This window comes from Citrobacter sp. Marseille-Q5395 (genome assembly GCF_947057495.1).
GTDB lineage: Bacteria > Pseudomonadota > Gammaproteobacteria > Enterobacterales > Enterobacteriaceae > Citrobacter > Citrobacter murliniae.
This window is the reverse complement of the sequence record NZ_CAMSEL010000010.1, coordinates 1-115,343: the sequence shown is the minus strand read 5'-3', so window position 1 is coordinate 115,343 and position 115,343 is coordinate 1. Positions and strand designations below refer to the sequence as shown.

102 protein-coding genes, 3 tRNA genes, 1 rRNA gene and 4 pseudogenes (1 of these 110 running past the window's edge) are annotated in these 115,343 nt (G+C 48.8%); 52 read left to right on the top strand and 58 right to left on the bottom strand.

All coding sequences use genetic code 11. The features are described from left to right. Positions 1 to 43 carry the final stretch of a DUF2755 family protein gene (locus OH663_RS12985; protein ID WP_045440411.1) on the top strand. The gene continues 281 nt to the left of window position 1, outside the view, so 43 of the gene's 324 nt are visible here — the last part of the coding sequence; its start codon lies beyond the left edge, outside the window; the stop codon is at positions 41 to 43. On the opposite strand, the gene OH663_RS12980 is transcribed toward OH663_RS12985, so the two are convergent. Next, positions 28 to 1,131: a DUF1615 domain-containing protein gene (locus OH663_RS12980; protein ID WP_045440409.1), complete on the bottom strand. Its 1,104-nt coding sequence runs from the start codon at positions 1,129 to 1,131 to the stop codon at positions 28 to 30. The genes OH663_RS12985 and OH663_RS12980 overlap by 16 nt on opposite strands. A 13-nt stretch (positions 1,132 to 1,144) precedes the next feature. Further along, positions 1,145 to 2,365, bottom strand: coding sequence for a peptide antibiotic transporter SbmA (gene sbmA / locus OH663_RS12975; RefSeq protein WP_045440405.1), 1,221 nt, complete (start codon positions 2,363 to 2,365; stop codon positions 1,145 to 1,147). Between the two features lie 375 nt (positions 2,366 to 2,740). On the opposite strand from sbmA, the gene ampH reads away from it, so the two are divergent. After that, the gene (ampH, locus tag OH663_RS12970; RefSeq protein WP_200012152.1) at positions 2,741 to 3,898 is read left to right on the top strand and encodes a D-alanyl-D-alanine-carboxypeptidase/endopeptidase AmpH; all 1,158 of its coding nucleotides are present in this window, start codon (positions 2,741 to 2,743) and stop codon (positions 3,896 to 3,898) included. A gap of 156 nt (positions 3,899 to 4,054) precedes the next feature. After that, positions 4,055 to 5,029 (top strand): porphobilinogen synthase, encoded by a 975-nt coding sequence (hemB, locus tag OH663_RS12965; protein ID WP_045440399.1) that lies wholly within the window; start codon positions 4,055 to 4,057, stop codon positions 5,027 to 5,029. Between the two features lie 77 nt (positions 5,030 to 5,106). On the opposite strand, the gene tauD is transcribed toward hemB, so the two are convergent. The 4 genes from tauD to tauA are packed head-to-tail and all read right to left on the bottom strand — an operon-like array spanning position 5,107 to position 8,520. Beyond that, positions 5,107 to 5,958, bottom strand: coding sequence for a taurine dioxygenase (gene tauD, locus OH663_RS12960; protein ID WP_045440398.1), 852 nt, complete (start codon positions 5,956 to 5,958; stop codon positions 5,107 to 5,109). Continuing rightward, a complete protein-coding gene (gene tauC, locus OH663_RS12955; protein WP_045440395.1) occupies positions 5,955 to 6,782 on the bottom strand; it encodes a taurine ABC transporter permease TauC in 828 nt (275 codons plus the stop codon). The genes tauD and tauC overlap by 4 nt, the downstream gene beginning before the upstream one ends. Further along, positions 6,779 to 7,546, bottom strand: coding sequence for a taurine ABC transporter ATP-binding subunit (tauB, locus tag OH663_RS12950; RefSeq protein WP_045440392.1), 768 nt, complete (start codon positions 7,544 to 7,546; stop codon positions 6,779 to 6,781). Before tauB ends, tauC begins: the two co-directional genes overlap by 4 nt. Positions 7,547 to 7,557: 11 nt before the next feature. Next, the gene (tauA, locus tag OH663_RS12945; protein ID WP_045440390.1) at positions 7,558 to 8,520 is read right to left on the bottom strand and encodes a taurine ABC transporter substrate-binding protein; all 963 of its coding nucleotides are present in this window, start codon (positions 8,518 to 8,520) and stop codon (positions 7,558 to 7,560) included. A 255-nt stretch (positions 8,521 to 8,775) separates the two neighbouring features. On the opposite strand from tauA, the gene OH663_RS12940 reads away from it, so the two are divergent. From OH663_RS12940 to fbpC, 6 genes are all read left to right on the top strand, one after another. Then, positions 8,776 to 9,405, top strand: a complete 630-nt coding sequence (locus tag OH663_RS12940) for a response regulator transcription factor (RefSeq protein ID WP_048221969.1) — start codon at positions 8,776 to 8,778, stop codon at positions 9,403 to 9,405. Further along, positions 9,405 to 10,946: an MASE1 domain-containing sensor histidine kinase gene (locus tag OH663_RS12935; RefSeq protein WP_048221970.1), complete on the top strand. Its 1,542-nt coding sequence runs from the start codon at positions 9,405 to 9,407 to the stop codon at positions 10,944 to 10,946. Before OH663_RS12940 ends, OH663_RS12935 begins: the two co-directional genes overlap by 1 nt. An 88-nt stretch (positions 10,947 to 11,034) precedes the next feature. Beyond that, entirely contained in the window at positions 11,035 to 12,339 is a 1,305-nt protein-coding gene (uhpC, locus tag OH663_RS12930) for an MFS transporter family glucose-6-phosphate receptor UhpC (protein ID WP_200012149.1), read from the top strand. Then, positions 12,336 to 13,367: an ABC transporter substrate-binding protein gene (locus OH663_RS12925; protein ID WP_045440378.1), complete on the top strand. Its 1,032-nt coding sequence runs from the start codon at positions 12,336 to 12,338 to the stop codon at positions 13,365 to 13,367. Before uhpC ends, OH663_RS12925 begins: the two co-directional genes overlap by 4 nt. A 70-nt stretch (positions 13,368 to 13,437) precedes the next feature. Further along, on the top strand, positions 13,438 to 15,516 hold the full coding sequence (locus tag OH663_RS12920) for an ABC transporter permease (RefSeq protein WP_045440374.1): 2,079 nt from the start codon (positions 13,438 to 13,440) through the stop codon (positions 15,514 to 15,516). An 11-nt stretch (positions 15,517 to 15,527) separates the two neighbouring features. Further along, entirely contained in the window at positions 15,528 to 16,574 is a 1,047-nt protein-coding gene (gene fbpC / locus OH663_RS12915; RefSeq protein WP_045440372.1) for a ferric ABC transporter ATP-binding protein, read from the top strand. A gap of 31 nt (positions 16,575 to 16,605) precedes the next feature. On the opposite strand, the gene mmuM is transcribed toward fbpC, so the two are convergent. Together mmuM and mmuP are read right to left on the bottom strand one after the other, a co-directional pair. Continuing rightward, the gene (gene mmuM / locus OH663_RS12910) at positions 16,606 to 17,538 is read right to left on the bottom strand and encodes a homocysteine S-methyltransferase (protein ID WP_200012147.1); all 933 of its coding nucleotides are present in this window, start codon (positions 17,536 to 17,538) and stop codon (positions 16,606 to 16,608) included. Further along, the gene (mmuP, locus tag OH663_RS12905; protein ID WP_045449469.1) at positions 17,525 to 18,928 is read right to left on the bottom strand and encodes an S-methylmethionine permease; all 1,404 of its coding nucleotides are present in this window, start codon (positions 18,926 to 18,928) and stop codon (positions 17,525 to 17,527) included. Before mmuP ends, mmuM begins: the two co-directional genes overlap by 14 nt. Positions 18,929 to 19,335: 407 nt before the next feature. On the opposite strand from mmuP, the gene OH663_RS12900 reads away from it, so the two are divergent. Together OH663_RS12900 and OH663_RS12895 are read left to right on the top strand one after the other, a co-directional pair. After that, positions 19,336 to 19,839 carry a GNAT family N-acetyltransferase gene (locus OH663_RS12900; RefSeq protein WP_200012145.1) on the top strand — a complete coding sequence of 168 codons (504 nt, stop codon included), beginning with the start codon at positions 19,336 to 19,338 and terminating at the stop codon, positions 19,837 to 19,839. 164 nt (positions 19,840 to 20,003) lie between these two features. After that, on the top strand, positions 20,004 to 20,792 hold the full coding sequence (locus OH663_RS12895) for a hypothetical protein (RefSeq protein ID WP_200012143.1): 789 nt from the start codon (positions 20,004 to 20,006) through the stop codon (positions 20,790 to 20,792). 162 nt (positions 20,793 to 20,954) lie between these two features. Here OH663_RS12895 and OH663_RS12890 read toward each other — a convergent pair whose 3' ends face one another. Continuing rightward, complete coding sequence (locus tag OH663_RS12890) at positions 20,955 to 21,431, bottom strand: cold-shock protein (protein WP_045440360.1); 477 nt, start codon at positions 21,429 to 21,431, stop codon at positions 20,955 to 20,957. An 87-nt stretch (positions 21,432 to 21,518) separates the two neighbouring features. Continuing rightward, the gene (locus OH663_RS12885; RefSeq protein WP_045449467.1) at positions 21,519 to 21,764 is read right to left on the bottom strand and encodes a DUF2543 family protein; all 246 of its coding nucleotides are present in this window, start codon (positions 21,762 to 21,764) and stop codon (positions 21,519 to 21,521) included. Between the two features lie 396 nt (positions 21,765 to 22,160). On the opposite strand from OH663_RS12885, the gene OH663_RS12880 reads away from it, so the two are divergent. Further along, on the top strand, positions 22,161 to 22,937 hold the full coding sequence (locus tag OH663_RS12880; RefSeq protein ID WP_263525769.1) for an MBL fold metallo-hydrolase: 777 nt from the start codon (positions 22,161 to 22,163) through the stop codon (positions 22,935 to 22,937). A gap of 18 nt (positions 22,938 to 22,955) precedes the next feature. Further along, positions 22,956 to 23,906 carry a GlxA family transcriptional regulator gene (locus OH663_RS12875; protein ID WP_200012139.1) on the top strand — a complete coding sequence of 317 codons (951 nt, stop codon included), beginning with the start codon at positions 22,956 to 22,958 and terminating at the stop codon, positions 23,904 to 23,906. On the opposite strand, the gene OH663_RS12870 is transcribed toward OH663_RS12875, so the two are convergent. Next, complete coding sequence (locus tag OH663_RS12870; RefSeq protein WP_200012137.1) at positions 23,903 to 24,511, bottom strand: class I SAM-dependent DNA methyltransferase; 609 nt, start codon at positions 24,509 to 24,511, stop codon at positions 23,903 to 23,905. The genes OH663_RS12875 and OH663_RS12870 overlap by 4 nt on opposite strands. Positions 24,512 to 24,686: 175 nt before the next feature. On the opposite strand from OH663_RS12870, the gene OH663_RS12865 reads away from it, so the two are divergent. The 5 genes from OH663_RS12865 to OH663_RS12845 all read left to right on the top strand — a co-directional run bounded on the left by OH663_RS12865 (position 24,687) and on the right by OH663_RS12845 (position 31,449). Then, positions 24,687 to 25,766, top strand: a complete 1,080-nt coding sequence (locus tag OH663_RS12865; protein WP_200012134.1) for a LacI family DNA-binding transcriptional regulator — start codon at positions 24,687 to 24,689, stop codon at positions 25,764 to 25,766. Positions 25,767 to 25,919: 153 nt separating this feature from the next. Then, entirely contained in the window at positions 25,920 to 28,997 is a 3,078-nt protein-coding gene (locus tag OH663_RS12860; protein ID WP_200012131.1) for a beta-galactosidase, read from the top strand. 59 nt (positions 28,998 to 29,056) lie between these two features. Beyond that, the gene (locus tag OH663_RS12855) at positions 29,057 to 30,310 is read left to right on the top strand and encodes an MFS transporter (RefSeq protein WP_136345276.1); all 1,254 of its coding nucleotides are present in this window, start codon (positions 29,057 to 29,059) and stop codon (positions 30,308 to 30,310) included. Positions 30,311 to 30,339: 29 nt separating this feature from the next. Then, positions 30,340 to 30,951: a galactoside O-acetyltransferase gene (gene lacA / locus OH663_RS12850; protein ID WP_048221977.1), complete on the top strand. Its 612-nt coding sequence runs from the start codon at positions 30,340 to 30,342 to the stop codon at positions 30,949 to 30,951. Positions 30,952 to 31,176: 225 nt separating this feature from the next. Then, complete coding sequence (locus OH663_RS12845) at positions 31,177 to 31,449, top strand: YceK/YidQ family lipoprotein (protein ID WP_045440341.1); 273 nt, start codon at positions 31,177 to 31,179, stop codon at positions 31,447 to 31,449. Between the two features lie 59 nt (positions 31,450 to 31,508). On the opposite strand, the gene prpE is transcribed toward OH663_RS12845, so the two are convergent. From prpE to prpB, 4 genes are all read right to left on the bottom strand, one after another. Further along, positions 31,509 to 33,395: a propionate--CoA ligase gene (gene prpE / locus OH663_RS12840; protein ID WP_045440339.1), complete on the bottom strand. Its 1,887-nt coding sequence runs from the start codon at positions 33,393 to 33,395 to the stop codon at positions 31,509 to 31,511. A 40-nt stretch (positions 33,396 to 33,435) separates the two neighbouring features. Continuing rightward, positions 33,436 to 34,887 carry a bifunctional 2-methylcitrate dehydratase/aconitate hydratase gene (locus tag OH663_RS12835; protein WP_048221978.1) on the bottom strand — a complete coding sequence of 484 codons (1,452 nt, stop codon included), beginning with the start codon at positions 34,885 to 34,887 and terminating at the stop codon, positions 33,436 to 33,438. Between the two features lie 38 nt (positions 34,888 to 34,925). Then, positions 34,926 to 36,095: a bifunctional 2-methylcitrate synthase/citrate synthase gene (gene prpC / locus OH663_RS12830; protein WP_045440334.1), complete on the bottom strand. Its 1,170-nt coding sequence runs from the start codon at positions 36,093 to 36,095 to the stop codon at positions 34,926 to 34,928. A 109-nt stretch (positions 36,096 to 36,204) separates the two neighbouring features. Next, positions 36,205 to 37,083 carry a methylisocitrate lyase gene (prpB, locus tag OH663_RS12825; protein ID WP_045440332.1) on the bottom strand — a complete coding sequence of 293 codons (879 nt, stop codon included), beginning with the start codon at positions 37,081 to 37,083 and terminating at the stop codon, positions 36,205 to 36,207. A gap of 250 nt (positions 37,084 to 37,333) precedes the next feature. Between prpB and prpR the strand changes: the two genes are divergently transcribed. Beyond that, on the top strand, positions 37,334 to 38,929 hold the full coding sequence (prpR, locus tag OH663_RS12820; RefSeq protein WP_200012128.1) for a propionate catabolism operon regulatory protein PrpR: 1,596 nt from the start codon (positions 37,334 to 37,336) through the stop codon (positions 38,927 to 38,929). A gap of 48 nt (positions 38,930 to 38,977) precedes the next feature. Here the strand turns inward: prpR and yahO are convergent, their stop codons facing one another. Beyond that, the gene (yahO, locus tag OH663_RS12815) at positions 38,978 to 39,253 is read right to left on the bottom strand and encodes a DUF1471 family periplasmic protein YahO (protein ID WP_045440330.1); all 276 of its coding nucleotides are present in this window, start codon (positions 39,251 to 39,253) and stop codon (positions 38,978 to 38,980) included. 358 nt (positions 39,254 to 39,611) lie between these two features. Here yahO and OH663_RS12810 point away from each other — a divergent pair, with 358 nt between their 5' ends. From OH663_RS12810 to OH663_RS12795, 4 genes are all read left to right on the top strand, one after another. Further along, complete coding sequence (locus OH663_RS12810) at positions 39,612 to 40,244, top strand: LysE family transporter (protein WP_045449464.1); 633 nt, start codon at positions 39,612 to 39,614, stop codon at positions 40,242 to 40,244. Between the two features lie 81 nt (positions 40,245 to 40,325). Beyond that, on the top strand, positions 40,326 to 41,711 hold the full coding sequence (locus OH663_RS12805; protein ID WP_200012125.1) for a diguanylate cyclase: 1,386 nt from the start codon (positions 40,326 to 40,328) through the stop codon (positions 41,709 to 41,711). Positions 41,712 to 41,940: 229 nt separating this feature from the next. Continuing rightward, the gene (locus OH663_RS12800) at positions 41,941 to 43,035 is read left to right on the top strand and encodes a 4Fe-4S binding protein (RefSeq protein ID WP_200012122.1); all 1,095 of its coding nucleotides are present in this window, start codon (positions 41,941 to 41,943) and stop codon (positions 43,033 to 43,035) included. A 205-nt stretch (positions 43,036 to 43,240) separates the two neighbouring features. Continuing rightward, positions 43,241 to 43,750, top strand: coding sequence for a hypothetical protein (locus tag OH663_RS12795; protein WP_200012119.1), 510 nt, complete (start codon positions 43,241 to 43,243; stop codon positions 43,748 to 43,750). 53 nt (positions 43,751 to 43,803) lie between these two features. Here OH663_RS12795 and foxA read toward each other — a convergent pair whose 3' ends face one another. The 6 genes from foxA to pepT form a co-directional block, all read right to left on the bottom strand. Further along, the gene (foxA, locus tag OH663_RS12790; protein WP_200012117.1) at positions 43,804 to 45,912 is read right to left on the bottom strand and encodes a ferrioxamine B receptor FoxA; all 2,109 of its coding nucleotides are present in this window, start codon (positions 45,910 to 45,912) and stop codon (positions 43,804 to 43,806) included. A gap of 121 nt (positions 45,913 to 46,033) precedes the next feature. Beyond that, on the bottom strand, positions 46,034 to 47,017 hold the full coding sequence (locus OH663_RS12785) for a helix-turn-helix transcriptional regulator (RefSeq protein ID WP_200012108.1): 984 nt from the start codon (positions 47,015 to 47,017) through the stop codon (positions 46,034 to 46,036). A gap of 189 nt (positions 47,018 to 47,206) precedes the next feature. Next, positions 47,207 to 48,799 (bottom strand): methyl-accepting chemotaxis protein, encoded by a 1,593-nt coding sequence (locus OH663_RS12780; RefSeq protein WP_200012105.1) that lies wholly within the window; start codon positions 48,797 to 48,799, stop codon positions 47,207 to 47,209. Between the two features lie 647 nt (positions 48,800 to 49,446). After that, entirely contained in the window at positions 49,447 to 50,076 is a 630-nt protein-coding gene (locus OH663_RS12775; protein WP_048221986.1) for a DUF2913 family protein, read from the bottom strand. A 574-nt stretch (positions 50,077 to 50,650) separates the two neighbouring features. Continuing rightward, the gene (gene dcuC / locus OH663_RS12770; protein ID WP_200012102.1) at positions 50,651 to 52,012 is read right to left on the bottom strand and encodes a C4-dicarboxylate transporter DcuC; all 1,362 of its coding nucleotides are present in this window, start codon (positions 52,010 to 52,012) and stop codon (positions 50,651 to 50,653) included. Beyond that, entirely contained in the window at positions 52,009 to 53,265 is a 1,257-nt protein-coding gene (gene pepT, locus OH663_RS12765) for a peptidase T (RefSeq protein WP_045440314.1), read from the bottom strand. Before pepT ends, dcuC begins: the two co-directional genes overlap by 4 nt. A gap of 1,097 nt (positions 53,266 to 54,362) precedes the next feature. Here pepT and rclC point away from each other — a divergent pair. Next, complete coding sequence (gene rclC / locus OH663_RS12760; protein ID WP_263525768.1) at positions 54,363 to 54,935, top strand: reactive chlorine resistance membrane protein RclC; 573 nt, start codon at positions 54,363 to 54,365, stop codon at positions 54,933 to 54,935. 43 nt (positions 54,936 to 54,978) lie between these two features. Continuing rightward, the gene (locus tag OH663_RS12755; RefSeq protein ID WP_233633580.1) at positions 54,979 to 55,440 is read left to right on the top strand and encodes a DUF302 domain-containing protein; all 462 of its coding nucleotides are present in this window, start codon (positions 54,979 to 54,981) and stop codon (positions 55,438 to 55,440) included. A 143-nt stretch (positions 55,441 to 55,583) separates the two neighbouring features. On the opposite strand, the gene OH663_RS12750 is transcribed toward OH663_RS12755, so the two are convergent. After that, a complete protein-coding gene (locus OH663_RS12750) occupies positions 55,584 to 56,147 on the bottom strand; it encodes a DJ-1/PfpI family protein (RefSeq protein ID WP_200013312.1) in 564 nt (187 codons plus the stop codon). Positions 56,148 to 56,547: 400 nt separating this feature from the next. Here OH663_RS12750 and OH663_RS12745 point away from each other — a divergent pair, with 400 nt between their 5' ends. The 6 genes from OH663_RS12745 (at position 56,548) to OH663_RS12720 (ending at position 62,222) form a co-directional block, all read left to right on the top strand. Continuing rightward, positions 56,548 to 57,660 carry an agmatine deiminase family protein gene (locus OH663_RS12745; RefSeq protein ID WP_200013311.1) on the top strand — a complete coding sequence of 371 codons (1,113 nt, stop codon included), beginning with the start codon at positions 56,548 to 56,550 and terminating at the stop codon, positions 57,658 to 57,660. A gap of 376 nt (positions 57,661 to 58,036) precedes the next feature. Continuing rightward, a complete protein-coding gene (locus OH663_RS12740; protein WP_045440301.1) occupies positions 58,037 to 58,717 on the top strand; it encodes a heavy metal response regulator transcription factor in 681 nt (226 codons plus the stop codon). A gap of 15 nt (positions 58,718 to 58,732) precedes the next feature. After that, entirely contained in the window at positions 58,733 to 60,190 is a 1,458-nt protein-coding gene (locus tag OH663_RS12735) for a heavy metal sensor histidine kinase (RefSeq protein WP_045440298.1), read from the top strand. Positions 60,191 to 60,255: 65 nt separating this feature from the next. Continuing rightward, entirely contained in the window at positions 60,256 to 60,387 is a 132-nt protein-coding gene (locus OH663_RS12730; RefSeq protein WP_255351235.1) for a hypothetical protein, read from the top strand. Between the two features lie 78 nt (positions 60,388 to 60,465). Further along, on the top strand, positions 60,466 to 61,050 hold the full coding sequence (locus tag OH663_RS12725) for a flavodoxin (protein WP_045440295.1): 585 nt from the start codon (positions 60,466 to 60,468) through the stop codon (positions 61,048 to 61,050). Between the two features lie 107 nt (positions 61,051 to 61,157). After that, the gene (locus OH663_RS12720) at positions 61,158 to 62,222 is read left to right on the top strand and encodes an alpha/beta hydrolase (RefSeq protein ID WP_048221992.1); all 1,065 of its coding nucleotides are present in this window, start codon (positions 61,158 to 61,160) and stop codon (positions 62,220 to 62,222) included. 245 nt (positions 62,223 to 62,467) lie between these two features. Here OH663_RS12720 and OH663_RS12715 read toward each other — a convergent pair whose 3' ends face one another. The 3 genes and pseudogenes from OH663_RS12715 to OH663_RS12710 all read right to left on the bottom strand — a co-directional run bounded on the left by OH663_RS12715 (position 62,468) and on the right by OH663_RS12710 (position 64,101). Then, the gene (locus OH663_RS12715; protein WP_200013310.1) at positions 62,468 to 63,394 is read right to left on the bottom strand and encodes an alpha/beta hydrolase; all 927 of its coding nucleotides are present in this window, start codon (positions 63,392 to 63,394) and stop codon (positions 62,468 to 62,470) included. Positions 63,395 to 63,427: 33 nt separating this feature from the next. Continuing rightward, positions 63,428 to 63,520, bottom strand: a pseudogene (locus OH663_RS26090) (hypothetical protein); the annotation flags it as partial. A 62-nt stretch (positions 63,521 to 63,582) separates the two neighbouring features. After that, complete coding sequence (locus OH663_RS12710) at positions 63,583 to 64,101, bottom strand: 2-thiouracil desulfurase family protein (protein ID WP_045440287.1); 519 nt, start codon at positions 64,099 to 64,101, stop codon at positions 63,583 to 63,585. A gap of 238 nt (positions 64,102 to 64,339) precedes the next feature. Here OH663_RS12710 and OH663_RS12705 point away from each other — a divergent pair, with 238 nt between their 5' ends. Then, the gene (locus OH663_RS12705; protein WP_200013309.1) at positions 64,340 to 65,191 is read left to right on the top strand and encodes an aldo/keto reductase; all 852 of its coding nucleotides are present in this window, start codon (positions 64,340 to 64,342) and stop codon (positions 65,189 to 65,191) included. A 26-nt stretch (positions 65,192 to 65,217) separates the two neighbouring features. Next, complete coding sequence (locus OH663_RS12700; RefSeq protein WP_200013308.1) at positions 65,218 to 66,207, top strand: aldo/keto reductase; 990 nt, start codon at positions 65,218 to 65,220, stop codon at positions 66,205 to 66,207. 34 nt (positions 66,208 to 66,241) lie between these two features. On the opposite strand, the gene OH663_RS12695 is transcribed toward OH663_RS12700, so the two are convergent. After that, entirely contained in the window at positions 66,242 to 67,135 is an 894-nt protein-coding gene (locus OH663_RS12695) for a LysR family transcriptional regulator (protein WP_045440282.1), read from the bottom strand. Between the two features lie 449 nt (positions 67,136 to 67,584). Between OH663_RS12695 and OH663_RS12690 the strand changes: the two genes are divergently transcribed. Next, positions 67,585 to 67,836, top strand: coding sequence for a YdgH/BhsA/McbA family protein (locus OH663_RS12690; protein ID WP_045440279.1), 252 nt, complete (start codon positions 67,585 to 67,587; stop codon positions 67,834 to 67,836). Between the two features lie 57 nt (positions 67,837 to 67,893). Next, positions 67,894 to 68,244, top strand: coding sequence for a helix-turn-helix domain-containing protein (locus OH663_RS12685; protein WP_200013307.1), 351 nt, complete (start codon positions 67,894 to 67,896; stop codon positions 68,242 to 68,244). 170 nt (positions 68,245 to 68,414) lie between these two features. Here the strand turns inward: OH663_RS12685 and OH663_RS12680 are convergent. The 13 genes from OH663_RS12680 to proB all read right to left on the bottom strand — a co-directional run bounded on the left by OH663_RS12680 (position 68,415) and on the right by proB (position 82,741). Further along, a tRNA-Thr gene (locus tag OH663_RS12680) sits at positions 68,415 to 68,490 on the bottom strand. A 253-nt stretch (positions 68,491 to 68,743) separates the two neighbouring features. Beyond that, a complete protein-coding gene (locus OH663_RS12675; protein ID WP_200013306.1) occupies positions 68,744 to 69,208 on the bottom strand; it encodes a methyltransferase family protein in 465 nt (154 codons plus the stop codon). Between the two features lie 267 nt (positions 69,209 to 69,475). Further along, positions 69,476 to 70,924, bottom strand: a complete 1,449-nt coding sequence (locus tag OH663_RS12670) for an EAL domain-containing protein (RefSeq protein ID WP_263525766.1) — start codon at positions 70,922 to 70,924, stop codon at positions 69,476 to 69,478. Positions 70,925 to 71,266: 342 nt separating this feature from the next. Continuing rightward, entirely contained in the window at positions 71,267 to 71,740 is a 474-nt protein-coding gene (locus tag OH663_RS12665) for a hypothetical protein (protein WP_200013304.1), read from the bottom strand. Beyond that, on the bottom strand, positions 71,715 to 72,452 hold the full coding sequence (locus tag OH663_RS12660; protein ID WP_200013303.1) for a winged helix-turn-helix domain-containing protein: 738 nt from the start codon (positions 72,450 to 72,452) through the stop codon (positions 71,715 to 71,717). The genes OH663_RS12665 and OH663_RS12660 overlap by 26 nt, the downstream gene beginning before the upstream one ends. 143 nt (positions 72,453 to 72,595) lie before the next feature. Further along, positions 72,596 to 73,291, bottom strand: coding sequence for a fimbrial biogenesis chaperone (locus OH663_RS12655; protein ID WP_200013302.1), 696 nt, complete (start codon positions 73,289 to 73,291; stop codon positions 72,596 to 72,598). Further along, the gene (locus OH663_RS12650) at positions 73,288 to 74,904 is read right to left on the bottom strand and encodes a hypothetical protein (protein WP_048222008.1); all 1,617 of its coding nucleotides are present in this window, start codon (positions 74,902 to 74,904) and stop codon (positions 73,288 to 73,290) included. The genes OH663_RS12655 and OH663_RS12650 overlap by 4 nt, the downstream gene beginning before the upstream one ends. A 4-nt stretch (positions 74,905 to 74,908) precedes the next feature. Beyond that, positions 74,909 to 77,401, bottom strand: a complete 2,493-nt coding sequence (locus OH663_RS12645; RefSeq protein WP_200013301.1) for a CS1-pili formation C-terminal domain-containing protein — start codon at positions 77,399 to 77,401, stop codon at positions 74,909 to 74,911. A gap of 58 nt (positions 77,402 to 77,459) precedes the next feature. Then, positions 77,460 to 78,137 carry an EcpB family pilus assembly chaperone gene (locus tag OH663_RS12640; RefSeq protein ID WP_045440260.1) on the bottom strand — a complete coding sequence of 226 codons (678 nt, stop codon included), beginning with the start codon at positions 78,135 to 78,137 and terminating at the stop codon, positions 77,460 to 77,462. Positions 78,138 to 78,189: 52 nt separating this feature from the next. Next, a complete protein-coding gene (gene ecpA, locus OH663_RS12635; RefSeq protein ID WP_045440258.1) occupies positions 78,190 to 78,777 on the bottom strand; it encodes a common pilus major fimbrillin subunit EcpA in 588 nt (195 codons plus the stop codon). 595 nt (positions 78,778 to 79,372) lie between these two features. After that, complete coding sequence (locus tag OH663_RS12630; protein WP_048222009.1) at positions 79,373 to 80,092, bottom strand: Crp/Fnr family transcriptional regulator; 720 nt, start codon at positions 80,090 to 80,092, stop codon at positions 79,373 to 79,375. Between the two features lie 280 nt (positions 80,093 to 80,372). Then, a complete protein-coding gene (gene proA, locus OH663_RS12625; protein WP_045440254.1) occupies positions 80,373 to 81,626 on the bottom strand; it encodes a glutamate-5-semialdehyde dehydrogenase in 1,254 nt (417 codons plus the stop codon). Positions 81,627 to 81,637: 11 nt separating this feature from the next. Further along, positions 81,638 to 82,741 carry a glutamate 5-kinase gene (gene proB / locus OH663_RS12620; RefSeq protein WP_045440251.1) on the bottom strand — a complete coding sequence of 368 codons (1,104 nt, stop codon included), beginning with the start codon at positions 82,739 to 82,741 and terminating at the stop codon, positions 81,638 to 81,640. A gap of 290 nt (positions 82,742 to 83,031) precedes the next feature. Between proB and phoE the strand changes: the two genes are divergently transcribed. Next, positions 83,032 to 84,087 (top strand): phosphoporin PhoE, encoded by a 1,056-nt coding sequence (gene phoE / locus OH663_RS12615; protein WP_045440249.1) that lies wholly within the window; start codon positions 83,032 to 83,034, stop codon positions 84,085 to 84,087. Between the two features lie 56 nt (positions 84,088 to 84,143). On the opposite strand, the gene crl is transcribed toward phoE, so the two are convergent. The 3 genes from crl to gpt form a co-directional block, all read right to left on the bottom strand. After that, positions 84,144 to 84,545, bottom strand: coding sequence for a sigma factor-binding protein Crl (gene crl, locus OH663_RS12610; RefSeq protein WP_045440244.1), 402 nt, complete (start codon positions 84,543 to 84,545; stop codon positions 84,144 to 84,146). 57 nt (positions 84,546 to 84,602) lie between these two features. Continuing rightward, the gene (gene frsA, locus OH663_RS12605; protein ID WP_045440242.1) at positions 84,603 to 85,847 is read right to left on the bottom strand and encodes an esterase FrsA; all 1,245 of its coding nucleotides are present in this window, start codon (positions 85,845 to 85,847) and stop codon (positions 84,603 to 84,605) included. A 100-nt stretch (positions 85,848 to 85,947) separates the two neighbouring features. Next, a complete protein-coding gene (gene gpt / locus OH663_RS12600) occupies positions 85,948 to 86,406 on the bottom strand; it encodes a xanthine phosphoribosyltransferase (RefSeq protein ID WP_003031380.1) in 459 nt (152 codons plus the stop codon). 261 nt (positions 86,407 to 86,667) lie between these two features. Between gpt and pepD the strand changes: the two genes are divergently transcribed. Beyond that, entirely contained in the window at positions 86,668 to 88,125 is a 1,458-nt protein-coding gene (pepD, locus tag OH663_RS12595; protein ID WP_045440238.1) for a cytosol nonspecific dipeptidase, read from the top strand. Positions 88,126 to 88,185: 60 nt separating this feature from the next. Here pepD and dinB read toward each other — a convergent pair whose 3' ends face one another. The 3 genes from dinB to lafU all read right to left on the bottom strand — a co-directional run bounded on the left by dinB (position 88,186) and on the right by lafU (position 90,881). Further along, positions 88,186 to 89,241, bottom strand: a complete 1,056-nt coding sequence (dinB, locus tag OH663_RS12590) for a DNA polymerase IV (RefSeq protein WP_045440234.1) — start codon at positions 89,239 to 89,241, stop codon at positions 88,186 to 88,188. A gap of 78 nt (positions 89,242 to 89,319) precedes the next feature. Further along, positions 89,320 to 89,967 carry a hypothetical protein gene (locus tag OH663_RS12585; protein WP_045440231.1) on the bottom strand — a complete coding sequence of 216 codons (648 nt, stop codon included), beginning with the start codon at positions 89,965 to 89,967 and terminating at the stop codon, positions 89,320 to 89,322. A gap of 53 nt (positions 89,968 to 90,020) precedes the next feature. Further along, positions 90,021 to 90,881, bottom strand: a complete 861-nt coding sequence (gene lafU / locus OH663_RS12580; protein ID WP_200013300.1) for a putative lateral flagellar export/assembly protein LafU — start codon at positions 90,879 to 90,881, stop codon at positions 90,021 to 90,023. Here lafU and OH663_RS12575 point away from each other — a divergent pair. Then, positions 90,847 to 92,565, top strand: a pseudogene (locus OH663_RS12575) (flagellar biosynthesis protein FlhA); the annotation flags it as partial. The gene lafU and the pseudogene OH663_RS12575 overlap by 35 nt on opposite strands. Before the next feature lie 38 nt (positions 92,566 to 92,603). Here the strand turns inward: OH663_RS12575 and OH663_RS12570 are convergent. Beyond that, a complete protein-coding gene (locus OH663_RS12570) occupies positions 92,604 to 93,365 on the bottom strand; it encodes a C40 family peptidase (RefSeq protein WP_045440100.1) in 762 nt (253 codons plus the stop codon). 338 nt (positions 93,366 to 93,703) lie between these two features. Between OH663_RS12570 and dpaA the strand changes: the two genes are divergently transcribed. Continuing rightward, positions 93,704 to 94,444 carry a peptidoglycan meso-diaminopimelic acid protein amidase gene (gene dpaA, locus OH663_RS12565; RefSeq protein WP_045440098.1) on the top strand — a complete coding sequence of 247 codons (741 nt, stop codon included), beginning with the start codon at positions 93,704 to 93,706 and terminating at the stop codon, positions 94,442 to 94,444. On the opposite strand, the gene OH663_RS12560 is transcribed toward dpaA, so the two are convergent. Then, on the bottom strand, positions 94,415 to 95,182 hold the full coding sequence (locus tag OH663_RS12560) for a class II glutamine amidotransferase (RefSeq protein WP_045440090.1): 768 nt from the start codon (positions 95,180 to 95,182) through the stop codon (positions 94,415 to 94,417). The genes dpaA and OH663_RS12560 overlap by 30 nt on opposite strands. A gap of 213 nt (positions 95,183 to 95,395) precedes the next feature. Next, a complete protein-coding gene (lpcA, locus tag OH663_RS12555) occupies positions 95,396 to 95,974 on the bottom strand; it encodes a D-sedoheptulose 7-phosphate isomerase (RefSeq protein WP_045440088.1) in 579 nt (192 codons plus the stop codon). A 239-nt stretch (positions 95,975 to 96,213) separates the two neighbouring features. On the opposite strand from lpcA, the gene fadE reads away from it, so the two are divergent. From fadE to OH663_RS12515, 9 genes and pseudogenes are all read left to right on the top strand, one after another. After that, positions 96,214 to 98,658, top strand: a complete 2,445-nt coding sequence (gene fadE, locus OH663_RS12550) for an acyl-CoA dehydrogenase FadE (protein WP_048222013.1) — start codon at positions 96,214 to 96,216, stop codon at positions 98,656 to 98,658. Positions 98,659 to 98,767: 109 nt separating this feature from the next. Next, the gene (locus OH663_RS12545; protein ID WP_045440083.1) at positions 98,768 to 99,535 is read left to right on the top strand and encodes an amidohydrolase; all 768 of its coding nucleotides are present in this window, start codon (positions 98,768 to 98,770) and stop codon (positions 99,533 to 99,535) included. 151 nt (positions 99,536 to 99,686) lie between these two features. Then, positions 99,687 to 100,097 carry a Spy/CpxP family protein refolding chaperone gene (locus OH663_RS12540; RefSeq protein WP_045440080.1) on the top strand — a complete coding sequence of 137 codons (411 nt, stop codon included), beginning with the start codon at positions 99,687 to 99,689 and terminating at the stop codon, positions 100,095 to 100,097. Positions 100,098 to 100,383: 286 nt separating this feature from the next. Continuing rightward, positions 100,384 to 101,208: a PRD domain-containing protein gene (locus tag OH663_RS12535; protein ID WP_045449449.1), complete on the top strand. Its 825-nt coding sequence runs from the start codon at positions 100,384 to 100,386 to the stop codon at positions 101,206 to 101,208. 31 nt (positions 101,209 to 101,239) lie between these two features. After that, positions 101,240 to 102,508, top strand: a pseudogene (locus OH663_RS12530) (PTS transporter subunit EIIC); the annotation flags it as partial. Continuing rightward, a complete protein-coding gene (locus OH663_RS26085) occupies positions 102,485 to 102,826 on the top strand; it encodes a PTS sugar transporter subunit IIB (protein ID WP_413814478.1) in 342 nt (113 codons plus the stop codon). The pseudogene OH663_RS12530 and the gene OH663_RS26085, both read left to right, overlap by 24 nt. Further along, entirely contained in the window at positions 102,826 to 104,010 is a 1,185-nt protein-coding gene (locus OH663_RS12525; RefSeq protein ID WP_200013298.1) for a MalY/PatB family protein, read from the top strand. The genes OH663_RS26085 and OH663_RS12525 overlap by 1 nt, the downstream gene beginning before the upstream one ends. Next, positions 104,003 to 104,599, top strand: a complete 597-nt coding sequence (locus OH663_RS12520) for a KpsF/GutQ family sugar-phosphate isomerase (protein ID WP_045440072.1) — start codon at positions 104,003 to 104,005, stop codon at positions 104,597 to 104,599. Before OH663_RS12525 ends, OH663_RS12520 begins: the two co-directional genes overlap by 8 nt. Positions 104,600 to 104,672: 73 nt before the next feature. Continuing rightward, positions 104,673 to 105,626 carry a phosphoglycerate dehydrogenase gene (locus OH663_RS12515; RefSeq protein WP_200013297.1) on the top strand — a complete coding sequence of 318 codons (954 nt, stop codon included), beginning with the start codon at positions 104,673 to 104,675 and terminating at the stop codon, positions 105,624 to 105,626. A 45-nt stretch (positions 105,627 to 105,671) separates the two neighbouring features. On the opposite strand, the gene OH663_RS12510 is transcribed toward OH663_RS12515, so the two are convergent. Both OH663_RS12510 and dnaQ read right to left on the bottom strand, forming a co-directional pair. Beyond that, a tRNA-Asp gene (locus OH663_RS12510) sits at positions 105,672 to 105,748 on the bottom strand. A gap of 134 nt (positions 105,749 to 105,882) precedes the next feature. Further along, complete coding sequence (gene dnaQ / locus OH663_RS12505) at positions 105,883 to 106,611, bottom strand: DNA polymerase III subunit epsilon (RefSeq protein WP_200013296.1); 729 nt, start codon at positions 106,609 to 106,611, stop codon at positions 105,883 to 105,885. On the opposite strand from dnaQ, the pseudogene rnhA reads away from it, so the two are divergent. Further along, positions 106,565 to 107,143, top strand: a pseudogene (rnhA, locus tag OH663_RS12500) (ribonuclease HI). The gene dnaQ and the pseudogene rnhA overlap by 47 nt on opposite strands. On the opposite strand, the gene OH663_RS12495 reads toward rnhA, so the two are convergent. Next, entirely contained in the window at positions 107,140 to 107,862 is a 723-nt protein-coding gene (locus OH663_RS12495) for a class I SAM-dependent methyltransferase (protein ID WP_045440064.1), read from the bottom strand. The pseudogene rnhA and the gene OH663_RS12495 sit on opposite strands and share 4 nt — an antisense overlap. A gap of 33 nt (positions 107,863 to 107,895) precedes the next feature. On the opposite strand from OH663_RS12495, the gene gloB reads away from it, so the two are divergent. Together gloB and mltD are read left to right on the top strand one after the other, a co-directional pair. Beyond that, positions 107,896 to 108,651, top strand: a complete 756-nt coding sequence (gloB, locus tag OH663_RS12490) for a hydroxyacylglutathione hydrolase (RefSeq protein WP_200013295.1) — start codon at positions 107,896 to 107,898, stop codon at positions 108,649 to 108,651. Positions 108,652 to 108,722: 71 nt separating this feature from the next. Continuing rightward, the gene (gene mltD / locus OH663_RS12485) at positions 108,723 to 110,081 is read left to right on the top strand and encodes a murein transglycosylase D (RefSeq protein ID WP_136345274.1); all 1,359 of its coding nucleotides are present in this window, start codon (positions 108,723 to 108,725) and stop codon (positions 110,079 to 110,081) included. 49 nt (positions 110,082 to 110,130) lie between these two features. Here mltD and OH663_RS12480 read toward each other — a convergent pair whose 3' ends face one another. The 3 genes from OH663_RS12480 to OH663_RS12470 form a co-directional block, all read right to left on the bottom strand. After that, on the bottom strand, positions 110,131 to 110,901 hold the full coding sequence (locus OH663_RS12480) for a class I SAM-dependent methyltransferase (RefSeq protein ID WP_045440056.1): 771 nt from the start codon (positions 110,899 to 110,901) through the stop codon (positions 110,131 to 110,133). Positions 110,902 to 110,979: 78 nt separating this feature from the next. Beyond that, positions 110,980 to 111,780, bottom strand: a complete 801-nt coding sequence (locus OH663_RS12475) for an endonuclease/exonuclease/phosphatase family protein (RefSeq protein ID WP_045440054.1) — start codon at positions 111,778 to 111,780, stop codon at positions 110,980 to 110,982. A 131-nt stretch (positions 111,781 to 111,911) separates the two neighbouring features. Then, positions 111,912 to 113,087: an MFS transporter gene (locus tag OH663_RS12470; RefSeq protein ID WP_200013294.1), complete on the bottom strand. Its 1,176-nt coding sequence runs from the start codon at positions 113,085 to 113,087 to the stop codon at positions 111,912 to 111,914. 104 nt (positions 113,088 to 113,191) lie between these two features. Here OH663_RS12470 and yafC point away from each other — a divergent pair, with 104 nt between their 5' ends. Further along, positions 113,192 to 114,106 carry a DNA-binding transcriptional regulator YafC gene (gene yafC / locus OH663_RS12465; RefSeq protein ID WP_200013293.1) on the top strand — a complete coding sequence of 305 codons (915 nt, stop codon included), beginning with the start codon at positions 113,192 to 113,194 and terminating at the stop codon, positions 114,104 to 114,106. Positions 114,107 to 114,128: 22 nt separating this feature from the next. Here the strand turns inward: yafC and dkgB are convergent, their stop codons facing one another. The 3 genes from dkgB to rrf all read right to left on the bottom strand — a co-directional run bounded on the left by dkgB (position 114,129) and on the right by rrf (position 115,340). Next, a complete protein-coding gene (dkgB, locus tag OH663_RS12460) occupies positions 114,129 to 114,932 on the bottom strand; it encodes a 2,5-didehydrogluconate reductase DkgB (protein WP_200013292.1) in 804 nt (267 codons plus the stop codon). 160 nt (positions 114,933 to 115,092) lie between these two features. Beyond that, positions 115,093 to 115,169: transfer RNA gene (locus OH663_RS12455), tRNA-Asp, on the bottom strand. Between the two features lie 55 nt (positions 115,170 to 115,224). Beyond that, positions 115,225 to 115,340, bottom strand: a 5S ribosomal RNA gene (gene rrf / locus OH663_RS12450). Positions 115,341 to 115,343 lie beyond the last annotated feature (3 nt).

The window sequence follows — 115,343 nt, the reverse complement described above, 5'->3', positions numbered from 1 at the left end:
TGGCTTTATGCGCTGGCGCCAACGCCATCATAAAGCAGACTGAGCCATACATTTCGCCCGGCGCTCGTCCACCCGTTTAGCAAACCACGCAGTGGTCAGGTTGCGGGTGATCTTCGGACTTTCCAGTTGAATACCCGGCAGCATTTCACGGGGTAATGCTTTGCCCACCTTCGCTTCAGCCAGCTTATAGACCTTCTCATAAAGCGCGGTCTCTTCAAAAGCAAGGCTGTCGCCCTTTTGCAGTTGACGCCGAATATCGCTCTCACTCATATTCAGCTTCCCAACCAGTTTACGTACTGCCAGCTCCGTTTTACCTGGATCTTTGCTGTCGTAGCGAATCAAGTCACCATCCAGTTCCAGCTTCACACCGCTGGCTTTACTGACAGCGTTCTGGAAAGCGGCATTCCGGCTGGCGTACCAGCCCGCATTAAAGTCAGCGAAACGGAAGACAGGTGCACTATAGTTCGCCGGATAGTTCAGCAAATGATAAGTTCCGAACCATAGCCCACCACGGCGACTGAACACTTCCTGACGCACTGTTCCTGCCATTTTCCATGGGTATCCCGTCGTGTGCTGTTCCGCAAACGCAATGCTGACCTGCATCGGACCGCCGGTATGAACCGGATTTAGTGAACCAAACAGCGTCTGTCCCATCGGCACCATATTGATAAAATCATCAAAGATGGCGCTAAGCTGCTTTTCCGTCTTCACTGAATCCAGGCGCTCACTGTAGCTTTTTCCTGTCGGGGAATTAATCTTCAGTGCGGTATGAACCAGAAACACCGGAATATGCATACGCTCAGCACGACGGTCGATCTCTTTCCAGGCAATTTTACTTAAGCCAGGAACGACCGGATCGGCCTGATAGTTGGACTCCTGCTGCGCCACTGCCAGCACCGAACAGACGTTCTCGACCGTCGGTGCCAGCTTCTGGCTTTCAAACGTCTTCGCCAGATCCTGCGCCCAGGCGTCTCTGTCCTTCACACTGGACGGCATTTTCTGGCGCACGACGCTCGCCACATCGACGGCTTTCTCCCCTTTTTTTAACGGCTGCGAGGGTTGGCTACTACACCCCATCAACACCAGTACAGCCAGACAAGACCAGGGGTAAAGACGGGAAACCGTCGACATAACATCTCCTTTGTTAACTAAGTGTATTGGTAACTACCTGAATTTCCTGGCCATCCAGCTCACGTTCAAAGCTGCGCAGACGCTTATAGATAGACATCAGTTCGACTAACGTCGTCCAGGAGTTAATCAGATACTGGAACGATCCTCGCACCTGTCCAAACACGTTGGTAATTTGCGTCATCAGACCGAGCGTAATCGTACCGGCAACAATCGATGGAAACAGCAGGAACAACCCGAAAACGTTATCAACCTGCAGGTAAAGAATGCGGGCGATATTGAAGTACATATAGTGAAAATAGAGGCGGAAATAGTTCTGACGCACCGCGTGAAACAGTTCGCGAACGGTAGGTGGCGTCGCGCGGTTGGCATCGTCTTCACCGTACACCAGTTCTTTACGATAAGCCGCTTCCACACGTTGGTTTTTGAACTCCAGACCCGGAAGTTTTATCCCCACTACCGCCAGCATCCCGGTTCCCATCAGCGACCAGACAATCGCAGCAATCACCAGACCATAAGGCACATGTCCGACTATTGGCAAATCAGGGACATGCGCAGAAAGCGTAACCAGTACCGGCAAGAAGGCAATCAGCGTCATGATGGCGTTGATAAAACTGACGCCCATATCTTCCAGCGTCGAGGCAAAACGCATAGTGTCTTCCTGCACACGCTGCGCGGCACCTTCGATATGACGCAGATGCTGCCAGTGCGCCATATAATGTTCGTTCATTGCGGTACGCCAGCGGAAAACATAATGGCTGACGAAGAAATTGTTCATCACGCCAATGACGACGGCAATCAGCGCAATACCAAGAAAGATCCCCACTTCATGATAGAACTGCTCAATTTTCACCTTATGGGGAGCGCTGAGTGCAGTTTGAATCAGGTCATAAAATGGCGCATACCAGGCGTTAACGGCGACCCCGACTTCAACCAGAAACCAGGTCACAAAGATAATCAACGACGTGCCGAGTATGGACCAGTACTGCCAGCGATGTGGACTGTAGATAAACCAGAACAGCGCGAACAGGCCGACGCACAAAATGTAGTAAGCATAAAAAATCAGATAATCCAGCGACCAGAATCGCGCTGCGCTAATCGGTACGTCCCCCGATGCGCCAGTAATGCGCGCCACCCAGGCTCCCCCACCTGCCTGCCAAAATACAACGGCAACCAGTGCCCAAATAAATGCCGAAATAAAGAACGGCCCCGGCTTTGGGAAAAAAGACTTAAACATAGTGCTCTCCTGCTAACTTCTTATCGTTATGACGACTGCTGTGCATTTGCCACAGACGGTGGCAAGACGGCTAACGCCCAAAAACACAAGCTGAAACCGACCATTGTGACCAGAATCAGCGAACTTAGTTCGCTACCCGGTTCTGAAGAATTGTTTCTGTGGTTTTCACCTAACACTGCGTTCCAGCATATTCAGATTATCACAGCGTAAGATCACAAAAGCGAACATCCACTATCAGGGAAAAGCTCACGTTTACTCATCGTTACGTTTTTCACACTATCATTGGCGTATTAGCGCTTTGCAATATGCCGTTCAGTAGTATAAATACGCATACGCACGTCACCTTTTACTTCCTCTAACTCATGGACACCACCGTTGAAACGTAGTCTGCTTTTTTCTGCCGCGCTGTGTGCGGCGTCATTGACATCTGTCCAGGCGGCACAGCCTATAACCGATCCGGTCTTCGCCTCCGACATCGTTGATCGCTACGCCGATCATATTTTCTACGGCAGTGGGGCTACGGGGATGGCACTCGTGGTGATTGATGGTAATCAGCGCGTATTTCGCAGCTTTGGTGAAACGCGCCCCGGCAATAATGTTCACCCGCAACTGGATTCCGTGATTCGAATCGCCTCGATTACCAAATTGATGACCAGTGAAATGCTGGTTAAATTACTCGATCAAGGCACGGTAAAACTCAACGATCCGTTGAGTAAATATGCACCTCCCGGCGCACGCGTCCCCACATATCAGGGAACGCCAATCACCCTGGTGAATCTGGCAACGCATACCAGCGCCCTGCCGCGCGAACAGCCTGGCGGTGCAGCAAAGCGTCCGGTATTTGTCTGGCCTACGCGCGAACAGCGCTGGAGCTACCTTTCTACCGCGACGCTGAAAGCCGCACCAGGATCGCAGGCTTCGTATTCAAACCTGGCATTCGACCTGCTGGCCGATGCGCTGGCAGCGGCGTCCGGTAAGCCTTATCCGCAACTCTTTGAAGAGAAAATCACCCGACCGCTCGGGATGAAAGACACCACTTTCACCCCCTCACCCGATCAGTGCAAACGTCTGATGGTCGCGGAAAAAGGGGCCAGCCCGTGTAACAATACGCTGGCGGCGATGGGCAGCGGCGGCGTCTATTCTACACCTGGTGATATGATGCGCTGGATGCAACAGTATCTCTCATCTGACTTCTATCATCGTAGCCAGCAGGCTGACCGGATGCAGACACTGATTTATCAGCGTACACAGCTGACCAAAGTGATCGGAATGGATGTACCAGGCAAAGCCGATGCTCTTGGTTTGGGTTGGGTGTATATGGCACCGAAAAATGGTCGCCCGGGGATTATTCAGAAAACCGGTGGCGGCGGTGGATTCATCACTTACATGGCGATGATCCCGCAGAAAAATATCGGCGCTTTTGTCGTGGTCACCCGTTCTCCGCTGACCCGATTTACCAATATGAGTGACGGTATCAATAATCTGGTCACAGAATTAAGCGGTAATAAGCCGCTGGTCATTCCCGCGTCCTGATTGACTGCTCAAAAGGCAAACGGTTGATGCGGACCCGTTTGCCTGATTCACCCAGCCGCATTCTCCGGTATGCCACAAGAAAGCAACTTTCATAAACTCCCTTCACTCTGGTTCGGGTATACTACGGCCTTCGATTCCACAAACATCAGGCATACCATGACAGACCTAATCCAACGCCCTCGCCGCCTGCGCAAATCCCCTGCGCTGCGCGCTATGTTTGAAGAGACAACACTCAGCTTAAATGACCTGGTGTTGCCGATCTTTGTTGAAGAAGAACTCGACGATTACAAAGCCATCGAGGCGATGCCCGGCGTGATGCGCATTCCGGAAAAACATCTGGCTCGCGAGATTGAACGCATTGCCAATGCCGGTATCCGCTCGGTGATGACCTTTGGTATTTCCCACCACACAGATGACACCGGCAGCGACGCCTGGAAAGAAGACGGGCTGGTAGCGCGCATGTCTCGTATCTGCAAGCAAACTGTCCCGGAAATGATCGTCATGTCCGATACCTGCTTCTGTGAATACACCTCGCACGGTCACTGCGGCGTGTTATGCGAACATGGTGTTGATAACGATTTGACCCTTGCCAACCTCGGCAAGCAGGCAGTCGTCGCCGCTGCTGCGGGTGCTGATTTCATTGCCCCTTCCGCTGCGATGGACGGCCAGGTACAGGCTATTCGCCAGGCGCTGGACGCCGCGGGTTTCACCGATACCGCCATCATGTCCTACTCCACCAAGTTTGCCTCATCGTTCTACGGCCCGTTCCGTGAAGCCGCAGGCACTGCGCTGAAAGGCGATCGTAAAACCTATCAGATGAACCCAATGAACCGTCGCGAGGCGATCCGCGAATCGCTGCTTGATGAAGCGCAGGGCGCAGACTGTCTGATGGTAAAACCGGCTGGTGCATACCTTGATATTCTGCGTGATATCCGCGAACGCACGGAACTGCCGATTGGCGCCTATCAGGTCAGCGGTGAGTACGCGATGATCAAATTCGCGGCGATGGCGGGAGCAATAGATGAAGAGAAAGTGGTGCTGGAAAGCTTAGGGTCGATCAAACGCGCGGGCGCGGATCTGATCTTCAGCTACTTCGCACTGGATCTGGCAGAGAAAAAAATACTGCGTTAAGTTATTTTGCCAGATGGCGCTTCGCGTTATACGGCCAGCCACATTGTTGGCCAGGTCAGCGAAGCGCCAGCAGGCAATCAGCCCGCACGGAAGTATGGTTTGTCCCCCAGAATCGTCGCCCGATGCATAATGCGTCGCTGCGGCAGATAGTCAGCATTAGCATAATGCTGCGTCACACGGTTATCCCAAATCGCCACATCGTTGGGCTGCCAGCGCCAGCGCACCTGAAACTCCGGTTTAGTGATGTGGGCAAACAGGAATCCGAGCAGCGCTTCACTCTCTTTCTCCGTCACATCGACAATCCGTGTCGTAAATCCCTCATTCACAAACAGTGCCTGTTTACCGCTCACCGGATGCGTGCGCACGACCGGATGCAACAACGGCGGATGCTTTGCTACCGCCTCCAGCCAGCGCTGGTGCTCCTCTTCAGTCTTACGATATTTAAACTCCTGAAATGACTTACGGAAATCATGTTCAGCCCGCAGGCCGCTTAGCAGTTGGCGAAACGGCGCAGATAGCGCCTCATAGGCGGCAATTCCGCTGGTCCACAGCGTGTCACCACCGGTTGAGGGCAGCTCTTTAGCTGCAAGAATCGCCCCGGCAGGCGGCGTCTCAATAAACGTCACATCGGTGTGCCAGTTGTCATTATCCGGCGGATTATCATTATGCGTATCCAGCACGATAATCTCCTCCACTCCCTCAGCATGGGGATAGACCGGATGAATATGCAGATCGCCAAAACGCAGCGCCAGCGCCCGTTGTTGCTGCGGCGTAATAACCTGATCGCGCAGGAATACCACCTGGTGGCGCAGTACCGCATGGTACAACTGTTCAAACTGGTTATCGCTCAGTGGACGGGTCAGATCCGCACCTGTTATCTGTGCCCCAATATACGGCCCCAGCGGGCTAATACTCAGACGTTCACTCATTGTACTTCTCCATGCCAGGGCGTCAGACGGCGCTGGAGCGCACGCAGACCCAGTTCTAAAATAAAGGCGATAACGGCAATCACCGCGATCCCCGCCAGCACCACATCCGTTGCCAGAAATTCACCGGCTGACTGCACCATAAAACCTAAACCTCGCGTCGCGGCAATCAGCTCTGCTGCCACCAGCGTCGACCAGCCCACGCCCAGTCCGATGCGCAATCCGGTAAGAATTTCCGGCAATGCCCCCGGTAAAATAACAAACCACAATACCTGTATACGGCTGGCCCCCAGCGATTGCGCGGCCCGGATCCTCACCTGCTGCGCGCTTTTTACGCCCGCCAGTGCCGACATTGCAACAGGTGCAAAAATGGCCAGATAGATCAGCAAGATCTTGGAGGTTTCACCGATCCCAAACCAGATGACCATCAGCGGCAAATAGGCCAGCGGTGGAACCGGACGATACAGTTCGATAATCGGATCGAGGATACCGCGCACAGTCGGACTCAGCCCCATCGCGATCCCCACAGGAACACCAAGCAACACCGCTGCCAGCAGAGCTATAACAATACGCGTCAGACTTGCCGCCAGGTGCTGCCACAACGTGGCATCCATAAAGCCTTGCGGCCCGGCAATGGTAATAAGTTTTTGTAACACCAGCCCCGGCGAGGGTAAAAACAGTGGACTGATCAATTGCAGAGCTGCCACCGTCCACCATATCGCCAGGATAACGGTCAACGTACCGAGACTTAACGTAATCTGGCGAGAGAACGGCCAGCGCCAGCTCAGCGCGCGCTGCCGGGGTTTATCGTTAATCACCACACTCATGAAAAAGCCTCCCGTTGTTCAAAGACGCGGCTTAACACATACTCACGCATCGCGATAAACTGCGGATCGGACTTAATACTGCGGCTGTCTTCTCCGGCCACAAAGCGGCGGGAGAAATTGAGCGGCAAACGTTCAAGCACCCGGCCAGGACCTGGGGACAGCAGCACCAGTTCCGTTGCCATAAACACGGCCTCTTCGATATCGTGGGTGATCAGCAGCACCTGTTTACCCGTCTCATACCAGAGCTTAAGAAGCAGGGTTTGCATCTGTTCGCGGGTAAACGCATCCAGCGCACCAAACGGCTCGTCCAACAGCAACAATTGCGGATTCGCCGCCAGCGCCCGGGCAATACCCACGCGCTGACGCTGACCGCCAGAAAGCTGCCAGATAAAGCGTTTTTCTGCGCCCTCTAATCCAACTTTCTTCAACATTTCCAGAGCGACACGTTGACGCTGCATTTTCTCTACGCCAGCCAGTTGCAGACCGAACCCGACGTTATCCTGCACGTTACGCCAGGGCAGCAGACCTTCGTTCTGGAACACAACGCCACGTTCAGCCCCAGGACCTTCGACCTTTTTCCCTTCCAGCAAAATACTGCCGTGCTGATAAGGTACAAATCCGGCAATCAGATTCAGCAACGTGGTTTTCCCGCAGCCTGAAGGCCCAAGCACCACCAGCAGTTCACCGCCATCCAGGGTCAGATTGATATCGTCCAGCACAGGTTTTCCACCGTAACTGGCGGCAAGATGAGAGATTTGCAGCATCAGCGCCCCCTTTATTGCACAAAGCGATCGGTGACGTACTGGCTGTAGTCCGTCGCTACGGCAGGCACTTTCCCCTGCTCTTTGAGGAACTGCGCGGTGTCGATAATCGCTTTGTTTACCGGCCCGGTCAGTTCGGCGGTTTGCTGTTGCGGTGTCAGATAGGTATTACCCTTCACCAGCGCAGGAATGTCTGCCTCCGGCACTCCGCTTAAGCGCGACAGCTTGCTGATATTTTCCGGCTGCTTCAGCCACTCATCGGGGTTAGCTATATAGGGCTGCTGTGCAGCAATCGCGCTTTTGGCAAAGGCTTTCACTACCTCAGGATGCTTCTCGGCAAAATCTTTACGCACCACCCACACATCCAGCGTCGGTGCCCCCCATTCCCCCACTTTTTCGGAGTCGGTTAATACTTTGCCGTCTTTTTCCAGTGCATTTACCGCAGGCGCCCAAACGTAAGCACCATCAATGTCTCCGCGCTGCCAGGCGGCAATAATCGCCGGAGGTTGCAGATTCACAATCTCCACCTGGCCAGGCTTAATACCCCAGTGTTTGAGTGCAGCCAGCAGGCTGTAGTGGGTCGTGGAGATAAACGGCACGGCGATACGTTTACCAATCAGATCCTGCGGTGTGCTGATATTTTTCTTTACCACCAGCGCTTCGGAGTTACCCAGTTTTGAGGCCAGCAAGAAAACCTCAATCGGCACCTGTTGACTGGCGGCGACCGCCAGCGGGCTGGAACCGAGATTGCCAATCTGCACATCGCCGGAAGCCAGTGCCCGCACGATGCTCGCGCCACTATCGAACTTACGCCAGTCAACGGTGGCCCCGCTCTCTTTGGCAAAGGTGTTGTCCGCCTGCGCCACTTTGGCGGGTTCGGCGGAAGTCTGATACGCGACGGTGACATTGACCGCCTGCGCCTGAAATGCAACCAATGCCAGTACGGCAAGGAGTGTGTTACGCGATGAAATACCCATGATTGTCTGCTCCCCTGTCTTGTTATGGAGGCAGTATTTCGTTGCGGCTGAATTTGATAAAGGAATTAAAAATTCTGGCTAAGAACAAAGCGTTTTTAGAAAAAAACCGGCAAAGGTTAGTGATTTTCCACAAAAACCGCGCCACGCCTTTTTATTGCGATTTTGTTACATCCGTTACATAACTATACCTGATTGATTGCCAGCACAGCCCTGGCAGGCATCATAGACGTCATTGTCAGACAAGAGAGCAATATCATGATTCATGTTGTGCTGGTGGATGACCATGTGGTGGTGCGTTCCGGCTTTGCGCAATTACTCAGCCTCGAAGATGACATTGACGTCATCGGTCAGTACAGCAGCGCGGCACAAGCCTGGCCTGCATTACTGCGCGATGACGTCAACGTGGCGGTAATGGACATCGCCATGCCGGATGAAAATGGTCTGAGCCTGTTAAAACGACTGCGGTCGCAGAAACCCGGCTTTCGCGCCATCATTCTCAGCATTTACGACGCGCCTACATTTGTTCAAAGCGCACTGGATGCCGGAGCCAGCGGCTACCTGACCAAACGCTGCGGCCCCGAGGAATTAGTACAGGCTGTACGCTCAGTGGGTATGGGCGGGCATTACCTGTGTGCCGATGCCTTACGGGCGCTACGCGGTGGTGAACAGCCCGCGCAGGTTCTGGAAGTACTGACCCCACGCGAGCGGGAAGTCTTTGATCTGCTGGTCAAAGGCGATAGCGTGAAAGAAATCGCCTTTAAGCTCGATCTCAGCCATAAAACTGTCCATGTCCACCGCGCTAACGTACTGGGCAAGCTGCAATGTCACAGCACCATCGATCTGGTGCATTTCGCCCTCGACCACCAGTTGCTGACGGGGCATTAATGTCACGATCGGCTCGCCATGGGGTGATCTCCCTTTTTATCCTGTTGGCCTGGGGATCGGGCTGGCTAATGCTGTGGACGCTAGGTTTTTACCTGACCCATAACGGCCAACAGGCGGCGTTATTTCTGCCTCACGGCGTCTACCTTGCTCTGCTGATCCTGCTTTCGCGCCGGTACTGGCCCGCGCTGGTGCTGCCGCCGGTGCTGATGCTGTTGTGGTTGCACAGCGAGCAGTTGTTGAATGGCTACATCCTGCTGGCAGCGCCGTTTATCAGCCTGATCCCAGCGAGCATTGGGCAATCCTACTGGCACCGCTTCCCCCTTTACTGGCAGCGATTAACGCTGTTACTGGCCGCGGTGACCGTGACGTCATTACTCAACACCGCCCTGCTTTCGCCCTTTATTCAAAGTCCGGCTATGTTGACGGGTCTGGCATCGTTTACCGGTGGCGTGTTGCTGACGCCATTTGTCTATCTGATCTACGAGTTTCTCCGCCAGCAGCACCGGTATCATTTGCTCGGTCTGGATACCACCAATCCACCGCTGCGCACGTCGCTTATTATCTGGTGCAGCCTGTTTTTTATTATCGGCATCGGTACGCAGATGGTTCTGTCACCGGATATCGAGCGCCTGCTACTGATCGTGGTATTCCTGCCAAACGTGGTGATGGCGTGGAAATTTGGCTGGCAGGGGGGCGTATTGTCCGGGCTACTCGGCAGCATGATGATCACCATCGCCCGGCAGATAGGCGTAGGATTCAGCAATCTACTCGAACTGGAGATTTTTCTCGCCACCCAGGCACTGCTGGGCATCGGGCTGGGGATCGCCATCAGTCGCCAGCAGCATCTGGCGCAGAACCTGCATCATTATCGCCAGCGTCTGGAATCTGAACTGACAGCGCGTCGAGCGTTGACCGAACAACTGATCCGCACCGAAGAAAATACCCGCAAGAACCTGGCGCGGGAACTGCATGACGAAATTGGCCAGAACATTACCGCGATTCAAATCCAGTCGCAGTTAGTCAAACGGGCGCACAATCCACAACAAACACTCGAGGCCGCCAATCAGATCAACGATCTTGCCCGACGTATTCACCACTCTACCCGTCAGTTGTTGCGCCAGTTACGCCCTCCCGCTCTCGATGAACTGTCCTTTAAAGATGCGCTACATCATCTGGTGAACGAATTTGCGTTTGCCGAACGGGGTATTCGTTGTCGGTTTGAGTATCAGATGGAAAATACGCCAGAAAATGAAACGGTCAGATTCACCCTTTATCGTCTTTTGCAGGAATTACTCAATAACGTCTGCAAACATGCTGACGCCAGCGAGGTGTCGATTGCGTTACGCCAGCGAGAAAACAGCCTGCATCTGGAAGTTGATGATAACGGCGTCGGTATTCTACCCGAAAAAATCCCTGGCTTCGGTATCCAGGGAATGCGTGAGCGCGTTAATGCACTCGGCGGCGAGTTGACGATCGAATCGCAGAATGGTACGCGGGTAATTGTTAACCTGCCCACAAATTTGCAACAAACCCGCCATTAACCAGGAAAAAGTCTTAGTCAGTCCGGACTTTCTCTCATCCCCTTTCGGTTTCACTTTCATATAGTCAGCAAAACGGAGACGGCTATCTATGCACGCACGCTCAGCCAGCAAAACAGACCAACAATATCGGGCACTACGCCCCCGGCTGCTAATGTGCATGGTGATTGGCTACGCCGCGTTTTACCTGACGCGCAAAAGCGTCAACTACGTACTTCCGGCGCTGCAAACCGATCTTGGGCTGGATAAAGGCGATATCGGCCTGCTGGGATCGCTGTTCTATCTGACGTACGGCCTGTCGAAATTCACCGCCGGATTATGGCATGACAGCCACGGGCAGCGCGCGTTTATGGGCATCGGCCTGTTCGCCACTGGCGTATTAAACGTGGTGTTTGCGTTTGGCGAATCACTGCCCCTGTTGCTTGCTGTCTGGACGTTAAACGGTTTTTTCCAGGGTTGGGGCTGGCCGCCCTGCGCCCGACTGTTGACCCACTGGTATTCACGCAACGAGCGCGGCTTCTGGTGGGGCTGCTGGAATATGTCGATCAACATCGGTGGAGCGGTGATCCCACTGATTAGCGCCTTTGCCGCCCACTGGTGGGGCTGGCAGGCCGCCATGCTGGCACCTGGGATCATCAGCATGGCATTAGGCATCTGGCTTACTCTGCAACTCAAAGGCACGCCACAGGAAGAGGGATTACCCACGGTTGGAGAATGGCGACATGACCCGCTGGAGTTGCGCCAGGAGCAGCAAAGCCCGCCGATGGGGCTGTGGCAAATGTTACGCACGACGATGCTGAAGAACCCGATGATCTGGCTGCTCGGCGTGTCGTATGTGCTGGTCTATTTGATCCGCATTGCCCTCAATGACTGGGGCAACATCTGGCTGACGGAAAGCCACGGCGTCAACCTGCTCAGCGCCAATGCCACAGTGATGCTGTTTGAAGTCGGTGGTTTACTCGGGGCGCTGTTTGCCGGATGGGGATCAGATTTGCTGTTCAGTGGACAACGCGCGCCAATGATTTTGTTGTTCACGCTGGGGCTGATGGTCTCTGTCGCTGCCCTGTGGCTGGCACCGGTTCACCACTACGCACTGCTGGCGGTCTGTTTCTTTACCGTGGGCTTTTTTGTTTTTGGCCCACAAATGTTGATTGGCCTGGCAGCTGTCGAATGCGGACACAAGGCGGCGGCAGGTTCAATCACGGGTTTTCTCGGATTGTTCGCCTATCTGGGGGCCGCGCTGGCGGGTTGGCCGCTGTCGCTGGTCATAGAACGTTACGGCTGGTCGGGAATGTTCAGTTTGCTCTCGGTAGCCGCTGTCTTTATGGGTTTATTGCTGATGCCGCTACTTATTGCAGGCATTACCCCTTCTCTCAGTCAAAGGATAAAACAATGAAACTGACGCTTACCTCTACCCTGATTGCATCCGGCATTGCGCTGGCTGCCTTAAGCAGCGTTGCACAAGCAGAAGGTCGCCTGGTGGTCTATTGCAGTGCCACCAACGAGATGTGTGAATCCGAAACCAAAGCTTTCGGCGACAAATATGACGTGAAGACCTCGTTCATCCGTAACGGATCGGGCAGTACGCTGGCGAAAGTCGATGCCGAGAAGAAAAACCCGCAGGCGGATGTCTGGTACGGCGGTACGCTGGATCCGCAATCTCAGGCCGGTGAAATGGGTCTGCTGCAGCCCTATAAATCACCGAACCTCAGCCAGATCATGGAGAAATTCCGCGATCCCGCCAAGGTTAAAGGTAACCTCTCCTCGGCGGTTTACGTCGGTATTCTGGGCTTTGGCGTCAATACCCAGCGTCTGAAAGAGAAAAACCTGCCAGTACCAAAATGCTGGAAAGATCTGACCAAACCAGAATACAAAGGTGAAATTCAGATTGCCGACCCGCAAAGTTCAGGCACGGCTTACACCGCACTGGCGACCTTTGCCCAGCTATGGGGTGAAGATCAGGCCTTTGATTATCTGAAGCAACTCAACGCCAACGTCTCCCAGTACACCAAATCCGGCATAGCCCCGGCACGTAACGCCGCCCGTGGCGAAACGGCTATCGGCATTGGTTTCCTGCACGACTATTCGCTGGAAAAAGAACAAGGCGCGCCGCTGGAACTGATCTCTCCTTGCGAAGGTACCGGCTATGAAATTGGTGGCGTCAGCATTCTGAAAGGCGCTCGTAATATTGACAACGCCAAACTGTTCGTCGACTGGGTACTGTCGAAAGACGCCCAGGAGCTGGCATGGAAGAAAGGCAAATCCTATCAGATCCTGACCAACACCACTGCCGAAACCTCGCCAAACTCACTGAAACTCGATGATCTGAAACTTATCAATTACGACATGGATAAGTATGGTTCTACCGATGTGCGTAAAGCCTTGATCAACAAGTGGGTCAGCGAAGTGAAGATGGGTAAATAAGCCCACATTTTGCGGTTAATGCCCGGTGGCGCTCGCGCTTACCGGGCCTACATACAACACCGGAACGCTTATGTCACACACACTTGCACTCCATCCCGTGAAAAAACGGGATGCGATATTCCTTTGGGTTTTGCTGGGCTGGCTGGCATTTGCCCTGCTGCCAAGCTGGAGTCTGGACTACGGCCTGCTGGAATCGACAAGCGATGAAATTATCGCTGCTTACAGTTGGTCGCATTTCAATATCAGCTGGTTATGGTATCTGCTGCCGAGCCTGCTGCTGGTGCGCCCGTTCCAGGAAGCCAGACGCGAACAGCGCAGCCGCCACTATCTCGATGCGGGCTGGGCGTTTTTCTGCATGGCCTTTATTGTCGCCAGCGCCACACTTGAAGGACGCGGTTTAGGTTATGCCACTATCGTACTGTTTGTGGCCCTGGGCGCGATCATGACCCTGGCGCTCACCCGCCTCGAATGGCTGGGCGGCGACCGTTTCGTCATCGGTTCACTTACGGCTATTGTCGCGCTGATCGGTATTTTTATCGTCTGGCCAAGCATCGCCATTTTCATTCCGATGTTCACCAACGACACCGGAGAGTTTGCGCCACTGGCGTTTATGAATGTGCTGTCACAGGCGCATATCATTCAGGTGATCCTCAACTCCATTATGCTGTCGATTGCCGTCGGCGTCGGCTGTACCTTCTTCGGTCTGGTGCTGGCGATTTACACCACCCGTATCGCCAGACGCAGCGCCATCATTGGTCGTATTTTCTCGATTCTGCCGATCGTCACTCCGCCGTTTGTCGTCGGCTTAGGCGTCACTCTGATGATGGGACGCTCCGGCTACATCACCGAATTTATGGTGGAGTGGTTCGGGCTGACGAATACCAACTGGCTGTATGGTTTTACCGGCATCTGGCTGGCGCAAGTGCTGGCTTTCACCCCAATGGCATTTATGATCCTCGACGGGGCGATCAAGACTATTCATCCCTCGCTGGAAGAGGCCTCATACACCCTACGCGCCAGTCGCTGGCAGACCTTTAACGGTGTATTTGTCCCGCTGCTGAAACCGGCGCTGGCTAACGCCTTTTTGATTGTCGTGGTGCAATCGCTGGCCGACTTCAGTAACCCCCTGGTCCTCGGCGGTAACTTTGACGTACTGGCAACACAAATCTACTTCTACATCACCGGCTCACAGCTCGATTACCAGGCCGCCAGTACGCTTGGTGCATTCCTGCTGCTGTTCTCGTTGCTGGTGTTCTGCGTGCAGTACATGTGGATCGGTAAACGCTCGTACGTCACCGTTTCGGGTAAATCCTATCGTGGCGACGTGCAGCCGCTGCCGGTGACCCTGGTGTGGAGCGTCGTCGCCCTACTGGCCGTGTGGATTGCCTTTAACGCCCTGCTCTACGGCAGCATTTTCTACGGTAGTTTTACCGTTAACTGGGGCGTGGACTACACCCTGACGCTGGCGAACTTTACCAAGCTGTTCGGCCAGGGCATGAGCGACGGAGCATGGCCTTCACTGCTCGATACCCTGCTTTACGCAGGTATTGCCGCCCCCATCACCGCCATCTTCGGCCTGTTGATTGCCTGGGTAGTGGTGCGCCAGCAGTTCAAAGGCAAGAAGACCATCGAGTTCACTACCATGCTGTGTTTTGCAGTACCCGGCACCGTGGCTGGCGTATCGTACATTCTGGCCTTTAACAGCGCACCGGTGTATCTCACCGGAACGGCGGCGATAGTCATTATCTCGATGGTCATGCGTAACGTACCGGTCGGGATCCGCGCGGGAATCGCCGGACTCGGACAGATCGACAAATCACTGGATGAAGCCTCACTCAGCCTGCGCGCCGGTTCGCTGCGAACCATCACGCACATCCTGTTGCCGCTGCTGCGCCCGGCGATCCTCTCGGCGCTCATCTACAGCTTTGTCCGTGCCATTACCACCGTCAGCGCCATTGTGTTCCTCGTGACGCCGGATACCCGCGTGGCGACCGCCTACATCCTGAACCGCGTGGAAGACGGCGAATACGGCGTGGCGATTGCCTACGGTTCGATTCTGATCGTGGTGATGCTGGCGATTATTTTCATCTTTGACTGGCTGATCGGTGAATCACGTACCTCCCGTTCAAAAGCCAAAAACCAGGCGTAATGGAGCGCACTATGAGTCAGAAAAATTTTGTTGAGCTGCGCAACGTCACCAAGCGATTCGGCAGCAATACGGTTATCGACAATATCAACCTCACCATCCCACAAGGGCAAATGGTGACGCTGCTGGGGCCGTCAGGCTGCGGAAAAACTACCATTCTGCGTCTGGTCGCCGGGTTGGAAAAACCGAGCGAGGGGCAGATTTACATTGATGGCGAAGACGTCACCCATCGCTCTATTCAGCAGCGCGATATCTGTATGGTGTTTCAGTCCTACGCTCTGTTCCCGCATATGTCGCTGGGAGAGAACGTCGGCTATGGTCTGAAAATGCTCGGTATCTCACGCGCGGAAGTGAAGGCCCGCGTAAAAGAAGCGCTGGCGATGGTCGATCTGGAAGGATTCGAAGACCGTTATGTCGATCAGATCTCCGGTGGACAGCAGCAGCGTGTGGCGTTGGCGCGCGCGCTGATCCTCAAACCGAAAGTCCTGCTGTTCGATGAGCCACTCAGCAACCTTGATGCCAACCTGCGTCGCAGCATGCGCGATAAGATCCGTGAGTTGCAAAAGCAATTTGATATCACCTCGCTGTACGTGACCCACGATCAGAGTGAAGCCTTTGCCGTTTCCGACACCGTACTGGTAATGAACAAGGGACATATCATGCAGATCGGCTCGCCGCAGGATCTCTACCGTCAACCTGCGTCACGCTTTATGGCAAGCTTTATGGGTGACGCCAACCTGTTTCCGGCAGCATTCAGTCAGGAATATGTTGATATCTACGGTTACCGACTGCCGCGACCACTGCATTTTGCTACTCAGGGCGAAGGCACGGTCGGCGTACGACCAGAAGCAATTACGTTGAGCGATCGCGGCGAAGAGAGTCAGCGCTGTGTGATCCAGCACGTCGCCTATATGGGGCCGCAGTATGAGGTGACCGTCGTGTGGCACGGGCAGGAAATCTTACTGCAGGTTAACGCAACCCGCCTGCAGCCGGACGTCGGTGAGCACTACTATCTCGAAATCCACCCGTACGGGATGTTTGTATTAGCGGATGCGGCGTGATGATTTACCGGGCCTTCCGGCCCGGTAACGCTCAAAAACAGGCTTTTAACCCGGCAATATCCTCTGGCGTGGTGCGACAACACCCGCCAATCAACCGCGCACCGGCAGCCCGCCACTGAGGCAGATAATCCGCCAGCCGCGCACAACCTTCACCATGATGATGCCAGGTTTTGCTCTGCGCATCGTAATGCTCCCCCGAATTGGGATAGACCACCAGCGGCAGCGTCGTTAATCCATGCAGATGCTGTAGCGCAGCGGTCGTGTTTTCCAGCGCAATACAGTTGATACCAATCGCCACTACCTGCGAATAGTGAGCCAAAAACGCGACAACTTCGCTCAGCGGCGTACCATCGCTCAGATGTTCGCTGTCACGCAGAGTAAAAGAGAACCATGCCCGCGCTCGCGGGTACGCGCTCAGCAACTCCGCTAGCGCTTTAATCTCAGCAAAATTCGGCATCGTTTCACAGGCCAGCAGATCGGCCCCGGCATCAAGCAAGGCTTCTACGCGCGGACGATGGAACGCCTGAAACTGTTCCTGACTTCGCTCGTAATCGCCGCGGTACTCTGAACCATCCGCCAGATACGCACCATATGGCCCCACGGAGCCAGCCACCAGCAGTCCCCCTGCCAGTGGATTCTCCGCCAGATACGCCTCGCGCGCCTTACGTGCCAGCTCCACGCTTTTGCCAATCAGCGCTTTTGACTGCGCTTCATCCAGTCCGAGCGTGGCAAAGCCTGCAGGCGTTGCCTGATAGCTGGCGGTGATCGCGCACTGCGCCCCCGCCCGATAGTAATCAAGGTGAACTTCGCGGATAAGCTGCGGATCTTCTACCAGCACTTTGGCTGACCACAGGCTATTGGCTAAATTACAGCCACGCGCTTCCAGTTCCGTCGCCATTGCGCCATCCAGCAACAGGAAGTCCTGTTTATCAAGGAGAGCGCTTAACGGATTATTCTGCGACATGTTCTGGCTCCTGTTTTGCTTTACGGGGTTGAGTAAGGAAATAAGCACCATAACACAGCGCAACAAACGGTAACCCGCACCACAACGCAATTCTCTGCGCCGGATCGAATGCCAGTCCCACACAAGCCACCAGACACAGCACAAACCCCAGTACAGGCACCAGCGGATACCACGGTGCGCGATAATGTAATTCACTCAATGCCTTACCTTGCTGCAGATGCCGGCGGCGAAAAACAAAGTGCGAGGCGCAGATGCTAAGCCACACCGCGACAACCGCAAACCCGGAGATCGCCGAGAGTGCGACAAATACTGTATCCGGGGCAACCACACTGGAAAACAGCGCCAGCACGCCGCCAAGCATACTGACCGACAATGCCGTGAGCGGCACACCGTTTTTCGTCACCCGCGCAAAACAGGCAGGTAACGTGCGCTCATTCGACAGCGACCACAACATACGCCCGGAGGCGTACAGTCCGGAGTTCGCCGCAGAAAGAATGGCCGTCAGGATCACGAAATTAAAAATATCGGCGGCATACGGAATCCCTACCTTCTCAAACACCAGTACAAACGGGCTTTTCTCCACGCCAGCCTGCTGCATCGGGATCAACGCTGCCAGCACAAATACGGTGCCGATAAAGAAAATGATCAGTCGCGCGATAGTGGTACGAATTGCCACCGGAATGACCTTGCGTGGGTTTTCCGTTTCACCTGCAGCAATACCGATAAGCTCAGTACCAGAGAAAGCAAAATTCACTGCCACCATGGTCATCAGGATAGGTAAACCACCGTGCGGGAACCAGCCTTCTGCCGTGATATTACTCAGCCCCGGCGCGGGCGAACCGTCATGCATCGGGATAAAGCCAAAAATAGCCGCTCCACCGAGAATAATAAACGCGATGATGGTGACCACTTTCACCAGCGAGAACCAGAACTCCCCTTCGGCAAAAAAGCGCGTAGAGATAACGTTCAGGCCAAAAATAATGACGCAGAAAACCACGCACCAGATCCATACCGGTACCTGCGGAAACCAGTACTGCATGCAGAATCCGGCGGCGGTAAAGCTCGAACCAAGTGCCACGGTCCAGGTCAGCCAGTAGAGCCAGGCGACGGTGTAACCTGTCGCCGGACCAAGATAGCGCGCAGCATAGACGTGAAACGCTCCGGTTTCCGGCATCGCCACCGACAATTCTCCCAGACACTGCATGACCAGCCAGACCACCAGCGCGCCAATCAGGTAGGCCAGCAACGTCCCCGCCGCGCCAGTGGTGGAAATGATGTACCCGGTATTGAAGAATAACCCTGTGCCAATAACGCCACCTAAGGAGAGCATAATCAGGTGACGCGTTTTCATCGTGCGCTTCAGCGGCGCATTTTGTTGTGTTGTTTGCATATAACCTTCCAAACGTATGGACATCTAAACATCCAAAGAAGGTTTGTTATATCGTGTTTGTTAACAGAATGCAAAGTCATCCCTGTACCAGACGCAGATGCCCGCGCCGGGTGCTCAATACCGGATGAGGATTAATAATAAGATATAAAAAAGGCCGCCAGCTCATAACGCCTCCATTGCCAGGCTTTATGTAAACTCTGGCAATGGAAACACTCAGTGGCGTTCACACTGAAGTGGGAACCTTCTGGCCACACTCATACGTCTGGATGAGGTTCCGGGTGGTAAAATCGGCCACATTTATTCTCTGCATGCGCAGAGCTGAGTCCAATTAACTCAATTTGACAGATTCTACAGGTGTATCATGGCTGTGGAGTATTGCATCCGGCAGCGCGGTTTAAGAGGAATTAATGGAGATTCGACGTTTCAAAAATGGGGATGAGGCCGCATTATTTCGCGTCTTTTTATCGTCCGTACATAACATCGCGTCACGCGACTACACGCCAGAACAAATCGATGCGTGGGCTCCAGCGGATATTGATCAGGAACTTTGGGCCAGTCATATGAGGACGTTACGACCCTTTGTCGTTGAGATTGATGGTGAAATAGCCGGGTATGCTGATGTTCAGCCCAATGGATATATTGACCATTTTTTCGTATCGGGAACCTGTCCAGGGCAAGGCGTTGGTACTTTGCTTATGAATCGCATTCATCAAGAGGCCAGATTACTCGGTTTGAACGAGCTCACATCGCACGTGAGCAAAACCGCGGAGTCTTTCTTTTTACGTCATGGTTTTTATTTGGTGAAGCGAAAACATCCTGTTCGACGTGGCGTGACGCTGCAGAATGCAGTGATGCGAAAAGAACTTAATCAGGAAGCGGTGTCAGGGGTGAAAAAAACCACTGAGGGTTGATTGCTGTATTTCAATCGAAATGTAACCCGATAATTATGGATTTTCTTATATATCCGGTAAGACTTAGTGATCCTCATACAATGCGTGCTACATAGCGAGTCAATGTAAGTAGTCACAAGATCATTAATAATTCGTGATAAACATCTCAGAAACAGATGGATCTAATGGATCTAAATGCGGTAATGGCGCTAATCTGGAAATCGCTAATTTCGGAGATTATGATGATACGGCTAGTAAACTCAAAAGAAGAAATCGTTGATAATATTTTTTCTTTTACTCAAGCACTTAACGAAACGCCTAGAAATCCAATATTTGAACAGTCTGGACGATTTAAATGCTGGTATGCTTATAAAGATGAACTCAATAATCAATGGTGCTTTGGTCCAAGCAAATATATAGGCTACGCTGAAATAAGCATTGACATTTATAATAAGACATATCCTGAACTGGATGGAAAGATAACTGAAAAACAGTTATCAAAATTCAGCTCAGACATTGATGACGTTACTTATTCATATCTCCAAAATGAATTATTTAAGTTATTAAGCCATGCTGGAAGAATTCCATCTAAAAGTGCAAAAATAAAAATCATTGAAGGTGTCAAAAAAAACATGCTAACTAAAAAAATTAACTATGAAACATCTGATGAATGTCGTTTCTATTATGAAGATGAAAAACCTTCTATCGTTAACATTTCAAACTTCATTCGCTCTGATGTAGGAATAAAATTTGATCTGCAATGGGGCGATAGCCGCTATTTTGTCTCACTAAATAAAAAAACAGACTTTTGGTATTGCGAAGGAATTGCTTCTTATATAAAAACCGGAGAAAAAATTGATATAGCGGCTTTTGTTAAATTTCATGACAATGGAGATATTGATATTCTTGGGGATAAATGGTTTGAGAATGGATACAATGCGTTATGGACAGCATCTGTTTGTGTCAGCCGTTAAGATACTACCTTAAATAGTATCCCATGGCGTATTTCCATAGCGATATTACTCTCAGACTTCGAACAAAAGCCATCTGTCACAGAGTTAAAAGAACAAAAATACCACCCGAAATTCTGCACCTGAACGGCGCAGAATTTCGGCTCACAGTCAGTCCAAAAGATTTCAGACCTTGAGGAGTTTCACCGTGGCGTCGATGTCTATCTCATCTTCCGAGAAGATCAGCGTTGTTCCCTGGAAGGTGGTGATTGCCAACTTTTTCAGCGTACGCATTTCTCCGGGCTTCACATCTGATTTCGGTTTGATGCTGTTCATCAGTACGCCCACAGACAACACCGCATTTTCTTTATCAATGCGAGTCTCAACAGGCACTTCTTCACTGTATACCAGGTAAGACTTGATCGCCGTGAGCTTTAGTCGCTCGCCCGCGATATAAATGTACTTGCTCTCTGGTACGACTTTCACCGCATAAGCTGACAAACCCTTGTTATTGGTCGTGGGTTCGAAAGTCACCGCCGCATCTTTCTTGATCAGCTCAGGGTTAGCAACCTTAATCACATGAAAATAACGGTTATCTCCGTTTTCATCTTTGATAAATCCAAAGCCTTTATCTTTAAACCACGTTGTGATTGTTCCGTTCATTGCTTTACCGCCTGGTTAATCGTTAATCTACTAAATTATTGCTGTGCGCAGTGTAAAACACAATGCCAGTGCAGGCTACGCCTTTGGTTACTCGTTACCCCAGCGATTGAGAAACTCCGCTATCTCATCGATACGCTGTTCGTCGATGCCAGCAACACCAGCCATCTCCTGCTGCGCTTCTTCGCTGATCTCCTCGTTGTTCATTAAACGGGTGATCAGTAGCTGGAAGTAATGCGCCAGGGAGTCGCGTTCCGGCTCGTTCACCGGCTTTGTCGTCTCCGTCGCGTACTCGTCGGCAATATCATAATACTTCAGCGAAATTTCGTTGTTCATCAGTTGCTCCGGGGTGAATGCCGTGTGCCAGCGGTTGCCTGCATCGTCTGGTGCGAATGATAGCATTCTTATTTCACCGTTAGCGATCTGTTTTATTGGCGATAATACATTGAATATATCAAAATATTCTCTGCAGCCGTTTTTCATTTAATAAAATCACTTACATTTAATTCACTCTGATTTATTCAGCACGGTATCATTGTCTGGTATTAAATAAATATTAAGCAGGTTGGCTATCATTTAATTTACTATCGCGGCATACACTTTACGTCACGGCATCGGTAATCATAGCATCCGGTTGGCCCAATCCCATCGCTAATCGCCCATTTGCCCACATTTATCTTCTGGACAACACTCTACGATGACACCACTGACCCAAAACGTGGAGCAAACACCATGAACATCACGCAAATACGCAATGCCACGCAACGCATCACCTTTGGCGGCAAAACCTTTCTGGTCGATCCTATGCTGGCGCCAAAAAGTGCTTATCCGGGTTTTGCCGGAACAACGCGCGCAGAGATCCGTAACCCAACCGTCGATCTGCCCATCGACATCGATACCCTGCTTAACGTCGATGCGCTGATCGTGACCCATCTGCATGAGGATCACTGGGACGAGGTTGCCACTCGCGTCGTGCCGAAAGATAAACCGATCTATGTGCAAAATGAGCAGGATGAGCACGTGCTGCGGGAGCAGGGTTTCACACAACTGACCGTACTGACGCACAGCACTACGCTGGGCGACATCACCCTGCGTAAAACCGGCGGCCAGCACGGCTCGGATCGCGCTTACGCCATCCCGCAAATGGCGGAGCGTCTGGGTGATGCCTGCGGGGTTATCTTCCAGCATCCGGCGGAAAAAACGCTGTATCTGGTCGGGGACACCATCTGGCGCAACGAGGTGGAAACCAATATGCAGACTTTCCAGCCAGACGTGGTTATTTTGAACGCAGGCTTTGCCCACGTTATCGGTTTTGGGCCAATTATTATGGGTGCTGAGGATGTGCTAAAAACCCACTTCACGCTGCCGCAGGCACAGATTGTCGCGACCCATATGGAAGCGATTAACCACTGCCTGCTCACCCGTTCAGCTCTGAAAGATTATGCCCACGACAACCAGATTGCGGAATTCGTCAACGTGCCGGAAGATGGTGAAACCCTGACGTTTTAATGCCAACAGAGGAATCGTATGCTCCCGCTCACCGTCGCTATCGTCGCCGTTGAAGATTTCAGCCCGTTTCACTTCTCGGTGCCGTGCATCATTTTCAGTGACAAAGTGGCGGCGAAAAAACGCTTTGAGGTGCAACTGTGCGCCGAGAAACCTGGCATCATCGCTTCTCAGGACGGCTTTTCCGTCACCGCCTCTCACGGTTATGAAGCCGTGGAGGCGGCCGACATTGTGGTGATCCCATACTGGGGCACCACGGCCCATCGCCCGGCACAAAGTCTGCTTGATGCACTCAATCGCGCGCGGCAAAACGGCGCCCAAATTGTCGGATTGTGCCTGGGTGCATTTGTTCTCGGCTATGCCGGATTGCTGGACGGCAAACGAGCGGCCACGCACTGGGAGTTTGAACAAGACTTTCAGGCACGTTTTCCCGCCGCTCGTCTGGATATCAACGCCTTATATGTGGATGACGACGGCATTATCACCTCGGCAGGCACCGCAGCCGCACTTGATTGCTGCTTGTATGTGATCCGCCAACGCTTTGGCAGTACGGTCGCGAATCAGATTGCCCGACGGATGATTGTGCCGCCGCATCGCGAAGGTGGACAGGCGCAGTTTATCGAACAGCCAGTGGCGAAAAGTACCCAGGATCAGCGCATCAACGCTCTGCTCGACTATTTGCGCCAGCATATCCACGAACAACATAGCCTCGACGGGCTGGCGCAGCGGGTAATGATGAGTCGGCGAACTTTAACCCGCCATTTTATGAAAGCTACCGGGTCGAGCGTGGCAGAGTGGCTGATTGCCGAACGCCTGCGTCGCAGTCAGGAACTGCTTGAGTCCAGCCCGTTACCCGTTGAAAGAATTGCCGAACAGGTTGGCTTTCTGTCGCCGGTAACCTGGCGCCAGCATTTTAAATCACACTTCGGTGTCAGTCCCGCTGAGTGGCGCAAAACTTTTCGCGGCGTTTAACCCCTTTTCTTCGCCAGCCAGACCGTATGCCCGGCGCATTGCGGATCTTCCATCACCATATCAATCACCTCAAAGCCGTGCGCTGACAGCAGTGCGCGGTACTCGTCGGGCGCCAGACTGGCGTGAAACAACGGTTCGCCTTCAAACTGTCCCATGGCGATGCCGTTACTGGTGCCGCTGGTAAACATGAGTGCGCTACCGGGATGGCTGAGCCGGTCAAAAATCGGGAACATGTTTTGTTGGTCCTGCTGGGTTAAATGGAAAAAACTGTCCCAGGCAAGCAAACCCTCGAAAGTTTCATTCAGCGTTAATTCGCGCATATCCTGCTCCAGCCAGCGCTGGTCGGGAAAAGCTTGCCGGGCGCGCGCCAGCATCGCCGCTGAACCATCCACACCGGTAAGCTGAAAACCTTGCTGGATAAAATAGTCGGCAATCGGCTGACCGTTCCCACAGCCAATATCTACAATGCTGCCCAGCCCGCCCATTGTCGCAATGAATTTATCCAGCCAGTGTTTTTCAAAAAGCGTGCGCGAGCGCTGGCAGGCAAACGCAGCTGCGTGGCGTCGGTAAATGGACAGAATGTTCTTTGCCTCCAGATCACTCACAATTTCCTCACTATTTTTTGATATATCATTATGTTAAATATGGCAACCATAGACCACAGGGAGCGATTTGCTGAAAGCTTCTTTCTCCGAAATGAGCCTCGCAGAACAATGCCACAAATGACGAAAAACCTTTCATGGTGTGGCATGATAGCGCGTGGATAACATGGAAATCAGGGTGGTAAATGTGAAACCGGTAACGCTATACGATGTTGCAGACCATGCAGGAGTCTCTTACCAGACCGTCTCCCGCGTCGTGAATCAGGCCAGCCACGTTTCCGCGAAAACCCGTCAGAAAGTTGAGGCCGCAATGGCGGAACTTAACTATATCCCCAACCGCGTCGCACAGCAGCTTGCGGGCAAGCAAACGCCACTTATCGGCGTGGTGACCGCAAACCTTGCTCTGCATGCACCCTCGCAAATTGTTGCCGCCATTAAATCTCGCGCCGACCAGTCCGGGGCCAGTGTGGTGATTGCGATGGTTGAGCGTAGCGGTATGCAAGCGTGTAAATCGGCGGTACATAACCTGCTGTCACAGCGTGTGACCGGGCTTATCATCAACTATCCGCTTGATGAAGAGGACGCCATTGCCGTTGCCGCCTCCTGCGCCCCGGTGCCGGTGCTGTTTCTTGATGTCTCGGATCAATCCCCAATTAACAGCGTGATTTTCTCCCATGACGATGGCGCGCGACTGGGCGTAGAACATCTGGTACAGCATGGCCATCAACGTATCGCTCTGTTAGCCGGACCGAATACCTCAGTCTCGGCACGGCTCAGACACGCGGGCTGGCATAAGTATCTGGCGCACTACCAGCTACAACCGACGGTGGAAATGGAAGGCGACTGGAGCGCTATGTCCGGTTTTCATCAAACCATGCAGATGCTTAACGACGGTAACATCCCTACCGCTATGCTGGTCGCCAATGATCAAATGGCACTGGGCGCGATGCGGGCAATAAGCGAATTTGGCCTGCGGGTCGCTACTGACATCTCGGTAATTGGCTATGATGACACCGAAGACAGCTCCTGTTATATCCCGCCGCTGACCACAATAAAGCAGGATTTCCCGATGCTTGGACAAACCAGCGTCGACAAACTATTACAGCTTTCACAGGGTGGATCCGCCCCGGGTAACCAGCTTCTGCCCGTTACGCTGGTTGAGCGAAAAACCGTTCTGCCGCCGAATACTCAGACCGCTACCGCTCAGGGACTCGCGGAGTCTTTAATGCAGCTGGCCCGCCAAATTTCTCGTCTTTAACACTCCATGGGGAAGTTATCATCTTTATCTCGCATACCTGAATTTATGTGATTTAGTTCAATTATTATTCACACTCCCCTTTACAAAATAATCGACTCCCACGTATGTTCAATAAAATTGTGAGCGGATAACAAATTTAACCAGGATACTGCCATGACCCTGAACACGGATTCACTCGCCGCCGTACTGAAACGCCGCGACTGGGAAAACCCCGGCGTGACACAACTCAATCGCCTGGAGGCTCACCCGCCTTTTTGTAGCTGGCGCTCAGCGGATGATGCCCGCAGGAACAGTCGCTCTGCGCAATTGCGTTCACTGAATGGTGAGTGGAAATTTGCCTGGTTTGCTTCGCCAGAAGCGGTACCTGAAAGCTGGCTTGAAAACGATCTGCCGCAGGCGGATACCATCGTGGTGCCTTCTAACTGGCAGATGAGCGGTTATGACGTACCAATCTACTCCAACATTACCTATCCGTTTCCGGTCAACCCCCCGTACGTTCCGGCTGAGAACCCAACCGGATGTTACTCGCTCACATTTAGTGTAGATGAAGGCTGGCTACTTGAGGGCCAGACTCGCGTTATTTTTGATGGTGTCAATTCTGCATTTCATCTGTGGTGCAATGGTCGCTGGGTCGGCTACGGTCAGGACAGTCGTCTGCCTTCCGAATTTGATCTCAGCAATTTCCTGACTCGCGGTGAAAACCGTCTGGCGGTGATGGTGCTACGCTGGAGCGATGGTAGCTATCTGGAAGACCAGGACATGTGGCGTATGAGCGGTATTTTCCGCGACGTTTCTCTGCTGCACAAACCCACGACGCAAATCCGCGATCTGCGTGTCAACACCCGCTTTAACGATGACTTCAGTCGCGCAGTGCTGGAAGCGGAAGTCAGGGTGGCGGGCAACGAGAGCGAAGATTTACGCGTCACCCTACAATTGTGGGATGGTGAAACACTGATCAGCGATACCACCGCCCTGTTAGGCAGCGAGATCATTGATGAGCGCGGGGCTTACAACGATCGCACTTCGCTGCGTCTGAATGTTGAAAACCCGGCGCTGTGGAGCGCAGAGACACCCAATCTGTACCGCGCTGTTGTACAGTTACATACAGCCAACGGCACACTGATTGAAGCAGAAGCCTGCGATGTCGGCTTTCGTCAGGTGAGCATTGAAAATGGTCTGCTCCTGTTAAACGGCAAGCCACTATTGATTCGCGGAACCAACCGGCATGAACATCACCCGAAAAACGGTCAGGTGATGGACGAAGCGACGATGCTGCAGGACATCATCCTGATGAAGCAGAACAACTTCAATGCCGTACGCTGCTCCCATTATCCGAATCATCCGCTGTGGTACACCCTGTGCGATCGCTACGGGCTGTACGTAGTGGATGAAGCCAATATCGAAACCCACGGCATGGTGCCGATGAATCGCCTGACCGACAATCCAGACTGGCTGCCAGCCATGAGTCAGCGCGTCACGCGTATGGTGCAGCGCGATCGCAACCACCCCAGTATTATTATCTGGTCGCTGGGAAATGAATCCGGTCACGGCATGAACCACGATGCCCTCTACCGCTGGCTTAAATCAGAAGACCCGTCCCGCCCGGTGCAGTACGAAGGCGGGGGCGCGGATACCGCAGCAACAGACATCATCTGCCCAATGTATGCCCGCGTCGACCAGGATCAGCCTTTCCCGGCTGTGCCAAAATGGTCAATCAAAAAATGGCTGTCGATGCCCGGTGAGCAGCGCCCGTTAATCCTTTGCGAATACGCCCATGCGATGGGCAACAGCCTCGGCGGTTACGCTAAATACTGGCAGGCGTTTCGCCAGTACCCTCGCTTACAGGGCGGTTTCGTCTGGGACTGGGTGGATCAGTCGCTCATCAGATACGATGACGAAGGTAAGCCCTGGTCTGCCTACGGCGGTGACTTTGGCGACACGCCGAACGATCGTCAGTTCTGTATGAACGGTCTGGTGTTTGCCGATCGCACACCGCATCCATCACTGTACGAGGCTAAACACGCGCAGCAATTTTTCCAGTTCACGTTGCTCCCTGGCGCGCAATGGAAGATTGAGGTCACCAGTGAATATTTGTTCCGTCGCAGCGATAACGAAGTTTTGCACTGGTCTATCGCTCAGGACGGTAATCCACTGGCCAGCGGAGAGCAGGCATTGGATATCGCTCCGCAGGGCAACCAGATAATCACCCTGCCGGAAATCCCGATGCCTGAAACTGCGGGCCAGCTGTGGCTGACGGTGCACGTTGCTCAGCCCCAGGCGACCGGGTGGTCAGAAGCTGGACATATCAGTGCCTGGTATCAGTGGAAACTGGAAGAAAAATTCAGTCTGACGCTTCCATCGCATGCCAGTGCAACGCCAGAGCTGACCGTCAGCGAGGGCGCATTTACAGCGGCAGTCAATAACAAACGCTGGGAATTCTCCCGTCAGTCAGGTCTGCTAACACAATACTGGATGGATGATACGCCGCAGTTATTAACCCCGTTAATCGATCAGTTCATCCGCGCACCGCTGGATAACGACATTGGTGTCAGTGAAGTCACCCGTATCGATCCCAACGCCTGGGTCGAACGCTGGAAGGCGGCAGGTCACTATCACACAGAGCCAAAGCTACTGGTTTGTGAAGCCGAAACACTGTCCAGCAGCGTACTGATTACCACCGTACATGCCTGGCAGTACCTTGGTAACACACTGTTTATCAGCCGTAAATCCTACCGTATTGACGGACACGGCGAGATGCAAATGACAATAGATGTCGATGTCGCCAGCGGAACACCGCATCCGGCGAGGATTGGTCTTAGCTGTCAGCTTGCGTTGGTCGCTGAGCGGGTAAACTGGACAGGTCTCGGTCCCCACGAGAACTACCCGGATCGCCTGAGCGCGGCCTGTTTTGGCAAGTGGGATCTTTCGCTGGATGAGATGTATACCCCTTACGTTTTTCCGAGTGAAAACGGCCTGCGCTGTGGAACGCGCGAATTGCGCTACGGTGCTCATCAGTGGCGCGGTGATTTCCAGTTCAACATCAGTCGCTACAGTCAGAAACAACTGATGGAAACCAGCCATCGCCATCTGCTGCAACCAGAGGCGGGGACCTGGCTCAATATTGATGGTTTCCATATGGGCGTCGGCGGGGATGACTCATGGAGTCCTTCCGTTTCGCCGGAATATCAACTGAGTGCCGGACACTATCACTACCAGGTCAACTGGCGCTAAAAATAATAAATAATTGGGCAGGTTGCGACCTGCCATTATTTTGCGTAAGGAAATCCATTATGTATTATTTAAAAAACACTAACTTTTGGATGTTCGGTTTTTTCTTCTTCTTTTACTTTTTTATTATGGGGGCTTATTTCCCATTTTTCCCTATCTGGTTACACGATATAAACCATATCAGCAAAGGGGATACCGGCGTCATCTTCGCCTGCATCTCTTTATTCTCACTGCTTTTTCAGCCCATTTTTGGTCTGCTCTCCGATAAACTCGGACTGCGAAAACACCTGCTATGGATCATTACCGGGATGCTGGTAATGTTTGCCCCGTTCTTTATTTACGTTTTTGGTCCACTACTGCAGTTTAATATTTTACTCGGCTCTATTGTCGGGGGAATTTACCTGGGTTTTATTTACAACGCAGGGGCTCCGGCAATCGAAGCCTATATTGAAAAAGCGAGTCGCCGAAGTCATTTTGAATTTGGCCGCGCACGTATGTTTGGTTGCGTGGGCTGGGCATTGTGCGCCTCAATTGCCGGGATTATGTTTACTATTAACAACCAGTTTGTCTTCTGGTTGGGATCGGGTTGCGCGATAATTCTGGCAATACTGCTGTTCTTTTCGAAAGCGGAAGTGCCTTCTTCTGCAAAGGTTGCGGACGCAGTCGGCGCCAATCATTCAGCTTTCAGCCTGAAACTGGCACTGGAGTTATTTAAACAACCTAAACTATGGTTCCTTTCACTGTATGTCGTCGGTGTTTCCTGCACTTACGATGTGTTCGACCAGCAGTTCGCCAATTTTTTCACCTCATTCTTTGCCACTGGTGAACAAGGTACTCGCGTATTTGGCTACGTCACCACCATGGGAGAGCTACTCAACGCTTCCATCATGTTTTTTGCCCCGCTAATTGTGAATCGCATCGGTGGGAAAAACGCCCTGTTGCTGGCAGGCACTATTATGTCAGTGAGGATTATCGGTTCCGCGTTTGCCACCTCCGCGCTGGAAGTTGTTATCCTCAAAACGCTTCATATGTTTGAAATCCCCTTCTTGATCGTCGGCTGCTTCAAATACATCACCAGCCAGTTTGAAGTTCGTTTCTCCGCCACTATTTATCTGGTGTGCTTCTGTTTCTTCAAACAGCTGGCAATGATTTTCATGTCCATACTGGCCGGTAATATGTACGAAAGTATCGGTTTTAAGGGAGCTTATCTGGTACTGGGAATCATCGCCCTGAGCTTCACGCTGATTTCAGTCTTTACGCTTAGCGGCGCAAAACCATTCTCTCGTTATGTCACGCAAATGGACAGACAGGTCTGAATTTAACATACAAGGATGGAGTCGCATTAATGAGCACCGCCATGAGAGACAGAATAAAAGCAGGAAAGCTGTTTACCGATATGTGTGAAGGGTTACCGCAAGAGAGATTGCGCGGAAAAGAGTTAATGTATGAATTTAATCACACTCGTCCATCAGAAGTTGAAAAGAGAGAGAAACTGATTCATGAAATGTTTGGCACCGTGGGAGAACATGCGTGGATAGAGCCCCCCATTTATTTTTCTTACGGTAGCAATATTCACATTGGTAAAAACTTCTATGCCAATTTTAACTTCACCATTGTAGATGATTACACGGTTACCATAGGCGATAACGTTTTAATTGCACCCAACGTCACGATCTCTGTAACCGGGCATCCTGTTCATCATGAGCTGAGAAAGTTTGGCGAGATGTATTCTTTTCCGGTAACGATCGGCAATAATGTCTGGATTGGCAGTAATGTTGTTATCAATCCCGGAATTACGATTGGCGAGAACACGGTCATCGGTGCGGGTAGTGTCGTGACTAAAGACATCCCCCCCAATGTCGTTGCGGCTGGCGTTCCCTGTCGGGTCATCCGAGAAATCAGCGACAGAGACAAGCAATATTATTACAAAGACTACAAAACGGAGCTGTCTATTTAAACAGATTACTATCCAATAAACGTCAAGGGGCAGACTTATACCCGTCATACTTCAAGTCGCCAGGGTATTGGCTGCGCCTTTACGGGCCACAGCTTCGCAGCATTCAACTCTGTTCCTGACAGATTGTCACTCCCTCTTATCACTTACCTGACAGCTTAAGTTTTGCGGACAAAAAGCCGCTTTTCTACTGTTATGGTAAAACAAGGCGGTAAGCCAGGTCAGAGCATGAGCAGAAAGACAGTTGCGGTAATAGCGCTATTTATCAGCACATTACTTTCGGGATGTGGCAGCATTAATGCACGCACGGAAGGTAAAGAGTCAAATACATATTACGTGGGTATGCATCACGACATTGATAAAATAAAAAACCCGGGTGCTTACGATTATAACTATTTCGATTTAGCGTTGTTATTTGTTGATGTGCCGTTATCTTTTGTGGCGGACACTGTATATGCGCCATTTGATAGCGATCACGGACCGTATAAGAAGGCGAATTAAGATGTAGTGCCGGATGCATCGCTGATGCGACTTATCCGGCCTACGGTTAAGATGCCAGGTTATTCTTCAATTACCTGACGGATTTGCTGTAACGACGCGGGATCGTCAATGGTGGTCAGATCGCCGGGATCGCGACCTTCACAGATCGCCTGGATCGTTCGCCGCAGCATTTTTCCGGAGCGAGTTTTGGGGAGTTGAGAAACAAACCAGACATGTGCCGGGCGACCAAAGTTACCAATCTGACTGTCCACCAGCGCCATAATCGCCTTCTCTTCTGAATGCGCGATATCGCGATCTTCCAGACTGTCGCTCTGCTTCGGAATAACAAATGCCACAGCCACCTGCCCTTTCAACGCATCTTTTACGCCCACTACCGCCACTTCCGCAACGTTCGGATAGCTGGAAATACTCTCTTCGATCTCGCGCGTGCCAAGTCGATGTCCGGCAACGTTAATCACATCATCCGTCCGGCCAAGAATAAAGTAATAACCATCGGCATCGCGGATCCCCCAGTCAAACGTGGCGTACACCTGACGAGAAAACAGCGACCAGTAGGTATTCACAAAGCGCGTGTCATCGCCCCAGATAGTTTGAATACACCCCGGCGGCAGAGGCCCTTCAATCACCAGCATTCCCTTCTCATTTGCCTCACAGGGTTCACCGGTCACTTCATTCAGCAACTGTACGTTGTAGCCATACATCGGCACGCCAGGACTACCCAGACGCGAAGGCCGGTCATCCAGTCCACGAGCAATCGCCATGATCGGCCAGCCGGATTCGGTCTGCCAGTAGTTATCGATAACCGGTACGCCCAGCGTTTCCGTTACCCAGCTCGCGGTCGGTTCATCCAGCGGCTCACCCGCCAGATACAGCACCTCCAGCGAGGAGAGATCGTGGTTGCGGATCTGCGCAGTCGGGAATTTCTTCAGCACGCGGATAGCGGTCGGCGCCGAGAACATCCGGCTGACCTGATATTTCTCGACGATTTTCCACCATACCCCGCAGTCCGGATACGTTGGTAACCCTTCGTAGACAATAGTCGCCATCCCCGCCAGCAACGGGGCGTACACGATGTAGGAGTGTCCAACCACCCAGCCGATATCCGAGGCACAGAAAAAGACGCCACCAGCTTTGCCGCCAAAAATGGTGTCCATTGAGGTCGCCAGCGCCACCGCGTAGCCGCCGACATCACGCTGTACGCCTTTCGGTTTGCCGGTCGTGCCGGAGGTGTAGAGAATGCAGGATGTTTCGTTCGACTCCAGCCAGGTTACCGGCACACGCGCCCCGAGATGCTGCTGACGCAGCGTGGCAAAATCGAGGTCACGCCCCGCCACCTGCGCCATTTTCGCCAGACCGCGATCGACCAAAATCACATGGCGTGGCTGGTGCTGCGCCTGATTGATCGCATCGTCGAGCAACGTTTTATACGGCAGTATTTTGCCACCACGCGCTCCGGCATCTGCTGATACGATAACCGTTGGTCGGGCATCGTCGATCCGCGCCGCCACGCTATGTGAAGCGAATCCACCGAACACAACCGAATGGATCGCCCCAATACGTGCACAGGCCAGTAGCGTAATGTGCGCCTCGGCAATCATTGGCATATAGACCAGCACCCGATCGCCACGTTGAACGCCCAGCGACAATAGCATCGCTGCTGTTACGTTAACTTCGTCATACAACTGGCTAAAGGTAAACGTGCGTTCTTCTTCGGTTTCCGATGAAACGGCAATCAGCGCCAGCGCATCAGGTTGCTTATCCAGCCAACGGTCGATGGCGTTATGGCACAAATTCGTCGTCCCGCCGCAAAACCAGCGGGCAAACGGCGGATGGTTGTGATCCAGCACTTGGGTAAACGGCTGCTGCCAGTCAATACGCTGAGCCTGCTCGGCCCAGAACGACTCTGGTTGGGTAATCGAACGCTGATAAAAATCGCTATAAGACATAACGCTCTCCTGTTGAACTTACGCCTTGCCGCACGCAGGTTTAAATAATGAAAAGATCCATATACTCATTGACCGGCATCTGCTCCAGGCGTGTTCTGTCCAGGGAGACATCCAGGATGCGCTGCTGCTGGCGAGTTGGGAACTGACGCGCCAGGTTGATTTTGAATTTTTCGACCAGCTTTGGCATACCGTCATGACGACGACGCGCGTGGCCAATTGGGTACTCCACCACCACCTCTTCGAAACGTGAACCGTCGGTAAACTCGAGAGTGATGGCGTTAGCGATAGCGCGTTTTTCCGGGTCGTGATAATCAGCGGTAAAGGCAGGATCTTCGAAGCAGTTGATCTTCTCGCGCAGGGCATCAATGCGTTTATCCTGCGCCACACCGTCTTCATAATCTGCTGCCGTCAAACGTCCAAACAGCAGAGGGATCGCCACCATGTACTGAATGCAATGGTCGCGATCCGCCGGGTTATTTAGTGGGCCTTTTTTATCGATGATACGAATACAGGCTTCGTGAGTACGAATCGTCACTTTTTCGATATCCGCAGCGGTTTTCCCTGCCGCCTGCAACTTCTCATAAAGGGTCATCGCCGCTTCTACCGCAGTCTGTGAGTGGAACTCTGCCGGGAAGGAAATTTTAAACAACACGTTTTCCATCACGTACGAGCCGTATGGACGCTGGAAGCGGAACGACTCCCCTTTGAAAGAAACGTCATAAAAGCCCCAGGTTTTTGCCGTCAGCGCCGACGGATAGCCCATCTCACCGGTCTTCGCCATCAGCGCCAGACGTACCGCGCGGGAAGTCGCATCGCCTGCCGCCCAGGATTTACGCGTGCCGGTATTCGGAGCGTGGCGGTAGGTACGCAGCGACTGCCCGTCGACCCACGCCAGTGATACCGCATTGAGGATCTCGTCACGAGTCAGCCCCAGCATCTCGGCCACCACAGCGGTCGACGCGACTTTAACCAACAGAACGTGATCCAGCCCGACGCGGTTAAAGGAGTTTTCCAGCGCGATGCAGCCCTGAATTTCATGGGCTTTGATCATCCCGGTCAGCACTTTTTTCATGGTTAACGGCGCTTTTCCAACAGCCACCGCATTGCGAGACAGCCAGTCTGCCGTCGCCAGGATACCGCCGAGGTTATCGGAAGGATGACCCCATTCAGCGGCCAGCCAGGTATCGTTGAAGTCCAGCCAGCGGATCATCGCGCCAATGTTAAATGCCGCCTGCACCGGATCAAGCTGAAACTGAGTACCCGGTACGCGAACACCGTTCGGCACTACCGTCCCCGGAACGACCGGCCCTAACAACTTTTTACAGGCCGGATATTCCAGCGCTTCCAGGCCACAGCCGAGGGTATCAAGCAGACAATAATGCGCAGTGTCATACGCCACTTTCGAGGTGATTTCGTAGTTCATGACGTAATCCACGATATCAACGATTTCACGGTCAAATTCTGGGCGAACATTCGAAATTTGTGCAGACATAACAAGAGTTCCTGAGTTTTATAATTTGAGGAATTGAATTAGCAACGCTGATCAATCGGGACAAAAACGCGATCTTCCGGGCCGGTATAATTGGCAGAAGGACGGATAATTTTATTATCCTGACGCTGTTCGATAATGTGTGCCGCCCAGCCGGTAACGCGGGCGATAACAAATAATGGGGTGAACATTTCGGTCGGAACGCCCATCATGTTGTAGGAGACCGCCGAGAACCAGTCGAGGTTGGGGAACATCTTTTTCGACTCCCACATCACGGTTTCCAGGCGATCGGCAATGTTGTACATCTTCAGCGAACCACCTTCCTGAGAAAGCTGCTTCGCCACGCGTTTGATTACCTGATGACGTGGATCGGCAATGGTATAAACCGGGTGGCCAAAACCAATCACCACTTCTTTATTTTCAATACGCTTGCGGATATCGGTTTCGGCTTCATCCGGCGTTTCGTAGCGCTGCTGGATCTCCAGCGACACTTCGTTCGCACCGCCGTGTTTTGGGCCACGCAGAGCACCAATAGCACCGATAATCGCTGAATACATATCGGAGCCAGTACCCGCAATCACCCGGCTGGTGAATGTGGAGGCGTTAAATTCGTGTTCGGCGTAAAGCACCAGCGAGATGTGCATCGCTTTTTCCCAGCTTTGCGACGGCTTTTCGCCATGCAGCAAATGCAGGAAGTGACCGCCAATAGAATCATCGTCGGTTTCGGGCTGGATCCGCTCACCGTTGTGGCTGTAGTGATACCAGTAAAGCAGGATCGAACTGAGCGAGGCCAGCAGCTTGTCGGCAATATCACGTGCGCCAGAAACGGTATGCCCCTCTTTTTCAGGTAGCGTGCAGCCTAACGCGGAGACACCGGTGCGCATCACATCCATAGGGTGCGATGCTGCGGGCAGCGCTTCCAGCACGGTACGTACGTTAGCCGGTAAACCGCGCAGCGCTTTTAATTTGCTTTTATAGGCATTGAGTTCATCACGGTTGGGTAATTTTCCGTGGATCAGCAGATGTGCAACTTCTTCAAATTCGCACTGTTGCGCCAGGTCGAGAATATCGTAGCCACGATAGTGTAAATCGTTACCGCTTTTACCGACGGTACACAGGGCGGTATTTCCGGCTGGCACGCCTGACAGCGCGACTGATTTTTTAGGCTTAATGACATTGGTATTATTTTGCAGGATCGTTGTGTCGCTCATGTTGTCCTCGTCATTATTTTAATGTGTAGGGTATTGAGGGTGTACGCCGTAGACCGGATAAACGTAGTGCCATCCGGCAGTGCCGGATGGCGGCTGCGCCTTATCAGGCCTACTTGAGATTCAGGGCGTCGAGCTTCTCCTCGTACTGGTAATAATTGATGCTTTCGTACAGCTCGTTACGCGTCTGCATAATGTCGATCACGCTCTTTTGCGTGCCTTCCTGGCGCAGCACGTTGTAAACCCTTTCTGCAGCGCGGTTCATGGCACGGAAAGCAGACAGCGGATAGAGCGCCATTGCGACGTTAGCGCTACGCAATTCATCGGTGGTGAACAGCGGCGTGGCGCCAAATTCGGTAATGTTGGCGAGGATCGGTACCTGCACCGCATCAGCAAACTGGCGGTACATAGAAAGCTCGGTGATGGCCTCCGGGAACAGCATGTCAGCACCCGCTTCGACATACGCCCGCGCACGATCGATTGCCGCTTCCAACCCTTCCACCGCCAGCGCATCGGTACGCGCCATGATCACAAAGTTCGGATCGGTGCGCGCATCCACTGCAGCGCGAATACGATCAACCATCTCTTCTTTGGAGACGATCGCTTTATTCGGACGATGACCGCAGCGCTTAGCGCCGATCTGATCTTCAATATGCAGCGCAGCGGCGCCGGCTTTGATCATTGATTTCACAGTACGCGCCACGTTAAATGCCGAGGATCCGAAACCAATATCTGCATCCACCAGCAGCGGCAACGGGCAGACATCGGTAATACGGCGAATATCAGTCAGAACATCATCCAGAGTGGAGATGCCGAGATCCGGCAAGCCCAGCGATCCGGCAGCGACACCACCACCCGACAGATAAATCGCCTGATACCCGGCACGCTGGGCCAACAGCGCGTGATTGGCGTTAATGGTGCCAACGATTTGTAATGGATTTTCTTTGGTGAGCGCGGCACGAAACGCCAGCCCTGGGGAGTGTAGAGACATATCCCATCCTCTTGTTATCAACTTGTTATCGTTCGTTGATTAACTAAAGCAAGGGGTATGCCAAAGACCTTAATTTTTATTCATTTTCTGTTTTTGTTTTTAAAAACAATAAATTAAACTCAATCTTTATATCTTTGTTGCACAAAAGCGTGTCAGCTATCGTTTCATGAAACTGGTTTAAGTGTTTCATTGCAACATTTATGAAACACAACTAAACCCAATATTCGGTTCCTGACTTTTTGGGTTAGCTATGGCTGATACACATCTTCCTCCACGGGTGAACGACGACAAACCGGTTATCTGGACGGTCTCCGTCACGCGTCTGTTCGAACTGTTCCGCGACATTAGCCTCGAGTTTGATCACCTGGCGACTATCACCCCTATTCAGCTTGGTTTTGAAAAGGCAGTGACCTGGATCCGTAAAAAGCTGGCCACTGAGCGTTGCGATGCCATCATCGCCGCAGGCTCCAACGGTGCCTATTTGAAGAGCCGCTTGTCCATTCCGGTGATCCTGATTAAACCCAGCGGATTTGATGTGTTACAGGCGCTGGCGAAAGCGGGAAAACTCACTTCGTCGATTGGCGTCATCACCTATCAGGAAACCATCCCCGCGCTGATGGCCTTTCAAAAAACATTCAATTTACAGCTTGAACAGCGCAGCTATATCACTGAAGAGGATGCCCGTGGACAAATCAATGAGCTGAAAGCCTGCGGTACACAAGCGGTGGTCGGCGCGGGACTGATTACCGATCTGGCGGAAGAAGCCGGTATGACCGGCATCTTTATCTATTCGGCATCCACCGTGCGCCAGGCCTTCAGCGATGCGCTGGATATGACCCGTATGACGCTACGGCGAAACGGCCAGTATGCTTCTGGTGAGACGCTGCGTACCCGCTATGCCTTGGTGGACATGCGCGGTCACTCTGCGCAGATGGAACAGATGCGGCATACGATTATGCTGTACGCCCGCTCCCGCGCGCCGGTATTGATTCAGGGCGAAACCGGAACCGGTAAAGAGCTGGCGGCGCAGGCCATTCATCGTGAATATTTCACCCGCCAGGAGAATCGACGCGGGAAGCCCTCACCGCCGTTTGTCGCCGTCAACTGCGGGGCCATCACCGAATCATTGCTGGAAGCTGAGCTGTTCGGCTATGAGGATGGCGCATTTACCGGCTCGCGCCGGGGAGGACGCGCGGGTCTGTTTGAAATCGCCCACGGTGGAACGCTGTTTCTCGATGAGATTGGCGAGATGCCGCTGCCGCTACAAACCCGACTACTGCGCGTGCTGGAAGAAAAAGAGGTTACGCGGGTGGGCGGACATCAGCCAATCCCGGTGGATGTGCGGGTGATTAGCGCCACGCATTGTCATCTTGAGCAGGAGATGAAACAGGGAAAGTTTCGTACCGATCTGTTTTATCGCCTGAGTATTCTGCGTCTGCAGTTGCCGCCGCTGCGCGAGCGTCTGCCCGATATTTTGCCGCTGGCAGAAGGATTTTTAAAACAGTCATTGGCGGAATTAGATGTGCCGTTTTCAGAGACAGTGCGCAAGGGATTGAGTCTGAGTCAGCATACTCTGCTGAATTATGGCTGGCCGGGGAATATTCGTGAACTGCGCAATATGATGGAGCGTCTGGCGCTATTTTTAAGTGAGGATCCACAGCCGGAGCTGAACGTCCATTTCTTACAGCAGTTAATGCCGGAACTGACCAATGTCGCCGAAATACCCCAGATGTCACCATCGCTGACGCCACAGCAGGTACTGGCACAATTCAATGGCGATAAAACAGCGGCAGCACGATATCTCGGTATCAGCAGAACCACATTCTGGCGCAGGCTAAAAGAATAACCCACCAGTACAAGGACTGGCGGGTATTTTATCTTTCAATACAGCGCATTATTTTTTCTTGTAAATATTGGCAGTGCCATGGATTTTATTATCCGTTTGACCGGATGTTAATACCACAACGTCAGCACCTTTCTCTTCTGCTTTCTTCAGAAGTTCTTCTTTGGCATCTGCAACGGAAACTTCATTACTTGTTGAGATATCACCAATTTTTGTATATTGCGACTCAACCTTTTCAAACTCAACCTTTGTCATAAATTCTGCTGCATACACGTTGGTCACGACAAAAGCTAACGCACCAATTAATAACTTATATCCAGTTTTCATATAAAAACTCCAGGTTTTGTTTTACGCCATTATCGACCCCTGAGCATCCATCGTGCGAGTCAAGGATGATTAATAAGTAGTTCAGCCCGAATAAAAAATCCAGAGCTAACAGAAATATAAAGATATTTTGCAAAACAATGGCGGCAGAGATTCCTGTAGCGCTGCGTGCGCCACCCCGCCCGGTCTATTGAAAACACCCCAGACGCCCGTTTGCAACATCGGCGGCGTTTCATAAAACAGTGTGAGTACATACTCAGAATCATGCTTACACTAAAACTATAGTATGGGTTAATTCAGAACGACCTCAATTACGATTGAAGGTAAAACGCCAATTTTTTCACAGATGGAAGCGCTGTTTATGGAACCTCTACACGCCGTCGTACTAACCGTCAGTTTATTTGTTTTAACCTTTTTTAACCCCGGCGCGAATCTGTTCGTGGTGGTGCAAACCAGCCTGGCATCAGGGCGGCGAGCAGGCGTAATGACAGGACTGGGCGTTGCATTAGGCGATGCCTTCTATTCCGGTCTGGGACTCTTTGGGATGGCGACGCTTATCACCCAGTGTGAAGAGATATTTTCGCTGATAAAAATTATCGGTGGCGCCTATTTGCTGTGGTTTGCGTGGAATAGCATACGGCATCAGGCCACACCACAAATGCCCACATTACAGCAGCCGCTCTCCGCTCCCTGGTATGTTTTCTTCCGTCGTGGATTATTAACGGATTTGTCCAATCCACAGACCGTGCTGTTTTTTATTAGTATCTTCTCAGTAACGTTAAGTGCAGAAACCCCGACCTGGGCCAGGTTAATGGCGTGGGCAGGAATAGTCTTTTCTTCCGTTATCTGGCGTATTTTTCTCAGCCAGGCGTTTTCTCTACCCGCAGTGCGTCGTGCATACGGACGTATTCAACGGGTTGCCAGTCGGGTGATTGGCGCCATTATCGGCGTCTTCGCTTTAAGGCTGATTTATGAAGGTATTAGCCATCGTTAAGAGAGTTTAACTTGACCATCGTGACGTAATTGTCCGTAATACCGCCTGAATTTTTCAATCGTATTTTTGAGTGGCTGTGAGATGGAACAGGTTGATCCGGTAAACGACACATTACTCCTTTCGGAATGGCAGGCGCTGTTGCGCCAGACACCTCCTGAAGTTCACACGCTCCTGACATCATTAACCGATCAGGAGATCCGCCATTTAGTAACTGTTTTTTATGACTACATGCTCTCCCATGCTGAGAGCGCGTTATTCCTTAATACCGAACAGGTCAGCACCCGCCTCAGCGGCAGTATGTTTGACTGGCTTCGCAGCGTACTCGGCAGTGCGCAGGAAGATATTTCACAGTTGCTGGCGAAACAACGCAATATTGGCGTGGTCCATGCGCGAATTGGCCTACCAATCGATCTGGTTAATCGCGGCGCACGTAAGCTGAAAGATGAGCTGTATCGGGTACTTAAAAAGAAAGCAAACTACCCACCCGGCCTGTTAAGCGATGCCATCTGTTTCAGCAGCCTGGCAATGGATACCGCTCTGGAGGCCATGACGGTCTCCTACTCCCCAAGTTATCAAAACTCGATGCATACGCAGGAGCAGTATCGCCTGCAGACAATTTACGATGATGTCAACGTAGAGCGCGAGCGGCAAATCCGTTCATTTACCGACTGGGAAAACCAGTTTATCTACAATATAGCCACGGGGTTGCCCTCCGCGGAGATAGTTTTTCTGTCGAACTCTGATTTTGGCATGTGGTTTTCGCATAAGGGAAAACACATTCTTGGCAACAGCAATCTGCTGGCTGAGATGGAGTCGCTGATCGTAGAAATCGACGATCGCCTGACGCAGACATTGTCGAATCAGCAGCCGACAGAAGCCCAACGGATGAGTCTTCTACAGGATGTTCGACAGCTTTCTGCAAAAATGCATTTCCTTCTCGCCTCCATGTTTGAAGCGCTGGTCAAACAGGAAAATGGTAAAGACTCGCTGACTCAGTTGCTTAACCGTCGCTTTATTCCGACCATCATGCGCCGTGAAATCTCGCTGGCATTACATTCGCGTAAGCCTTTTACTCTGGCAATGCTGGATATCGACTACTTCAAGCAAATCAACGATCGCTATGGGCATAACACCGGTGATATCACGCTGAAGAACGTAGCGGCCATCATTTATGAACGTATCCGCAGCAGCGATTATGTTTTCCGCTACGGTGGCGAAGAATTTATGATCCTGCTGGTTGAGTCGGATATTTCACAGGCGAATATTATTCTGGAAACCCTGCGTAAGAAAATCGCTGAGCTACGGATGGTGGCCTCTGCCGCTGAGTCGTTCTCTATTACCGTCAGTATTGGTATCGCCGAATATGACTATCATCCGGACTACAAGCAACTGGTTGATAAAGCCGATCGTGCACTCTACCTGGCGAAAAGTAATGGACGTAATCGCGTAGAGACTTATCAGGAATGACCCCAGGCATCCAGCTAAAGTAAGTGCCAAATAATAAATACCTCGAACGAGGTATTTATTTGACCTGCGATAACTATCGGCTGTTATTTTTATGAAGGCATTTTAACGCTATAAAAATAACAGTCACTTAATAAGATGCAAATCAAATACACTATATCTATCTGGCGTTAGCATATCCCAGTGATGCATCCTCCTGTGTGGAGGAAATAAAGAGGGATAATACAACACCATGAACGGGAAAAAGAGAACTCGCTGGCAGCGCCGCCCCGGCACGACCGGAGGAAAACTACCGTGGAATGACTGGCGCAATGCCACCACCTGGAGAAAAGCCACCCAGTTTCTCCTGCTGTCCATCAATATCTACATTGGCGTAACGTTCTATTATTGGGTCCGCTATTTCGAAACCGCCGGCACCAGCGTTTATATTCCAAGACCTGGCGGCATTGAGGGATGGCTCCCCATCGCAGGGTTGATGAATATCAGATACACCCTGGAGACCGGTTATCTTCCGCCTGTTCATGCAGCCTCAATGTTGCTGTTAGTGGCATTTATCCTGATAAGCCTGTTGTTAAAAAAATCATTCTGCTCGTGGCTATGCCCGGTGGGTACGCTTTCAGAACTGATTGGCAATGTAGGGAAAAAGCTATTTGGACGCCATTTCAGGTTACCACGCTGGCTGGATATCCCGCTGCTCGGTCTGAAATATCTGCTGTTGAGTTTTTTCCTTTATATCGCCCTGTCAATGCCCGCACAAGGTATTCAGTACTTCCTGATGTCAGCTTATGGAATGATCATCGACGTTAAGATGCTCGATTTCTTCCGCAATATCGGCAGAGCTACGCTCATCTTCGTGATCGTTATCAGCGTCATGAGTTTATTTATCCGCAATGCCTGGTGCCGTTATCTGTGCCCCTATGGCGCAGTGCTCGGCCTCTTCTCCCTGCTTTCTCCGTTTAAAATACGACGTAATGCAGACAGTTGTATAGACTGCGGAAAATGCGCGAAAAACTGCCCGTCAGCGATTCCTGTCGATCGTTTGATTCAGGTCAGAACCGTTGAATGTACCGGTTGTATGACCTGCGTAGAATCCTGCCCGGTGGCTTCAACGCTTACATTTTCACTAAAAACGCCGCCAGGCTCGCAAGAAAACAGTAAACCCTTGTGGCGTCAAACTGCGCTTTCCGGTGTAGTCATGGCAATGCTGGTACTGAGTATCCTCTTCTCAGCTATCGGTTTTGCGGTCTATGCGAAGGTCTGGGACACGCCAATTCCTGATCATATGTATTTCCAACTGATACCCAAAGCCAGGATGATTGGGCACTAATAATCTGCACCACCACACCCGCTCCCATACCATACAAAAACCCTGCTAATTCTGGCAGGGTTTTCTGTTTATCATGCCACTTTAAGACTAATGAACTTGTGCCCCCGTCGCCCTGTTTATACAACCTTAAATATCAACTGTAATAACCCAATTTTTATTTCATTACAGGCAATAAGGGACCACAATAATGTTCGGGAATAAAATCGTGACTAAAATAAAACTGACGCTGGTATTACCTGTTTTTCTTGCTGGCTGTACGATGAGTGACGGGGAATTAAGAAACGCCTACGCTAGCCATTATCAGCAACCTGCCACTTATGTTGAAATCTATAAGCAAAAAATAGCCGGGATGGATATCGATGCGTTAACCCAATATGCCGCAGCTGAAGAGAAGAAAAAGATGCGTGGACAGCCGAGGCTGAAAGTTGACGACTCTATTACGGTTGAAAATATTCAGGCTAAAGGCAATCGGGTGGTGTTTGATTACTCTCTGTCAGAAATCTGGCTGGCGCTGCCCGCAAATAAGCAGCTGGAACAACAAGCAATCATGAAAAAAGATCTGATTTATCGTACCTGCTCACTGGAAACGGTACGCCTGGCCCAGGCGAAGGGGCTGGAAGAAGAACATAACTATTACAGCCAGTATCCCAATAAGCTCTCCTTTACCCTGAGAACCAACGCCCAGATTTGTATCGATAACGGCTTTACTCAGTAATCTCGCTGATCCCTGGATTGCCCGGCGAGACTCACGCCGGGCCATTTATGCTATCAGAACTTCCAGGACACGCTGCCGACAATACTACGTTCAGCACCAAAGTAGCAGTAAGACAGTGAGTTACAGGCCGCAACGTAACGTTTATCGGTCAGGTTATTGACGTTGAGCTGCGCGCTCACCCCTTTCAGGCCGATATGCGTTAAGTCGTAGCCAATCGCCATATCCACCAGTGTGTATGAAGGTAGAGTGTGGGTATTCAGACGATCGCTGGTAATGCCATTGACATAACGCACGCCAGAACCCAGCGTCAGACCATCCAGCGGGCCGCTTTTCACATCGTAACTCAGCCAGCTACTGGCCTGATTACGCGGCGCATAAACAGCGCGCTTACCTTGCTCTTCCGGACTGCTTTTCTTATAGCGAATATCGGTGTAGGTATACGCCGCCTGCAAACGGAAGTTATCTGTTAGCTGACTAATCGCCTCCAGCTCCACACCCTCGGATTCAATTTCCCCAATTGAACGGTACGGATCGGTCGGCTCTTCTTTGGTGGCGATATTGGTCTGATTGATGCGGAAAACCGACGCACTAAACTGGCTGTTCAGCCCTTCTGGTTCATATTTCAACCCGGCTTCCCACTGTTTGCCCTTCATTGGCTCCAGCAGGTTACCGTTTTCATCAGCAAAACTGGTCGGCGTGAAGGCGGTAGAGTAGCTCACGTATGGGGCTAAACCGTTATCAAACAGATAGAGCAGAGCGGCGCGGGTGCTGAAGTTGTTTTTATCCAGATCGCTACGCGAGTCGTTGATCTTATCAATATTTGACACACTGACCTGATCGTAACGACCGCCCAGAGTAATACGCCAGCGATCCCAGGACATCTGATCCTGCAGATAATAGCCCGTCTGGCGCAGTTTGTGTTTTTCACGCGCATACATACTGATGTAATCCGGCTTCGCCCCATACACCGGATTAAAGGCATCTATTGGCGGGAATGCGCCGTAGTAGCCAGTGGTATTATTGCTGCGATCCTGATAGTCGCTCCCCACCAGCAGACGGTGGTTCACCTGCCAGGTATCAAAACTACCATCAAGCTGGTTATCCAGCGTAATTGCCGACATTTTCTCATCGGATCCAGAATAGCCGCGATTGAGTTCAGTCTCATTCAGCCAGCCTGCCGCATAAACCTGGTTCAGTTCGACATCGGTATGTAAATAACGCAGCTTTTGCCGCACCGACCAACCGTTGTCAAACATGTGTTCAATGTTGTAACCCACCATGTTTTCGCGGCGATCGTATTTGTCGTAATCATCTTCACCTTCGAAGAAAGTGTTAGAGATCTTCTGACCATAGTGGGGAACCACGGTGCCATCATAAGGCAAACCTGAGTGGCTGCCACCTTCCGGATCACGATGCAGATAGGCCATCAGGTCGAGGCGTGTCTGGTCGGTGATCCTCCATGTCAGGCTTGGCATCAGCGCATAGCGTTCTTCTTTCAATGGACCAAACTGCGAGTCCGCGTAGCGCGTCATTCCGCTCAGACGCGCTGCCACACGATCGTTATCATCCAGAGCGCCAGTCACATCAAAGGCTGCGCCGCGCTGATTGTTGTTCCCGGCAAATAACTTCACTTCCCCGCCAGGGTCAAACGAGGGTTTACGTGATGTCAGCGCAACAATACCGCCCGGAGAGGAGCGGCCATACAGCACGGATGCCGGACCACGAACCACTTCGATGTTTTCAAGGAACCAAGGATCGACGACCAACGAGCTGTGAGAGTTGGTATCGCCCATCATTTTCAGGCCATCGAGATAGACGTTGTCGAGGCTACCATCAGAGAAACCGCGCAGCACAATGTAGTCAAAACGGTTCGAAGCGCCAATCTGGTTGCTGTACACCCCTGGTGTATAGCTCACAGCCTGACGCACACTGGTTGCCCCTTGCTCTTCAAACTGTTCGCGGGTGATGATAGACACCGACTGCGGGGTTTCAATATCCGGCGTGGCAAGCTTGGTTGCACCACTTTGCATCTGCGAGGTGACAACCACCGTATCGTTTTTTGTTGTTTCCTGCGCCAGCAGAGGAAAAGCCACGCTGCCGGTTACCCATCCCACCAACAGCGCCAATCGAGTCTTAGCGAACATGAACATCTCCAAAGGCATTTCTAATTGTAAATAAGAATTATTACCTTTTTGGTGGCGAAGATAGCTATGCCGGATGCCAGGTTGCGTATGCGCAGTGCCAAAATGTTAGTCTCGACTTCGCACAAAGCAGAAAAATGGATTAGCAAAGTTTGAGTACATCGCCAGGCGGAAAACCATAGCGACGACGAAAGGCGGTAGAAAAGTTAGTGGCGTGCTGATAACCCGACATCCATGCCGCCTGCTGAACGCTGTACCCTTCCAGCAAATAGCCGCGCGCACGTTCCAGACGACAATCGCGCAAATAGTCAAAAACCGAACAGCCGTAGGCTGCCCGAAATTTACTGCGCAAACTGCTGGGACTCATCGCCGCTCGCTGGGCCAGATCGTTTAGCGTGTAGTCATTCTCCGGCGTCTGTTCCAGCAGACGACGAACGATCTCCAGCCGTTGTTGTTCACCATTGGCAGGCTGATATTTACCGCTCTCCATCTGGCACACGCTCAGGCCGTGACCGAACAGCTGTAAAATAAGTCCTTCCAGCATCAGTTGCCGGGGCACGCTACCGAGCGTACTCTGCTGCGCATACTGTAATCCGCTAAGCAAAAAGCCCGGAACCTGCCAGATAAGCGTTGGCGTCTGGCATCTTTCCCACTCACGCATCAACGACTCGAGCAATCCTGTGCGCCATGCGCCGTCGGGATACAGTCCCAGCGATAACGTACGCAGTTTGCAGTCAGCATGGTGGCGGGCACTCATCGTTTGATGTTCACTCAGCCGGGAGCTAAATGCCATGCCGGAACGCACCACATGCTCCTGCCCGTTGAGCGTCAGTATCACGCACCCTTCCAGTACCACCAGCATATACAGGGGACTGCTGTGGCGGGAGGTTGTTTCATAAGGTTGCAGCACCTGTACGTCGGAATGGGTCACGCACATACCGCAAGGAAGTGTCATCTCCTCAACTTCCCCTTGCAGCACGGCGCAGGAATGCGGTAAATCCGTTTTTTGCTTCAGCATCGGAAAGCGGTAATCAATACCGTAGCGCTCGCCAAAATCCATAAATTCACTGACGGAGAAAATTCGTGCTAAGCGTCCGGAAGCATTTTGGGCGGTGGTGTTGTTCATGCTGTCTTATGCATAGGAAATAGGATTAACTCGTTGTGCAACATTACCATTACCCGCAGGGCACAACAACAATAATGAGAATTATTATCAATAATGTTACAATATGAGTCCCTGCCAGGTATCGTTTCGGGCGTTGCCCCGAGCATCTCACCAGACTGAATAACAGCTGATGAGATGATCATTTCCCGACTAACGTATGCTGTCGCTCCCGTTGAGGCTCTCTTCTTGATTTACCTCTACCTGAAATACAGCCACTGCCTGCGATAGCATTGCCGACTGTTCTTCCACACTGCCTGTCGTTGCGGCAATCTCTTCCACCAATGATGCGTTTTGCTGGGTTACCTGCTCCATTTGAGTGACAGCGACCCGGATTTGCTCTATGCCGCTATTTTGTTCGCCTGAAGCTCCGGATATATCTTCCATCAATATATTGATGTTACGTATTGCCTCCGCAATATTCGCCATCATGACACCACTGTTTTCGGCTATTTCTACACCTTCTTTGACGCTGATTGCCGCTCTGGCAACTAAGTCCGTAATTTCCTTTGCTGAAGCAGCGCTGCGTTGGGCAAGAGTCCTGACTTCGCTAGCCACAACGGCAAATCCACGACCTGATTCGCCTGCACGAGCGGCTTCCACTGCTGCATTTAGTGCGAGGATATTGGTCTGAAAAGCAATACTATCAATAACATTCGATATTTCGCTTACGCTCTGCGCATTGCGGCTAATCAGATGGATCTTCTCAACCATTTCACTCATTAAGCGTTCGCCACGCAATGCCATTTCGGTACTTTCATTCGTCATGGCGGATGCCTGGTGTGACTTATCGGTATTATTCTTTGTTGTTGCGGATATCTGTTCCATACTGGCAGCCGTCTCGACGACAGCTGCAGCCTGCTGTTCCGTTCTGGTAGACAAGTCTGTATTACCTGTCGCTATCTCCTGCATACCGATATTAATAGACTCGACACCATCACGAATCGTTGTGACAGTCTCCCGAAGGCCATTCTGCATATTTTGTAAATTCAAACATAACAGACCAATTTCATTGTTACTCTGTACCTTAACAGGATGACTCAGATCGCCTTTACCAATCCGTGAAAAATGTTCAGATACTGTTCGTAATGGTAGGATGATTGTGCGGTTCAACCAGATATTACAAATAAAAAAGATGAAAATCGTAAACGCCAGGATCACCGATATTTTAATTATTGATGAATTAAACTGGGAGTGTGTTTGCCCTACGATCTTCTCACTGATCAACATTGTTGATTTATAATAGCTAGCCAGTTGACTATCAAAATTTTTACGCGAAGCGAGCAATTCATTATTTAAATTTATTGATGCATCAGCGATACGTCCGCTCGATATAACTTCATTTAACTGATCGATATGTTTTTTTTCAAAATCCATTTGTTGTTCAAAGGCAGTCTTGATGATTTTTCCTGCCTGCGGATCATCCGTCGTCAATCCAGGTATGTCCCAGAAAACATTGAACTCTTGTCTTGCATAAGCAATCTCATCCTGTGCTTGTTTTAATGTCTGTTGCACATCAGCAGAATCATGCAATTGAATATTATCAAGCATGCCCCTTAATTTATTAATAGATCCAGTGATACTATGCAGTGAATCCTGCTCTCTTACTATATTATGTAGTAAAAGCGTACTTTTCTGTGTGTTTTTGAGATCTAATAACTCCAGTCCATTAGAAAAAAACTGCATAAATGTAAATAACAACAATAGTAATAACAGGCTGGTTTTAACCTTCATATTTTTTAACATTTAAACATCTCCATAACAATAAAAACATCTTCTATGACTTAATTGTTATCGACTCAGCCCGTAATACCTTAACCTGTAAAATGGTTAATTATTAGAAAGTTTCCCACTATTTACACTATGATATAGTAAAGTACACAGGTATACACACTGCGGCATACAGTATACTTCTGGTACCTGAAAGAATAAAATTAAAGCAAGTGAACATTAATATCATTTATGTATTAAGCAACGGCACCTAATTTGAATACTTTGAGACGCTAAGAATGCCTGAGCTGTTTGTATTGATTTAAACGAAGGTGATGTCAGAATCAGAGAATATAGACGATAACACTTCCCGGACTGCCTGGTGGAACCCTTAGCCAGGATAACGAATCAACAGCGATCGGTGCCATCTCATTCTCAAATCTCAACAAGGGTGTATTATCATCCGGGACCGATGTGCTTTCACATATTTCAATAATCCCCCTAAAGGATATAGACACATTGGCAGGAATATCAGATAACTTTACCCATTCATCAGTAATCACTAACTTTCGCGTAAACATCACTTGGTCCTTTACTCGTGATTTATAGTCGATATTTTTATATTCAGATAAAAAGACATTCTCCGCTCTAAAAATATTAAGTATGTATTCGTTAGTGAAACCTTATTCATCTAAAAGAAACTGAAAGTAATAAAACTCATTTGAAGTGTGTTTCACAAACTCAACCGGAAGGTTATTTTTGATGAAAAGTGATTTAGCGAACTCAACATCACCATAAACCCGGACACAGAATGGCTTTAAGATCTCACCCTGAATACCAAAGCATTCTTGTAGCCGAGCATCATCCATAAAGATAAAATTGCCGTTTCTAACTTTAATTTTATCATCCAGATCACGCCACTTCCCTGGGGTGAGCAGAAAACTCTCCCACCCATTGTTTCGCAACACTTCAATAGCATGGGTAAATTTAAAATAGTAATTCTGTATTGTCACATCGCTACTCGATGTAGAATATAAGTATTCTATTTTAAATTTAAGTTGCGCATTGAGACTTTTTTTCTTTCCTTCATCAATCAGCCATTGCAGTTCATTAGCGATACTCTTTGGAAAGAGCTTCCTCTTTTTTGCAATTGCCAACCAGTTCATAATAAAAATATGCTCTGACATTTTAGAGTAAATTCTATTATCCATTATTGCGATGCCTATTGCGACTAACGCACTCCAGGTAAACGTTTCAAGCTCATCCTGATAATTATGTCTCAACTGACTGACTTTTCCTGAATCACTTACCACTTAAAACCCACCTACACAAATCATCATTACATTTAAATCCTGTATTACTCCATTTAAAAAAATACTACAATTGAAACCACCAAAATATGATCCAGATTAATTTATTTCCATGTAAAAAAACCACATAAATAACATATTACATTTCTTAACCTTTCATCTTTTTATGAAATGGTAAAAAATAATAAGAAGAATACGATAAAGATGAAAACTAATAATACTCAAAGGCAATTAATACCACGAAATATTGTGGACCCAACTATCATAAAAACTCAAAAACCGCTCATTAGCGGAAGTTTTCCTGACATATCCCACCAGCAACGCTCAGAAAACGATCAGCCACCCCTCACGCAGACATTAAGTCTCCTGATGAAATCATTTTATTGCATACCTTTACGACAGAAGTCATAAAATGATCAGGATGGGCTTTAAATGAAATTTAATATAGAGGCATCAATAATATTAAAGATATAAATTTCCCTTTATTCATAAAAATGATGAGTTAAGGTTCCTGTTCTGGCCCCAAAAACCCCCTTCCGCGTTCTACAAGCCGGAAGGGTTCTTTTAGCAGGAGCGATTAATAGAAGATACCGATAATCAGGGTATGCGTGATAAAGCCTACAATTAACGGCACAGCGGTACGTTTAACTACATCGAAAGGGGTGATCTTCGCACCACTTGAAACAGCAATCACCACGCCGGATACAGGTGAAATAGCCCGCCCCATATGAGATGCCTGCTGCATAGGCAGGATCATCGCAACAGCATTAGCCCCCATACTTGCAGCAATTTGAGGAATAAGCTCAACAAACGCCAGGAAAGGCGCATTACCTGACCCCATAATGATCGCGGCAGCAAGCGTCACCAGTGCAAACACAACCGCCATTGCAAATGGTGGTAATCCAACGTGTTCTGCCATCAGAATTAACTGATCAATCGCACCAATGACCTTAATACCATGTGCGAATACCCCCGCAGCAACCAGCAGACCGACCACACCGGTAAACGCGGTTCCCATTCCTTTCAAAAAGTGGCTGAATCCTTCGCATACTGACTTTAAATCACGGGTCCGTAACCACTCTATCAGCATACAAATGGCCATGGAAATGAGCACGATGGTGATAATGTTCAGGTTAATGCCACTGACAAACATTGCGGATGAACCTACCGCCATCAATATCGGCAGCATGGGGAGCAGCGCATAAAAAGCCGGTGCTTTTCCTGAGTCGGTAACCTCAGCGGTACCTATTTCCCGTGGTAAAGTCCCCGCTTTACGATCGCAATGCCGCTGCCAGAAGAAATGACAGACCCCCACGACCAAAACGGTTGCAAGCGCAGCAGGCCCTTGATGGTAGACAACATATTCCACCACATCCATATTAACGGCCTTAGATCCCCTGATGGCATCTATCGCCGTTGGGGTGTACGCCACACCAAGCGAGGTCGCAATCACTCCCGCAGCAGAGGCCGCGGAGAGCCCTAATCCCAGCATAATAGGGAACATCGTCCCCATCAGTAACACCGCGAGTCCGGTGGCTGAAGGGATGGCCAATTGAAGAAGGCTGGCAAGCAGGTAGGAGAAAAAAAGTAAAATATATGGCGACCGCAGCGCCCGTAATGGTTTCGTTACTACACACACCACTGCTTCATTCGCCCCGATATGATCCATGTAATGCGCAAATCCCATTAACGCCATAATCATCAGACCAAGATCGGCAGCGCGCGTACTGAAAAGATCGCGCATAACTTCGAAAGGATCGAGAAATGAAATTCCCGTACCGGCAACCCCTTTCGGCAATACGGCCCCCCATCCAGTCAATCCGGTACAAATCATCAACACCAAACCCGCAATGAATAACACCGGCTCAGCGCGATAACCTTTCAGGATCAGACGGGCGACGACAACAATAACCAAAAGGGCAATAAGTACCTGAATCATGACTGAGTTCTCCGCTCCGCGAACTCAGCAAAGGTTTCCTCAATGACTGCCACAACGACATCACTGGCAGCGCGCAGAGAACGTACCGGCAGGTATTCATAAATTGAATGAAAATTATGGGCACCGGTAAAAATATTCGGACAAGGCAATCCTTTCTGAGAGAGAACCGCACCATCATAGCCGCCACGCATAGCTACCGGTGCCGGTGTAATACCACATTTCTGATAGGCGCGTAGAGCAATATCAATGGGGTAGTGAGCATTGCCCTGCAGACTATTAAAAACATTCGCATAGCGATCGGATAAGTGGCAGACCACGCTATTTTCACCCCAAAGCATATTGGTGCTCTGTGCAAGTTGCCGAATAAATTCCATCCGTGCCTGATAGCCTTCTTCACTGAAATCACGAATATCCAGCTTGAGCACCGTGCGGGCACTGTTGCCTTGTAGTTGTTTCACCCAATAATAACCTTCACGCCCTTCCGTATATTCAGGCGCTTCTCCTCCTGGGAGCATAGAAATGAACTTATGGGCCATCAGCAGAGAGTTTTTAAGCTTGCCTTTGGCTGACATAGGGTGTGCAGACTGACCGGTAAAGATAATTTCTGCATCGCCTGCATTCCAGTTTTCATAAACAAACTCACCAATTCCACAGCAATCCAGGGTATAGCCAAAGTCAGCACCAAATGCCGAAACATCAAAGGCTTTTGCCCCCCGTAAGCCTTGCTCCTCATCAGGCACAAAACCGACTTTCACAGTGCCATGCTTAATTTCTGGATGTTCAACAAGGTACTGCAGCGCATTCATAATAGCCGCGATAGCGGCTTTATCATCCGCTCCCAAAAGACTGGTTCCATCTGTCACGAGAAGGTCATCACCGATATAATTTTTCAGTTCAGGGAATTCACTTTCACGAAGATAAATATTCAGCTCTTTGTTCAGACACAAATCGCCGCCACTGTAGGGGAGACGTTGTGCATTCGTATTCGCGGTCTGTTCTGCACTGGTATCCAGATGACCAAAGAAAGAGACAACTGGAACGCTGTCGTCAGTATTCCCTGGCAATGTTGCCGTCACGATAGCAGTATCTCTAACCTCGATGTTTTCCATTCCTAATGCTTCAAGCTCTGCTGCAAGCAGCTTTGCCAGCACCATCTGACCAGGGGAAGAAGGCATTATCCCGTTTGCACCGTTTTCCCTTGAAGTCGTTGTATTGATTTTGGTGTAGTTAATAAAGCGTTCAACAATATCCATTGTGGGACATCCTTTAATGTATTATTTACGAGGTACTGCGAGAGGAGACCTGCATGCAGCGCGAGCCAGATAAACCCGGAGAGTAAAAAACAGTGCCTATCCCTGAGCGCCTATTTGTGGGGATTTCGACAACAAATGCTATGTTCAAAACAAATCATTTTATATTTTTCAATGAGCAAATTTTCAAAAGCAAAGTGCAACGCTGTTGCACTAATCTAGGAATACCCACTTAATGAATTAAAATCCGTGAACAAAGTCACATTTATTTTAATGGTTAAAAATGCCTATCACACTGAAAACAAGGAAATTATAAGCCCATCTTTATTATACCCCTGTATATAAGACCACAACAAAACAATTCACCTTCAAATAGAAACGCGCTGGTACTATTGAGCCTTAATATATCTGTACACAGAAAATATCGCAGCATTATAAACTTACGTCGCTAATCATCATATTAGCCATAATAATGCTTACCCGTGTAGTGAATATTTTATTGCATAGACGTAAAAAAAACCTCTACCCTGAGAAGAGATACAGAGTAGAGGCAATACGGGTGTTAAGGACAGATTTATTGTTTTAATGATAACGGAAGAGCTTCTTGCAGGATCGAGTATACACAATTTATTACAGAGAGAAAATTCTTAAAATAGTATTTACTACTTTTACTGAGCTTATAATAAACAATAGCTTATCAAAAACAGGATTTCACACCCAAGAATATTAAACCATATTAATCTATTATGTAAGTTAGTGAAGACCAACACTCTTGTATTGGTACAGATAGCACAGCAGATACTGAAGAAATATAAAATAAATTAATACATTAATCTCTTCATTACATAACGAGAATTTAAAGTTATCAGTCTAATTACCCTCATTTTGAACGACATCTATCAACACAAGCCGCCATATCCAATTTCCACTCTCGATTATAATTTACTTTATTGCAACATTAAAATAACATTCAAAATGTGAGGTCAAGTACGTTAATTTATAAAAAAGACTCCTGAACAAAAAGCATGGACGTCAGAACAGGGTCTGCTCGTGAACTACTGATATAAAGGATTGTGTTTAATACCCAAAAGGAAAATCCAATGCTCAATAATATCTACAAATATATTTCAACAAAAGAAAACATAGGCGTTAACCTGTGTCGTATTTCCATTGCCATTGTATTTATGTGGATTGGTTTATTGAAATTTATACCTTATGAGGCAGACAGCATAGTCCCCTTTGTTGCTAACAGCCCATTTATGTCATTCTTTTACAATGATCCCATGAACTATGCACAGTTTATGAATCATGAAGGCGAATTAGTCGAAGCTCATCGTGCCTGGCATAATGCAAACAATACCTACGGATACTCAACTGGATTAGGCGTCATAGAAGTAATATTTGCATTGCTCATTCTGTCTCATTACATTTCGCCAAAAGCTGGATTCTGGGGAGCGACCATGGCGTTCCTGACACCTTTTGTAACGTTAACATTCCTGATATTTACGCCAGAAACGTGGGTGCATGGTGCTGATGCCCATACAGGGTTCCCTTATCTTTCTGGTGCCGGCCGACTAGTACTGAAAGATACAATAATGCTAGCCGCAGGATTTATCGTAATGGTGCACTCAGCAAAGTGTATCGTCAAAAGAGAGAGTCAGAGAAAAAGTTAGTATCTGCAAAAATTTTTTCGCACTCTGACTTATGGAGGTAATAATGCAACATTTTATCAAAAAAGGCCTCATATTATTGGTTCTATATATCTCTGCAACAATAACAGGATATGCTGAAAATAATAACGCTGACACTATGCAAAAAAATTTTAGTGCTTATAACTATCCGCAAACAAGAGAACATTTAATAAACGCAATTAACCGCAATAACCTGGTGTTATTTGGTGAATTTGACCACGTAAAAGCAGCCCAGAGTGTCCAGTTAACAATGCCACCGACAACAGTGCTTGTCTTTGGAACCCCTTTAGCAGGGACACCATTAATGCTTGCACATCCTGATCTGGCTCTTGATCTACCGTTTCGGGTTCTGATTAGCCAGCAGCAAGATGGACGGGTTTTAGTAAGCTATCACCCAATGGAAAGTCTACAAGTCCATGGTCTTGATACGGCATCGGTTAACACACTAAAAAAACTCGAAAAACTCGTTCAAAATGCGATTCGGTAATTTTTGTCTCGTCGTATTCCGATTTCTGCTCCTTCACCAGAGAAAAGGCACCTGCATATATTGGTGCCTCATTTATAAACAATCATGATGCCCCAATCGGTATAGCCGAACAGGTTATACCGACTTTCTACTCAACGGGCCTCTTACTTCGATAATACTTCGACAAATTTAGCCAGCCACTCAGGATGCGCAGGCCATGCAGGTGCCGTAACCAGATTGCCATCGACGTATGCCTGGTCAATCCCGATATCTGCGTAATGTCCACCGCTCAACCGAATCTCCGGCGCACAAGCTGGATAGGCGCTGCATGTACGGTTTTCTAACACCCCTGCTGCAGCCAGAATCTGAGGGCCGTGACATACGGCGGCAATAGGTTTACCCGCCGCGTTAAAGTCTTGCACCAGTTGAATGACATCAGGGTTCAGTCGTAAATACTCGGGGGCACGTCCTCCGGGGATCAGTAATGCATCATAATCTGTTGCCCGCGCATCAGTAAAATTCGCATTCAGGGTAAAACGGTGCCCTGGTTTCTCGCTGTACGTCTGTGCCCCATCAAAATCATGAATGGCGGTCTGAACATAATCCCCCAGGCTTTTATCTGGACAGACAGCGTCAACCTGATGACCTAACATTTTTAGCGCCTGAAAAGGAACCATAGTTTCGTAATCTTCGACATAATCTCCGACCAGCATCAGTATCTTCTTCATTTCCGTCCCCGCCCATGGTTATTCATGATGAGAAATAATGGCCATCTTTACTATAGTCTACCGGCAAAAAGTTATTTGAAAATCCACCCCGGAACCTGCGGAACATTCGGGCAGATCACAGTCTGCTCAGCAACCCGCTGTCAGACGGCGCGGTTACTCTACTGACAAGACAAATACAGCGAATAAATATAAATTATATATAAATATATAGTTGAGAAATTTTAATATCATCCATTTTTTCTCATTATATAAAACAGAGCAATTGCAAGTTATAACACCTGTGTTATATTCCGCTCAGGTTTTCATATCACCTATATTATTAATAATATACTCGTGTTATTTACCATCTATTATTATTCTGTTCACCGTATATTGGGTGAATAATCACAAAGGGTTTCCCATGATGACAAGACGTTCGTTCGTCAAGCAGAGTCTGGTAACTTCAACGAGTATGTTACTCGCCAGTATGATGGGCTGCAGCTACAGTAAATTAGCCAGTGCTGCAGAACGCCGCCGATGGCAAATGCCGGATGAAGGCGCACCTCATGCGGCAACCTGGATGGCGTTTGGCGCCAGTGCGAATATCTGGGAACCTCATCTGCTACCAGTGGTTAGGGAAAATCTGGCGACAATCGCAAAAACCATCGCCGCATTTGAGCCAGTGAATATGCTGGTACGCGAAGAGGACAGCGACCTGGCAGCACAGCTGTGCGGGTCGACGGTCAACCTGTTGATTCATCCGATTGACGATCTGTGGATCCGCGACACCGGACCAGTGTTTGTGAATAATTCTAGCGGGGAGCACGGAGGCATTGGGTTTAACTTCAACGGCTGGGGTGATAAGCAAGAGCACGCTCGAGATGCTGAAGTGGCAGAATTCGTTACAGATTACACTAGGGCCGCGTTTATTCGCTCATCACTGGTGCTGGAAGGTGGTGGGATTGAGGTCGACGGCGAAGGCACGGCGATTATCACCGAGAGCTGTGTTATTAACCCGAATCGTAACCCCGGCGTCAGCAAAGCCGAGTGTGAAAGAGAGCTGAAGCACCTGCTAGGGCTGGAAAAAATCATCTGGTTACCCGGCATTGCCGGGAAAGATATTACCGACGGACATACGGACTTTTATGCCAGATTCACTCACCCAGGTACGGTGGTGGCTGGACTCGAGCAGGATCAGTCCTCATTTGATTACGCCGTAACCAGACGTCATCTGGAAATCTTGCGCGCCGCAACGGATGCAAAAGGACGGCGCCTGAAGGTGATCACGCTGGAAGGCCCTTCCGCTATCCGTCCAGCCTACGCAAGCAATGATTTCGCCGCAGGTTATATCAATTTCTATGTCTGCAACGGTGCGATTATTGCACCGGAATTTGGCGATAAACGCACTGACCGCAATACTCGCGATATTTTGCAGGAGTTGTTTGCTGAACGTGAAATTATTCAACTCAATATCGACGGCATCGCGGCAGGTGGCGGTGGCATTCACTGCACTACCCAGCAGCAACCTCGCTAGCGCCAATCAGCAATCTGACTTTTGCTATCGCAGAAATTGTAGCGGCACAGTAAATTTATGCCGCTACAAACACAGCATTCAACATCCCTTTCAGGTAAAAATAACGATTACATGCCCCTGTCCGGTTTATGAGTTTCGTTCATAGCGCCTATTTAATGTGTGTAATTATCTTTCATCCCGACATCGTTAGTCTTAGATGTACACGCGGATAAGCACTAATCAAGCTTATGAAACAGTCAGACTGACTGGCATTGTCACTTAAGACCGAATCTGTAACTGACAGAAATGTCAGAAAAATGTCAGCCAGCTGTTGGGGCTGAATAATTACCATCCCCCGGGTGCGGCTGCTGAACGGACAGCGAATGGAGGAAACAGGATGAGGTTACTTTTAGTAGAAGACGAAGAAAAAACATCTACCTACCTCAGCCGTGCGCTGGGCGAGTCTGGATTTACGGTGGATGTCTCAGCAGATGGTGCAGAAGGCCTCCATTACGCGCTGGAGTTCGACTACGACGCGATAATTCTTGATGTGATGTTGCCGGGGATGGATGGCTACCGGGTACTCGAGGGCGTACGGGCTAGTAAACAGACCCCCGTGTTAATGTTATCTGCTCGAGGGTCGGTCGACGAGCGCGTTAAAGGGCTTCGACTTGGTGCTGATGATTATCTTCCTAAGCCCTTCTCACTCATTGAATTGGTGGCGCGTATTCAGGCGCTGGTACGTCGCCGGTCAACGGATGGAGCCGACATCACCCAACTTCAGATCTACGATCTGCATCTTGATCTACTGGCTCGCCGTGTGTTTCGTGCAGGAACGCGACTGGAACTGACCGCGAAAGAGTTTTCCCTGTTGAGCCTTCTGGCCCGTCATCAGGGGGAAATTCTGTCAAAGATGATGATTGCTGAGCAGATATGGGACATGAATTTTGATAGCGATGCCAACGTGGTTGAAGTTGCTATTAAACGTCTGCGGGCCAAAGTTGATGCTCCGTTCGGCATAAAATTACTACATACCGTACGTGGTATGGGATACGTTCTCGAAGTCAGGCCAGAATAAATGAAGAGGATAAGCATGCTTAAGCGCTCCATATCCGTCCATCTGGCACTGATGTTTGCGTTATCCGCTCTGCTGATTCTCTCCGTTATCGGTATAACACTACGAAGCTCGCTGCATGACTCATTGCAAAAACAGATACACAACGAGCTACTGTTTCGTGAATCATTAATGAGCCCGTGGATCACTGCGCGAACCTCTCTTGACGGCTGGTCTACGCTTGCCAGTAAATTCAACATGTTAACCAATTCAGAAGGCGAACTTGTTCGCTACTGGGTAGTGAGTGATAACCCACATTTTAGCGTAGGCGGAACACCGCCGACTGGGATCCAGTGGTCTTCTTTACGGGAGGGGTTTAATAAAATGCCCGGCGCATCCGAAGGGGCATGCTCACTTCATTTGTTGGTAAAAACAATCCCCGCCAACGGCGAAAGACCTGAGTTGCGCTATGTGGTTGCCATCGACTCCACTCCGTATATGGGCACGCTTGATGCATTCACGCGCACCCTGCTGATTATTGCCGCTCTGGGGGTGTTTATTGTAGCGCTGCTGGGTTATATGGTCTCAAGGATCGGCCTACGTCCGCTAGGCGCACTCAGTAAACAAGCACAGCAGCTCGCTCCGGGAGACCACGGCCAACGCCTTGATACCAAAGCACTACCAAAAGAATTGCAGCAACTCGCTTCATCATTTAACGGGGTGCTGGAACGGCAGCAGGTAGCCTGGCGACAGCTTGAAAGTTTTAACGCTGATGTAGCCCATGAACTTCGTACGCCGCTGACCAACCTGATTGGCCAGACGCAACTGGGGTTGTCACGTCGACGTTCGCATGATGAGTTGGAAGAGCTTTTAGGTTCGAATCTCGAAGAGCTTGAGCGTATGACGTCGATCGTAAACGACATGCTTTTTTTGTCACATGCTCACGCGGGTGAACACGCTTCCCAGCTTATGCAGGTTTCCCTACGTCAAGAGACCCTTAAAACAGCGGAGTATGTAGAGCCTTCCTTTGCTGAAAAACAGCTTTCCCTTGATATTGAAGGTGACGTCACCGCGCATATCGACCGACGGCTGTTCCACCGTTCACTTGCAAATTTACTGGAAAACAGCGCAAGACATTCGCCATCCAACAGCACGGTTACCGTTCGGTTGAGCGAAACGAATAATCACGCCTGCGTTGAAGTTTCTAACCCGGGTGCTCCCATTGCGCCGGAACATTTACATCGGCTTTTTGAACGTTTATATCGCGTCGATACTTCCAGGGCCAGGAGCGATACCCATCACGGGCTGGGTTTATCAATCGTACGTGCCGTCGCCATTATGCACCAGGGGGACGTCTTTGCGCGTAGTGAGGACGGTATCAACACATTTGGTGTCACGTTTGCAATGCAGCCGGATAACGCATTCAGCCACGCTCCCCCCGGGACAGAGCCAGAAATAAGATTAACTGACACAGATGTCAGGGGGTCGTCAGCCTGAAGACATGTCCCACTCTTTAGAATCATCGCAGGCTATCTTTCCCATCCTTGATAAGGACGCTTTGCATGACTCGATATTTACCTTACCCCGCACTGTTTCTGCCCTTCTCTACGTTTTCTTCCTGGACAGCGATACTGCTGACCTTTGGTTTTAATCTCTCGGCAAATGCTGCACCCGCTGGTGCAGTTTCGGCGTGAATATGGCGAAAATGCTGCAGCCATTCACGTTGAAGAAGCATTGGAATGGGCGGTGGCAAGCAAACAGAGGAGTGAGTTATGGAGCATGATTCCACCCGAAGAATGTTACTTACAGCGCTTGCCGGGCTCACACTGGCGAACGTTTCTCTGGCTTCAGCGGCAACTGGAAACGCAAACGTGCGGGGCAATAGCCGCATTCTGGTAGCGTACTTTTCTCGTAGCGGGAACACACGGGTGGTTGCGGGTATCATTCACCGAAGCCTGAATACCGATCTGTTTACAATCGAGCCGGAGAAACCTTATCCGGAAGACTATTTTCAGACCGTTGAACAAGCAAAAAATGAACGGGCCCGGGGAATTAAACCGGCATTAAAAAATAGCGTCGCAGATATCGAACGTTATGAGGCCGTGTATTTAGGCTTTCCCGTCTGGAGCACCAGTGTGCCACCCATAGTACAAACCTTTCTGAGCAGCCATAACCTCGAGGGAAAATTACTCATCCCCTTTATCACCCACGGCGGTTACGGTAAAGGGGACAGCGACGGCATCCTTGCAAAACTTGCCCCAACCGCGCGCCGGGAAAAACCGTTGGTCATTGAATGCGATCAGGAGCGGAGAACCACAGAGATGGTAACCAACTGGTTAGAGACAATACGTAGCTAATCGTTCGTATTCATGAACAGGACAAATAAGGGTAATCATCGGAACGAAATTATCGCCAGGGCCAACTCAGATATTATTAAGCTGCAAACATAACAGAGGATGTAATCTTGAAGACAATCTTAAAAGCGCTGGCCATCAGCGTGATAGCGGGTGGTCTGGCGGTTCAGTCGGTGTATGCAGAGCCATTAATCATTCAGGAACAAGGAAGCTTTTCTGCTGGCGGCGCTATCATCGCAGCACCAGGTACATTTAACGCGAAAAAACCACTGGATTCTGCTGGTCAAACTTATCATGGTGATCATGCGTCTGTTTTCTACCAAATTCCGGAAAATCCGCATAAATACCCTATTGTCATGCTGCACGGCGCAGGTCAGTTTTCCCGTACCTGGGAAAGTACACCGGACGGTCGCGAAGGGTTTCAGAATATATTCCTGCGCCGTGGGTTCTCTACTTATCTTGTCGATCAACCGCGTCGGGGCAGCGCCGGGCGCTCTACAGTAGAAGGTACTGTCACGCCAAAACCCGATGAGCAGATGTGGTTTAATCAGTTCCGTGTTGGCGTGTGGCCTGAGTATTTTAAAGGCGTTCAGTTCTCTCACGACAAAGAGGCACTGAATCAGTATTTCCGTCAGATGACTCCGAATACAGGGCCGTTTGATATCAATGTAATTTCTGATGCGATGTCCGCAGTAGTGGATAAATCCGGTCCGGCTATCCTCTTCACCCACTCTCAGGGTGGCGGGCCAGGCTGGTATACCGCGATGAAAAACGACAAGGTCAAAGCCATTATCGCCTTTGAGCCAGGCAGCAGTTTTGTTTTTCCGGAGAAAGAATTACCGGCACCAATGCCAAGTGCTTTCGACACGCTGAAAGGTGAACCTGTTCCAATGGAACAGTTTATGGCACTGACTAAAATCCCGATTCTGATTATTTACGGCGATAACATACCGGATAAACCCGTGGCGATGCCCGCGCAGGACAGCTGGCGAGTACGCCTGGCAATGGCTCGTGAGTGGCGCAACGTGGTGAACAAACACGGCGGGGATGTGACGGTTACGCACCTTCCGGAGATAGGGATCAAAGGCAATACTCACTTCCCGTTTTCTGATCTGAATAATGTTCAGATCGCGGATTTAGTAAGCCAGTTCCTGAAAGAGAAAAAACTGCAGTAGCACGAGAAAATATTGAGCCTCCAGTGATGAAGGCGCAGAACGAATATCCTATTTATAAAGATTTTCTCTGGTTTGAAGTAGTCTGATCTCAGTTGTGAGACTTTCAAATCAGGCTATCTGCTGTGAGCGAGAAACTGCGTTGCGCTAATAACATCAGGCATAGTTTAATCATACATATCGGGGTGGGTAGTCGCCCAACCCGCTCGAATCTGAAAACTTGTGCAATTTCCCAGGGCTGCATATCCTTATTCAGGGCTAATGTTGCCTGCATTTTTAGACAAAAATTGAGAAATGGCATCAACTATACCGGGCGCAAGAGGAAGTGATGGGTCTGTATAAGCAGCAATATTTTCTTGCCTGTTATCTGAAGTAACCGGCTTTAATACGTGATTTGTATCAGGAAACATTACAACAGTTGCTCCAGGGTTTGCTGCTGCAAGTTCTCCTGCGTTGTTTTTATCCACCTGAATATCTCGTTCTCCTTGTAAGATCAATATCGGTTTAGTTACAGCCTCTATCATTTGGCTCGGGTTGTATGTAAAAAGGTCTATAAGAAATCCCTGAACTGAAGGATTGAATATACTTTGTAATACGGGGGGCATATTTTCAACATCGATATATTGGCCCTGTTCAAGCGCATCGATAACTTTACCCCCCAGCGTTTGAAGAGTCGCGTCCTCTAGATTTGTTTTGAACTGATGCCGCAAAACTTCGCTCAGGGGGCGTGATGGTGTTGCGACCAGGATTATGCCAGAGATCTGATTTTCCTGAGCTGAAGCTAGTGTAACTATCCCACCTTCGCTATGTCCAAGGAGCCAAACACATTTTGTATTGAATCGGCGGTTCAGAATGTTCAACCACGACCGAATATCGTCGACATAATCTTTCAAGACTACCGAGTTCGCATCCATAACTGCTGATGAACTGCCAAACATGCCACGTTTATCAATTCTTAACACCGCTCTGCCTTTTTTAGCCAACCCTTCCGCAAGAAGTCGGTAAGTCCCGGCATTGACGCCAAGCGGATTATTGCCCTCACGATCAGTGGGTCCTGAGCCAGGAACGATCAAAATAATATTCTCAGGATTTGGAGAAGAACTGAGTAAAGTGCCTTTAAGGGGGCCCAGTGGACCATCTGCTTCCAGGAAAGTTTCGTAAGGTAAATTCGTCATAAGTTTGACTCAATGGGAGGAGTAGCCCTACATTTAACAGCCTTTACTTTTGAAAAAAATCAATCTTGCCTCGTTTAAACTAAAAGTATTAGCCCCGCCAGAGTAATCAGGATTTTCAAACTGAACAAGATCATCTTCTCATTCACAGATTGGCACGAAGCGGTCTGAATTAAGACGGATGATACCCGTTAAGAGCGGGAAGCGGACGCTAACTCAAAATCTCTGTCCTTAATCCAGGAAATAAGCTCCACAACCTGTGTATCTGAAAATACTTTTATACCATGCTCTGAGAGTAGCGATGCCGCAACTCCCATACCTGATTTACGCTGGCCACTGAAAGAGCCGTCATAAATAAACTCGACACCACATGTTGGACTGCCGTCAGTTAACAACGCAGCGGTGCAACCAGATTCCAGTGCCGTGCGCAATGCCAGCCAGGCTGCGAGTCGATATTGTTCCGTAACATCTCGCCCCGTGTTCTCTATTATGCTGGCTCGCCCTTGCATCACATCTGTGCCGCAAGCAGAAATAATCTCTGCCGGTGGGCGTGGCACAGGCAACCCGGCAGCCATTTCGGGGCAGTGAATTACCAGACGTTGTTCTTCTTGCCAGCGAGCAAGTTGAGCCGTCACCTGTGCTTTCTCACTTCCGTTATAACGGACTTTTAACCCCATCAGGCAGGCACTTACCAGTATTTTATTTACCATCGTTTTTTTCAATTTATGTACAGAACATTTTGATCATAACACTTCGTCACGATGCATTAATTACTCACCATTAACAACACATATCGACAGAAGTGACTTCCGCTCCTGTACTAAGCCTATTGTCATATATCCACAAGATTAATGAACATATCTAATAAACCCTAGCTAATTACCCTATCTAATCGAATAAATCAGTTTGCGTTATGCTTTTCCCGGACAACAGCTGAGAGATAACGTCATGCAAACTGTAAAACTGAACAATGGTATCGAAATGCCCCTGCTGGGTTTTGGTGTGTTTCAGATGACGGATGCCGCCGAATGCGAGCGTGCCGTTATTGATGCAATCAATACGGGATACCGCCTGATCGATACCGCTGCTTCATACCAGAATGAAACCCAGGTTGGGAACGCACTGAAACAGACCGGTGTCACTCGTAGCGAGCTCTTTGTAACAACCAAGCTTTGGCTACAGGATACCAATTACGCAGGTGCTAAAGCTCAGTTTGAGCGTTCATTGAACCGGCTGCAACTGGACTACGTTGACCTGTACCTGATTCACCAGCCTTACGGTGATGTCCATGGTGCCTGGCGTGCCATGGAAGAACTGCAACAGGCAGGCAAAATTCGCGCCATTGGCGTCAGTAACTTCCATCCTGACAGACTGGCCGACCTTATCGCCTTCAACAGCGTTGTCCCCGCAGTAAACCAGATTGAAGTTAACCCCTTCAACCAGCAACTGCATGCCGTTGCCTGGATGCAAAGCCGTGGGATTCAACCGGAAGCCTGGGCTCCGTTTGCTGAAGGTAAAAATGGTCTGTTCCAGCATCCCGTATTAACGGCGATTGGTCATAAGTACGGCAAAAGCGTAGGCCAGGTTGTTCTGCGGTGGATCTTCCAGCGAGGCATCGTTTCGCTGGCTAAATCAGTACGAAAAGAACGTATGGAAGAGAACATCAACATTCTCGATTTTGAACTCACTACTGAGGATATGCTGCAGATTGCCGCCCTTGACACCGCAACCAGCGCATTCTTCTCACACCGCGATCCAGCAATGGTGGAATGGCTGACTGGCCGCAAACTTGATGTTTAAGCCGCGATAAAAGAGGTATTCATTAAATGCAAAAACGTTATCTGGGTAAATCCGGGTTAGAAGTGTCAGCGCTTGGGCTCGGTTGCATGGGACTCAGCCACGGCTACGGCCCGGCGACAGATACCCGTCAGGCTATCGAACTCATTCGCGCAGCGGTTGAACGTGGCGTTACTTTCTTCGACACCGCTGAAGTGTATGGTCCATTTCTGAATGAAGACGTTGTCGGCGAAGCCTTAAAACCCTTTCGCGACCGCGTGGTTATCGCAACTAAATTTGGTTTTACCTTTGGAGATGACAACAAGCAGCAGATTTTAAACAGCCGTCCAGAGCATATCCGTGAAGCTGTTGAAGGATCATTACGCCGTCTCAAGACAGACGTTATTGATTTGCTGTACCAGCACCGTGTCGATCCTGATGTTCCAATTGAAGGTGTTGCCGGAACGGTAAAAGACCTGATAGCAGAAGGGAAGGTCAAACATTTCGGTCTGTCCGAAGCGGGAGCACAAACCATTCGCCGTGCGCATGCTGTACATCCTGTCACTGCCCTGCAAAGCGAATACTCCATGTGGTGGCGCGAGCCTGAACAGGAGATCCTGCCGTTGCTGGAGGAATTGGGCATTGGTTTTGTGCCATTCAGCCCATTAGGCAAAGGATTCCTGACAGGCTCGATTAAGTCAGGAACGACTTTTGGGAAGGATGATTACCGCAGCACCGTGCCGCGCTTCGCCGAGCAAGCGATTGAAGCCAATGAAAAGCTGGTCTATTTATTGGGTGAACTGGCTGCCGAGAAAGGTGTAACGTCTGCGCAAATCGCGTTGGCATGGTTACTGGCACAAAAACCGTGGATTGTTCCTATTCCGGGTACAACCAAACTGCACCGGTTGGAGGAAAACCTGGGAGCTGCTGACCTTATTCTTTCGCAGGATGATTTATTTCAGGTAACACAGGCGCTTGAAACAATCAAAATCGTCGGCGCGCGCTACTCACCTGAGCATCAGGCTCGTGTAGGCCGTTAAAACTTAAGCGGGTCCACCGTGAATTACGGACCCGCTATTCAGAGTACCGAAGCGCATCTATCATCAGCGCAAAAGCGGGTGGATGCTGTTTGCGGCTGGGATAATAAAGGTAATAACCGGGGAATGAAGGACACCACTCCTGCAGAACCAGAATAAGTTCTCCTGACTTTATATAATCCTCAACCATATCCTCAGGAACACAAGCGATACCAAAACCAGATAAAACAGCATCGATCCTTTCTGCCAGTAGATTAAAGGTCACCTGCCCTTCAACTCTGACCCGTAACGGTTTCCCTTCCTTCTCGAACTCCCAGTGGTAAAGCCCACCGGCAGTCGGCAGACGCATATTGATGCAGCGATGATTTTGTAATTCGTGTGGTGTTTCAGGAGCAGGGTTAGCGGCGAAATATGACGGTGCGCCAACCACTGCCATTCGCATATCCGGTCCGATCCTCACAGCGACCATGTCTTTAGCCACGCTCTCGCCCAGACGAATTCCGGCATCAAAACGCCCTTCAACAATATCGACAAAACCATTATCAACAACCAGTTCGACATTGATTTCCGGGTATTCCCTGAGGAAAGGTTTTAGCTTCGGCCATACAAGACTTCGCGCAGCATGTTCCCCGGCGGATAAACGGATATTGCCGGAGGCAATACCGTTAAGTTGCACGAGCGATTCCAGCTCCTGCTCAAGATCGGCAATACGCGGTTCAAGACAGGCAATAATTCTCTCACCTGCTTCTGTGGGGGCAACGCTTCGGGTGGTTCGGGTTAAAAGGCGGATGTTTAACCTTTCCTCCAGCGCTTTTATCGCATGGCTAAGTGCTGACTGAGAAACACCAAGTTTGCCAGCAGCTTTGGTAAAACTTCTCTCCCTTGCTACCACAAGAAAGATTTGCAGTTCGTTGAAGTTTTCTCTAAGCATTGGCTATTTCCTTATTAAAGCATTCCCCCAAAGAGGACCATGATGGATGTTCACAGGCACCATCATTTTAGCCTCATTACTGACAATAGCGATAATTGATATTCTGTTCATACTAGAAATAAGTCTGTGTTATCAGAAGTTTTGTCATGAAAATACGCGTTACCGCGGCACCTAAAAATATTACTTTTCGTCATGAACACTACCATTAAATTGGCCCATCACCCCGTGACTTTTTTTAGATATGGACACCTCGCGGTAAGGAACCTGCGTGCATTATCAACAGAGAAACCTGTATTCAAAACAAGTTAACCATCTAAAAACCTGACAATTTTGTCATATGGCTGTCAGTTTTATGACAGCTTAGAACCGTATATTTATTTGTGAGAACCAGCAGAAATTCCTTCTGTTCTCAGGTCTGGTAAAAAATTTACTCAGAAGAGGTACGCAATATGAAAACACTATTTGTGACGACATTCCTCATCGGATTTATTTCAATGAATGTTGCATCTGCAGCCCAGCATATTAATCATACAGATGGTAAACAAAAGATTGGCGTAGTCTCAACCAGCAATGCCTATACACTTAATGATTTATCGAATGAGCTTTCTCGCAAGGCTGATGAACAAGGTGCAACATCATTCAAAATTCTGTCAATCACAGGGAACAATCGTTTGCACGGTGTTGCAGCAATTTATAAATAAATTATCAATATCCTGAGAAGGATGGTGTCATAAACCTTTCATAATGAGCGTCAACTTATGTTCAGAACAGAAGACATCATCGATGAGATAATCCAATGGATTGATTTAAACATACACAAACCGCTGAAGATCGAGGATGTTGCAGCGCGAGCAGGATACTCGAAGTGGCATCTTCAGCGGGTTTTCATGCAGGTTAAAGACGTTAGTCTTGGTAAATATATTAGAGATAAAAAACTCAGACTTGCGGCCAGGGATCTTGTTGAAACCAATGAATCGATTATAGAAATCGCTTTTAAGTATGGTTTTGACTCTCAACAGACGTTCACAAGGGTGTTTTCAAATAATTATCGACTGTCACCTTTAAAATATAGAAAAATCAAAAGGATAAAAAAATCAAAAACTCCCTGATACATTTAAAATTTTAAACGCATTTAAAATGATGCAACCTACGATAGTGCCCCCACTTATGCCCCCCAACAATAACTTGATTCCGGTTGATAACAGCAGATAGATATGGGCCAGGAGCCACAACATACGGGCTTTGCGTTGATTTAGGTAGACTTGGGAAGAGTTTGAAATGGTGCCGATAATAGGAGTCGAACCTACGACCTTCGCATTACGAATGCGCTGCTCTACCAACTGAGCTATATCGGCCCTGAAAAGGACATGTCCACGAATGTGAGCACGGGGTAGAAGGTTAAAACTAACCGGGCGACGCGTCAATGGCCTTGCGAATCAAACGCCTATTTTTGCATCACCCGGTTTCAATTACGCACGAATCGTGTCGTCACAAAGCCTACCCATTTGTATGTGGTCAGTGCTTCCACACACGCCATCACAGACACAGCGGAGCGCTTGCATCACTTTTCCCATTGGCAATAGCTATATTCGAGATCACCGGGTATTACTATAACCAACGACGAACTTGCCGTTCATAATGTTCCCATTCCAGCCCGAAATGTTTTCGCAGTTGTTCCTCTTCAAAATCGATATGCAATCTGGCAACTACCAGCATAAACAGCGGTACAGCCAGTATCCCGGCAATGCTCCCGACACAGAGAGCAAAGGCCAACTGGAGTCCACTCATACCAAGGTAGATCGGGTTGCGGCTCCAGGCGTAACATCCGCTGGTAACAAGCGTGGTCGATTTTTCTGCATGAAGCGGGTTGAGCGTCGTACGTTTCATCCGCATCTGCCACGCGGTATGAAGTATCATCGCCAGGCTGACAACCGCCAGCAATACGCTTAACGCGGTATTCACCGCGCCGAAAGAAAAACGCTGGCTCAGCGTCAACGTATCCGCGACGAGGAATAGTACTAAGATCAGCGGTGGCGGAAACCATACTCTTAATTTTATCAGGAAATTACGCATGGCTACGGGCTAACCTCGGGACTTTAGCGATTAACACTTACACAGCTATGAATAACCCGTTTAGGATAAATAAACAAATGATGCTTCGCTCGCAACAGGATATCTCCTTAACCAGACAGGCAAAACCTATCGTGCCTGTCTCTGCAAAAAAACTGCACCGGAGGCATTTGCCCCTGATGCTCCGGAAATAAAAATAGTGTAGATAACCATACGGCTTTTAACACACGCACGTACTAAGTCTTATGCCCTTCTCACTCCCGAAAGGCTCTACGTTGAGAAAGTGGAGTCAGACACTGATTCAAACATACTTACAGACTGCTTGTAATACCGGATAAAATCATCAAACGTCACTGGCGGTAAAAATTGATAACCCTGCAGGTAATCAACATTATTTTTTCCCAGCCACTGCTGCTGATAGCCGTATTCAACGCCCTCCGCGACCATACGCAATCCCAATAGTCCGGAAAGGTGAATGATTGACTCGAGCATAGGAATATGTTGCTCAACCTCTTTAATAGCCTTGATGAACGTTTTATCAATTTTTATAACATCAAGTTCTAACTCATTGAGATAGCAAAGGTTAGCGTATCCAGTCCCAAAATCATCTAAAGCAAACAGCACCCCTCTGTTTCTCAGTGATCGTATCAGCTCTTTGATTGCCGGAGTGATAGTGAGGGTCTGGTTTTCGGTTATTTCAATCATCAATTTAATCGGTAGCCTTTGCGTTATTTCCATGAAATTAAGGCATTCCCAATAAAAGACGGGGTTGCTTAAACCAGATGGACTAACATTAAATGAGACGAATAGAGTTTTATTGATACCCTCACCTCCATCGACCAGTACACGCGCAACGGTGGTCATTAAATAGCTCGTCAGCTCATTAATTAAACCACTTTTCTCTGCCAGCGGAATAAACTCACGCTGAGAAATGGCATAGTTATGACCCTGTGGCCAGTGAGCTAAAACCTCAACACCACAGACGTCCCCACTAATATTTACGATGGGTTGAAAATAAGGAATGATTTCTTCATTCCTTATTGCCATACTCAGTCTACTAGAATCTGAGGCATCATATGCATCGCCGTAAATTATATTCTCTGCAGAATGACTGTTTGTCGGATAATCTTCATGCAATAAATTATTCCGGGTCAAAAAAATGACAACCTCATTAAAATGAGAAAATCCTAGTCGGGCAGTAATTCTTTCCCGATATCGATACACTGACTTAATTGTTAGCGAGTTAGCAATACAAAAATCGTGCAACTTTTCTTTTGTGAATGATGCATACAGCATTTCCTCTTCAAATTCAGTCAAATGAAAAGTAAACATTGTTGAACCTTTAGTGACTTCCACAACCTCATTAGGTTCCATTAGATTGGCTCTTAGCTGAGAAATCAATTGATCCGACAACTCCCGTCCACTAATAAAGGCATACTCCTCGTACCCCCGATTAACAGGACGGGTTTCATTCATCCGAAGAACAATACAATTTATATTAATAAACTGTGTACTGTTTCTCTGGAACCACTTCCTGACCAGGAATAATGGTAACCGGTTATCGATAACCAGCAAACAGGACGGATATTGTAGAGTAACTGACGGCGTACCAGAAATAAATGTCCGCGCATCGACCAACACCAGATTTGGCAACCATGCTTTTATTCCTGAGAAAAGAAAAATATCATAACTGAGCAGAAAAACCTTTTTCGTATTCATAGTTACCACCAACTTAAATTTATGGCATAGCAGGTCCCTCGTTTTATAAACGAGAGAATATACAACACCTTCAGCCTCCAGCAATTATAATGCGATTCGCAAATTAACTTTATCCATAAGTCATATCACGTAGTTTCAGAGTTTATAATCACGATTATCCACATGAGTATTCCCAACAAATGGTAAGGCCATTTTAAATATTAAAAAAGGAAAATTCCTAATGTTTTATAAGTACAAATCCTTTTACTCACTTTCACAGCAAGGCAAAATAAAAAACCACAATTCAAACAGCAACAAAATATACAACCACAAACAACCGTGGAAATAATACTTTATTGCAATTCATGCTGCCCGACAAACCATGAGCGTACGTCGCAGATCTCTTATCGCATAAACATTTCCCGCGATATGAATGATCTTGTAATAGAAAATATCCTGACGTGACATGAGCAGGTCTGTAACTTCATCAGGGACATTATCATTTTTATTTTTTACGGTAGCCACACGGCGGGTCTGTAGGTATCCATCGCGATCTTTACCTATAAAGTTCAATTCGACATTACGATCTACGGCGTAATGTTTACCCTGAACATTAAGGCTTCCCACCTGAGATATCCTCCCTTTTGTAGCGGAAGAAATACGAAAAACCAGCAGAACTTCACCTTCAATCTTTACACCCTGAGTTTGCGCCTCCAGATGCAGATAATTTTTGGCAGAACAGGTCAGCGTCTCCGAATCATGATGATGATAAAGATAGAATGCTGCTATTATTGCAAGGATGACACCCACACTAATAAATAAAGTTTTCGCATTCATGAGCAGCACCTCCTTTACCTAGCGAACAAATTCCGAGAAAGTTCTCTTTAAGAGAGTTACCTGCTGATAAATTATTGTCATCATAAAAAACAATCGTTTTCTTACCATCATGACAAACCGTATTCACTTTTCGCCACATATCAGAAGATAAAAACGCTTTAGTTTTATCAGCGTTATTGTCATCTGCAGTATAAAGTTCACAATCACCTATTGCCCTAATATAGATAAAATTCGTGGTGCCTGAATTAAAAACTGGCAATATGAAAAAAACACTCCCAAGTAAAAAAAATAATAAAATGAGCAGAATAATATTTTTACGCTTAGGTCTTACGGATGAGAGCACCTTTTCCGTTTCAGATACCAAACTCACAACTTCATCCCCACTGGAAGATGTCGATTCGTCGCAGATCGAAGCATGGAACAAAAATCCCTGCCGGGGCAGCGTTTCAATGGGATTTCCCGCCCCCAACTCACTAAAGGCTTTTCGCAAAATACTGATACTTTTATTAAGACTATGACCCGATGGAGCCATACCATGCTTTTCCCATACTTCTTCAATGATAAAATCGCGATGGAGTTGTTGATTTTTATGGGCAATAAATAACTCAAGTAGTCTCACTGTAGACGCCGAAAGGATTATTGTAGTATCGCGATGTTTCAGGCTTTTGCTGGTGGAATCATACTCAACCTGATCATTAATTATACTTTTCATACTACTGGCTCTTAAATACCGTGATATTGAAAACAAATAACCATAGCCTCATCTGTGCTGAGCTGATTACTACATTTTATATAGATGGTTACAGTATAGGTTCAATATCTAATCATGGCATATCAGATCAGACTCAATGCTTACTATTGATTGAGTTTGAAGCACCCCTGGCCCACAGGTATGTATTTCTGCAGCGCAACGATAAATTTTCGGTTTTTTGATTTCAGTTCGTTACTATGCCAGCTTTCCCCCGGTAACACATAACGCATGGTGGCTTCATCATCGGTTGAGTTGCACCCCTGGTGTATGATGATTTTAAAAAAAGTATTCCCGGTGTTTTTCAGTGTCCCGTTTGCCTCATCAATGGTATAAGCCAGATTCATTTCCCTTGGGCGAACAACCAATATTGTGTCCATAGCGATGACCGGGAGAGCCTGCCCTCCTTTCTCTTGATTACGCTCGGTAAACAACGTTATCGGCATTTCGCGAAACAGAATTCGGTAATAGCGTTCTTTATCATCCTGCGGACCACGGTAGAAAATCTTAAAAAACTCGCTCGCCTGCGGTGCCAGTGAAAAACTCAGCGGTGTAAACAGAAGTTCGCCTTCAGCAATGGCACTTCTGTTTTCACCTCCCGGACCCGGTTTATCAATTTTTACTGCGCCAATACTATACAAATTCTGTTTCTGGCTATCGTTATAGATTCGTTTGCTGATAAACGATTTATCCGATGGCATCTCATAAATGGTCGACTCCAGGTAGACAGCCTGTGCGGAGAATGCAGACAGCCCGGAAAGAAAGATAAATGCCCATCTAAGTGCCAGACGGCAGTGGCTCATGGCGTCACTCCCACCCAATTCGCCGTTACTTTTATCTCACCACTGGCACTGACGACACCTTCCCAGTCTGTACCGGTAACGGTTAACATCGAACGCGAATCATTCATTGGGAAAAGCAACTTCAAATCAGTAGCATAGTAACTTCCGTCATCGTTGTTATTTGCGTCCCAGGGCGTCTGTTGCCACTGCGCATCACTCATGTTGATTGCCGCTTCACTACAGCTATTTCGTTTCTGCACCACGCCCCCCGATTGACTGTTGTACTGAAGAAAGGCGGGGATTGGGACGGACAGTCCTCCTTGCGTGGAGGTAAACAGGCAGTAAGGCACGCTATTTATCGTCGTACTCTCCCCGATAACTTGTGCCGTAATGCTATCGGCCTGACGGGGACCCGAGACGGTTACGGTGTAATCCATTTCAATAGGAGCGGCATCGCCAATCGTGCCACTGCCGCTCGCAGAAGCGGTGTTATCCGAAGAGATGATACTGATCCCATACTCCTTCGGCACAATATTGAGCTGTAGCGAAGGGGTAAACTGGTAGTGCCCTGACTCTGGTGTTAGGCTATTATAAAAACCGAAGGTAAACGGTTGACTGTTAGTAATGCTGATACCTGAATCAACGAGATTTTTCAGAAATGCTTTCGACAGAAAAATATAAATGTACTCTCCAGAAGTCGTGAAAACGTTGGAATAAACAGTTGAAGTATTATAGTTATACCAGTTTGAACCATTCCCGGAGTATCTCACTGTGGCCGCTCCTGGTGTAAAACCAAGCATCGCCGTGTCAACATAAGCGCGAAATGTTAAGTAGGTGGTTAGGTTTGCCGTTTGTTGCAGGTTAAAACTCACCATTTTGCAAATCACGCCGTCTGTGCTACCTACCACGCCAAGCTCGCAATAACCGGAGTCTTTGGTAATGCTCGGGGTACCGTCGCTGGCAACCCAAAGTTCTTGAAATGCATTAGTCGAAACAAGTGACAGATGCCCGCGTTTGGTTAACGTGTAATTAACGTAATTCCATAATCCAGTGGATTGGTCTTTGCAGCGTTGCCCGGAAGAATAATCATAATTTACAGAAGTATAACAGCGGTTGAACACATAGGTTTCGCTGCTACCGGTAGGCACATTACGAAAGTATTCATAGGCAGTATCAGTCAGAGAGGCGAATCCGTAGGCGCCACCAATAACGCCTGCGACAGACCCTACTTGCGCATGATAAAAACCGTTTTTGTCAGTGCCTTGCCCGGCAATAAACCCAGTTGATGGACACTGGGTGCCACTATAACAACGGATCCCCCGAAAAGGTCCATTAATCGGGGAATTATCAATCCACATGTCCTGATAATAATTTCCAGGCGCAGTCCAGCCGACAAAACCTAAATACCCGAGACTCACCTGAGAGGTACCGTATTTTATCCACGTGTTTGACCCGCTGAAACGCGGATCGAGTAACGAGGGGGTAATAAAGTATTCACTATCAATGGCATTTTCAATAAACAAATAGTTATTACTGACTGAGCCGGAAGAGATTGCATTCAAAGCCAAAGCAGGCACAGGCGCGAAACTCCCCACAGCACATATTACAGTAGCTAATTTAATTAATACTTTCATTTTATTACCTCTGCGCCATCGTGGTTTGCGTTGCACATTTCACATCACCAACCCACGCTGCACCGCGTGTTTTTTCCAAATCGAGATCGGCTTCGCATATGCTGCCATTGGCTGAAATTAACGTAATGACCGGATACTTCTTATCGATATCGATAGCAAACTCACCCTTTTCATCCGTACGCGTTTTACCGATGTGGTTATGGATATCGGTATTTGCAGCCAACTGCCCATCGGGGTAACGAATACGCCCGAATACGGTGACCATGCTTTTCACTTCAGGGTTGATAACACCCACGTTGCCCGGATATAGCGTCAGTTCCTGCTTACGCCCTGAAACAATATCGAAGCTATCTTCAGAGTTTTTATCATTGAGGATCTCCAGCTTGTACCGAGCATAAGGCGGCAGTGCAATGAAATTTGATTTGCCGCTGAGAATATAATTACGGTTATTAATCTTCGCAGCCAGTTTCCCCTCGCCGGTCAAATCTGTTTTCACAATGACGCCAGACCGCTGCCTCTCTTTACTCAGACCAAAATCTTTACCTGCCCACGCCAGGGAACCTTGAGAAGAGAAGTTCATATTGGTGGAGTTGTCTGCGGAACGCGTTACCGATACGGTGCCTGCGTTATATTTCGTGTCATAACTCAGATTCCCGTTTATAGAGTAATTGTTATCGTAATACTGTTCACCACTCAGACGTGTTGATGCCGACAATCCGACCGATTTGATGGGGCCTTCAGCATACTGCTTTCGTGCACTGAGATTACCCTGGGTGCTGCCATAGCGATCCCGGGAGACCCCCATGCTCAACCACGAAGCCAACGGTAACGATAAATCCAGGCTGACATAACGTTCCTGACGTCCATCGTCATTTCGGTTGTTGTAGTAATAGCGTTGAATACCTGCACGTAACCCAACCGAGGCATATCTGCCAGAATAAAGGGTTGTGCTGTAGTCCAGGTTACGGTATTTATTTCCCGAGTAACGATTCTCCGTCTGACTAACAGTAAGCGAGCCTCCATGAGGAATAAACTTTCCGAGGTTAAGAGTTCCACCAATGGAATAATTGTCACGCTCCTGCATGGGCAGACGATCGCCAATTTTACTATCTTCACGAGATGCCCAAAGAGAACCATATCCCTCAGGTACATTGAGATTGATGTTACTGATGTTTCGCCATGACGAATCGTTCGCCACCAGCGTCTGATTGCCAATGCTTACGTATTCATTCACATTGAGCGTGACGTCCGTTTCATTGACCATATTATTGTCAAAGCCGTAGATCGTCGATTTCAGACCTAATCCCGACAATATCGCCAGCGTCACCGATGCAGCCCCTCCGGCAATCCAGGTCTGCTCACTGCCCAAATCCCGATAATGGTTACGTTTATAGCTCACACGGTCGTAATCCAGTGAGCCACCAAAAATCTGCCATGAGAGCTGATCAATTCCGGCAGCTTGTTGGCGTGCAAAGATTTTATTAACCCGGCTAATACGACTATTAATTGTCCGGCCATTAACCACGATATCTACCGTGACGTCATAAACACCATACGGAAAACGACTGGTATCAATTTCATAGCTGCCCATATTAAAGTTCTGTACGCTGAGCAAACGCCCGTCACGGAATACATGAACTTCACCAGCTGCTGGCAAAAATACGGTGATCGGTGTGAGCGAAAGCGCGGTATTTTCAACAACGGTACTTCCTTTGTTTCCGTAGCTCACGCCATAAATTTTACCGCCATTAAGCGCATTCAGGCTGGCAATCGACTGGACATTCCAGGTGTCCAGCATCCCTAGCGCCAGTCGATACCCTTCATAATCGCGCTCATACATCGCACGGTATAGTTTACTGGTACCATTGCTGTCACCTATGCCGTAGAACGAACCATTAATGTTGATATGGTGTTCACGCAGCGATGTTGTGTTGTCCATCGTCAGATAGCTGCGGGTACTGCTGCCGTTACGATAATCGTTGTAGTAAGAACCAAAGTTATAGTTCAGGACGTTAGAGAGAGAGTCCACGCTGGAAGGTCCAAGCAGACTGCTTCGCGCGACAATCGCTTCAGTTAATGCATCTTTGCTGACAATCATCTCCAGGTGAAATGAAGAGACATTGAGTTGCAGGCGCGCGTCATCTGATAGCTCTATATTCGTGTTATCATGAAATTTCACATCACGAATTTTTTCCACCATCGCGCGTGTTTTTCCAGATAACACCGCATTATTAGGCAATTCAGCGAGAGTCAGAGCTTTTACTGTAATATTGCCATCAACAAGCGAAATCACCGCATCGGCAATTTTTTGCTGACTTTTCTCGTCAGTCTCGTTGTAACGAATATATACCGGCACCGTCATTCCCTGCTCCAGTGAACGGGCGAAAGCGCTGGGAATAACGTAATTGCCCACTTTTACTGGGGCTGCATGTGAAAATCCTGGTGTCAGCGCAAGAAAAAAACAAATGCTACCGCCGACAATATTTGTTGTTGTCATATGCATCCTTACATTCCGGTATTTTTATTTATCCCGTACAGATGGCTGCTATTGACCATCACTTCACTGTAATAAACTGCTTACCGTGCCAGATACCGATGCGTGAACGACTATTGCTAATGTCGGTAAACTGTAATTTTATTTTCGTACCAGGCATAATGTAATAACGTTCGCGACAGCCTCGCCCCTGATCACGAGCCTTATCCTTGCAAGCCCCATAGGCGATCACGCGAAACGAAACATTGCCAGTATTGGTAATAACATCGCCATTTCGGCTATATTCAAAATGTTCTTTTCGCGGAGCGACCACCAGGATAGTGCCAATTTCAGCTGACGCTGTTGCAACAGCCATTTTATTTGCCCGAGTTTCCGCGCTCTCGGTCACCGGTTCATCTACCCATTGCAGACGATAATAACGCTCAATATCATCTGCTGGCCCTTTATAAAAAAAGCGAAACACATCCTTCGCCTGACCAGGAAGAATTAGATTGGCTGGTGTAGAGAGTAATTCTCCGGAATTAACAGGTTTTATTTCGACACCACCCGCCAAAGGAGATGACAATTGTTTTACCGAAACGCTGACATAACGTGCCGAGTCTGTCGTATTGGTAATTTCTTTCGATAATGAACTCTCAGCAGAAGTCATTATCGATGTGATTTCACCGACATTAATTGCCCATCCGGGAAAAGATGCTACTAACCCTACCAACATTGCTGCCGGTAAATATTTTTTCATGACACCATTCCTGATAAATTCGGGAGAAAAAATTCTCCCGAATTTTTATTGCTTAGGCAGCCGGAGTCGTCCAGGTTGCATTGAACTGTACTTTTACATCACCAGTCCAATAACCGTCCGGCAGTTCAGAGTAATCCGTTACCTGCGTACTACCATTGGAAGTCGCTGACGCGATGGTGAATTTGAAGTTGGATTGATCGCTGACACGGGCGGTGCCGTTATAAGCACCATCAGCCATCAGGCTTTCAAGACCAGAAGTTGAGCTGGAGTTTACCAGGACAGTATCTGATGCATTAGTCAGCGCGGTGCCATTCCATGCCACCCCTACGTTCAGTGTAGAAGCATCACCACTGGCGTTGGTCAGAGTGTTGCTAATGATCTGAGCTGTCAGCTCAAAATCAGTTGCCGTCTCCTGACCCTGAATGGTCACATCAAAAGCACCGTCTTGAGAGTTGAAAGCATTCAGTCCTTCAGCATACTGGAAAGTCAAAGAGTTCAGCGGGGTGACAACCAACATGCTGGTGGTATCTTTTGTTGCCGTCGCGTCCCACGAGGCCGTTGCAGAAGCAGTAACATCTGCCATTGCATTTGCCGCAACAAATACAGAAGCCAGAGAGGTTACTAATAATAATTTTTTCATTTTTATCTTCTCCTAAGAACAAACTCACCACCGAGTCTTATTATTAAGTCACTCCAGCGGTTCCATTAATTGCGAGCCAGAATTGCCGCGCCAAAAAATTATCAGTTGAATCAAATAACATCTCAACAAACCCTGAAACGCAAAATTACAAAAAAATTAAGAATTTTCCCGCAAAAAAACTCTCTAAGAAGTTTCCTAAGACATAATTACTCATAACACACCAAATTTCAGAATTATCATCCGAGAAAATAAGAAATGCCAAACAATTTATCTTTTTTATATTTTTGATAAATATCAAAAAGATCATACAAATATAATCCCATCAAAATCCTTACAAAACATAAAGATAATTAACACCTCCATGCTTTCTCTATAATGCTTATTATTTGTTGCAATTATGCTAAATTTTTAACCCAACAAGAAAATTCTCATGAAATATTTAGATGAGGGGGAATATTCTTATAAAAAAGACGATAACCTGTAGGATTAGTATTCGAATTGATAATTATTTCACAAAAATAAAACTAGGAATTTTCCACATAAATAGAATATTCCTAGTGTATCAAGAGATAAATAATGCCCGGCGAAGAGAGATTTAGCTAAAACCTTTTAAACCCAGATAACTATTTATTGTTACTGTGCGTACCCGATGTAAGGTAATCAAATTTTGTTGTTCGAGTGATTTTAATGAGCGGCTGACAGTTTCAATTTTTAGATCGAGATAGCTGGCAATTTCCTCCCGAGAGAATGGCAACTTAAGCGTCGTTTCTGGCCTGCCAATCCGTAAATGCATCTCGTAAAACTCCACCAGGAAAGCAGCAATTCTGGCCTCAGCGTGTTTATTTGCGTAACGCCGCCTTTTTTCAACAATGAATCCATTATCCCTGCAGAGAAACTTGATGACTGCCGCAGCAACTGAAGTGTCCTTTTCTGCTACCTTGAACAACCGCGCAATATCAATATGGCATACCTCTGCAGCCGTTGCGGCCTTGATAGTTGTCAGATACGTTCTGCCTTCAACAGCATCCAGCGCCATAATATCTCCCGGAACATAAAAGCGACTGATAAAAACGTTATCGCCACATTCCACGCTGGACTTGCAGTACCCCTCATGAATAACAAAAAACATGTCCGCAGCTTCATCCTGCCGAGCAATTGTGTCACCCGCTTTAAACTTCCTTCTTTTGTCTATTAATCTGTATTCATTATCACGATCAATCGCCGATCCCTTTGGACACAGCGAGCAATGGCGGGGGGGAAACGGGTTGCCGAGCGGCACAACAGGAATGCTATGTTTGTGAATATCCGATTTCACGCAACAACTCCTCATAAAAATGAGACTGATTCTAATAGATCGGACCATGGAAACAATACATGAACCGCAGGTCAGGAAAATTCATGCCTGCGCGAGAAAATTCTGTGAAATATTACCTTTCTGACACAGAGGAGAGCATGGATAAAAATCCGTCTGGATGGGATGATTAATAAAATGCAGAACTGAAAACAAATGCGGGTTAGGGGTAAAAGGTAAAACTAACCGGGCGATGCATTAACCTTGCGAATCAAACGCCTATTTTTGCATCACCCGGTTTCAATTACGCACGAATCGTGTCGTCACCAAAGCCTACCCACTTGTATGTGGTCAGAGCTTCCAGCCCCATCGGGCCACGCGCGTGTAATTTTTGCGTACTTACGGCGACTTCTGCGCCCAGTCCAAACTGGCCACCGTCGGTGAAACGGGTAGAGGCGTTAACATACACAGCGGAAGAGTCCACTTCATTAACGAAACGATCGGCATTACGCAGGGTTCGCGTCAGGATCGCATCGGAATGCTGAGTACCGTGCTCACGGATATGGGCGATGGCATCATCCAGATCGGTAACGATTTTCACGTTCAGATCCAGCGACAGAAATTCATCATCGTACTCTTGCGCTTTTACCGCCACCACGTTGGCAGGTCCCGCTTGCAGTGATGCCAGCGCCGCCTCGTCTGCATGTAACGTCACACCGCTTTCCGCCATCTGCTTGCTCAGCGCAGGCAGAAAACGTTCAGCGATATTCTGATGCACCAGCAGCGTTTCAACGGTATTACAGGTGCTTGGACGCTGGGTTTTAGCGTTAACAATAATCTTCAGCGCCGGTGCTATCTCAGCGCTATCATCAACATAGATATGACAGACACCAATTCCGCCAGTGATTACCGGGATCGTCGACTGCTCGCGACATAGCTTGTGCAAGCCCGCGCCACCGCGAGGGATCAGCATATCGATATACTTATCCATACGCAGCATTTCAGTGACCAGAGCACGATCCGGGTTATCAATCGACTGTACGGCCGCTGCCGGTAAGCCACAGGCTTCCAGCGCCTTCTGAATCACCGCGACGGTCGCCGCATTAGTGCGGTAAGTCTCTTTCCCGCCACGCAGGATCGCCGCATTGCCTGTTTTCAGGCACAGAGAGGCCACATCAACCGTCACGTTAGGACGAGCTTCATAAATCACGCCAATTACGCCCAGAGGAACGCGGCGGCGCTCCAGACGCAGGCCGCTATCCAGCAGACCACCATCCATCACCTGCCCTACCGGGTCTGCGAGATTACAGACCTGGCGTACGTCGTCAGCGATCGCTTTCAGACGCGCGGGAGTCAACGCCAGGCGGTCAAGCATCGCCTCGCTCAGACCGTTTTCACGTGCCTGATCGACATCCTGCTTGTTCGCACTGAGGATGCTTTCCGTTTGCGCTTCCAGTTCATCAGCAATTTTTTCCAGCACGCGGTTTTTTTCGCGGCTGGAGAGTAGCGCCAGTTTGTATGACGCTGCTTTGGCAGCAATGCCCATTTTTTCCAGCATATGCCTGCTCCTTAACGGGTGATCATATCATCGCGATGGACGGCAACCGGGCCGTATTCATAGCCAAGAATCGCGTCAATCTGTTGTGAGTGGTGTCCGGCAATACGGCGTAGCGCGTCGCTGTTATAGCGGGTAACTCCGTGGGCAATATCACGCCCTTCGAGATTGCAGATACGAATCACTTCACCACGAGAAAAGTTACCTGTCACGCTTTTAATACCTTTTGGCAGTAATGAACTACCGCGCTCCAGAATGGCTGAGGTTGCGCCTTCATCGACGGTAATTTCCCCAGCAGGTGGAGCACCAAAAATCCAGCGTTTACGGTTCTCCAGCGGAGAGGCCTGGGCATGAAAACGTGTGCCGACGGAAATACCTTCCATCACATCGCCAATGACGCCAGGCTTGCTGCCCGCGGCAATAATGGTATCGATGCCGGCGCGGCAGGCAACGTCTGCAGCCTGGAGCTTAGTGCCCATGCCGCCCGTTCCCAGACCAGAAACACTGTCCCCGGCAATGGCACGCAGCGCATCATCAATGCCGTGAACATCTTTAATCAGTTCTGCCTGCGGGTTGGTACGTGGGTCAGCAGTAAACAGCCCCTGCTGATCGGTGAGCAGCAGCAGCTTATCGGCCCCGGCCAGAATCGCCGCCAGCGCCGAGAGGTTGTCATTGTCACCGACTTTAATTTCCGCGGTCGCAACAGCGTCATTCTCATTGATGACGGGAACAATGTTGTTATCCAGCAACGCGCGCAACGTATCGCGGGCGTTAAGGAAACGCTCTCTGTCTTCCATATCCGCACGCGTCAGCAGCATCTGCCCGATATGGATACCGTAAATCGAAAACAGCTGTTCCCACAGTTGAATCAATCGGCTCTGCCCTACCGCCGCCAACAACTGTTTAGAAGCAATGGTTGCCGGGAGTTCTGGATAACCAAGATGCTCACGTCCGGCGGCAATAGCGCCCGAGGTAACGATAACAATACGATGCCCTGCGGCATGTAACTGCGCACACTGGCGAACCAGTTCTACGATGTGGGCACGGTTCAGACGGCGCGATCCGCCTGTTAACACACTGGTGCCAAGTTTTACCACCAGCGTCTGGCTGTCACTCATGATTCTCTGCCATTCAAAATTGGGGAAAATGATATCAAACGAACGTTTTAGCAGGACTGGCCCCGGTTGCCAACAACCAGCGCACAAAGCATGAAATTTTATTGCGCAGGATCAGCAAGCGTAGCGGCAGATTTTGACGCATTTATTACAGAAATAAAAAAACATCCTTTTTTAAAAATATTCTTACTTTGTCATAAAACGTTCATTCCCGGACGATAAAAACCATCCTGTTTTTAAACGGGGATCACACCCAGAAAAATTTAAGCGCGTACTTTAAATCAGGAATGAAAATGAAAAAGAGCACTCTGGCATTAGTGGTGATGGGTATTGTTGCATCGGCATCTGTACAGGCAGCAGAAATCTATAACAAGAACGGGAATAAACTGGATTTGTATGGCAAGGTAAAAGCCATGCACTACATGACGGATTATGACAGCAAAGACGGCGATCAGAGCTATATCCGTTTAGGTTTTAAAGGCGAAACGCAAATTAACGATCAACTGACGGGTTATGGTCGTTGGGAAGCAGAGTTCGCGGGCAATAAAGCCGAAAGCGATTCAAACCAGCAAAAAACGCGTCTGGCCTTCGCCGGTCTGAAATTAAAAAATCTCGGTTCCTTTGATTATGGCCGTAACCTGGGCGCGCTGTACGACGTAGAAGCGTGGACGGATATGTTCCCGGAATTCGGTGGCGACTCTTCCGCGCAGACCGATAACTTCATGACCAAGCGCGCCAGCGGCCTGGCGACTTACCGTAACACCGACTTCTTCGGCGTTGTAGATGGTCTGGATCTCACCCTGCAATACCAGGGCAAAAACCAGGACCGCGATGTGAAGAAACAAAACGGTGATGGTTTTGGTACTTCTGTGACCTACGACTTTGGCGGCAGCGATTTCGCTATCAGCGGCGCTTACACCAATTCCGATCGTACGAATCAGCAAAATCTGCAAAGCCGCGGGACAGGTGATAAAGCGGAAGCCTGGGCCACGGGCTTAAAATATGATGCCAACGATATTTATATTGCGACAATGTATTCTGAAACACGCAATATGACACCTATTTCCGGTGGCTTTGCCAACAAAACACAAAACTTCGAAGCGGTTGTCCAGTATCAATTTGACTTTGGTCTGCGTCCGTCACTAGGTTATGTGTTGTCGAAAGGCAAAGATATTGAAGGCGTAGGCAATGAAGATCTGGTGAATTATATCGATGTTGGTGCAACATATTATTTCAACAAAAATATGTCGGCATTTGTTGATTATAAAATCAACCAGCTGGATAGCGATAATAAGCTGGCCATCAACAACGATGATATCGTCGCGGTGGGTATGACCTACCAGTTCTGATATAGCATAAAAAATGCCGGATGGGGTTGTGCCGCCATCCGGCATTTTACTGTTCATTATGCCGTTAATTTAACCGGTTCATCCTTAAAATCGTCAGCAGGTTCCAGCGCCAGATTCAGCGACGTTAACAGCCCACGCAATTTTTCATGGAACTCACGCAAGGTGTATTCCAGCCGCTCTACCACTTCAGTCTCTTTAATCGGCACGGCAGTCCAGTTGCCGTCTTTATCAAACAAACCAAACTGGTAGCTGTACGTAAAGCGTTTTTCCTGTGCCTCCAGCTCCATCCACCAGCCCCAGAATTCACGTTTCTCCGGTGCGGGTTTCACGTTGACGCAAACAGCCAGACAATCGAAAAAAAACCGATTATCTTCGCACTGCCCTTCCCGGATGTACGGGCCAAGCGCGGTGAATTTCTTGATCAATCTACTTTTCGGGTGCCCACTCGGTAACGTCATTGCGATCTCCTTAGGTGAAGCAACTGTTTTACCAAATCAATAAAATTTAGCAATCTATTAACACAATCTATGATTGATCCACCCGGTTATTTCTTGCAACGCTTTGTCAAAATTCCGATACACCGGATTGAACGGGATCTCCAGTAGCTTACCGTCAGAAGATGAAGATGCGATTAAGCGAGACTCCTCTTCCGGGCTGAACGGATCGTTTTTCCAGAATCCCGAAAGCATCGGTGTTGGGCAGCGTCTTCCCAGCAGGCCTTGTACTTTTAATGAATAGCGATTTAGCTCAACCCGCAACGCTTCATCTGAGGCATCGTGCATACCCAGGCGACTGGCCAACACGTCAAGATACATTTCAGGAACAGAAGCCTGACGCTGTGGGTCACTGAGCAGCGCATGAACCACCGGCCCAAGGCAGGCCACCGCTTTCAGGCGCGAAGGTTCAAGATACGCCAGGCGTACTGCCACGTTAGCGCCAAAGCGAAAACCAAACGCAGCTACACGGGTATGATCCACCCACGGAATATTAGGCAGTGCTTTTAAAACATGCTGATGAAGCAGACTGGAATCCTGTGTCAGTTTCCATTTAGATGAGAATCCGACCGAAGGCATGTCCAGCGTCAGCATCGCAATACCACGTGGGGCGAAATAGCGCTCATACAGGGTGTAGTAGTCCGTTTGCATTGAATCCAGACCACCGCACATCAATACGGTCGGGAACGGACCGTCACCTTTTGGCATATGTAAAAAGGCCGTGATGGGCGCGCCGCCAGTGACGGCAAACTCCATTTCACGCAGTGTGCCGGGCAAGCGCTGAGCTGCCTCTTCATAGGCGCGATTCGCGAGGGCCTGAGCTTGTTCTGCCAGCTCGTCGCCTTTCAGGTGCGGATAAGCAGCAATGTTGTACAGCGTGGATGCGTGCAACCAGTGGCGTCCGCTAATTTGTGGGTCCTGTTCCTGGGCGGCTTTTTGTTGCCAGTCCATCGCCTGCTTTGCCCACTCATATATCCAGTTCCCACCACGGTAACCAATTACCGTGTCGTAGAGCTCTTTATCCGTGCGCTCCGCTTCGCTCATGACGATGCGAGCCTGCACTTCAAGGATTTCACGCGGATCGACACCACGCCAGATCCACATCAGACGGTTAACCATGCGATACCAGTGCGGGATTGTTTTTCCATCCAGAGCCGATTGCACGGACGGCTGCGCACCGTGATTAAAACGACGAACAAGCGTTGACGTTTCAGGGTGTTTGAAGCGGGGTTTAAACAGAACTTCGCTGAGGTTAGCCTGTGACATTCTTGCGGCCTCCATGAATACTCACTAAGGCGCATTGTAACCTGATGGGGCTTAATAAAGAACAACGCCCGGCATGGCCAGGCGTTGAAAGCGTTATTGATTAGCGACCAGAAATTGGCGGGACGAACACCACGCCCATATCCCACGGTTGCTCAATCCAGGTATCCTGAGGGATATCAACTACATAATCATTCACCAGCGGGCGGCCTGCTGGTTTAGCGAAGATGGTGACGAAATGTGCTTTAGGGTACATTTCGCGAATGGCAACGGCGGTACCACCGGTGTCAACGAGGTCATCAATAACGATGAAACCTTCACCGTCACCTTCGGCACGCTTCAGCACTTTCAGTTCGCGCTGGTTATCGTGATCGTAGCTGGAGATACATACGGTATCAACATGACGAATACCCAATTCACGCGCCAGCAATGCGCCCGGCACCAGACCACCACGGCTAACGGCAATGATGCCTTTCCATTGTTCAGAAGGCATCAGGCGGCTCGCCAGTTTACGTGCATGAATTTGCAACATGTCCCAGGTGACGACGTATTTTTCGCTCATGTGAAGTGTCCCAGCCTGTTTATCTACGGCTTAAAAAGTGTTCGAGGGGGAAATAGGTTGCGCGAGATTATAGAGATCTGACGCACTAAAAACCAGTGTTTAGCGGAATCCACGCCTCTTTTTGCATGCTTTATACTACCCGCGAGCAGAGAAAGTGGTATTCTCAATCGCATCTCGCAAGCCTGACTTGTGGTGTTTTTAATTCTGCTAACCCTGTGGCCTGCAAGTCAATTTTGTAGGACATCGCCAAGGAGACTCAACGTGTCTGAACTGTCTCAATTATCTCCACAACCGCTGTGGGATATTTTTGCTAAAATCTGTTCTATTCCTCATCCGTCCTATCATGAAGAGCAGCTCGCTGAACACATTCTGAGCTGGGCCAAAGAGAAAGGTTTTCACGTCGAGCGCGATCAGGTCGGTAATATCTTGATTCGTAAACCCGCTACCGCAGGAATGGAAAACCGCAAGCCGGTCGTTCTGCAGGCGCACCTGGATATGGTGCCGCAGAAAAACAACGACACCGTCCACGACTTCACTAAAGATCCTATCCAGCCTTATATCGACGGCGAATGGGTGAAAGCCCGCGGCACCACTCTGGGTGCAGATAACGGTATCGGTATGGCCTCTGCGCTGGCGGTTCTGGCTGATGACAATGTCGTCCATGGCCCGCTGGAAGTTCTGCTGACCATGACTGAAGAAGCAGGAATGGACGGCGCGTTTGGTCTGCAAGCTAACTGGCTGCAGGCAGACATTCTGATCAACACCGACTCCGAAGAAGAAGGTGAGATCTACATGGGTTGCGCCGGGGGGATCGACTTTACCTCTAACCTGCCGCTATCTCGTGAAGCCATTCCAGCTGGTTTCCAGAGCTTTAAGCTGACGTTAAAAGGTCTGAAGGGTGGTCACTCCGGTGGCGAAATTCACGTTGGCCTCGGTAATGCTAACAAGCTGCTGGTACGTTTCCTGGCAGGCCACGCTGAAGAGCTGGATCTGCGTCTGGTTGATTTCAACGGCGGTACGCTGCGTAACGCGATTCCACGTGAAGCCTTTGCTACCCTCGCCGTTGCCGCAGATAAAGTCGATGCGTTAAAAGCGCTGGTGAACACTTATCAGGACATCCTGAAAAACGAACTGGCAGCAAAAGAGAAGAATCTGGCTCTGTTGCTGGATGCTGTTGCCAATGATAAAGCCGCGCTGACTGCTCAGTCTCGCGATACCTTTGTTCGCCTGCTGAACGCCACACCAAACGGTGTGATCCGTAATTCAGATGTGGCGAAAGGCGTTGTGGAAACCTCCCTGAACGTCGGCGTTGTCACTATGACTGACGATAACGTGCAGATTCACTGCCTGGTTCGCTCGCTGATCGACAGCGGTAAAGACTATGTCGTGAGTATGCTGGATTCTCTGGGCAAGCTGGCTGGTGCAAAAACCGAAGCCAAAGGCGCGTATCCTGGCTGGCAACCGGACGCTAACTCCCCAGTGATGCATCTGGTGCGTGAAACCTATCAGCGTCTGTTCAACAAGACGCCGAACATCCAGATTATCCACGCAGGTCTGGAATGCGGTCTGTTCAAGAAACCGTATCCGGATATGGACATGGTATCCATCGGGCCAACCATCACCGGTCCGCACTCCCCGGATGAACAGGTTCATATTGAAAGCGTCGGCCATTACTGGACGCTGCTGACTGAGCTGTTGAAATCTATTCCGGCGAAATAACTCTCTGTAATACATTGCCGGATGGCGGCGTTAACGCCTCTGTCCGGCAAATAATCCAGGTTAGAGTCCTAACAACAGTTGTCTCTCGAGCTGCGGATCCAGCAGCGTCACGTGTAATCCCACCAGCCGAACTCCCCGCCCTCCCCGACGCTCATCCCAGGTTTTACGCGCGGTTGCAATTAAATCGTCTTTATTTAAGCGCGGCCAGACGTGTTCCTGCGTCGTCTGCTGAAAATCATTAAACTTTAATTTAATGCCCTGGCGAGCGATGAAGAGATCCGGCTTCACTTTCGCCAGACGTCGTTCCAGTTCCGGGTAAAGCCGTTCGATGATCGCCTCGCACTCTGGCCACTCATGAATGTCTTCCGCGAGGGTACGCTCGACGCCAACTGACTTACGCATTCTGTCATTGCTGACATCCCGTTCGTCAATCCCCTGGCTGCGCTCCCACAGCACCCGACCAAATTTACCAAAACGCTTAAGTAATATGGCCAGATCGCATTTTTGTACATCCTCGCAGGTGCGCAACCCCATGGCTTCGAGCTTTGCAGCAGAAACTTTCCCGACGCCAGGAATTTTCCCCAGGGGTAACGTTCTGATGAATTCAGGGACATCCGCAGGGGTTATCACATATTGCCCGTTGGGTTTATTCAAATCTGAGGCGATTTTGGCCAGGAACTTAACCGGTGCAATCCCCGCCGAGGCGGTGAGTTGTAACTCATTAAAAATCGTCTGGCGGATCTCGTGGGCAATCAGCGTGGCGGAGCCGTGGCAATGAGTGCTGTCGGTAACATCCAGATAGGCTTCATCCAGGGAAAGAGGCTCGATGAGTGAGGTGTAGCGCGAAAAGATAGCCTGGATCTGGCTGGAGGCTTCTTTATAAGCCTCATAGCGCCCAGGCAATAAGGTGAGATGCGGACACAATTTTAGCGCCATTCCTGTGGGCATCGCACTGCGTACACCAAATTTCCTCGCCGGGTAATTAGCCGTACTGATGACCCCTCTGCGTTCACGGCTCCCACCGATAGCAATGGGAATATCACGCAGGGCGGGGTTATCGCGCATTTCCACCGCCGCGAAAAAGCAGTCCATATCGACATGTATGATTTTGCGCATAACTCGCCTCCCACAACACTGTTTAAGTATACAGTATTTTTGTATCGTGAGAAGTATGAATCTGCCTTACGCGGGGGATTACGCTGGCTCCGGTTCATTCATGACAAAGCGAGCGTCACACAGGTAACGTACAACGTCTTTCGGCGCATGATCCGCGGGATTGCCCGCCAAACTGACAAACAGCTTATTCACTTTTCTGACATTTGCCCGCAGGATCCTCTCAATGGTCATCTGATGAAATGCCTCATCTTCGATGCAAAAAAGCTCGTAGTCGCCCAACCGTTCGCCACAAATTTCACAATGATTCATCCAGTAGCGAAGCCCGGTTGTTTTACTCTTATCCAGATAGTAATTGCTGGCCTTGATGTTCTTTTTTATCTCATCAGGCAGAGAATTAATATGGAAGAGAAACGTATTGCGCCGCACAGACTGCCAGCCTTTACCATCCTGATTTTGTTTAATAAAGCGGGTAAACATCACTCCATGAATACGCGTTGGCTGGTGGCAGCTCCAACAGTGCATCTTCGATGTAATCACCAGGCAGTAAGGTGCCACGATATTAAAAGCATCAGTATCGTAAGCATAACCACGAAGTGCCTCATTCAGCTGACGAGGTTCGGTGTACCAGATACCGGAAACATTGTCGAAATGCGCCCCCTGACGAGTAACATCAGTACTACTATCGGTCGGAATATCTAAGGGAATTAAATCGGTTACAGCAATCATGCGACTCTCTTGAGAAAAAATGCCCCCACGTTGCGTGGGAGCAGAGAACAGAATTAATGAGGTACAGAAACGGGTTGTTGACTCAAGGAAGTCACCTGCTTTTGCTTATCCAGCTTGTCCACCAGCGGTTGCACCACCTTCTCTCCATGCTGACCAAAATACTGATACAGCGTGTCGGAAGCGCTTTGCGTCAACACCATGATCTCAATGCGGCGGTTACCTGCGCTCTCTGGATTATTCGCATCCAGCAGCATTTGATCCGCCATTGCACTGACCTGCATGACTTTATCCTGAGGCATTCCGGCATCTTCCAGAACACGACGGGCCGACAATGCGCGATCGCCAGAAAGATTCCAGTTGTTATAGATGTTGCTCTTATAACTCATCGCATCCGTATGTCCGGTAATGATGATCCTGTTATCCAGCGAATCAAATACAGGAGCAAGCTCAACCAGCAATGATTTAAAGAACGGCATAATTTTCGCACTGCCGCGTTCAAACATATTCCGGTTCTGGTCATCTTTAATCAGCACCCGCAACCCCTGGGGAACGATCTCCATTTCCAGATTGGTTTCCATATGTGCATTGCGGGCAATAGCATTGATGTTGGTCGCCAGTTCACCGAGTTCACGCGCCGATTTTTGCTTCAGTAATACCGTTTTCTCATTTACATCCAGCGCCTTTTTGGCGTTTTCTTCTGTGACCTTCGCGGTCTCTTGCGGATGCGGGGTTTTATCCAGTTTGTTTGGCGTGACGTTTTTCTTCTGGGCACCCGGCGCAATCGGCTGTTTACCCAGTTTGTTTAACGGTGCCATACCGCCACCATTAAAAATTGGCTGACCGTGTAGTGCCGCCACGATATTTTCACGATCGGCCTTACTGACGCTGTTCACAATCAACTTTATTGTGGTCACCAAAGGTGCGGAACGTATCTCCGAAGTTTCGGCTCGCTTTACGCTGGATGCCATGCCCGGTAAGCAGATGGCGATTGATGCCGATCTGAACGCAGGATTAATTAACCAGGCACAAGCGCAAATTCGACGTAAGGACGTGGCGGGAGAAGCCGATTTCTATGGCGCAATGGATGGCGCGTCTAAGTTTGTCCGTGGAGACGCCATCGCCGGGATGATGATTCTGGCCATCAACCTGATAGGCGGCGTCTGTATTGGGATATTTAAATATGACTTAAGTGCCGAAGCGGCATTCCAGCAATACGTACTGATGACTATCGGTGACGGTCTGGTCGCACAAATCCCATCTCTGCTGCTGTCAACGGCTGCGGCGATTATCGTGACACGCGTGAGCGACAGTGGCGATATTGCTACTGACGTGCGCAGCCAGTTGCTGGCAAGCCCATCCGTCCTTTATACCGCCACCAGCATTATGTTTGTGCTGGCGATTGTTCCGGGCATGCCCCACTTTCCGTTTCTGGTTTTCAGCGCCCTGCTGGGGTTCACCGCCTGGCGCATGAGCAAACGCCCGAAGGTTGCTGAGACCGAAGAGAAAAATCTCGAAACGCTGACCAAGACCATTGCCGAAACCACCGAGCAACAGGTCAGCTGGGAGACGATTCCTTTAATTGAACCCATTAGCCTGAGTCTGGGGTATAAGCTGGTGTCGCTGGTGGATAAATCAAAAGGGAATCCTCTTACCCAACGAATTCGCGGTGTGCGGCAGGTTATTTCAGACAGTAATGGCGTTTTGCTGCCAGAAATTCGCATCCGTGAAAACTTCAGGCTAAAACCAACGCAATACGCTATTTTCATCAATGGCATTAAAGCTGATGAGGCGGATATTCCATCGGATAAGTTGATGGCGCTGCCCTCCAGCGAAACCTATGGCGAGATCGACGGCATTTTAGGACACGATCCGGCATATGGAATGCCCGTTACCTGGATTGCGGCTGCGCAAAAAGCAAAGGCTTTAAATATGGGGTATCAGGTGATCGATAGCGCCAGCGTTATTGCCACCCATGTGAATAAGGTTATTCGCGGGCATATCCCTGACCTGTTTAACTATGACGATATTACTCAGTTACATAACCGCCTGTCATCGATGGCACCACGCCTGGCAGAAGATCTTAATACGGCGTTGAATTACAGCCAGCTGTTGAAGGTATATCGTACGCTGCTAATCGAAGGGGTATCCTTACGCGATATCGTCACCATTGCCACCGTACTGGTCGCCAGCAGTGCCGTGACGAAGGATCACATTCTGCTGACGGCTGATGTACGTCTGGCGCTGCGTCGCAGCATCACGCACCCGTTTATCCGTAAAGATGAGCTGGCTGTCTATACGCTCAATAATGAACTGGAGAATTTGCTCTCTAATGTGGTCAATCAGGCGCAACAAAGCGGAAAAGTGATGCTCGACAGCGTACCGGTCGATCCGAATATGCTCAATCAGTTCCAGACCAATATGCCGCAGATTAAAGAGCAAATGAAAGCGGCGGGTAAAGAACCCGTGCTGTTAGTCGCCCCACAATTACGCCCTCTGCTCGCCCGCTACGCACGGCTATTTGCGCCAGGCTTACAGGTGCTGTCTTACAACGAAGTCCCGGATGAACTGGAATTAAAAATCATGGGAGCGTTGAGTTAACGATTCCCCAGGCGGTAATGAAAATACCGCCTTTTTTATTACAGGATAGTGTTTTCCGTCAGAATACGGCGGGCGCCGAGATAATGATCCTGCCAGAAAGGATCGGCTAAATTGCTGACCCGAATGGTTTCTCCCGTACGCGGTGATTCAATGAATTGCCCCTGCCCCAAATAAACGCCCATATGATCGGCAATATCCTGGCTGTGAATATGAAAAAACAGCAAATCGCCACGACGGATATCGCGATGAGAGACAATGGTCGCCCGGCGATAGTGATACATTTCATTTGCGGTGCGGGGTAGCTTCGCCGCCAGAATTTTATTGTAGGCATAAAAAATCAACCCACTGCAATCAAACCCCTCATCCGGGCTGGTCCCCCCCCATTGGTAAGGCTTGCCCAGTTGCTGCTCAAGACGATGAATCGCCACCTCAGTGATATTGTGCAAGTGATCACTACTGAGAAAATGGTCGTTCTCTGCCAGTTCCTGCCAGCGATGGTCGCTGGCTTTAAGCGGACCAGGAAACCACTCCGGGTGCTGTTTAATCAGAACACGGTTTTGCTGGCGTAGTGCTCTTTTGCTTTCTGCGTTTCCTTCCACAATGTAACCCGCCTGCTTTTTTAGCTGTGTATGATACTGCTTCAGCAGTCGGGTGCGGTTACGCATACGCAATTGCGCCGCATAGCTTAAGTGCGCGTCGGATAAGGAAGGTTGAACTTTGGCTGCTGAGGATACGGAAAACACGACACACAAAGACAGCAGGCCCGGCAAAAAGCGTCGGGGAGAGGATGCAAAAAACATGAAAAAAAGAATACCTGGTCAAACACGTTCGTCGCAGTCTACTGCTATTGCCGATCGAACCGTTTTAATATTTGATTATTAAATAATTAATATTATTAATTCAATATATTAGCGTTGATGTATTCTGCTTGCTCCACGTATTCCGCGCCCCGACAAAATAGGCCAGTGTCTGACTGCTTCTAATCCCAATTTTCAGTATAAGGTGTAAACGCCTCACGAGAGACTTGCGAAAAACTTTCTTGGTGCTAATGTGAGCGCTCCAAATCCAGATTTTTCTGATTTGGGGACTCTTTTTGCCGTCCTGGCGTGTGTAACCGTTTTATCAAGGAACAAGCAGTATGCGTAAAATCGCATTTTTTCTTGCGATGCTTTTGATGCCGTGCGTCTCATTTGCCGGTTTGCTGAGCAGCAGTAGCCCGACCACGCCAATCAGCAAAGAATATAAGCAGCAATTGATGGGATCTCCTGTCTATATTCAGATCTTCAAAGAAGAACGAACGCTTGATCTGTACGTTAAGATGGGTGAACAGTATCAATTGCTCGACAGTTACAAGATCTGTAACTATTCCGGTGGCTTAGGACCAAAACAGCGTCAGGGTGATTTTAAAAGTCCGGAAGGGTTTTACAGCGTACAGCGCGGTCAGCTCAAGCCGGATAGTCGCTTCTATAAAGCGATTAATATTGGCTTTCCCAACGCCTACGATCGTGCTCATGGTTACGAAGGTAAATACCTGATGATCCATGGTGCCTGCGTTTCCGTCGGCTGTTACGCAATGACCGACAACGGCATTGATGAGATTTTCCAGTTTGTGACCGGTGCTCTGGTGTTCGGGCAGTCCAGCGTTCAGGTTAGCATTTACCCGTTCCGTATGACCGACGCGAATATGCAGCGCCATAAGTTTTCGTATTACAAAGATTTCTGGACGCAGCTAAAACCGGGATACGATTACTTTGAACAAACACGTAAGCCACCGACAGTGTCAGTCGTCGATGGCCGTTACGTTGTCAGCAAGCCGTTGAGTCACGAAGTGGTTCAGCCACAATTGGCGTCAAACTACACGCTCCCCGAGACAAAATAGCGCCCACTCGCCTGGCATGATCTTTTGCCAGGTTTCATTACCCGTCAGCGGCTGAGTGGCGATCACGGTGACCACATCATTAGGTGTGGTCTGCGAGCTAAAATCAATTTCGACATCCTGATCAAGCAGCGTAGCAACACCGAATGGCGCACGTCGGGTAATCCAGTACAAATTGGTCGAGCAGAAGGCCATCACATAGCGCCCGTCAGACAGCAGCATGTTGAAGACGCCTTTCTTACGTAGTTCCCCTGCCAGCACCGCAATATATTTAAACACTGCCGCCATGTTACCAGGCGTACGAGGATAACGTTCGACCAGTTTATGTAAGAGCCAGCAAAAGGCTTTCTCGCTGTCGGTTTCACCGACCGGGCGAAAATTCCCCGTTGCCAGTGACTTATAACCACTAAGCTGCCCGTTATGGGCATAGGTCCAGTTGCGGCCCCACAGTTCACGTGTGAAAGGGTGCGTATTTTCCAGCGCGACTTCACCACGATTTGCCTGGCGAATATGGGCAACGACGGAACAGGATTTGATGGGATAGTCTTGTACCAGTTTGGCGATAGGCGAATTAAAGCTGGGTTGCGGATCTTTAAACGTACGGCAGCCCTTACCTTCATAAAACGTAATACCCCAGCCATCTTTGTGCGGCCCGGTACCTCCGCCGCGCTGAACCAGCCCGGTGAAGCTAAAGCAGATATCGGTTGGCACATTAGCGCTCATCCCGAGCAGTTCGCACATACATCACCTCCACAAACGCCTTAAAGCGGGAAGGCGTAATTGTTGCAGCCAGTTTGGATTCAAAGTAGCAAATAAAACCGCTTCCTATACCCTAAATAATTCGAGTTGCAGGTAGGCGGCAAGGGAGGAAATCCCCAGGAGCATAGATAACTATGTGACTGGGGTTTCTGAGTGCAGCCAACGCACCTGCAGCTTGAAGTATGACGGGTATAGTTATTTAACCATCTCTTTTTCGATAAGCTGAATCAGGATATGAATCACTTTAATGTGAATTTCCTGAATTCGATCAGCATAACCAAAGTGTGGGACACGAATTTCAATATCTGCGCTACCCGCCATTTTCCCGCCATCTTTCCCGGTCAGGGTAATGACTTTCATGCCCTTCTCGCGAGCAGCGGTAATCGCTTTAATCACGTTTCCAGAGTTACCTGAGGTCGAAATACCTAACAGGACATCACCCTCACGCCCCACCGCTTCGACATAGCGAGAGAAAATATAATCGTAACCGAAATCGTTGCCGACGCAGGAGATATGGCTGACGTCAGAGATAGCAATAGCCGGGTAGCCGGGACGGTTTTCGCGATAGCGCCCGGTTAGCTCTTCGGCAAAGTGCATTGCATCACAATGGGAGCCGCCGTTACCGCAGGAAAGTACCTTGCCACCCGCTTTAAAACTGTCTGCCAACAGGACCGCCGCGCGCTGAATGGCGTGAATATTGGCGTCATCTTTAAGAAAATTAGCCAGCGTTTCCGCCGCTTCGCTCAGTTCGTTACGAATAAGATCCTGGTACATGAGGATATCCTTCAGCATGAATGTAAATGACAAGATGCAGTGTACCGGATAGCGCTACGAGCGAGAAGTACAAGCCACAGGAATGCCCATGGCTTTTGATTTTTTGTGCCGGCCAAAACAGCAACAATGTGAACCCTGTTGTAATTATTTTGTAAAATTATTGCTAAAAGAATTCACATACACTACAACCATATCATCACAAGTGGTCAGACCTCCTACAAGCAAGGGAGCTTTTCGTTATGATGATTTTGAGTATTATCGCTACGGTTGTTCTGCTCAGCGTACTGTTTTATCACCGCGTGAGCTTATTCCTCAGCAGCTTAATTTTGCTCGCCTGGACAGCGGCGCTTGGCGTCGCTGGCCTGTGGTCGGTCTGGCTGCTGGTTCCTCTGGCCATTATTCTCGTACCGTTTAACTTTACGCCGATGCGCAAATCGATGATCTCCGCACCGGTATTCCGCGGTTTTCGTAAAGTCATGCCGCCGATGTCACGTACTGAGAAAGAAGCAATTGATGCCGGTACCACCTGGTGGGAAGGAGATCTGTTCCAGGGTAAACCTGACTGGAAAAAATTGCACAGCTACCCTCAGCCACACCTGACGGCAGAAGAACAGGCTTTTATTGATGGTCCGGTAGAAGAAGCATGCCGTATGGCAAACGACTTCCAGATCACCCATGAATTAGCCGATCTGCCGCCGGAATTATGGGCTTACCTGAAAGAACACCGCTTCTTCGCGATGATCATTAAGAAAGAGTATGGCGGACTGGAATTCTCCGCATATGCTCAGGCCCGCGTTCTGCAGAAACTTTCCGGTGTTTCCGGGATCCTGGCGATCACTGTCGGCGTGCCTAACTCCTTAGGCCCTGGTGAACTGCTGCAACATTACGGCACCGAAGAGCAGAAAAACCATTATTTGCCACGCCTGGCGCGTGGGCAGGAAATTCCTTGCTTTGCACTGACCAGCCCGGAAGCCGGTTCCGATGCAGGTGCAATTCCTGATACCGGTGTAGTTTGCATGGGTGAATGGCAAGGTCAGCAGGTATTAGGTATGCGCCTGACCTGGAACAAACGCTATATCACTCTGGCCCCTATCGCTACCGTGCTGGGTCTGGCGTTTAAACTCTCTGACCCAGAAAAACTGCTGGGTGGTGAAGAGGACCTGGGTATTACCTGCGCACTGATCCCAACGTCTACGCCTGGGGTGGAAATTGGTCGTCGCCACTTCCCGTTGAACGTCCCGTTCCAGAACGGTCCGACGCTGGGTAAAGATGTTTTTGTACCGATTGATTACATTATCGGTGGACCGAAAATGGCCGGTCAGGGCTGGCGTATGCTGGTGGAATGCCTGTCTGTCGGTCGTGGTATTACTCTGCCGTCTAACTCTACAGGTGGCGTCAAATCTGTTGCGATGGCAACGGGTGCTTACGCCCATATTCGTCGCCAGTTCAAAATCTCTATCGGCAAGATGGAAGGTATTGAAGAGCCACTGGCACGTATTGCGGGTAACGCCTATGTGATGGACGCTGCTGCGTCGCTGATTACCTACGGCATTATGCTCGGCGAAAAACCGGCGGTGCTGTCAGCTATCGTGAAATATCACTGTACCCACCGCGGACAGCAGTCAATCATCGATGCGATGGATATTACTGGCGGTAAAGGCATTATGCTTGGGGAAAGCAACTTCCTGGCGCGTGCTTATCAGGGCGCACCTATCGCCATCACCGTTGAAGGCGCGAACATTCTGACCCGTAGCATGATGATCTTCGGCCAGGGCGCAATTCGCTGCCATCCTTATGTCCTGGAAGAGATGGCTGCCGCACAAAGCAACGACGTCAATGCGTTCGACAAACTGCTGTTCAAACACATTGGTCATGTTGGCAGTAATAAAGTGCGCAGTTTCTGGCTTGGCCTGACTCGCGGGTTAACCAGCAGCACGCCGACTGGCGATGCCACTAAACGTTACTATCAGCACCTGAACCGTCTGAGCGCGAACCTGGCCTTACTCTCAGACGTATCCATGGCCGTACTGGGCGGTAGTCTGAAACGTCGCGAACGTATCTCAGCCCGACTGGGCGATGTATTAAGTCAGCTGTACCTGGCCTCTGCCGTGCTGAAGCGTTATGACGATGAAGGCCGTAACGAAGCAGACCTGCCGCTGGTTCACTGGGGCGTACAGGATGCATTGTATAAGGCTGAACAGGCGATGGACGACCTGCTGAAAAACTTCCCGAACCGCCTGGTTGCCGGGTTGCTGAATGTGGTTATTTTCCCTACCGGGCGCCACTATCATGCACCGTCTGACAAGCTGGACCATAAAGTTGCGAAGATTTTGCAGATTCCAAGCGCCACGCGTTCTCGTCTTGGTCGCGGTCAGTACCTGACGCCAAGCGAGCACAACCCGGTTGGTTTACTGGAAGAAGCTTTGCTGGACGTGATTGCCGCCGATCCTATCCACCAGCGTATCTGTAAAGAGTTAGGTAAAAACCTGCCATTTACTCGTCTGGATGAACTGGCACGCAATGCGCTGGCAAAAGGTTTGATTGATAAAGACGAAGCTGCGATTCTGGTGAAAGCCGAAGAGAGCCGTCTGCGCAGTATCAACGTTGATGATTTTGAACCTGAAGCGCTGGCGACTCAGCCGGTAAAGCTGCCAGAGAAAGTGCGTAAAGTCGAAGCAGCATAACGCAAATGCTCGACTACTAGCCCCGCTTATGGCGGGGCTTTTTATTGCCACATTTTTGTTAAAGCTCATGCTACAGTGTCAAAATAATGTTCAACGAGGAGCCTCGATCGTGCCTGGTTTGAAAATAACTCTGCTGCAACAACCACTGATCTGGATGGATGGCCCCGCTAATCTGCGCCATTTCGACAGACAACTGGAAACCGTCACCGGACGTGACGTCATTGTGTTACCTGAGATGTTTACCAGTGGATTTGCAATGGATGCAGCAACCAAATCGCTTTCGCAGGAAGAGGTTGTCAACTGGATGCATACCAAAGCGCAGCAGGCAAATGCCCTGATAGCAGGCAGCGTTGCGTTACAGTCAGAACGTGGTCCGGTAAATCGCTTTTTACTGGTTGAACCTGAGGGTCGAGTTCATCTCTATGATAAACGCCATCTGTTTCGCATGGCGGATGAACATCAGTATTATCAGGCAGGCGAAGAGCGCGTTATCTTTGAATGGCGTGGCTGGCGTATTCTGCCATTGATCTGTTATGACCTGCGTTTTCCGGTATGGTCACGTAATCGCAATGATTACGACCTGGCGTTATATGTCGCAAACTGGCCAGCGCCACGCTCAGTGCACTGGCAGGCGCTGCTTACCGCTCGAGCGATTGAAAATCAGGCTTATGTAGCAGGATGTAACCGCGTAGGCACTGACGGTAATGGTCATCATTATCGCGGCGACAGTCGGGTTATTAATCCGCAGGGTGAAATCATTGCGACCGCCGAGCCACATCAGGCAACGCGGATTGACGCAGAATTATCGCTCGCTATGCTGAGGGAGTATCGTGAGAAGTTTCCAGCCTGGCTGGATGCCGACGCATTCACGCTGTAGATATCGCCTTCTCCTGCTACGGCGCAAATTTTCCGTAGCGGGATTGTTTCACTCCGTAACCAACCGCAAAACAAATTCGCGTGGCGACATGCCTCAAGCAACGTATTCTGAAAATGACAATCACACGTAAATTCTTTTTCAGGATATCAAAATGAAAAAATTCGTACGCATGACTTTGCTGGCTGCTACCCTGGCTGGTGCCTCTTTTAGCACGCTCGCAGCAAACGTATCCAACGTTCCGGTTCCAGCCCAGGATCCAGTAGTACAACATCTTAAACTGACCAACGACCAGGTCGCACAGATTAAAAAGCTGCACCAGCAGCTTGAAACCAATGTCAGCCAGATTTCAGTGAAGGATGTTAAAGACGGTGCACTGATTGACGTCATCAAGTCCGGAAAATGGGATGATGCCGCAGTCAGGAAACAACTTTCCGCGTTCAGCAACATCGAACAACAGGCGCGTTATTATCGGGTGAAGTACTACTTTGACCTGAGCAAAGTGCTGACTCCGGAACAACGCCAGCAGGTTCAAAAAGATATCGCGCAGACACTGAGCGAATGACGTTTACACGCTGTCGAAGAAAGGCGGGCAACATCACACATAGAAAAACAATATACATATAAGGAATGTATTCACTAAAAAAACTATTTGAATGCTGTATGTGAGGTTTGCACTTTAGATTTGGTATGTTAATCCTAAAACAGGACGTACATCTCATTTATTTAAGATAGTTCTGTGTAGGGTATACGCATTAGTGAATAATCTTGTAACTGTTAAATCAGGCAAGACAACGTTTGAAGTAATTATTACTTCTTACTTGTCTTGCCTTTTTTTTTGGAGCCATGAAATGATCATCGAAAAAGTCATGAATAACAATTGTGTGCTGGCATCGATGAGTGGTCAGGAAGTCATCATTTCTGGTCCTGGCGTCGGTTACAATAAAAAGAATGGTATGCCGGTTCCGCCTCATCCGGCTAACCGATTCTTTTATGTCAGAAATGAAGAGAAAGGTAAACTATACAAACTCATAGAGCGAGTAGATATTGATTATGTTTTTGTCTCTGAAAATATAGTTCGCTATGCGGAAATGAATCTTGACAAAAAATTAAACCCATCACTTTTGCTGATTCTTGCAGATCATATTTCCAATGCAATCTCACGGTGCGCATCAGGCATCCAAATAAGCAATATATTTCTTGACGAAATAAAAGCATTATACAAATCGGAGTATGCTATCAGTCGCGACGCTTTATCTATTATTAATGAATATTTTAAGATCCAACTTCCGGATGATGAGATTGGCTTCATTGCCCTGCATATTTTAAATAATTATGAAAACACCTCCGACTATGAGTCCTTCAGAATTATAGAATTCTCGCAACGAATCACAGACATTATCGAAAAAGTTTACGAGAAAAGAGTAGATCGGAATGCATTCAATTACTCACGTTTCATGACCCATTTGAAATATTTTTCTTGTAGAGTGCTATGCAACGAAAAGATAAAAAATAAAGATATTGGTGATATTTATGAATATTTCTTGGAAAAAGATTTAATTTTACAATGTTCCATTATTGAAATTGAAAAATATTTAAAATCCGAATTTAACTATAGACTAGCAATGGAAGAGAAATTATATCTTTCAATTCGCATTAAAGTATTGATGGACTGATTACCTTTCACTTTATCACGAGACAGTTAATATGAAACAGAAAAAAGCCTGGAGTTTTTTTCAGAGCCTGGGGAAGGCATTTATGTACCCAATCGCTCTGTTAAGCGTATGCGGCATGATGTTAGGTTTGGGAAGTGGATTAGCCAGCGAGGAAATGGCCAAATTAATTCCTGTACTAGGGTTCCCTATCGTTAAATCATTTCTGGATTTTGTTGTTAATTTAGGGCTATTTGCTTTTGTTAATTTACCGGTGTTATTTGCAATCGCTATCCCGTTGGGCCTGCTGAAAGAAAAAGAAGATAAAGCATATGGTGCATTCTCCGGCCTGGTGGGTTTTATGGCAATGCATTTAGGGACAAACTTCTATCTGAAAACCCATGGTCTGTTAGTTCCCGTCGACCAGATGTCTACACATGGACAAACTATCATTCTGGGAATTCAGTCATACAACACCAGCGTACTGGGGGGGATTGTTGCAGGGTTGATGGTATTCACTATGTATAAGCGGATCGTCAATCTACGCATCCCTGAGTCGCTGGGATTCTATAGCGGCCCGCGCCTTGCGCCGATCATTACGTTAATTGTCATGAGTGTTTTCGGTATCATTATTCCCTTCGTATGGCCGCCGTTCTTTAACCTCTTTATGTTAATCGGCCACTGGATATCTACCTCTGGCCCAATAGGTTATTTCTTCTATGCCGTTGCAGAGCGCGTAACGATTCCCTTCGGACTAAACCATTTAGTCACTTCCGTATTCAGATTTACACCAATCGGTGGTTCAGCGATCATCAACGGTGAAGAATATTACGGTACCCTCAATATGTTTATGGCCTATGTCAAAGAGAATGCCGTCATTCCCCTGGACCTTGCTGGTAAAATGGAACAGGGAAAGCTAATGATCCAGTATGGTTTAGCTGGCGCGGCTCTCGCTATGTATCAGACTGCCCATGTACAAAATCGTAAGGCTATTAAAGCACTTTTGATTTCTGCGGTGCTGACTGTAATTATTGGTGGTGTTAGCGAACCAATAGAGTTTTTATTTCTGTTTGTCAGTCCTGTTTTGTTTGTGTTCCATGCTTTCATGAATGGTTTTGCTAATATGTTCCTACCGTATCTCGGTGTTAAAATGGGATTTACTGGCGATTTGATTCAATTTATGAGTTTTGGCGTATTGCGCGGAACAAGAACCGGCTGGCCAGTGGCTGTCTGTGTAGAAATAGCCTACTTCTTTATTTATTACGCGGTGTTTAAATGGGCCATTCTTAAATATAACCTGATGACCGTCGGCAGAGAAGATAGTGACCAGACACCTTCAGCAACAGCAACTGAGGTTGTAGTACCTGTTGCACAACCTCAGATAAATACCAATATGGGCCCCAGCACAGCAGAAAAAATGATTGAGGCCTTGGGTGGTAAGGAAAATATCGTATCACTGGATAACTGTGTTACACGTTTACGTCTGACAATCAACGATATGGAGATAATAGACGAGACGGCCATTAAAAGGCAGGGAGGGATCGCTATTGTTAAACTCGACAAAAACACCCTGCAAGTCATTATTGGTACAAAAGTTATCGCCTTGCGTAAAGAAATGGACCAATATATGGAGTCATACTGATGGATATTTTTAACACTCCTGTTTCCCGAAAAGGAACGTACTGTACTCAGTGGGACTTCTGCGAAGATAGGTTCGGCGTAAAAGATATTATTCCGTTTTCAATATCAGATATGGATTTACCAATGCCGGAAGCGATAACCAACGCATTACGAAAAAGACTGGAACATCCTATCCTCGGATATAGTCGCTGGCAACATAGCGAATATCTCAATTCAATATGCCATTGGTATGGTCAGAAATATGATACGGAGATCGATGCTAATTGGATCACCTATAGCCCAAGTGTGATGTACTCTATCGCCAAAGCACTAGAGTTATTAACTGATTATGAAGATAACATTCTGATGTTTACTCCGGCATATAATGCGTTCTTTGATGTTATCAAAAACACCGGAAGAAAATTAACTACTTCAACATTGATTCGGGAAGAAGACGGTCGATATAGCCTTGACTGGAATGATTTTAATACCAAGGCAAAGCATGCAAAGATAATTTTATTGTGTAATCCACATAATCCTACAGGAAAAGTGTGGTCTGAAGATGAACTGATAAAGATCTCAGAAATCTGTTCAAAAAACAACTGTTGGTTATTATCCGATGAGATCCACAGCGATTTCACATTTAGCCACAAATTCACATCTGTACTTAAGTTACATTATGATAAAACAGTTGTTTTTAACTCCATCTCAAAGACATTTAATGTCCCAGCTCTAACGGGTTCTTATCTTATTACACCTGATAATAATTTTAATGAGAAATTCAGGTTGATAACTCGATACAGGGATTTTGTCAACTCGCCATCAGTATTGAATATCATTGCCACTATCGTTGCTTATAATGAATGTGATGGATGGTTACACGAATTAAGAACACATCTTAGATCCAACGTTGATTTTGCAGTTAATTATGTTAAGGAAAATATTTCATCGCTGCTACTCAAAGAATCTGAAGGTTGTTACTTTGCGTGGATAGACTGCTCACAAATCAGTTGTTCGTTCGATAAATTCTATTCAAGATTAATTCATGAAGGAAAAGTCGGGATTATGGCTGGCAGTGTATATGGGCCTGGCGGAGAGAACTTCTTACGGCTTAATCTGGCATGTAGTAGAGAAAAACTACATCAGGGCTTATGTCGGGTCGCTTATGTTATTGATAAAATAAATCAGGAAAATAAACATGAATAATACTGATATCATCTCTCTCATTAAAACCTTCATGCGTAATGAACACAAAGCAGTTGAAGAAATAATTAACGCGCCACTTTCAGAAACAGCAAGTTTAGTCAAAGTAATCCAATCTTGCAGAGGGAAAGTTGTTTTTATCGGCGTGGGAAAATCAGGAATAATTGCTAAAAAACTGGCTGCTACATTTTCCAGCACAGGCACCCCCTCATTTTTTATTCATGGAACAGAAGCTGTTCATGGTGATCTGGGTATGGTTACCAGCGAAGATGTAGTTATCTTGATATCCAATAGTGGTGAAACAACAGAACTGTTAGCTACCTTGCCAAGTCTAAAAAAGATGAATAATTTTTTAGTCTCATTTACCCGAAGCCACAACTCATCGCTGGCTACTAATTGCAATTTATCTGTAGAAATCCCGGTGAGAAACGAAGCAGATAACTTAGGTCTTGCTCCATCCTGTTCTTCAACTGCTGTTCTTGTCGTGGGAGATGCCGTGGCCCTCGCCCTGTCAGAACTAAAGCAGTTTACCCGGACCGATTTTGGTCTATTTCATCCTGGAGGTGCTCTCGGCGTTAAAGCAAATTCATAACTTGTGTCATTTTTATTGTAACCGGTCTACGCCATCACAACCTGATGGCGTTCTCAGGTCTGAGGTATTAGATATGAAAAATATATTAATCACCGTTTCCAGTTTTTCAGCTCGTTGTGTTACAGGTTGCAAGTTACTGCGCGATAACCAGTTTAATCTCATTTTTAAGAACAATATTACTCATCTTATTCAATCTGAACCGGATGACGTGCGTGAATCTATTGATGCAGTCATTGCCGGAACAGATTGTTATGACGCAAGTGTGTTTTCTCTTCTACCAAAACTGAAAATCATCTCAAGATTTGGCACCGGTATTGATAATATAGATACAGAGGCGGCAAAAAAAGCAGGTATTGTGGTTAATAATGCCCGAGGACTCAATGCCAATGCGGTTGCTGAGTTTATAATCGGACTTATTTTCTCTGGTCTAAGAAATATTCCCGGTAATCACATGGACATGCAAAATGGTTACTGGGGATACTCGCTGGGAAATGAATTAAATAGTAAACGAGTGGGATTATTAGGTTTTGGGAATATAGCAAAAACCCTGGTTAAGAGGTTATCCGGTTTCGACATTGAAATTCTCGCATACGACAAATTCCCGGATCACGAGATGGCTGATAAAATGGCGGTAAAGTTTGTGTCAATTGACGACATCTTCATGCAGTCTAACGTCATTATCGTTCTTCTCCCATACACACCATCATTAGAGAATTTTATCAGTCACAAATATCTTTCTATGATGAGAAATGGTGCCTTGCTTATCAATGCTGCTCGAGGGAAATTAATAGATGAACGAGCGTTGTTGCAGGTAACTGATGAAAGGAATGTACATTCCGCTCTCGACGTATTTCAGCATGAACCGCTACCACAATTCAGCCCTTTGCTACATTCCAGAAATATTATCACTACACCGCACATCGCTGCTGCGACGGTAGAATCGTACCATCAGACAGGGATCCATGCTGCGAAGTCAGTTATTGATTTTTTTGCTGGTAAAGCAATAGAAAATATTTGTAATGCGTAAAACGACGAAAGCCTGAATCATTGCTGATTCAGGCTCTCTGAATAGTGGCGGAATGGACGGGACTCGAACCCGCGACCCCCTGCGTGACAGGCAGGTATTCTAACCAACTGAACTACCACTCCGCGTTGTGTTCCGCTTGGGAACGAAGCGAATATTACGGATTGCCTCGCACCTCGTCAACGCTTTTTCTCACGTTTTTTAATCGTTTGCTGCAAAAATCACCCGAATGGCCATTTCTACACTGTAAATGCGTAAACTATGCCCGCCAGAGACAACTTCCGCCTTTCTTCTGAACCAGATCGAGGCGCGATTCATGGGCCGCTAACTCTTCCTCAGTGGCGAAAACAACGCGTAACTTGCTGGAGTGGCGCGCAATGCGCTGGATCCCGGTATCATTCTGCTGCTGACTGTCGCCTTCCATTGAAAACGCCATCGTTGTCTGCCCACCAGTCATCATCAGATAAACGTCGGCCAGAATCTGGGCATCGAGTAACGCGCCGTGTAATGTACGCTTACTGTTGTCTATCTCGTAACGTGAGCACAATGCATCAAGGCTGTTACGCTTACCAGGAAACATTTTCCTCGCCAGCGCCAGGCTATCAGTCACTTTACAGAATGTATTTGTTTTTGGGATATCACGATTAAGCTTCGCGAACTCGTAGTCCATAAAGCCGATATCGAACGATGCGTTATGAATGACCAGTTCAGCGCCACGAATATAGTCTAAAAACTCATCGGCCACATCGGCAAACGTGGGTTTATCCAGCAGGAATTCATCCGCGATTCCGTGTACACCAAATGCTTCCGGGTCCACCAGCCGATCCGGCTTAAGGTAAACATGGAAGTTATTACCGGTCAGGCGGCGGTTCACCACTTCAACCGCACCGATCTCAATAATCTTGTGGCCTTCGTAGTGGGCGCCAATCTGGTTCATACCGGTGGTTTCGGTATCGAGGACGATCTGTCGTGTAATTCCAGTGCTCATAGCGGTCATTTATGTCAGACTTATCGTTTGATTTCGATTTGCTAAAACAGGAAGTCTACCAGAGATGCTTAAACAGGTAGAAATTTTCACCGATGGTTCTTGCCTGGGAAATCCAGGGCCTGGTGGTTATGGGGCAATTCTACGCTATCGCGGACGTGAAAAAACCTTCAGCGAAGGGTATAACCTGACCACCAATAATCGTATGGAGTTGATGGCCGCAATCGTCGCGCTGGAGGCACTAAAAGAACAGTGCGAAGTGGTTCTCAGTACCGATAGCCAGTATGTACGTCAGGGCATTACTCAATGGATCCACAACTGGAAAAAACGCGGTTGGAAAACTGCAGATAAAAAGCCAGTGAAGAATGTCGATCTCTGGAAGCGTCTGGATGCCGCGCTGGGCCAGCATCAAATTAAATGGGAATGGGTAAAAGGCCACGCGGGTCACCCGGAAAACGAACGCTGTGATGAACTTGCGCGCGCTGCAGCGATGAGTCCCAGTCAGGATGATGTTGGATATCAGGCCGAGACTTAAGCGTCAGGCTTCCGGTATTGCCGGGTTGCGCCAACGGCCTGGCGGATACGTGCTTTGCTTTTATTTTGTTTCATCGGATTAAGCGTAAGCGGGATTGTTCGCTTACGTGCAACAATCAGTTGTAAACACCCTAACGCCGGAACATGTGCGCTTAACAGTTTCCCCCCTTGTTTACTCCAGGGCAAAACGTGAAAACGGCTGTAGTGCAACACTTCAAAATTCAGCAAAGAGAGCCAGTCCAGTTGACGCATCAGCGTAAACATCCGGCTGTTATAGGGCGATGTTTTACGTAATACCGGCACCAGTTTACGCAAGCCCATCAGGCTAACCGGATTAAATCCACTGACTATCAGCCAGCCATCATCAATAAGCACACGGTCTGCCTCCCGCATTAAGCGATGTGGATCGGCACACCAAGGCAAAGTATGCGCCAGCAAACAGACATCGACGGATTTATCGGCGAAGGGAAGATGTAACGGATCGGCCAGCACCTGCATCGGTGAACCTTGCGCAGAAACATTTACCTGATGAGAAACCGCGCACGCTTCAGAATTGATTTCTGCGCTTAAATTGCCAATCTTAAGCAGATGAAAACCGTACATTTTTGCGAACCACGGGTTAAGCTCATTCTCCAGCGCCTCACGATAGTGCTCGCCCCAGGGTAAATCATCCCAGCTAACGGGCGCTACGACAGTTTGAGGGATCCTTGCCGGTTTCATCACAACCTTCCGTTACGCATTGAGAGGTATTTTATGAATCTTAACAGCATTCCCGCATTTCAGGACAATTACATCTGGGTCCTGACAAATAATGAAGGCCACTGCCTTATTGTGGATCCTGGCGAAGCAGCTCCGGTATTAAAAGCTATTGCTGAGCATAACTGGGTACCTGAGGCCATTTTCCTCACCCACCACCATCAGGATCACGTTGGCGGAGTGAAAGAACTTCTACAGCATTTTCCACAAATAGTGGTTTATGGCCCAGCAGAAACACAAGATAAGGGAACGACACACATAGTCAAAGATGGCGATATCGCCCTCGTTTTAGGGCATGAATTTAGTATATTTGCTACCCCGGGTCACACTTTAGGACATATTTGTTACTTTAGTCATCCTTATTTATTTTGCGGCGACACGCTCTTCTCTGGCGGCTGCGGCCGACTTTTTGAAGGCACAGCTTCGCAAATGTATCAATCACTTAAAAAAATAAGCGCCCTTCCTGACGATACATTGGTTTGTTGCGCACATGAATACACATTAGCAAATATGAAGTTTGCCCTAAGCATCCTTCCGCACGATTCGTTCATAAATGATTATTATCGTAAAGTTAATGAGTTACGCGTAAAAAAACAAATGACACTGCCCGTAATTCTGAAAAATGAGCGTCGAAATAATATTTTTTTAAGAACAGAAGATATTGATTTAATTAATGAAATCAACAAAGAAACAATATTGCAACAACCTGAAGAGCGTTTTGCCTGGTTAAGGTCAAAGAAAGATACGTTCTGACAATTCCGGGTTGCCTTTTGAAAACTTCGCCGTTATGATCGGTCGTCTTTTAAGCAACTATTGACACACACATGAAGGCAAAAGCGATATTACTCGCCTCTGTCCTGCTTGTTGGGTGCCAGAATACTGGTAACGTCCAACAGCACGCACAGAGCCTTTCTGCAGCTGGTCAAGGGGAAGCAGGAAAGTTCACTAGTCAGGCGCGATGGATGGACGATGGGACATCTATCGCGGCCGATCAAGATTTGTGGGCTTTCATTGGTGACGAGCTAAAGATGGGAATTCCGGAAAACAACCGGATTCGCGAACAAAAACAGAAGTATTTACGCAATAAGAGCTATCTCCACGATGTAACTTTACGGGCAGAGCCGTATATGTACTGGATAGCCGGGCAGGTTAAGAAACGTAACATGCCAATGGAACTGGTACTACTACCCATAGTGGAGAGCGCTTTTGATCCTCACGCAACGTCTGGCGCCAATGCCGCAGGTATTTGGCAGATCATTCCGAGCACGGGGCGCAATTATGGTTTAAAACAGACTCGCAGTTATGATGCACGTCGCGACATAGTGGCTTCCACCACTGCCGCGCTGGACATGATGCAGCGTCTGAACAAGATGTTTGATGGCGACTGGCTGCTGACCGTTGCTGCTTATAATAGCGGTGAAGGTCGCGTGATGAAGGCAATCAAAGCGAACAAATCTCGTGGTAAGCCCACCGATTTCTGGTCGCTCCCTTTGCCTCAGGAAACGAAGCTATATGTGCCCAAAATGCTGGCATTGAGCGATATTCTCAAGAACAGCAAACGCTATGGCGTGCGTCTGCCAACCACAGACGAAAGCCGCGCGTTAGCACGTGTTCGTCTTAACAGTCCGGTTGAGATGGCTCAGGTTGCCGATATGGCGGGTATTTCCGTCAGCAAGCTGAAGACATTCAATGCAGGTGTGAAGGGCTCTACGTTGGGTGCCAGCGGCCCGCAATACGTGATGGTGCCAAAGAAGCACGCAGAGAAGTTGCGTGAATCTCTGGCCTCTGGCGAAATTGCAGCCGTGCAGTCAACGTTAGTTGCGGATAACACGCCACTGAACAGCCGTAGCTACAAGGTTCGCTCTGGCGATACACTTTCTGGCATCGCTTCACGTCTTGGCGTAAATGCGAAGGATCTTAAGCAGTGGAACAATCTGCGTGGATCTACCCTGAAAGTGGGTCAAAGCCTGACCGTTGGTGCTGGCACCAGTGCGCAGCGACTGGCTAACAACAGCGATAGCATCACCTATCGTGTACGTAAAGGCGACTCGCTTTCGAGCATTGCTAAACGTCACGGCGTTAACATTAAGGATGTGATGCGCTGGAACAGCGATACGGAAAATCTGCAACCAGGCGATCAGCTAACGTTGTTTGTAAAGAACAACGGTATGCCGGACTCCTGATGAGATGATAAAAATTAAGGCACTGGTTTCCCCCCAGTGCCTTTTTTATTTATGCCGTTTTATGTGCTTCAACCATGATCGTGTCGCTGGTGAACGAACCGTCTTCCTGTAATTCAAAATACGCCTTCACTTCAGCAGAAGCACTCTCCTGATACAATCGGATAGCCTCTGTCAGTGCAACGGGAGTACGCATTCTCGCAACCCATGAACTGAATTCTAACGGCAGGCGATCTGTGAACAACGTATCGGCAATCATATTCGCGTCATTAATCAGAGACAGCCACTCACCGCTGGAATAGTTGCGCACATGCGAGGTATCGCGCAACGCTTCAACGGTTTGCAGCCAGATATCACGCACAGGGTGTCCGGGAGACATCACATCCATAATAATCAGCACACCGCTGGGTTTCAGTACGCGATTCACTTCCCGCAGCGCTTTCCCGACATCATGCCAGTGGTGCGCTGAATATCGGCTAATCACCACATCAAAAGTTTGATCCTCAAACGGCAGACTTTCAGCATACCCCTGTCGGATGGAAATATTCTCCAATCCCTTCTCTTTTGCCGTCTGTACAACCACCTCGAGCATCTGCGAAGATAAATCATACGCTACCACCTGCTTCACATTCTGTGCCGCAATAAAGCTGGCGTGCCCCGCACCACATCCCATATCCAGTACACTTGCCTGCGGAAAAAAGGACAGTCGCTCGGCCAGTCGCTGCAAATCGCGCCCGGATGCATGTACCGCGCTGGTTAAATAGGCCTTTGCCTGAGAGCCAAACTGCTTTTCGACGTTGTCATGATGGGAGCGTGTTGTCATTGTGTTGTCCTTCGGTTGTTGTGAAATATAAAGGGCAGCACCACTACAGGCCTGCCCTACGGCAGACCTGACACACCTTTATTGTTCAGGCTTGCCGGGACTAAATTCAACGAGTAGAGGATTATGGTCGGATGCGCTCGTCACCAGCACAGAGGCTTCGCTCACGTTCAAACCACGGTAAAACACAAAATCGAGGGGGCGACCAAATGCGCGTCGGCGCTGATCGTCAGTAAAGCGCACCTGGCGCAGAGACATTTCACGAGAAAAGCGGTACAGCGCGTTCATACGCCGACGGCTCCATGCATTAAAATCGCCGGCCATAATCACCGGGCCACTGTGATGAGCAATCTGATCGCCAATGGGAAGTAACTGCTTACTATAGACATCCACGCCGAGACTGAAGTTAACAGCATGAATATTCACCACCATTAATAAACGCGAATCAGGCAGTGGGTAAACTGTCACCAGTGCCGATTTTGCCAACCGCAATATGGGTTCACGCTCACGCAGCGGGCAACAGTAAACAGGATGTGCAGCAGAAAGCGTCATGACGCCAGAGGGATGCTGAGGCAGCACAAAAGCGGGAACCTGATCGGCAGCAAGATAGTTAGCGGTCGCAAACTGCACCAGTTCAGGCGTAGTCTGTGCTTCTTGCAATAACACCAGATGCGCGTCTTTGCCAAAGTTCTTCAGCACCGACAACCATTCTGCCCGCTGCTGTTTAAAAATATTCCACACCAGGACGCGGATGCGATCCTCGCTGCTTAACGGAACGCCTGCGGGCAATGCCTGGCCAATATGCGCAAACGACCCTGGCGGTAAAATTCGCTCAACGGGCTGTCCGGCAACATAGCGCATAGCATAGGTGTTTTTTCGCACTTTAGACTTTCAAACCTCTGTAACGTCAACCAGCCCGCAACCGGACTGGTTCTTCTGTTATAGGGATTTTAGCACTCACTTTCAACGGACAATTGCAGTTTGTTTTGTAAGTAGGTACTTACATCGGTGATTTATCCCATAGCTACACGTGCGGGTTTATCAAGACGACCGCTCACGCTCATCAGAAAGAAAGCGCTCAATACGATTAGCGCACCAATCCACGGGGTCTGCGCTAACCCATAATGCTCTACCGTTTGGCCACCAATCACTGAACCCAATGCAATGCCAATGTTGAACGCCGCAATGTTCAGTCCTGAGGCCACATCAACCGCATTGGGTGTAAATTGCTCCGCTTTCTGCACCACGTAAACCTGCAGCCCTGGTACGTTGCCGAAGGCAAAAATCCCCATGACAAGGATTGTCGCCAGAGCTGCGTACTGAGTGGATGCAGTTAACTGAAAGACCATCAACAGAACAAACAGGGCTGCGAAGATAAATTTCAACGCTGGAACGGCGCCATGTTTATCCGCCAGTCTGCCACCCCAGATATTACCGATGGCAACAGATACGCCATACCCCAGTAAGATCCAGCTTACCGCTGCCGGTGAGAATCCCGCCAGATCCTGCATCATCGGTGCAAGAAAAGTAAATGCCGTAAAGACACCACCATAGCCCAGCGCCGTAACGGCATAGATGAGTAACAGGCGAGGATGCGTTAAGACTTTCACCTGATCGCGAATACTGGCAGCAGCCCGACCGGGGATATTCGCAGGGATCAGCAACTGACTGCTAATCAGAGCAATGACACCTAACATAGATACCGCGAGGAAAGTCTCACGCCAGCCAAAATGCTGACCAATAAATGTTCCCAACGGAACTCCTGTCACAAGTGCCACCGTTAACCCACCAAACATAATAGCGATGGCTGAAGCTGCTTTCTCTTTTGGCACCAGGCTTGTCGCAATAGTAGAACCAATTGAGAAGAACACGCCATGTGCGAGACCGGTCAGCAGGCGTGCAACAATTAACGTCATATAACCAGGCGCCTGCCATGCCAGCAAATTACCGACCGTAAATAGCACCATTAGCGCAACCAGCAGTTGCTTACGCGGCAGACGTCCGGTCAGAGCAGTCAGTACCGGCGCACCAATTGCCACGCCCAGCGCATAGATAGAAACCAGCATTCCTGCAGAAGGCAAAGAGATCGCCAGCTGTTCGGCGATGGTCGGCACAAGGCCGACAATTACAAATTCAGTCGTACCAATAGCAAAAGCACTTATTGTCAGTGCAAATAAAGCGAGAGGCATAAATAACTCCATATCATCAGTAATCAGATGACACGAAGTATGCCGGGATGTTTTAATAACAAAAATATTCAAAATCTCAATATAATTTTGCTCCAGGTGCAAAAATGAAAGCAACTTCAGAAGAACTGGCCATTTTCGTTGCTGTTGTGGAAAGCGGTAGTTTTAGCCGCGCTGCAGAGCAGTTGGGACAAGCCAATTCCGCTATTAGCCGGGCAGTAAAAAAGCTGGAGATGAAGCTGGGTGTCAGTTTGCTCAACCGAACAACCCGACAGCTCAGTCTGACTGAAGAAGGTGAACGTTATTTCAGGCGAGTGCAGTTGATACTGCAGGAAATGGCTGCGGCAGAAACAGAAATTATGGAGTCTCGTAATACCCCGCGCGGCCTGTTGCGTATCGACGCGGCGACGCCGGTGATGTTGCATTTTCTGATGCCACTCATCAAACCTTTCCGTGAACGTTACCCTGAGATGACGCTGTCACTAGTTTCCTCGGAGACATTTATCAATCTTATTGAGCGAAAAGTTGACGTTGCAATACGAGCAGGTGCGCTTACGGACTCGAGCCTGCGCGCGCGCCTACTATTTACCAGCTACCGTAAGATTATTGCCTCACCGGAGTACATTGCCCGATTTGGTGAGCCTGAGAGCGTAGAGGAGCTTAAACAACATCTGTGTCTGGGTTTTTCCGAGCCTGTCTCACTCAATACCTGGCCTATTGCCTGTAGCGATGGACAGCTTCATGAAATTGAGTGCGGACTCTCTTCTAACAGCGGTGAAACATTGAAACAGCTTTGCCTGAACGGGAACGGAATTGCCTGTCTTTCAGATTATATGATTGATAAAGAAATCTCGCAGGGTGAACTGGTGGAGTTGTTGGCAGATAAACGTCTGCCCGTTGAAATGCCCTTTAGCGCAGTGTATTACAGCGATCGGGCTGTAAGTACACGTATTCGCGCGTTTATCGACTTTTTGAGTGAACATGCAAGAACAGCTCCCGCAGGAGCTGTGAAACAGGATTAACTCAACACAAAGGCAGCTGTCATTAATCCCATTCAGGGGCTAAACCTTCGGGGCTGACAAGGCGATCGTTACGATCCAGTGCAGCGATCGCAAGTTTGTCCTCTGTATCCAATTGCAGTTGTAGCGCGAGCAGATTGCTTGCCAAATTTTCACGTTTAGTCGAAGAAGGTATAACTGAGTACCCTTCTCCCATTGCCCATGCAAGAATAGCCTGGGCCGGGGCGGCATTATGTTTAGCCGCAATACGAGCAATCACTTTATCTTTCAGCGCGTTGCCATAAGCCAGTGTCATATAAGAGGTGATATGGATACCGTGTTGTTTGGCCCATTTAACTACTTTACGGTTTTGCAGATACGGGGAAAGCTCTATCTGATTAGTTGCAATATTTTCAGCACCCACCGCAGCAATTGCTTTTTCCATCAAAGGGATAGTGAAGTTAGAGATCCCAATTTCACGGGTTAACCCCTGCACTTTTGCTTCCAGTAATTCCTGCATAAACTCTTCAACGGATACGGCACCGTTAGGAGAAGGCCAGTGGATAAGTGTCAGATCAACATACTCAGTACGCAGCTTTTTCAGACTATCTTTAAGGCTCGGGATCAGCTTGTCCCGGCCCAGATTTTCAGTCCAGATCTTGGTGGTAATATACAATTCGCTGCGTGGCACACCGCTTTCAGCAATTGCCTGACCCACTGCGGCTTCATTATCATAGATTTGCGCAGTGTCGACTGCACGGTAGCCCAGTTCAAGGGCGGTTTTAACAGATGCGATAACAACGTCGTCTTTCAGGCGAAAAGTGCCTAAACCGAATGCAGGGATAGCCATAAATTCCTCTTTTTAATCACAGGGTTTGTTAACTGGGAGGATTATGACCGTCAGATCTTTGCAGAAAAAGAGTGTAAAATGCAGAGGATTTTTGCGTATTTGGCAATAATAAAAATGAATAAAAAAAAGCCCTGAGCATTAGCTCAGGGCTCTTAATAAGTGGCGGAACGGACGGGACTCGAACCCGCGACCCCCTGCGTGACAGGCAGGTATTCTAACCAACTGAACTACCGCTCCACCGAATTTCTTTGTCACTACCCGGATTAGTTATCCCGGTTTACTGCAATTTGATGCCTGGCAGTTCCCTACTCTCGCATGGGGAGACCCCACACTACCATCGGCGCTACGGCGTTTCACTTCTGAGTTCGGCATGGGGTCAGGTGGGACCACCGCGCTACAGCCGCCAGGCAA

Excerpts from the sequence above, each read along its gene's own strand:
- crl (WP_045440244.1), bottom strand. The coding sequence starts at position 84,545 with ATGACGTTACCGAGTGGGCACCCGAAAAGTAGATTGATCAAGAAATTC.
- OH663_RS12735 (WP_045440298.1), top strand. The coding sequence starts at position 58,733 with ATGCTTAAGCGCTCCATATCCGTCCATCTGGCACTGATGTTTGCGTTA.
- OH663_RS12585 (WP_045440231.1), bottom strand. The coding sequence starts at position 89,967 with ATGATTGCTGTAACCGATTTAATTCCCTTAGATATTCCGACCGATAGT.
- OH663_RS12535 (WP_045449449.1), top strand. The coding sequence starts at position 100,384 with ATGATCATCGAAAAAGTCATGAATAACAATTGTGTGCTGGCATCGATG.
- yafC (WP_200013293.1), top strand. The coding sequence starts at position 113,192 with ATGAAAGCAACTTCAGAAGAACTGGCCATTTTCGTTGCTGTTGTGGAA.
- OH663_RS12835 (WP_048221978.1), bottom strand. The coding sequence starts at position 34,887 with ATGTCTGCACAAATTTCGAATGTTCGCCCAGAATTTGACCGTGAAATC.
- OH663_RS12645 (WP_200013301.1), bottom strand. The coding sequence starts at position 77,401 with ATGACAACAACAAATATTGTCGGCGGTAGCATTTGTTTTTTTCTTGCG.
- fbpC (WP_045440372.1), top strand. The coding sequence starts at position 15,528 with ATGAGTCAGAAAAATTTTGTTGAGCTGCGCAACGTCACCAAGCGATTC.
- prpB (WP_045440332.1), bottom strand. The coding sequence starts at position 37,083 with ATGTCTCTACACTCCCCAGGGCTGGCGTTTCGTGCCGCGCTCACCAAA.
- fadE (WP_048222013.1), top strand. The coding sequence starts at position 96,214 with ATGATGATTTTGAGTATTATCGCTACGGTTGTTCTGCTCAGCGTACTG.
- OH663_RS12880 (WP_263525769.1), top strand. The coding sequence starts at position 22,161 with ATGAACATCACGCAAATACGCAATGCCACGCAACGCATCACCTTTGGC.
- OH663_RS12940 (WP_048221969.1), top strand. The coding sequence starts at position 8,776 with ATGATTCATGTTGTGCTGGTGGATGACCATGTGGTGGTGCGTTCCGGC.
- lpcA (WP_045440088.1), bottom strand. The coding sequence starts at position 95,974 with ATGTACCAGGATCTTATTCGTAACGAACTGAGCGAAGCGGCGGAAACG.
- sbmA (WP_045440405.1), bottom strand. The coding sequence starts at position 2,365 with ATGTTTAAGTCTTTTTTCCCAAAGCCGGGGCCGTTCTTTATTTCGGCA.
- dkgB (WP_200013292.1), bottom strand. The coding sequence starts at position 114,932 with ATGGCTATCCCTGCATTCGGTTTAGGCACTTTTCGCCTGAAAGACGAC.
- OH663_RS12520 (WP_045440072.1), top strand. The coding sequence starts at position 104,003 with ATGAATAATACTGATATCATCTCTCTCATTAAAACCTTCATGCGTAAT.
- dnaQ (WP_200013296.1), bottom strand. The coding sequence starts at position 106,611 with ATGAGCACTGGAATTACACGACAGATCGTCCTCGATACCGAAACCACC.
- OH663_RS12755 (WP_233633580.1), top strand. The coding sequence starts at position 54,979 with ATGCAACATTTTATCAAAAAAGGCCTCATATTATTGGTTCTATATATC.
- OH663_RS12855 (WP_136345276.1), top strand. The coding sequence starts at position 29,057 with ATGTATTATTTAAAAAACACTAACTTTTGGATGTTCGGTTTTTTCTTC.
- OH663_RS12525 (WP_200013298.1), top strand. The coding sequence starts at position 102,826 with ATGGATATTTTTAACACTCCTGTTTCCCGAAAAGGAACGTACTGTACT.
- prpC (WP_045440334.1), bottom strand. The coding sequence starts at position 36,095 with ATGAGCGACACAACGATCCTGCAAAATAATACCAATGTCATTAAGCCT.
- phoE (WP_045440249.1), top strand. The coding sequence starts at position 83,032 with ATGAAAAAGAGCACTCTGGCATTAGTGGTGATGGGTATTGTTGCATCG.
- OH663_RS12715 (WP_200013310.1), bottom strand. The coding sequence starts at position 63,394 with ATGACGAATTTACCTTACGAAACTTTCCTGGAAGCAGATGGTCCACTG.
- OH663_RS12725 (WP_045440295.1), top strand. The coding sequence starts at position 60,466 with ATGGAGCATGATTCCACCCGAAGAATGTTACTTACAGCGCTTGCCGGG.
- OH663_RS12670 (WP_263525766.1), bottom strand. The coding sequence starts at position 70,924 with ATGAATACGAAAAAGGTTTTTCTGCTCAGTTATGATATTTTTCTTTTC.
- mltD (WP_136345274.1), top strand. The coding sequence starts at position 108,723 with ATGAAGGCAAAAGCGATATTACTCGCCTCTGTCCTGCTTGTTGGGTGC.
- mmuP (WP_045449469.1), bottom strand. The coding sequence starts at position 18,928 with ATGCAAACAACACAACAAAATGCGCCGCTGAAGCGCACGATGAAAACG.
- tauB (WP_045440392.1), bottom strand. The coding sequence starts at position 7,546 with ATGCTGCAAATCTCTCATCTTGCCGCCAGTTACGGTGGAAAACCTGTG.
- OH663_RS12495 (WP_045440064.1), bottom strand. The coding sequence starts at position 107,862 with ATGAAACCGGCAAGGATCCCTCAAACTGTCGTAGCGCCCGTTAGCTGG.
- OH663_RS12750 (WP_200013312.1), bottom strand. The coding sequence starts at position 56,147 with ATGAAGAAGATACTGATGCTGGTCGGAGATTATGTCGAAGATTACGAA.
- tauD (WP_045440398.1), bottom strand. The coding sequence starts at position 5,958 with ATGAGTGAACGTCTGAGTATTAGCCCGCTGGGGCCGTATATTGGGGCA.
- OH663_RS12570 (WP_045440100.1), bottom strand. The coding sequence starts at position 93,365 with ATGTTTTTTGCATCCTCTCCCCGACGCTTTTTGCCGGGCCTGCTGTCT.
- OH663_RS12660 (WP_200013303.1), bottom strand. The coding sequence starts at position 72,452 with ATGAAAAGTATAATTAATGATCAGGTTGAGTATGATTCCACCAGCAAA.
- dpaA (WP_045440098.1), top strand. The coding sequence starts at position 93,704 with ATGCGTAAAATCGCATTTTTTCTTGCGATGCTTTTGATGCCGTGCGTC.
- hemB (WP_045440399.1), top strand. The coding sequence starts at position 4,055 with ATGACAGACCTAATCCAACGCCCTCGCCGCCTGCGCAAATCCCCTGCG.
- OH663_RS12785 (WP_200012108.1), bottom strand. The coding sequence starts at position 47,017 with ATGAACAACACCACCGCCCAAAATGCTTCCGGACGCTTAGCACGAATT.
- OH663_RS12900 (WP_200012145.1), top strand. The coding sequence starts at position 19,336 with ATGGAGATTCGACGTTTCAAAAATGGGGATGAGGCCGCATTATTTCGC.
- OH663_RS12925 (WP_045440378.1), top strand. The coding sequence starts at position 12,336 with ATGAAACTGACGCTTACCTCTACCCTGATTGCATCCGGCATTGCGCTG.
- OH663_RS12560 (WP_045440090.1), bottom strand. The coding sequence starts at position 95,182 with ATGTGCGAACTGCTCGGGATGAGCGCTAATGTGCCAACCGATATCTGC.
- OH663_RS12745 (WP_200013311.1), top strand. The coding sequence starts at position 56,548 with ATGATGACAAGACGTTCGTTCGTCAAGCAGAGTCTGGTAACTTCAACG.
- gloB (WP_200013295.1), top strand. The coding sequence starts at position 107,896 with ATGAATCTTAACAGCATTCCCGCATTTCAGGACAATTACATCTGGGTC.
- dinB (WP_045440234.1), bottom strand. The coding sequence starts at position 89,241 with ATGCGCAAAATCATACATGTCGATATGGACTGCTTTTTCGCGGCGGTG.
- OH663_RS26085 (WP_413814478.1), top strand. The coding sequence starts at position 102,485 with ATGACCGTCGGCAGAGAAGATAGTGACCAGACACCTTCAGCAACAGCA.
- OH663_RS12935 (WP_048221970.1), top strand. The coding sequence starts at position 9,405 with ATGTCACGATCGGCTCGCCATGGGGTGATCTCCCTTTTTATCCTGTTG.
- OH663_RS12980 (WP_045440409.1), bottom strand. The coding sequence starts at position 1,131 with ATGTCGACGGTTTCCCGTCTTTACCCCTGGTCTTGTCTGGCTGTACTG.
- OH663_RS12655 (WP_200013302.1), bottom strand. The coding sequence starts at position 73,291 with ATGAGCCACTGCCGTCTGGCACTTAGATGGGCATTTATCTTTCTTTCC.
- OH663_RS12890 (WP_045440360.1), bottom strand. The coding sequence starts at position 21,431 with ATGAACGGAACAATCACAACGTGGTTTAAAGATAAAGGCTTTGGATTT.
- OH663_RS12665 (WP_200013304.1), bottom strand. The coding sequence starts at position 71,740 with ATGAATGCGAAAACTTTATTTATTAGTGTGGGTGTCATCCTTGCAATA.
- OH663_RS12470 (WP_200013294.1), bottom strand. The coding sequence starts at position 113,087 with ATGCCTCTCGCTTTATTTGCACTGACAATAAGTGCTTTTGCTATTGGT.
- OH663_RS12650 (WP_048222008.1), bottom strand. The coding sequence starts at position 74,904 with ATGAAAGTATTAATTAAATTAGCTACTGTAATATGTGCTGTGGGGAGT.
- OH663_RS12860 (WP_200012131.1), top strand. The coding sequence starts at position 25,920 with ATGACCCTGAACACGGATTCACTCGCCGCCGTACTGAAACGCCGCGAC.
- foxA (WP_200012117.1), bottom strand. The coding sequence starts at position 45,912 with ATGCCTTTGGAGATGTTCATGTTCGCTAAGACTCGATTGGCGCTGTTG.
- OH663_RS12810 (WP_045449464.1), top strand. The coding sequence starts at position 39,612 with ATGGAACCTCTACACGCCGTCGTACTAACCGTCAGTTTATTTGTTTTA.
- OH663_RS12895 (WP_200012143.1), top strand. The coding sequence starts at position 20,004 with ATGGATCTAAATGCGGTAATGGCGCTAATCTGGAAATCGCTAATTTCG.
- dcuC (WP_200012102.1), bottom strand. The coding sequence starts at position 52,012 with ATGATTCAGGTACTTATTGCCCTTTTGGTTATTGTTGTCGTCGCCCGT.
- OH663_RS12685 (WP_200013307.1), top strand. The coding sequence starts at position 67,894 with ATGTTCAGAACAGAAGACATCATCGATGAGATAATCCAATGGATTGAT.
- proA (WP_045440254.1), bottom strand. The coding sequence starts at position 81,626 with ATGCTGGAAAAAATGGGCATTGCTGCCAAAGCAGCGTCATACAAACTG.
- OH663_RS12740 (WP_045440301.1), top strand. The coding sequence starts at position 58,037 with ATGAGGTTACTTTTAGTAGAAGACGAAGAAAAAACATCTACCTACCTC.
- mmuM (WP_200012147.1), bottom strand. The coding sequence starts at position 17,538 with ATGTCGCAGAATAATCCGTTAAGCGCTCTCCTTGATAAACAGGACTTC.
- rclC (WP_263525768.1), top strand. The coding sequence starts at position 54,363 with ATGCTCAATAATATCTACAAATATATTTCAACAAAAGAAAACATAGGC.
- OH663_RS12695 (WP_045440282.1), bottom strand. The coding sequence starts at position 67,135 with ATGCTTAGAGAAAACTTCAACGAACTGCAAATCTTTCTTGTGGTAGCA.
- prpE (WP_045440339.1), bottom strand. The coding sequence starts at position 33,395 with ATGTCTTATAGCGATTTTTATCAGCGTTCGATTACCCAACCAGAGTCG.
- yahO (WP_045440330.1), bottom strand. The coding sequence starts at position 39,253 with ATGAAAACTGGATATAAGTTATTAATTGGTGCGTTAGCTTTTGTCGTG.
- OH663_RS12800 (WP_200012122.1), top strand. The coding sequence starts at position 41,941 with ATGAACGGGAAAAAGAGAACTCGCTGGCAGCGCCGCCCCGGCACGACC.
- ecpA (WP_045440258.1), bottom strand. The coding sequence starts at position 78,777 with ATGAAAAAATTATTATTAGTAACCTCTCTGGCTTCTGTATTTGTTGCG.
- OH663_RS12845 (WP_045440341.1), top strand. The coding sequence starts at position 31,177 with ATGAGCAGAAAGACAGTTGCGGTAATAGCGCTATTTATCAGCACATTA.
- OH663_RS12675 (WP_200013306.1), bottom strand. The coding sequence starts at position 69,208 with ATGCGTAATTTCCTGATAAAATTAAGAGTATGGTTTCCGCCACCGCTG.
- OH663_RS12805 (WP_200012125.1), top strand. The coding sequence starts at position 40,326 with ATGGAACAGGTTGATCCGGTAAACGACACATTACTCCTTTCGGAATGG.
- pepT (WP_045440314.1), bottom strand. The coding sequence starts at position 53,265 with ATGGATATTGTTGAACGCTTTATTAACTACACCAAAATCAATACAACG.
- OH663_RS12710 (WP_045440287.1), bottom strand. The coding sequence starts at position 64,101 with ATGGTAAATAAAATACTGGTAAGTGCCTGCCTGATGGGGTTAAAAGTC.
- OH663_RS12700 (WP_200013308.1), top strand. The coding sequence starts at position 65,218 with ATGCAAAAACGTTATCTGGGTAAATCCGGGTTAGAAGTGTCAGCGCTT.
- frsA (WP_045440242.1), bottom strand. The coding sequence starts at position 85,847 with ATGTCACAGGCTAACCTCAGCGAAGTTCTGTTTAAACCCCGCTTCAAA.
- tauA (WP_045440390.1), bottom strand. The coding sequence starts at position 8,520 with ATGGGTATTTCATCGCGTAACACACTCCTTGCCGTACTGGCATTGGTT.
- OH663_RS12730 (WP_255351235.1), top strand. The coding sequence starts at position 60,256 with ATGACTCGATATTTACCTTACCCCGCACTGTTTCTGCCCTTCTCTACG.
- uhpC (WP_200012149.1), top strand. The coding sequence starts at position 11,035 with ATGCACGCACGCTCAGCCAGCAAAACAGACCAACAATATCGGGCACTA.
- OH663_RS12515 (WP_200013297.1), top strand. The coding sequence starts at position 104,673 with ATGAAAAATATATTAATCACCGTTTCCAGTTTTTCAGCTCGTTGTGTT.
- OH663_RS12875 (WP_200012139.1), top strand. The coding sequence starts at position 22,956 with ATGCTCCCGCTCACCGTCGCTATCGTCGCCGTTGAAGATTTCAGCCCG.
- gpt (WP_003031380.1), bottom strand. The coding sequence starts at position 86,406 with ATGAGCGAAAAATACGTCGTCACCTGGGACATGTTGCAAATTCATGCA.
- OH663_RS12480 (WP_045440056.1), bottom strand. The coding sequence starts at position 110,901 with ATGACAACACGCTCCCATCATGACAACGTCGAAAAGCAGTTTGGCTCT.
- OH663_RS12920 (WP_045440374.1), top strand. The coding sequence starts at position 13,438 with ATGTCACACACACTTGCACTCCATCCCGTGAAAAAACGGGATGCGATA.
- OH663_RS12690 (WP_045440279.1), top strand. The coding sequence starts at position 67,585 with ATGAAAACACTATTTGTGACGACATTCCTCATCGGATTTATTTCAATG.
- lacA (WP_048221977.1), top strand. The coding sequence starts at position 30,340 with ATGAGCACCGCCATGAGAGACAGAATAAAAGCAGGAAAGCTGTTTACC.
- tauC (WP_045440395.1), bottom strand. The coding sequence starts at position 6,782 with ATGAGTGTGGTGATTAACGATAAACCCCGGCAGCGCGCGCTGAGCTGG.
- OH663_RS12540 (WP_045440080.1), top strand. The coding sequence starts at position 99,687 with ATGAAAAAATTCGTACGCATGACTTTGCTGGCTGCTACCCTGGCTGGT.
- OH663_RS12640 (WP_045440260.1), bottom strand. The coding sequence starts at position 78,137 with ATGAAAAAATATTTACCGGCAGCAATGTTGGTAGGGTTAGTAGCATCT.
- OH663_RS12705 (WP_200013309.1), top strand. The coding sequence starts at position 64,340 with ATGCAAACTGTAAAACTGAACAATGGTATCGAAATGCCCCTGCTGGGT.
- OH663_RS12780 (WP_200012105.1), bottom strand. The coding sequence starts at position 48,799 with ATGTTAAAAAATATGAAGGTTAAAACCAGCCTGTTATTACTATTGTTG.
- OH663_RS12885 (WP_045449467.1), bottom strand. The coding sequence starts at position 21,764 with ATGAACAACGAAATTTCGCTGAAGTATTATGATATTGCCGACGAGTAC.
- proB (WP_045440251.1), bottom strand. The coding sequence starts at position 82,741 with ATGAGTGACAGCCAGACGCTGGTGGTAAAACTTGGCACCAGTGTGTTA.
- prpR (WP_200012128.1), top strand. The coding sequence starts at position 37,334 with ATGGCTGATACACATCTTCCTCCACGGGTGAACGACGACAAACCGGTT.